We start from the raw sequence: 114,296 nt of genomic DNA on the forward strand, positions 1-114,296 counted from the left end.
GAGCTGGGGGCGCGGCTGGTGGTGGCGTCCGTACAGGACTCGATCGACGCCGGCCGCGTGGTCGAGGAGACCGGGCGGCGCGCCTCGCGCAACCGGCTCCAGACCACCACCCTCCTCGACGCGATCGAGGAGCACGAGTTCGACGCCGTGTTCGGCGGCGCGCGCCGCGACGAGGAGAAGGCCCGCGCCAAGGAGCGGGTGTTCTCCTTCCGCGACGACTTCGGCCAGTGGGACCCGAAGAACCAGCGTCCCGAGCTCTGGAACCTCTACAACGCGAAGATCCGCAAGGGTGAGCACATCCGGGTCTTCCCGCTGTCCAACTGGACCGAGCTCGACGTGTGGGACTACATCCGCCGCGAGGGCATCGAGATCCCGTCGATCTACTTCGCGCACACCCGCAGCGTCTTCGAGCGCGACGGCATGCTGCTGCCCGACGCCGACGTGGTGCAGCGCGGCGACGACGAGCCGCTGTTCGAGTCGATGGTGCGTTACCGCACGGTCGGCGACATGACCTGCACCGGCGCCGTCTCGTCGAGCGCGGCCACGGTCGACGAGATCATCGCCGAGATCGCCGCCACCCGGATCACCGAGCGCGGCGCGACCCGCGCCGACGACCGCGCGTCCGAGGCCGCCATGGAGGACCGCAAGAAGGAAGGCTACTTCTAATGGACATCCTTCGTTTCGCGACGGCGGGCAGTGTCGACGACGGGAAGTCCACCCTGATCGGCCGCCTCCTGTTCGACTCCAAGGCGATCTTCGAAGACCAGCTCGAAGCGGTCGAGCGCACCAGCCGCGACCGGGGCACCGAATACACCGACCTGTCGCTGCTGACCGACGGCCTGCGCGCCGAGCGCGAGCAGGGCATCACGATCGACGTGGCCTACCGCTACTTCGCCACGCCGAAGCGGAAGTTCATCATCGCCGACACCCCGGGCCACATCCAGTACACCCGGAACATGGTGACCGGCGCCTCGACCGCCGACCTGGCCATCATCCTGATCGACGCGCGCAAGGGCGTGCTGGAGCAGTCGCGCCGCCACGCGTTCCTGACGACGCTGCTGCGGGTGCCCCACCTGGTGCTCGCGGTCAACAAGATGGACCTGGTCGACTACTCCGAGGAGCGGTTCGAGGAGATCCGTGAGGAGTTCACTCAGTTCGCGTCGAAGCTGAACGCGAGCGACCTGACCTTCATCCCGATCTCCGCGCTCCACGGCGACAACGTGGTCTCGCGTTCCGAGAGCATGCCCTGGTACCAGGGCCCGTCGCTGCTCCACCACCTGGAGCACGTGCACATCGCCTCCGACCGCAACCTGGTCGACGTGCGCTTCCCGGTCCAGTACGTCATCCGCCCCCACAAGACCGAGTTCCACGACTACCGGGGTTACGCCGGTCAGGTCGCGGGCGGCGTGCTGAAGCCGGGCGACGACGTCATGCACCTGCCGTCGGGCCTGACCACGAAGATCGCCTCGATCGACACCTTCGACGGCCCGGTCACCGAGGCGTTCCCGCCCATGTCGGTGACCCTGCGCCTCGAAGACGACATCGACATCTCACGTGGCGACATGATCTGCCGGCCGAACAACCAGCCGCAGGTCGCGCAGGAGGTCGACGCGATGATCTGCTGGATGGCCGACACCGTCAAGCTCAGCCCCCGGGCCAAGCTGACCATCAAGCACACCACCCGCACCGCCCGCGCGCTGGTGAAAGACCTCCACTACCGGCTCGACGTCAACACCCTCCACCGCGACGAGACCGCCACGAGCCTGTCGCTCAACGAGATCGGCCGGGTGTCGCTGCGCATCACCCAGCCGCTGTTCGTCGACGACTACGCCCGCAACCGGCAGACCGGCGGGTTCATCCTCATCGACGAGGCCACCAACGGCACCGTCGGCGCGGGCATGATCCTCTAAACCCGGGCCTAGGTAGATCCTTGGCCGTTCGGTGAACGCTTAGTTACTCTCCGCTGTAGCGTCAGCACGTTCCGTATCCACTTCGGGGGTCGTGCACGTGTCTGACGCTCAGCCGATGATCTTTGTTGGAGGGCTGGGGCGCAGCGGGACGACGCTGCTGGAGCGCCTTCTCGGGGAGCTTCCCGGTGTCGCGCCGCTCGGCGAGGTCGTCCATCTGTGGCACCGGGGGGTGCGCGCCAACGAGCCGTGCGGTTGCGGGCGGCCGTTCGCGCAGTGCCGCTTCTGGCACGAGGTCGGCGACCGCGCCTTCGGGGGCTGGCGGCCGGCCAAGGCCGACCGGCTGCTCGAACTGCGCCACAAGGTCGACCGCACCCGCCGCGTGCCGGTGTTCGTGCTGGGCCTGATCAGCCGAGAGGCCCAGCTGACCGAGTACGTCGCCGCGTATCACCGCATCTACGCGGCGGCGGCCGAGGTCGTGCGCGGCCAGGTCGTCATCGACTCGAGCAAGCACGCCTCGCTGGCCTACTGCCTGTCGGCCATCCTCGACCTGACGGTCGTCCACGTCGTGCGCGATCCGCGCGCGGTGGCCGCGTCGTGGCGGCGCAAGGTCGCGCGGCCGGAAGACGGCCGGCCGATGGCCCGGTGGTCGCCCGTGCGCACCGCCGTCCACTGGTTCGTGCAGAACCTCGCCTACGAGGTGCTGCGCGGCAAGGGCGTGCCCATCGTCCGGGTCCACTACGAAGACCTCGTCGAACAGCCAGCCGACACGCTGCGCGTGCTGGCCGGCAAGCTCGGGCTGCCCGCCGACCACGAGGCGCTCGCCTTCATCACGGGCCGCACCGCCCGGCTGGGCGTCGCCCACACCGTCTCGGGCAACCCGATGCGCTTCCACGTCGGCCGTGTGCGCTTCCGCGACCGGCGCCCCGACCTGCCCTTCCCCCATCGCTGGGCGGTCACGGCGCTGACTCTCCCCCTTCTTCTCTGGTACGGCTACCGCCTCAATTACTGAACTCCCGATCGGAGGCCAACGATGACCTCGACCGTCGGCGTCGTCATCCCCACCCGTGGTGACCGTCCCCTGCGAGCGACGATCGATGGCGTGCTCGCCAACCGCCCGGCCGCCGTCGTGGTCGTCGTCGACGGGGCGCCGTTAGATTCGGTCGACGACGACCGCGTGAAGGTGCTGCCCAACTGCCTCAGCCCGGGGCTGCCGGGGGCGCGCAACACCGGCACGGCGGCGCTCGACACCGATCTGGTGGCCTTCTGCGACGACGACGACGTGTGGCTGCCCGGCAAACTCGACGCCCAGGTCGACCTGCTCCGGCGTACCGGGGCCGAGTTCGCCAGCTGCGGCATCGAGGTCGAATACGGCTCGCGCCGGGTCACCCGGCTGGCCGGGGCCGACGAGATCACCGCCGCCGACCTGACCCGGTCGCGGATGGTGATGGTGCACGCGTCCACCTACCTCTTCCGGCGCGGCGCGTTGTGGGTCGACGAGAGCGCGCCGGCCGGCCAGAACGAAGACTGGGACCTGGCCCTGCGCGCCGCCAAGCGCCGGCCGATCGTGCACGTCGACCGGCCGCTCGTGCGGGTGCGGTGGGGCCGGTCCCACTACGCGACCCGCTGGGCCGACCGCATCAGCGGCCTCGAATGGATGCTGGCCCGCCATCCCGAGATCGCCGACGACGCCCGGGGCGCCGCCCGCGTCTACGGGCAGCTGGCCTTCCACCACGCCGCGCTTGGGCGGCGCAAGGAGGCCCGGCGGTTCGCCCGGCTCGCCTTCCACTCGCGGCACCGGGAGCCCCGGGCGGCGCTGGCGCTGGCCGTGGCGGCCGGGCTCGTCTCCGCGCCGGCCGTGTTGAGCGCGCTGCATACCCGCGGCCACGGAATCTGATGCGCACGCGTATCGTCGCGCCGCCCAAACGGCGGCGCGTCTCCGTGGGAGGGGTGGTCGTCGACCGGCTGACCGAGATCGAGGTGGTCGACCGGGTGATCGGGGCGATCCGGCGTGGGTCGGGCGGGCACCTGGTGACGCCCAACGTCGACATCTGCCGGGCGTGCGCGCGCGACCCCGCGCTGCGCGCCCTGGTGCTGCGGGCCACCATCGCGGTCGCCGACGGGATGCCGCTGGTGTGGGCGGCCCGGCTGCTCGGCAAACCGGTGCCGGCCCGGATCACCGGGGCCGACCTGATCTGGTCGCTCTCGGAGGCGGCCGCCTTCTACCGGGTGCCCATCTACCTGCTGGGCGGGCCGCCCGGGGTGGGCGACCGGGCCGCCCGCGCGCTGTGCGAGCGGTATCCCGGGTTGCCGATCGCCGGGGTCGACGCGCCGCCGTGGGGGTTCGAGGAGGACGCCGAGCAGTTCGCCGCCATGCGCGACGCGTTGACGTCGGCGCGTCCGTTGCTGGTGTTCGTCGGGCTCGGCTTCCCCAAGCAGGAACTGCTGATCGAGCGGCTGCGGGGCGACCTGCCCGAGACGTGGTTCGTCGGCTGCGGGTCGGCCATCGCGTTCGCCGGGGGCGCCGTGGTGCGCGCGCCGGTCTGGATGCGCGACCGCGGGCTGGAGTGGCTGTTCCGGCTGCTCAGCGAGCCGACGCGGCTGGCCAGGCGCTATCTCGTCGACGACCTGCCGTTCGCGGTGCGGTTGCTGACGGTGTGCGCGGTGCGGCGGCTCTTCACCTGAGGGTCAGCCGGCTGACCCTCTCGGCGTCGGCGGCGGACAGGCGCGACCTGGCCGCCGCCGTTCTGCTGTCGGTGGGGCGGAAGGCCGTCTTCGAGACGCCCCGCCAGGCGAAGCCCGCGTCCTGGGCCGGGCCGGTGCACGAGCGGGTGATCGTGGCGGCCGAGCGGTCGGTCCAGGGGATGCCGCACCATTCGTACAGGCTGCGGAAAACGAAGTGCGGATCGGCGGCCAGCGCCTCGTAGGAGACCACCCGGATGTTGGGGTGGCGCATCTGGAGCACCGACTCGTGGGCCGCCTTCCAGAGGGCGGCCACTTTCTCCAGCCGGTCCCGGGTGTCGGCCAGCTTCGCCACGTGCGGGTGGTCGCGCAGCAGGAGCGGCTGACGCAGCAGGTCGCGGGGGTGCACGGTCCAGCCGAGATGGTCCCAGCTGCCGGCGAACGTGACCGGGTCGCGGACCAGGATGATCACTCGGCAGTCGAGCCGGTCGGCGAACCACTCGGCCGACCAGAGCGCGAACGGGTCGTCGAGGAGGGCCCTGCGGCCGGTCAGGCGGCCGTGGGTGAACGCCGTCGCGTATTTCAGGTAGCGGGCCGGGGACGGCGGCCAGGGGAGTTCGGCGTGCCAGCGGAACCGCAGGCGCAGCGTGTCGTGAAACGGCTTGAGCCAGGCCGCCTCGTTGTCGCGGCAGATGTACTGGAACCGGTGCTCGACCCGCGCGTTCAGCACGCCTCTATATGGGCGTTCGGGGTTGAGCGGCTCGTTGACGTAGACGAGCTCGCCCGAGGCGCAGAGCATACGACCGGCCCACGAGGTGCCGCTGCGGGGCAGTCCGGTGACGAGGATCATGCCGTCGCCCTGGCGAGCTGGGTGAGCGGCAGCAGGTTCTTCACGAGCACCCCTCCCGCCCAGCCGAGCGCCGCGCCGAACGCGCCGTAGGCCGGGACCAGCACCAGATCGAGCCCGACCGTGACGGCCAGCGCGGCGGCGACGTTGCCGAGGCTGGCCCGGGTCCGCCCCGAGGCGATCATGACGATGTCGGCCATCCCGCACGCGGAGGCGACCATCATCGTGAGGGCCAGCACGATCGCGACGTCGGCCGCGTGTTCGTAGCCGTCCCCGAAGACACGCAGGATCTGCGGCGCGAAGACGGCGTAGCCGATCCAGAGAGGCCAGGTCAGGGCCATCTGGGTGCGCGCCGCCCGCCGATGGAGGGCCCGCGCCGCAGCCGGCTCTCCCTGGGCGAACTTCCTGACCAGCTCCGCCTGTACGCCCTGCGCCAGCCCCTGCCCGACGAGCTGCCCGACCACCTTGAAGCGCGTCGCGGCGACATAGAACGCGGCCTCGGCGGGCCCGGCCAGCAGCGCGACGATCACGACGTCGAGCCGCTGGAACACGGCCTGCAACGCGGCGGCGAGCGACCGGGGCGTGGTGTAGGCCCAGAACTCACGCCACGACACCCGGGTGCCGGTACCCCGCAGCCTGAGGGTGGCGATGATCGTCACCGGAACCGCCGGGATTCCCCACGCGAGGATCAGCCAGGGGGCCGACAGCCCGGTGGCCAGCGCGCCACCCACGAGAAGAACCTGGCTGACCGGTTGCACCAGCCCACTGAGCAGCAGCGTCTCCCGCATGCCTCCGGTGCCGCGGGTGGCGGCCACCAGAACATCGGCCACCACGACGAAGGGCAACACGAGGGCGAGCGCGGGCTCGGTGCCAGTAAGGATGACGGAGGTGACAAGCGCTCCGGCGACTACGGGAATCAGCGCCACCGCCAGGAGCGGCCGGGCTGCCGTTGTCCGGAAATTTCCGGATGACTCCCTGTCTGGAGGTGATGCGGGCAGCCCGCCGCCGGTTGTGCACTCAGCAGCGAAGAGGCCGCCGACCGTCTCGTTGGTTGCAGGGCGTTGGTCTGTGGGTTGGCGGACAGCGATGGCAGCGGGTCGATCCCGGTCGCCGACCCCGGCACTGCGGACCCCGGCACTGCGGACCCCGGCACTGCGGACCCCGGCACCGTCGGCCTCGGCAGCGAGCGGCTCTTCGGATGGTCGGCGGGCGCGGAAGTAAATCAGGCCGTTGCCCGTGTCGAGGCGCAGGACCCCTGCCAGCATCAGCCCCAGCGTCGTCGTGGTGAAGAACACGCCCGCCTCCGCCGGGGGCAGCGCACGGGTGACCAGCAGGGTGACGGCGAACTGGGCGGCCGCGGTGGTGCCGGCTCCCGCCAGGCCCGCCAGCGACCTCAGGCCCGCCAGCGACCTCAGGCCCGCCAGCGACCTCAGGCCCGCCAGCGACCTCAGTCCCGCCGGCGACCTCAGACGCGCCATGAAGGGGTCGCGTCGAGCCACGACAGCAGCAGGGCGTCCCACGGCAGGAAGTGCTCCGACAGGCGGGTGCGCAGAGCGCGGGGGATCGGGGCGTGGGGGCGGGCGTTGTGGCGGTCGAAGACGGGGTCGGCCATCGGGGGGAGGCCGAGGAACGACAGCAGGTCGTCGTAGACGGGCATCGGGTCGGCGAAGAAGCGGCCGCTGTCGATGACCTTGACGCGGTCGCGGGCGATCACCGGTTCGAGGCGGGCGAGTTGTTCGGCGTAGCGGCCCCGGGCCAGGTAGGCGTGGTGGCGGTGGGCGTGGCTCGACGACAGCGGGGCCGCGCACAACCGGGCGCTCTCCCCGGCCAGGCGCTCGGGCTCCAGGTCGACCGCGCGGGCGAACGACGGCTCCGACTCGAAACCCCGGGCCAGCTCGTGGGCGTGGGCGGAGACGGCGCGTTCGACCGGATCCCGGACCAGCACGATCAGCTTCACGTCCGGCAGGTCCCAGGCGATGCGGGGGCCGGCCAGCGGGTGGAACAGGTAGTAGGGCGACGACTCGAACGCCAGCAGGCCCGGCCGCCGCAGCGGGAAGTGGGCCCGATACCAGGCCAGGCCACGCCCGTAGGCCATGTCGAAGTAGTGCACGCCCTTGCGCAGCACCGGCTTGGCCACCATCGGGTGTTGCGACAACGCCCGGTAGAGGGAGGTCGTGCCGCACCGCTGCGCGCCCACGATGAGGAACGACGGGAGCATGCGGGCGCCCCCGGTGAGCCGCCCCGCCGTGATCGATACGGCGTGGGCGGTCGTCTTCAGCGCCTTCACGTCAGGGGTTCCAGCCCGTCGACGGCGGGGTTCAGCCACTTCGCGGGCGACCCGAGCGGCTCGTGGCCGGCGGCGCGGTGGCGTTCGGCCAGCGTCATCAGGTAGGCGGCGGCGGTCACGCGGGCCTCTTCGAAGGAGAGCCCGTAGGGTTCCAGCAGCCGGCCCGACTGCGCGACGCACGCCTTGGCCGCCGACGCGGGGCGCATCCGGCGCAGGGCCGTCTGGAAGAAGTAGTGCAGCGTGTCGAAGCCCGGCGGCACGCCGGTGCCGAACCGCTCCCAGTCCCAGACCAGCAGCCGGTCGCCCATCGGGGCGACGTTCCACGGCGAGAAGTCGCCGTGCCAGGCGCCCTTGCCGAGCGCGGCGATCTCCTTGGCGGCGGCCGCGAGCAGGTCGGCCGACGGCCGGCCCTTCGTGACCGGCAGCGGCGTCAGGACCAGCACGTCGAGGTCGCGCCACACCCCGTGGTGCATGACCTTGGGCGCGACGACGACGTCGAACGGGTGGCGGGCGATGGCCCGCAGCGTGTCGGTCTCGTGGCGGATCAGGTCTCTGGTGTGCGGCTGGTCGCCGATCTTCACGAAGGCCAGCAGGCCGGTGTCGTCGTGCAGCTCCAGGACGGGTTTGCGGTTCGCGCGGCGGGCCGGGCGCACGTGCAGCGTGGCCCTGACCCGGCGGCCGAGCACGTCGCCGAGGTGCGTTTCGATCGTGTCGGGCCCGTCGGGGACCAGCACCCGCCCGCCGACATGCCAGGGCGCGCGGGGCACCAGCCGCCGGGGGACGAGCCGGCTCGGCACCAGAGTCCGGGCCGAAGAAGTGGTGGACGGCGGGAACAGCAAGGAGATCACCTCATCCAGGTAGCGCAGACGTATGCGGAAGTCCTTCACGTCGCGTTCCGCCACAGGACCGCGAACGAGATCAGATAGAGGGTCAGGGCACTGACGAGGCCGTCGTAAATGAACATGTAGAAGAGGACGAGGAGCATGACCAGGCTCCCCGCCTGCCCGATCGGCGACCGATCATGCCAGTGCCGCCTGACCGCCCCCGCGAAGAAGGCGACGTACAGGGCCGCCCCGGTGAAACCCTGGGTGATGAGCAGCAACCAGAGCTGCCCGTCGGAGCCCAGGGGAGGGTGCCCGCACGACCGGCACCAGTCGGTGCGGCCGGTGGTGATCGTGCGGTGGTTCCCGAACGCGTTGCGGGTGTTGCCGTAGCCGATGACCGGCGAGGTGGCGGCGACCTCGACCGTGGTGGCGACGGTGAAGGCGCGGATGTCGTTGGAGTGGGGCCGGTCGACCCGCGCCGCCACGACCTGGCCCAGCGGCGAGAACACGAACGCCGCCGCGGTGGCGGCCGCGAGGGTCAGCAGGCCCGCCCGGTTCCGGTTCCTGACGATCAGGTACGCCAGCCCGATGGCGATGGCCGCCCACAGTCCCCGGTTGAGGGAGTGCACGATCGGCACCGCCGCGATGAGGACCGCGACCACCGCGACCGCTCGACGGGCGGGCCCTCCGTAGACCCACCAGCCGACGACGAACCAGACCAGCAGGATCGAGGCGTTGCCGCCCCAGGCGTTGGCCCACTCGAACGGCGCCTCCGGCCGTGGGGCCGGGTGGCCCAGCACGTACTGGATCTGCGCGGCCGTCGGGTGGACGAGGTTGGTGACGAAGGCGTGGTCGGGCAGCAGGTGCTCCATCGGCGCGGTGAACTCGAACTCCGGCGCGAGGATGCCCAGCAGGCCACCGGCGACGGTGGTGAGGAAGAGCACGCCCAGCATCCTGACCAGGGCGAGCTGGGGCAGCTCCTCCTTGGTGAGGTTGCCCAGATAGAGCACGACGACGAGCAGCGCGACGTAGACGGTGAGCCGCATGGCCCACCCGACGACCCGCCCCATGCCGAACTCGCCGTACGTCCCGGCGGGCGTGGCGTCGAGCATGACCGCGCTGATGAGGTAACCGACGATGAGCAGCGCCCACAGTCCCATACCGCGCGGGATCCTGATCGGCCGCCGTAACCAGAGCACGACGGCCATGGGCACGGCGACCACCACGATGGACAACCCGCCGAACCCGAGGGCCCACCAGAGGGGGTAACCCACGAGGAACGCCGCGATCGGCCACGCGGCGGGTGCGAGTCGCCCCGTCGTTCCCCAGGTCACAGCAGATCTCGGCGCTGTTGCGGGATGTCGACCGTCGGGGGCTGCTGCGAGCGCAGCGCGTCGACCGCCAGCGTGCCGGGGGCGCCCGCCGGGTCGACGGCGACCACGCCCAGGACGTCGACGCCCCGGCGCTTCAGCGACTTGGCCGAGCGGATGACCCACGGCGCGCGGATCCGGCCCAGCGCCACGGCCAGCACGGCCGCGTCGGTCGGCCCGGCCGTGACCAGCAGGACGCCGCCGCCCGGCGGGAAGCCCTCCTCCAGCGTCCAGGCCACGTGGGCCGGTTCGACCCCCAGGCCCTCGACCAGCACGCTCCGGTGCCCGGCCGCCGTCACCACGGCGGCGAACTCCTCGCCCTGGGGAAGCAGGGCGAGGTTGGTCAGCCGTTCGACGTCGGCCGGGGTTCGGAGGCGGAGGTCGGAGCGGTCGCGGGCGAAGGCCGCTCCCACGCCGAGCAGGATGCCGGCGAAGAGGCCGCCGCCCACGTACAGGGCGGGGCGCGGTTCGCTGGCCGTCTCCGGCGGAGACGCGGGGGTGATCACGGTCCCGGGGGTGACCGCGGTGGTCTTCAGCACGTCGTACCGGAGAGTGAGCGCGGTCGCCTGGCGGGTCAGCACGGTCTGCTGGTGGGCGGCCAGGGCACGTTGCGGGCTGCCCTTCGGGTGCCGCGACATCGTCACGAGCGCGGTGCCGAGCTGGCTGTTGACCAGTCGGAGCTTGGCCAGGATCGCCCGCCTCTGCTCGGTCAGCAGCGCCTCGGCCGCCGCCAGGCGGTTGGCCAGGTAGGCGTCGGCGAACGCCTGCGCGCCCCGGGCGGCCCCGGCGGCGTCGGGCCAGGTGAACGAAATCCGAAGAATTCCCGAATTGGGCGGCACATCAACGGAAACCTGCCCCCGAAGGTCTTCCGGGGCGCCTCCAATAACACGTGACGCATTCGTCGCGACCACGGACGATTGTGCGATCTGCGCCTCGGTGTCGAGATTGAGAGCTTCGCGCTGCCGGGCGGTCACCACGTTCTGCGGCTCGCCGAGCCCGGTCGGGGCCACCTGCACCTCGGCCACCCCGAGGTAGGCCGTCGGGGCCTGCCACAGCAGGGCGACGCCGCCTGCCACGCCCAGGAACAGGCAGGTCAAGGCGATGATCCAGCGACGGCGGAACACGGAGCCGTACTCCGCGAGATCCCGGCTGTGCGGCGGTGGCAGGCTCATGTCGGTCTCCGATGGGGGTGAAGCGACTACGAACCCTAGCCGGGTGCGGTGATTACCCCGGTGCTAATTACAGAATTTCTGCTGGCGAATCACGGAACAATAACGGCGATTCGCCGGACATGTCGGAGCTGCGTTCTGCAAAAGGAGGCCACATGTTCTCCCCCGGCAGTGGAAAGGTGAATCCATGCGCTGGGCGATGACGGTGGTCGTGGTGATGGTGGCGGGCTGCTCCCTGGCTTCGGGGGCCGCCGAGCGGAAGGTCCCCAAAGCGGAGCCGCCGATCGCCGCGCCCTGCGCCGTCACCGGCGTGCTGATCCCCACCTGCGGCGCCTGGTGGGGCATCGCGCCCGAGGTCTTCACCGGCCGGGGCCCCGTGCGCGGCCTGCAGCGGGCCGAGCAGCGCATGGGCCGCCGCGCCGACATCCTGCACGTCTACCACCGCGCCGGCGAGCTCTTCCCGACCGACGAGGAGCGCGCGCTCGCGAAAGACCGGCTGCTGCTGGTCAACTGGAAGCCGTCACTGCGTCACACCTGGGCCGAGATCGCGTCTGGCGCGCTCGACCGGCGCATCGACAAGCTGGCCGCGCACATCTCGGCCACCTTCCCGCAGCGGTTCTTCCTGACGATCCACCACGAACCGGAGAACGACGTCCGGCCTGTCGAGGGCATGGCCGCCGACGACTACGCCGCGATGTTCCGCCACGTCGTGCTGCGCCTGCGGCAGAAGGGCGTCACCAACGCGGTCACCGTGATGACCTACATGGGCGCGCCCAACTGGTCGTCGGCGTCGTGGTTCGAACGGCTCTACCCGGGCGACGCGGTGGTCGACTGGATCGGCGTCGACCCCTACGCCGACGACCGCGTCACCGACTTCGCCTCGCTCGTCGACAAGCGCCGCCCCGACCACCCCGGCTGGCCGGGCTTCTACCGCTGGGCCCAGTCGCGCTTCCCGGCCAAGCCGATCATGGTCGCCGAGTGGGGGGTCTTCGAGCGGCCCGGCGTCAAGGCCGCCTTCTTCGACTCGGTACGCCGCCAGATAGCCGCCTACCCCCAGATCAAGGCCCTGGTCTACTTCGACTCCCCGTGGGCGCCCCGGGGCGACACGCGGTTCGACACCACGCCCGACGCCGCCGAGGCGTTCCGGCGGCTCGGGAACTCGCCCTACCTGACCCAGCCGCCGGTCGTCAGGGCGTTCATCACCAGCGAGACCGCCCGCTCGACCGGCAGGCCGGTGGTGTCGATCTCCAAATCGGCGTCGTCGGGCTCCTCGTAGGGGGCCGAGACGCCGGTGAAGTCGGAGATCAGCCCGGCGCGGGCCTTGGCGTAGAGGCCCTTGCGGTCGCGGCGCTCGCACTCCTCGACGGGGGTGGAGATCCACACCAGCAGGAAGTCGGCGCCGACCTCCTCGGCCATCTCGCGGGCCTCCTCGCGGGTGTGGGCGTGCGGCGCGATCGGCGCGCAGATGGCCAGGCCGCCGTGCCGGGCGACCTCCGCGGCGACGAAGCCGATCCGGCGGATGTTCAGCTCGCGGTCTTCGGCCGAGAAGCCCAGCCCCTTCGACAACAACCGCCTGACCACGTCGCCGTCGAGGTAGGTGACCGTCCGGCCGCCCTTCTCCAGCAGCGCGTCGCGCACCCCCCGCGCCACGGTCGACTTGCCCGACCCGGAGAGCCCGGTGAAGAACACGACCAGGCCGCGCCGGTGCGGCGGCCCGGGGATGCGGACCGGGGCCGGACCGGCGTAGTGCTCGGTCGCGCCGTAGTTGCGGGCGACGTGCTCGCGCAGTTCCAGGTCGATCTCGACGTCCTCGCGCGGCGCCAGCGGGACCGCCACCACCTGCGAGCCGGGCAGTTCGGCCTGCGCCTTCAGCGCGGCCCGCACCACCGCCGGCCCGGCCTCGCCGAACACCAGCGGCATCAGCAGGACCGTCGCCTCCAGCTCCTCGGCCGTGGCGGCGACGTCGGCCAGCGCCGGCCCGTCGAGCGGCCCGCGCATCGTGACCGCCAGCACCTCGCCCTCGGCCTTCACCTCGTCGGGAGTACGGCGCAGCCGCGCGAACGGCCCGTAGACGGGCGCGCCCAGCGCCTCGACCGGACCCGCCGCGTGGTGCCCGTCGCGCTCGGTCACGGTCAGCACCGCCAGCGCGGCCCCCTCGGGATCGGTGAGGGTGACCTTGTCGCCGACGGCGATCTCGTCGGGCAGTGCGATCGTGATGGGGTCGGGCCACGGGGCGCCGTCGGCGAGCGTGCCCGTCTCCTCGACGGAGGTGGCGTCGGCCTTCCCGAGGAAACCGGTCAGCGGCGCGAACGCTCCCGAGAGAAGCAGTTCGAGGTCGGCCAGTTCGCGGGCGTCGGGGGTCCAGTCGGTCATGGTGGTCGATTTCCGATCTCGGCAGGCATAGGAGGAGCCGTACGGCGGCGTCTTGAAGGCTGACACATTCTCCAGGAGGTGACCGTGGACTCGGCGGCAGAACTGCGTTTCCGCGAATTCGTGGCCGCGAGATCCCCTGCCCTGATGGGCCTGGCCTATCTGCTGACGGCCGGCGACCAGCACGCGGCCGAGGATCTGGTGCAGTCGTCCCTGGTCAGAGCCCTGGGGAAGTGGACGCAGGTCGAAGACCCCGAAGCCTACGTGAAGCGGGTCATGTACCACCAGCACGTCAGCCTGTGGCGAAGGGCCTGGCGAAGACACGAGACCACCGTCGCCGACCTCCCCGAGAGGGGCGCCGACGACGCCACCCGCACGGTCGAGTTACGCCTGGCCCTGCGCGAGGCGCTGGCCACCCTCACCCGGCGGCAGCGCGCCATGCTCGTGCTCCGCTACTACGAGGACCTGCCCGAAGAGGAGATCGCCCGCGTCATGGGCTGCTCGATCGGCACGGTCCGCAGCACCACCCACCGATCACTGGCCAAGCTGCGCTCCCAGGACCTGAAGGAGCTGACCCGATGAACGAGGACACCCTGATCGAGGAGACCCTCCGCGAGTGGGCGCACGAGGCCCGCGTCCCCGCCGACCTGGCCGGCCGTGCCCTTCGGGCGCACGCGCGCCGGCGGTTCGGCCGCGCGGGGATGGGCGCGGCCCTGCTCGCCGCGATCATCGGGTTCGTGACGCTGGTCCCCGCCGCCTCACCGGGCGGCCCGACGACCGTGGAGGACCCGGCCCCGCCGCGGGTCAGCGTCGACACCGTCAACAACCCGCCGCGGACGCTGGTGGCGGCGGGGCCGTGGGCGATCGGTTCCTACTACACGACGAAGTTCGTGCCCGCGAGGGAGGGCACCGAGACCCTGCGCTACACCTGGTGGGTCTACTCCTCGGGTCAGGGCCGCTACGTCCGGACCGACTGGCAGTGGGTCGACGTCTACCCCGGGATGCGGCACGCCGCCGTGCTGGAGGGCGAACTGCCGACGACGAGCGTGGCGGTCTACGACCTGGTCACCATGTTGCCCATCCGGCGGTTCACGCTGGAGATGGGAGCGGCCGCCGTCTACTGGTCGCCCGACGGCGGCAAACTCGTCGCCACCGTCTACACGGGCCCGCCCGACGAGGTCCCGGCACGGGCCGACGTCAACTGGCCGGCCCCGTCACGGGGCGGTTTCATGACGATCGACGTCGCCACCGAGACGTCCACCTGGACGCCCGCCGTCGACACCGGGTTGTTCCGGCGCCGGTCCGATTTCCGCTTCGACGCGGACGACACCCGGGTCTGGGCCTACGACGAGCCGGTCGCCACCAGACTGGGGAACCCGGACGTCGGCGAGATCGTCGACATCCGCCCCTACTCGGGGCCCCCGCTGCGGCCGAGCAACTCGCCGCCCCCTCGCGTCCGCGCCTACTACGGGGTCCAGGGCGGCCTGCCCGAAGAGAGGGAGGGCCCGATGGTCGACGAATGGGGCCGCACCCCCGAAGGCGACCTGGTGTCGGGCGGCTCGGTCGTGCCTCCCGAGGTGGCCGCGCGGCTGCCCGACGTGGCCGCCGCCGCCCGGCTACGTCTGCTGGCCTGGGTCGACGACGACCATGTGATCGGCATCGGATGTGCCGACGCGTGCGCGAGAGAGGTCGACAACACCATGTTCATGATCAGTCTTGATGGCAGGGAACGGGTGCAACTCACCTTCCGTGAGTCGCAGCACCCGTTCACCCCGGTCCTGGTGCGCCGCTAGATGATCCGCGCGAAGTGGTTCTTCGGCCGCCGCACGATCAGCGTCACCTCGTCGTAGACGGGGTCGAGCTTGCCGCGCGACAGCGCCGCCACCACCCGGCACACCGTCTCGACCAGCTTGCCGCGGGGGCCGAGACGGGCCGGGCCGGTGGTGTCGCCCCGGTCTTCGGCGATCATCAGGCCGCGCATCAGGCAGTAGGCCCGCAGGCCCTCCCGCGAGCAGACCGGTTCGTAGACGGCCGGCAGCGTCTCGCCGAACCGGCCGCGCAGCCAGCCGGGCAGGATCCGGTCGACGAAGCCGTAGGCCGACTCGCGGTCGCGGACCCGGATGAGCAGCAGCCCGCCGGGGCGCAGCGCGCCGACCATGCGGTCGAGGATCAGCTCGGCGTACTGGACGCGTTCGAGCAGGAACTCCACGCAGACGACGTCGAAGCCCCGCGGCGTCATGGGCACCGAGCGGAGGTCGCCCAGGGCGTAGACGTGCAGATCGGGGCGTTCGACGGTGTGCGCGCGAAGGGCGGGCCGATCCTCATCGACCCCGGTAACCCGGCAGTCGACACCGCCGAGTTCCAGCGGTTCGCCCCGGCCACAGCCGGCCACCAGGACGTCGAGCGGCTTCCCGGGCGTCTCCGCCGCGCGTTCGCCGATGATTTTTCCGAAAGACGACATGTCACAAAGCGTAGTCATCCGCTCACCGAATCAGGTCGCATCATGGGCGAGTCGCGAGCGCAGTAGCCTTGTGAGGTACCCCGGTCCCGATCAGGTTCCGGGTCGTCCGCGTGCCGTCGATTCGTCCGGCAGGCGGCTGTAGTAACTCACGTGGGGGCCCGCGGCATGACACTTTCCGGACTTCTCGACCTCGTCGCAGCGCAGCCAGAGCTGGCCGAGGCGCTCGGCCAGGAGGTGACCGGCGCCGATCTGATCGCGCCGACCGCTCTGCGGCCGTTCGGGGTCGCCGCCGTCGCGCGCACCCGTCCGGTGCTCGCCGTGACCGCCACTGGGCGCGAGGCCGAAGACCTGGCCACCGCGCTGACGAGCCTGCTGCCCGAGTCGCAGGTGGCCGTCTTCCCGGCCTGGGAGACCCTGCCGCACGAGCGCCTGTCGCCGCGCAGCGACACGGTGGGCCAGCGGCTCGCCGTCCTGCGGCGGCTCGCCCACCCCGTCGCGGGCGACGCGACCGCGGGGCCGCTGCGGGTCGTGGTCGCGCCGGTCCGCGCGATCCTGCAGCCCATCGTGGCGGGCCTGGGCGATCTTGAGCCGGTACGCCTGCGCCCCGGCGACGACGCCGACCTCGAAGACGTGGTCGTCCGGCTGGTCGAGAACGGCTACCACCGGGTCGACATGGTGGAGAAGCGCGGCGAAGTCGCCGTCCGGGGCGGCCTGCTCGACGTGTTCCCGCCCACCGAGGAGCACCCGCTGCGGCTGGAGTTCTGGGGCGACACCGTCGAGGAGATCCGCTGGTTCAAGGTCGCCGACCAGCGTTCCCTCGAAGTGGCCGAGGGCGGCCTGTTCGCCGCGCCGTGCCGCGAGCTGCTGCTCACCGCCGAGGTCCGCGAGCGCGCCCGCGAGCTGGCCGAACGCCACCCGGCGCTGTCGGAGATCCTGGGGTCGCTGGCCGAGGGCGTGCCCGTCGAGGGCATGGAGGCGTTCGCGCCCGTGCTGGCCGGCGACATGGACCTGCTGATCGACCACCTGCCGCTGCGCGCGGGGGTGTTCGTCTGCGACCCCGAGCGCATCCGGGGCCGGGCGGTCGAGCTCGTGCGCACCAGTCAGGAGTTCCTGGAGGCGTCGTGGATCACCGCCGCCGCCGGGGGAGAGGCCCCGATCGACCTCGACGCCGCCGCCTTCCGCACCCTCGACGAGGTGCGCGAGCACGCCGGTGAGCTGGGCCAGCCCTGGTGGTCGATCGCGCCCTTCGGCGACGGCCTCGACCTGGGGGCCCACGACGTGGAGGCGTACCGGGGAGACACCCAGCGGGCCCTCGGCGACATCAAGGGCTGGCTCGGGGCCGGGCGTTCGGTCGTGCTGATGAGCGAGGGCCACGGGCCCGCCGAGCGCATGGTCGAGCTGCTCAAGGGGGTCGACGTCGCCGCCCGGCTGGTCCGGTCGATCGACGAGCCGCCGGGCCGCGACGTCGTGCAGGTCACCACCGGCCGGCTGGAGCACGGGTTCGTGACCGGCGGCCTGGCCGTGCTGACCCACCTCGACCTGGTGGGGCAGAAGGCGTCCACCAAGGACATGCGGCGGCTGCCGAGCCGGCGCCGGAACATGGTCGACCCGCTCCAGCTCAAGATCGGCGACCACGTCGTCCACGAGCAGCACGGCGTCGGCCGCTACATCGAGATGGTCCAGCGCACCGTCCAGGGCGCGACCCGCGAATACCTCGTCATCGAGTACGCCAAGGGCGACCGCCTCTACGTCCCGACCGACCAGCTCGACGAGGTCACCCGCTACGTCGGCGGCGAGTCGCCGACCCTCAACCGCATGGGCGGGGCCGACTGGGCCAAGGCCAAGACCCGCGCCAAGAAGGCCGTCAAGGAGATCGCGGGCGAGCTGATCCGCCTCTACTCCGCCCGCATGGCCTCCCCGGGCCACGCCTTCGCCGCCGACTCTCCCTGGCAGCGCGAGATGGAGGACGCCTTCCCCTACGCCGAGACCGGCGACCAGCTCGAAGCCATCGACGAGGTCAAGCGCGACATGGAGCGCGCCGTCCCGATGGACCGGCTGATCTGCGGCGACGTCGGCTACGGCAAGACCGAGATCGCCGTCAGGGCGGCCTTCAAGGCGGTCCAGGACGGCAAGCAGGTCGCCGTGCTGGTGCCGACCACCCTGCTCGTCCAGCAGCACCTGTCGACCTTCGGCGAGCGGTTCGCCAACTTCCCGGTGACCGTGCGGCCGATCTCCCGCTTTCAATCCGACGGCGAGGTGAAGGACACCCTCGAAGGGCTCAAGGCCGGCGGCATCGACGTCGTCATCGGCACCCACCGGCTGTTCTCGCCCGAGGTCAGGTTCAAGGACCTCGGGCTGATCATCGTCGACGAGGAGCAGCGGTTCGGCGTCGAGCACAAGGAGGCCATGAAGCACCTGCGCACCCAGGTCGACGTGCTGGCCATGTCGGCCACGCCGATCCCGCGCACCCTGGAGATGGGCCTGACCGGCATCCGCGAGATGTCGACCATCCTCACCCCGCCCGAGGAGCGCCACCCCATCCTGACCTTCGTCGGGCCCTACGACGAGAAGCAGATCGCCGCCGCGATCCGGCGCGAGCTGATGCGCGACGGCCAGGTGTTCTTCGTGCACAACCGGGTGCGCAGCATCGACAAGGTCGCCGCCCGCCTCCACGAGCTGGTGCCCGAGGCGCGGGTGGCGGTCGCCCACGGCCAGATGAACGAGCAGCAGCTCGAGAAGATCATGGTGGGCTTCTGGGAGCGCGACTTCGACGTGCTCGTCTCGACCACGATCGTCGAGTCGGGCCTCGACGTGCCCAACGCCAACACCCTGATCGTCGACCGGGCCGACAACTACGGCCTCTCGCAGCTCCACCAGCTGCGCGGCCGCGTCGGCCGGGGCCGCGAGCGCGGCTACGCCTACTTCCTCTACCCGCCGGAGAACCCGCTCACCGAGACCGCCCACGAGCGCCTCGCCACGATCGCCCAGCACACCGAGATGGGCGCGGGCATGTACGTCGCCATGAAGGACCTGGAGATCCGGGGCGCCGGCAACATCCTGGGCGCCGAGCAGTCGGGCCACATCCAGGGCGTGGGCTTCGACCTCTACGTGCGGATGATGGCGGAGGCCGTACAGGAACAGAAGAACAAGCTCTCCGGCGAGACGGTCACCGAGCAGCCCGACGTCAAGGTCGAGCTCCCGATCAACGCGCACATCCCGCACGACTACGTCACCAGCGAGCGGCTGCGGCTGGAGGCCTACAAGCGGATCGCCGCGATCGGCAGCGAGGAAGACATCACGGCCGTCCGCGACGAGCTCACCGACCGCTACGGCCGCCCGCCGCAGGAGGTCGACAACCTGCTCGAAGTGGCCCGGTTCCGGATCAGGGCCCGCAAGGCGGGGCTGACCGACGTCCAGCTGATGGGCGCCAACATCAAGTTCGCCCCGGTGACCCTGCGCGACTCCCAGCAGGTGCGGCTCCAGCGGCTCTACCCGAAGGCCCTGCTCAAGCAGGCCACCGAGACCCTTCTGGTGCCGGTGCCGAAGACCAAGCCGATCGGCGGGCAGCCGCTGCGCGACCTCGACCTCCTCCGCTGGTGCGGAGACCTGGTCGAGGCGCTCTTCCTGGAGCCCAACCGAGTAAAGTAGGCGCGCCGAACAGTCAGGGACCTGGAGGGTCGTCCGTGAAGCTCAAACTGGCCGCCGTGGCCGTCGCCGCAGGGCTGGCGCTGACCGCGTGCAGCGGGCCGATCGAGGCCGGTTCCGCCGCCACGGTCGGCGACCGCCGCATCACCATCGCCACGCTCGACGAGAACGTGACGGAGTACCAGAAGGCGCTGGAGGCCGCGAAGATCGCGCCCGACCAGCTCCAGCAGCTTCCCGGCACGGTGACCCAGGCGGTGCTGCTCCAGCTCGTCAACGTCAGCCAGTTCAGCCAGCTCGAAGAGCGCAACGGCATCACGGTCTCCGAGGGCGAGGTCGACGCCTTCTACGCCGCCAACAACGGCCAGGCCGCCGTCGACCAGATCCTCCTGCAGCGCGGCGTGTCCCCGACGCTGGCCCGCGACTGGCTCAAGGTCTCCATCGGCTCGGAGAAGCTGGCCGCCAAGCTCGGCGGCGGCACCGGCGAGCAGCAGATGGCCGCCGGCCAGCAGAAGATCAACGAGCTGGCGGGCCAGATCCAGGTCAACTTCAGCCCGCGCTACGGCGCCTTCGACCCGGCCCAGGGCTGGTTGCCGAGCGACCGCTTCGGCACCGCGCCGGCCGCCAACGGCGCCGCTGCGGGCTGACGTGCCGCTGATCGTCGTCACCTCCTCGCCCCGGGTCGCCCCCGGGATCCTCAGCGCTCCCGCGTGGGAGGCCCTGCGGGCGGGGAAGGTCTTCACCGGTTCCGCCGACCATCCGCTGCTGCCGTTCGTGCCGGGCGCGGAGATCCGCGACGACCCGGCGGCCATCGCCCGCGAGGCGGTCACCACGACGCTGGTCTGGCTCGCGGCGCAGGACGGCGACGAGGCGTTCTTCCGCGCCGTCGGCCACGCGGCGCTGGCGCTGCCCGACCCGCCCGAGATCGAGGTCGTGCCCGGCTCCTACGACCTGCCCGGCGCGCGCCTGCTCGACATGGTCGCCGTGATGGACCGGCTGCGCCGCGAGTGCCCCTGGGACGGCCGGCAGACCCACGAGTCGCTGATCCCCTACCTGGTCGAGGAGTCCTACGAGGTCGTCGAGACGATCGAGATCGGCGACCTGGCCGGCCTCCGCGAGGAGCTCGGCGACCTGCTGTTCCAGGTGGTCTTCCACGCCCGGCTCGCGCAGGAGCGCGGCGACGAGGGCTGGGACGTCGACGACGTCGCCGACGCGATCGTGGCCAAGCTGGTCCGGCGCCACCCCCACGTCTTCGCCGACGTGAGCGTCGACGGCGCCGAGACGGTGGCGGCCAACTGGGAAGAGATCAAGAAGGCCGAACGCGCGGCCAAGGGCGAGCCCGAGTCGGCGCTGTCGGGCGTCCCGATGGGTCAGCCGGCCGTGTCGCTGGCGGCCCAGCTGCTGCGCCGCGCCTCCCGGGCGGGCGCCCCCGCCGAACTGGCCGAGGGCCCCGAATCCGCAGGTCAGCGCCTCTTCGATCTGGTGCGCGAGATCCAGGACTCCGGAGCCGACCCCGAGGCGGTGCTGCGGCAGGCGGCCCGCGGCTACCGGGCCAGGGTCGAGGCGTGGGAGCGGAACTCCGTCTCGGATGGTGGACAGATGGGCGTTACCGGCGAGTAGGCGTCGATAGGCTCTTGTCGCAAACTGTCTTTCGACATTTAGGAGTGCTTCGTGGCTTCCATCGAGGCCGTTCACGCCCGCGAGATCCTCGATTCGCGGGGTAACCCGACTGTCGAGGTCGAAGTCCTGCTCGAAGACGGCAGCACCGGCCGGGCCGCCGTCCCGAGCGGCGCCTCCACCGGGCAGTTCGAGGCGGTCGAGCTCCGTGACGGCGGCTCCCGCTACAAGGGCAAGGGCGTCGAGAAGGCGGTCCTGGCCGTCACCGACGAGATCCAGGACGAGATCCTCGGCATCGACGCCGAAGAGCAGCGCATCATCGACCAGGTCATGATCGACCTCGACGGCACGCCCAACAAGGCCCGCCTCGGCGCCAACGCCATCCTCGGCGTCTCGCTCGCCGTCGCCAAGGCCGCGGCCGAGTCGTCCGACCTGCAGCTGTTCCGCTACGTCGGCGGCCCCAACGCCCACGTGCTGCCGGTCCCGATGATGAACATCCTCAACGGCGGCGCCCACGCCGACTCCAACGTCGACATCCAGGAGTTCATGATCGCGCCGATCGGCGCCGAGACGTTCTCCGAGGCCGTCCGCATCGGCGCCGAGACCTACCACTCGCTCAAGTCGGTGCTCAAGGAGCGCGGCTACGCCACGGGCCTGGGCGACGAGGGCGGCTTCGCCCCCAACCTGCCCAGCAACCGCGACGCCCTCGACCTGATCCTGGTCGCGATCGAGAAGGCCGGCTTCACCCCCGGCACCGACATCGCGCTCGCCCTCGACGTGGCCGCCACCGAGTTCCACAACTCCGGCGTCTACACCATCGACGGCAAGGGCCTGTCGGCCGAGGAGCTCGCCGCCTACTACGAAGACCTGGTCCGCAACTACCCGCTGGTCTCGATCGAAGACCCCTTCGACGAGGAGGACTGGGCGGGCTGGAAGACCCTGACCGACTCCGTCGGCGGCAAGGTCCAGATCGTCGGCGACGACCTGTTCGTCACCAACCCCGAGCGGCTCCAGCGCGGCATCGACACCGCCACCGCCAACGCCCTGCTGGTCAAGGTCAACCAGATCGGCACCCTGACCGAGACCCTCGACGCCGTCGACCTGGCCCACCGCAGCGGCTACCGCTGCATGATGAGCCACCGCTCCGGCGAGACCGAGGACGTCACCATCGCCGACCTGGCGGTCGCCGTCAACGCCGGCCAGATCAAGACCGGCGCCCCGGCCCGCTCCGACCGCGTCGCCAAGTACAACCAGCTCCTGCGCATCGAAGAACTTCTCGACGACGCCGCCCGCTACGCGGGTCGCAAGGCGTTCCCGCGCTTCCAGGGCTAGGTTTTACCGGTGAGGCCCGCGTCCCCATCGGGCGCGGGCCCTACCGAAAGCGGGGTTCAGATGGCGAAACGACCGCAGCTCACCGGCCGGGCCGCGATCCTCGCGGTCGTGGTCTGCGCGATCGCGATGAGCCTGGCCTATCCCGTGCGTGAATTCCTCGCCCAGCGGCGGCAGATCACGCAACTGGAGCAGCAGCAGGCCAAGGCCCTGGCCGACCTGCGCTCGCTCGAAGAGGAACGCAAACGACTCGAAGACCCCGAATACATCAAGCGCGAGGCCCGCGAGAAGCTGCACTTCTGCGAGCCCGGCGCCCACTGCTACGGGGTGCTCGACGACGGAACGAAGACATCCGCCTCGGCCGGACAGCGCAAGGCCGCCGTCTCGCCGTGGTACATCTCGCTCTGGCAGTCGGTCGAATCGGCCGACCGGGGCGAAGGCAAGAAAATGGGGGGATAGGTGTCCGGGGTCAGTCCAGACGACCTGGCGGCGGTAGAGGCCCAGCTGGGCCGCCCGCCCCGCGGCGTGCGCGCGATCGCCCACCGATGCCCGTGCGGCCTGCCCGACGTGGTCGAGACCTCCCCCCGCCTCCCCGACGGCACCCCGTTCCCCACGACCTTCTACCTGACCTGCCCCCGAGCGGCCTCGGCCATCGGCACCCTGGAGGGCGGCGGCGTCATGAAGGACATGCGCGACCGCCTGGCCGCCGACCCGGAACTGGCGGCCCGCTACCAGGCGGCCCACGACGACTACCTGGCCCGCCGCGACAAGGCCGCCGCCGAAGACGGCCTGGAGCCGCTCCCCCGGGGCACCCAGACGGCGGGCGGCATGCCCGACCGCGTCAAGTGCCTCCACGCGCTGGTCGGCCACGAACTGGCCGCCCCCGGCACCAACCCGTTCGGCCGTGAGGCCCTCGACGCGCTCCCGGAGTGGTGGGCCGACGGCCCCTGCGTCTGCTGAGCGCTCGCCGGGCCGTGCGGCTCCGCTCCGGCTGAGGTCTTCTCTTTCCGTTACGGCTCCGCCCACCCCGGCACCGCCCGCCGTCGACCGATCGGACCCGTCTCCGGCGCCGGCCGCCCGCTCCGGCTCCCGCCGCAACGGGTCGTCCGGGGCGATCGCCGGTGGCCCGGTGGTTTGGCCGCATATGCTGGCGGGCCTGATCGCCGGTGCTGATGAGGTGGGTTGAGTAGTGACGCGTGTGGCCGCCATCGACTGTGGGACCAACTCGGTCCGGTTGCTCATCGCCGACGTCGAGGGTGACACGCTCACCGACGTCGTGCGGCGGATGGAGATCGTCCGGCTCGGGCAGGGCGTCGACAAGACCGGGATGCTCGCCCCCGAGGCCCTGGAGCGCACCTTCGCCGCCATGCGCGGCTACGCCGCCGAGATCCTCGACGAGGGCGCGGTGAAGACCCGGGTCGTCGCGACCTCCGCCACCCGCGACGCCGGCAACCGCGACGTCTTCGTCGACGGCGTGACCGCCATCTTCGGCGTGGAGCCCGAAGTCGTGACCGGTGACGCGGAGGCCACCCTCTCCTTCAACGGGGCCGTAAGGGGCATTTCCGACCCGGCGGGGCCCTATCTGGTCGTGGACATCGGCGGCGGCTCGACCGAGTTCGTGGTCGGCTCGACGGCGGTCAAGGGCGCCCTGTCGATGGACATCGGCTGCGTCCGGCTGACCGAACGCCACGACGGCGACTTCGCCGCCATGCGCGCCGACGTCGACGCCGCCCTGGCCGTGGTCGCCAACGCGGTCCCGGTCGCCGACGCACGCACGCTCGTCGGCCTGGCCGGTTCGGTGACGACCGTCGCCGGGATCGCCCTCGGCCTGCCCCACTACGACTCCGAGCGCATCCACCACTCGCGCATCTCGGCCGCCGACGTCCACGAGGTGACCGAACGGCTGCTCACGATGACCCGCGAGGAACGCGCCGCGATCCCGGTGATGCACCCGGGCCGGGTCGACGTGATCTGCGCGGGCGCGCTCATCCTCGACCGGATCGTGCGCGACTTCGGTTTCACCGAGGTGGTCGTGAGCGAGCACGACATCCTCGACGGCATCGCCTGGTCGATCGCCTAGCAGTAGGTCCTGTCCTCGGCCAGATAGGTCGAGCGCTTCTTGACCACGCCCGACCGTCCGGTGAGCACCTGGCCGGGTGTCAGCGCCGTCACCTCCTCGACGGTGAACGTGGTCGGCTCGAATGCCCCGTCGCCGCCTTCGTACGAGGGGTAGACGGTGTACTGCACGCCCGCCGACAACGTGGGATCGCCGGATTCGAGCCGCCACGACGGGCCCGGTGACGCGACCTCGAACGGGACCGTTTCGGCGGGAACCGAGACCAGGCGGAATCGGGCCTGGTCTCGCCAGGTCGTGTCGTCCTCCCAGACGCCGAGGTCGACGTACATCGTCGAGGGCCGTCCACACCACGTGACCAGCACCGCCGGGCCGGTTGTGCCGTGGTAGACGGCCGAATCTCCGTCGATCCTGGCCATGCAGCCGGTCGTCGCCGCGAGGAGCAGCAGCACGACCACGATCCGTCGGGGCATCGGCTCGCCCTATGCGTTCAGCCGGACCGGCAACGAGAACAGGCCGCGCATGATGTTGCTCGGCCACCAGACCAGGTCGTCGGTCGCCAGCTCCAGGTCGGGGAACCGCCGGAGCACCCCGCCGATCGCGACCTCGCCCTCGATCTTGGCCAGCGCCGCCCCCACGCAGTAGTGGGGCCCCCGCCCGAACGCCAGGTGGGGCTCGTCGATCCGGCCGGGACGGAACGCGTCGGGGTCGTCGAACGCCTCGGGGTCGCGGTTGGCCGCCAGCAGCGACACCAGGATCGGCTCGCCCGGCAACATCTCCTGGCCGCCGATCACGACCGGCTCGGTCGGGAAGCGCCACGTCGCGTTGCGCACCGGGCCGTCGTAGCGCAGCATCTCGTCGATCACGTCGGGCAGCGTCGACGGGTCCTTCTTCAGGGCGGCGAACTGGCCGGGATTGCGTAACAGGGCCAGCAGGCCGTTGCCGATCAGGGCGACCGTCGTCTCGTGGCCGGCGATCAGCAGCAGGAACGCCGTCGAGGTCAGCTCGTCGGCGCTGATGTCGGGCCGCCGCACCAGCTCGGTCAGCAGGTCGTCGCCCGGGTGGGTGCGCTTGTGGGCCACCAGGTCGCCCAGGAAACGCTCCATGCCGTCGGTCGCCGCCGCGATCTGGTCGAGCTCGGAGGCGGCGGCCGAGTCGATCACCGAGGCCAGGTGGTGGAAGGCGGCCCGCTCCGACTCGGGCACGCCCAGCAGGTCGCAGATGATCGCGATCGGCAGCGGATAGGCCAGGTCGGCGATCAGGTCGGCCTCGTCCTTGGCGGCCATCACCGCGAGCAGGCCCTCGGTCAGGTCTTCGGCCCTGGCCCGCAGCCGGGCCACCCTCCGGGGCGTGAACGCCGCGCTGACCAGGCGGCGCAGCCGGGGGTGGTCGGGGGAGTCGGCGTTCAGCATGTGCCGGGCCAGCGACGAGCGGTGGTCGAGCGGGAGACCGAGCTGCGCCCGGAACCATTCGGGGGAGCCCAGCGCCGGGTCTTTCGCCAGCGCCGGATGGGTCAGCGCGGTCACCGCGTCGGCGTAACGCGTGATCAGCCAGGTCTCGCAGCCGGGCAACGGCACCTTGGTCACCGGGGCGTTGCGGCGCAGCCAGTCGTAGGCCGGGTAGGGGTCGGCGTCGAAGGCGGGCCCGAAAAGGGGAGGGAGGGACACGGCGTTTTCCTTCCCCGCCGCCTCCGCTGGCACGCTTGGGGCCATGAGTTTCGTACCTCCCGGCACCGGCTGGCCGGACGACCCGGCCACGCTCTCGACCCCCGTCGCGACCACGCCGGCGGAGGTGGCCGACCTGGCCGCGCACAGCCCGTCGATCGGCGAACTGACCGCCCGCCAGTCGGTCTGCCGCGCCTGCCCCCGGCTGGTGGCCTGGCGGGAGGAGGTGGCCGACGTGAAACGCAGGGCGTACCAGAACGAGACCTACTGGGGACGCCCCATCGCCGGCTGGGGCGACGACGATCCGAAGGTCCTGATCGTGGGCCTGGCCCCGGCCGCCCACGGCGGCAACCGCACCGGCCGCATCTTCACCGGCGACCGCAGCGGCGACTGGCTCTTCGCCTCCCTCTACCGCACGGGCCTGGCCGCCCAGCCGACGAGCGTGCACGCGGGCGACGGCCAGCGCCTGATCGGGGCCCGCATGGTCGCCGCCGTCCGCTGCGCGCCCCCCGCCAACAAGCCGACCCCGCAGGAGCGCGACACCTGCTTCCCGTGGTTGCTCCAGGAGCTCCGTTCTGTCCGCCCCCGCGTCGTGGTGGCCCTGGGGGGTTTCGCCTGGCAGGCGATCTGGCCGGCGCTGAAGGCGGCCGGTTACGGCCTGCCGAGCCCCCGCCCTGCGTTCGGCCACGGGGTGGAGGTGCCCCTGACCCCACCGACCCCGGCCGACGGGGAGACGACGTTGATCGGCTGCTACCACCCAAGCCAGCAGAACACCTTCACCGGCCGAGTGACGGAAGCGATGCTGGACGCGATCTTCACCCGCGCCGCCGGCCTGTGAGAGGCCCTGACGGCCCCGGAGGAGCTTCGCCCGGCATTCGGCGCTCCGCGCCGGATATTTCCGGCTATGTGCCACCCACCGAGTCGGGTCGTCTCGGTTGGTGAACGCGGGCGCCGGCGGCCTCTGAGCGCCCCTGCGTTCTCCCAGGTCACCGGGCTTGTGAATTGCTTCACATGTGTGAAGTCGGTCACGTTCGAAAATTTGGGCAAAGTTCGCACGTCAAGTCGTACCGAAAATTCCTGATCTGGAAAGTTCGGTCAAGTTCCCTTGGGAAGGGATTGGCTTCGCATGGTGTTGTTCAGGTAGCTTGTGAATGCTTTCACAAGCGATCGGCACACACGAAGGGCATCCGTGATGGACCGCACGTCGAAGCACATCGTCATCGTTGGCGGTGGATACGTGGGCATGTACACCGGCCTGCGGCTCCAGCGCACCCTCCGTCGCGAACTGCGGAACGGCTCGGTCCGCATCACGCTCATCGACCCGCAGTCCTACATGACCTACCAGCCGTTCCTGCCGGAGGCGGCGGCGGGGAGCATCTCGCCGCGGCACGTCGTCGCGCCGCTGCGCCGGGTGCTGCCGAAGATCCGGATCCTCAACGGCAAGGTCGCCAAGGTCAACCACGAGCAGCGGGAGCTGACGTTCGAGCCGATCGTGGGCGAGCCCCGCGAGATCGGCTACGACGTCGTGGTCATGGCGGCCGGGTCGGTCTCGCGCACGCTGCCGATCCCGGGGCTCGCCGACGCGGCCATCGGGTTCAAGTCGGTCGGCGAGGCCATCGCGCTGCGCAACCGGGTGCTGGCCCTGCTCGACCGGGCCGAGTCGGCCGACGACGAGGACGTGCGGCGCCGGGCGCTCACCTTCGTCGTGGTCGGCGGCGGGTTCGCCGGGATCGAGGCGCTGGCCGAGCTCCAGGACATGACCGACGACGCCATCTCCTACTACCCGTCGATCAAGAAGAGCGACCTGCGGTGGGTGCTGATCGAGGCGACCGACCGCATCCTGCCCGAGGTCGGGCCCGAGATGGGCACCTGGACCGCCGAGCAGCTGCGCGAGCGCGGCATCGAGCTGAAGATGTCGACCCGGCTGAACTCGGTCGTCGGCGGGCAGGTCGAGACCAGCGACGGCGACTCCTTCGAGGCGGCGACCGTCGTGTGGACGGCCGGCGTGAAGGCCGCCCCGATCGTGCTCTCGGGCGACCTCCCGCTCGACGAGCGCGGCCGCATCAAGACGACCACCCAGCTCACCGTCAGCGGCGTCGAGGGCGCCTTCGCGGCCGGCGACGTGGCGGGCGTGCCCGACCTCACCCACCCGGGGGAGTACTGCGCGCCCAACGCCCAGCACGCCGTCCGCCAGGCCAAGGTCCTCGGCGACAACGTCACCGCCTACCTGCGCGGCCGTCCGCTCAAGGACTACAAGCACAAGTACGTCGGCTCGGTCGCCGGACTGGGCCTGCACAAGGGCGTCGCGAACGTCTACGGAGTCAAGCTGCGCGGCTGGCCCGCGTGGTTCATGCACCGGACCTACCACCTGTCGCGGGTGCCGACCACCAACCGGAAGGTCCGCGTCATGGCCGACTGGACCCTCTCGTTGTTCTTCCGCCGGGAGACGGTCTCGCTCGGTGAGATCGAGCACCCCCGCGACCAGTTCAGAGCCGCTGCCGCCGGGTAACCCCGGCATCTCCCTTTGTTAACGGCCCGCGCCTACCATCAGGCGCGGGCCGTTATCACATTGCAAGGCGAGAAGGGAACGGGGATGGTTGTTTCATCCCGTTTCGCTGGCCATTCTCCCTGCTACTGTATTGCCGCCCAGTTTGATGGATCGTACGGGGGATGCGGCGTAAGGTCTCACCAGTTACAGTTGTGCGCTCCGTGACGTATGATCGCGGCGCCCCCGTAGCCCAATGGCAGAGGCAAGCCCCTTAAAAGGGCTTTAGTGCGGGTTCGAGTCCCGCCGGGGGCACCGTTTGGTGGCGTAATTCGGCCCGTGACCAGCAGAAATGCGGTCGCGGGCCGTTGTGATTCCAGGGTGGCCGTTTCGGGGTGCCCGAACTGACCTGCGACGATGATCGTCGGGGGGTCGGGACCCGCCCGTCGCGGGGGCCCGTCAGCGCTCCCGTCAAGCCTCGGAACCCCGTCGCGCACGCCGGATCCGGGCGCCGGGACCGCCGCCTCGGCGGGGTCCTGTCAGGGTGGCCGGTGGAGACGCGCGGGCGGGCTCGGCCCCGGTCGCCCGTCGGGCCTTGCCTTGAGGGGAGAATCCCATTCCGTGCCCGAATGTCGGGCTCTCCCTTTTGGCCAGTGGCGGAAAGACCGAGAGCCCTACTAGGGGCCGCCGGATAATTGCTGATCAGGAATTGCCGGGTTGTGACGGGTTGGCGCACCCTATTTAGCGAGAGCCCCAGCGGCCCGCTTTTGTCGGCAGGTGGAGGAATGGCATTCGTCCGCACACGGCGACTTTTCCGGCCGGGCGCCAGACTGCTCAGTCTGACCGGTTGGGACACATTTATTCGTGCTGTATTGCTGATGCAATTCGGGAGACCTGGCAGTGTGTCGGCGAACACCGGTTTCCGCAGGTGAGAGGTGGTCTGGGCCGGGCTGTGGCGATCTTGCCGACCATTCGCGACGGCCTGGGAAAAGGGGCGGTGGCGGGTGCCCGCCGGTTCGGTTCCACGAAATGGGTAAAGTTTCCGTCAAGCCCTCCGGGAACCGTCAGGTAACACCAGTCACTTTGGTGACCGGCCCTTTCTTGGCCGATAGTTGCCAGGTTCCGTTCAGGTAGCGGCGGCCAGGGCCGATCTCACCGCCTCGGGCAGGTCGGGTGAGTCGACCGCGTCGACCTCGTCGCGGTTCCAGTGGCGGGCCGCGACCAGCTTCGCCATCGGCTCGGCCAGCCCGTCGCCCACCAGGCAGCAGACGGCCCTGGGCAGCAGCAGGTCGTGGGAGGCGGCCAGCCGCAGGAACGCCGCCGCGGCCTCCGTAGACTCGTCCGCGACGATGCCGAGCCACCACAACGCCCGCCGGGCGTCCTGCCACGACAGGTCGCGGGTGACCGTGCCGATGAGGCCCGGCCGCGCCGCCGCGACCTCCGCCAGCAACCGGGCGGCGACCAGGACGGGCCGCAGCGGTTCGCCCATCACCCACCCGGGCACCAGCCCGCCCCGAAGCCGGTCGCCCGGCTCGACCACCTTCCGGAGGATCTCCGGCCGCCCTCCCACCAGCAACTCCACCACGACGTCGGCCTGCTTCCCGGCCGACAGGGGCACCGCGTGGGGCCGGGCCGCCAGCCGGGCCCGGTCGACGACGTCGAAGACGGGCCCGGTGAGATCCGGCGCCTCGTCGGGCTCCTCGCCGCCGAACTCGTCGACGGCCAGCGCGTAACAGAGGCCGAGGTCGCCGGGGTCGCCCACCCGGATCACGGGGCCGAACGGGGCCTCCAGCCCGCCGGGACGCCGCGCCTCGGCGATCAACCGGATCGGTCTTCTGCCGTGGTGCTCGCGGAGCTCGGCCAGCAGGAGCGGCACGTCGTCGCGCAGGTCGGCCTCGTCGACCAGGATCAGGGCCGGCCGCCCGGCCGCCGCCAGCTGCCTGATCAGGCCCCGGCTCGGCCCGGGCGCGAGCCGGCCGCACACCCACTCGTGCTCCCGGCTCCGCGCGAACTCGATCATCAGCCGCGACTTGCCGACGCCCGGCGGGCCCGCCACCACCATCAGCGGATCGGCGGCGGGATCGTCGAGCCACGCGCCGAGCCGGGCCGTCTCCTCCTCCCGGCCGACGAAGGGCACCGGGCAGGAGACCGGGTCGACGAGCGACCTGCCGAACCGGGGCGTCTCCCGCAGCGGCAGGAGCGGGATCACCTGCTTCGGCGGCACCGGGCGCGGGGCGTGCCGTGACGGACGCCGCCCTCGCCACCAGATGCCGAACACCACCACACAGGCGCCCGACCCGACCGTGAACCATCCCTCAACCCAGTCGCCCTCCAGGAACCCCCCGAGAGTCCCCTTCAGGGCGAGCACGCCCGCGATGAAGGCCCACCCGAACCAGTCGCGGCCCCGTAATCTCACACCTGATCATCACCCCGGCGGGCCCGTCTTGGATAGGTGACCAGGCGCCACACGTACTCGACCGGTCCCTGCCGGAAGCGCCGCAGCCACAGGGTCGACCACACCCACTGCACGGCCACGACGCCCCCCGCGATGGCCAGCACCGTGCCCGTCGACCAGCTCTCGGCCGTGCCGCCGACCAGGGGCCGCAGCGCCAGCACGAGCAGCGTGGCCGTCAGGTAGTTGGTCAGCGCCATCCGGCCGAGGGGGGCGAACAGGGCGTACAGGAACCCCCGGAGGGGGCTGCGCAGCAGCACCAGGAACAGGCAGACGTAGACGACGGCGGTGGCCAGCCCGGCGGCCGTGAACCACTGGGCGTCGGACGTCTGCAGCCGCCCCAGCACGACGGCCGGCACCAGCGCCGCCCCGCCGACGATCGCCGGAACCTTCGCGGACGAGCCGAGCCGGTCGGCCACCCCGTAGCGGACCAGCGCCGACCCGAGCAGGAACAGGCCGGGGACCACCAGGATCCCGCCGCCGGAGAACAACGCCAGGCCCAGCGCCACCGCCGACAGCACCGCGACCGCCCGGCGGGGCAACCACGTCGACGGCAGCAGCACGACCAGCCCGGCGACGGCGTAGATCGCCAGAATGTCGCCGTCCCAGAACAGTCGATGGACCAGACCGAGCACGAGCAGCGCAAGCAGCCGCCGCGCCAGCACGACGCGCGTGCCGGCCGACTCGTAGAGGAGCCAGAAGCCCATGCCGAACAGCAGTGAGAAGATGGGGAAGAAGCGGTGGTCGACCAGCAGCCCGAGCCACAGGTCGGCCGTGGTGGGCGGCGCGCCGTCGGGCGGCAGCAGCCCGACCGTGGTGGCGATGGGCCTGACGTTGGCGACGAGGATCCCGCAGAGCGCGAAGCCGCGGACGACGTCGAGAGCCACGATGCGTGGCCGGGGGGAAAGCCGTGACATGACGCTGAAGTCTGGTCACGCGGCCGGCCCGGAACCTGACCCGAACGGCCAGATCGAGTTGGCCCGGTTCGTCCTTTCGGCCGACCTGCCGCGAGTCGGCGAGAAATGATCTTGTTGGCGATGATCGCGGCGTATCGTGGCTCGGAACACGGTACGGCGATTGGACGGGTGGAACATGGACACTCTTCACGGATCTTCCCCCTTTCCCCCTATCGCGGATTACGGCTTCCTCTCCGACTGCGAAGTGACCGCACTGGTCGCCAGCAGCGGCAACATCGAATGGCTCTGCCTGCCACGGCTCGACTCCCCGTCGGTTTTCGGCGCGGTGCTCGACCGGGGCGCGGGGCGGTTCCGGCTGGGCCCGGCCGACACGTTCGTGCCGGCCGCCCGCCGATATCTCCCGGGCACGATGGTGCTGGAGACCTCCTGGGGCACCCCCCAGGGCTGGATCATCGTCAGGGACGTCCTGCTCATGGGCCCCTGGCACCACGAGAACGAGCTCTCCCACACCCACCGGAGGGCGCCCACCGACTACGACAGCGACCACGTCCTGCTCCGGACGGTCCGCTGCGTGTCGGGGGAACTGCAGATCACACTGGACTGCGAACCGGTCCTCGACTACGGCCGTAAGCCCGTGAACTGGTCATACACCGGCAGGGGTTACCACCAGGGACTGGCGACCGCAGAGGGCAGTGACCTCAGGCTGAGGCTCACCACCGACATGCGGCTGGGTTTCGAGGCGGGCCGCGCGATGGCCCGGACCCTCATCAAAGAAGGGGAGACGCGCTTCGTCGCGCTCTCCTGGACCGAGCACGAACCCCCGTACACCTTCGAGGACGCGTACAAGCGGCTCGTCTGGACCGCCCACCACTGGCAGCACTGGCTGGCCCGCGGCGACATCCCCGACCACCCCTGGCGCGGCTACCTGGAGCGCAGCGCGCTCACCCTGAAGGGGCTCACGTTCGCCCCGACGGGCGCGCTGGTCGCGGCGGCGACGACCTCGTTGCCGGAGACCCCGGGCGGCGAGCGCAACTGGGACTACCGCTACTCCTGGGTGCGCGACTCGACGTTCGCGCTCTGGGGCCTCTACACGCTCGGCTTCGACTGGGAGGCCGACGACTTCTTCTGGTTCATCGCCGACGTGGCCGAGCGCGACGAGGAACTCCAGATCATGTACGGCGTCGACGGCGAACGCGACCTGACCGAGCGCATCCTCGACCACCTGGAGGGCTACGAGGGCGCCAAACCCGTGCGCATCGGCAACGGCGCGTTCGATCACCGGCAGAACGACGTCTGGGGCGCGGTCCTCGACTCGTTCTACATCCACATCAAGTCGCGCGACCGGCTCGACGACCGGATCTGGCCGATCCTGGTCCGTCAGGTCGAGGCCGCGATGAAGCACTGGCGCGAGACCGACCGGGGCATCTGGGAGGTGCGCGGCGAGCCGCAGCACTTCACCTCCTCCAAGGTCATGTGCTGGGTGGCCATGGACCGGGGCGCGCGGCTGGCCGAACTGCGCGGCGAGCCCGAGCTGGCCGAGACGTGGCAGGCGGTCGCCGACGAGATCAAGGACGACATCTGCACCAACGGCGTCAGCGAGAACGGCATCTTCCGGCAGCACTACGGCACCGACGCGCTCGACGCGTCGCTGCTGCTGATCCCGCTGGTGCGGTTCCTGCCGGCCGACGACCCGAGGGTGCGGGCGACCGTGCTGGCCATCGCCGACGACCTGACGGTCGACGACCTGGTGCTGCGTTACCGCACCAAGGAGACCGACGACGGCCTGGCGGGCGAAGAAGGCACCTTCACGATCTGCTCGTTCTGGCTGGTCAGCGCTCTGGCGGAGATCGGGGAGCTGCAGCGGGCCCGGCGGTTGTGCGAGAAGCTGCTGTCGTTCGCGAGCTCGCTCGGCCTCTACGCGGAGGAGATCGACCCGGTCAGCGGCCGGCAACTGGGGAACTTCCCGCAGGCGTTCACCCACCTGGCCCTGATCAACGCGATCATTCACATCATCCGTGCCGAAAACCATCATCAGCACCCCGGAACTTCCGCGCCGGATCACTCGTTGAGGAGGCGGTGAGAACCATCCCTTGGTCTTGCGGGGTCAGTGACTCCACGGGACCATGGCGAGATAGCTGATCATTGAAACCGCATCGTGGAGGCACGGTGGAGAGCAGAAACCCGATTTTCAGTCGGCGTGGCCCGGTCGGCCAAGGACAGTGGTCGGGGCCGACGCCGAGCCCCCAGCACCTGCAGGACATGTACAACCAGCCGTCCTACGCGCCGCCCACCCCCGTGGGCCGCACGTTGACGATGGACGACGTGGTCATGAAGGGCTTCATCGTCCTCGGCACGCTCATCGCGTCCGCGGGCGTGGCGTGGATCATGAAAGTGGGCATGGGCGTCGCCATCGTCGCCGTCATCGCCGCTTTCATCCTCGGCCTGGTCATCACGTTCAAGCAGAGCACCAACCCGGCGCTGATCCTCGGCTACGCGGTGCTCGAGGGCGTCGCGCTCGGTGCTATCAGCCGGGTGTTCGAGACCTACGTCAGCAGCGGCATCGTGCTCCAGGCCATCGTGGGCACCATGATGGCGGTGCTCGGCGTGCTGGCGGTCTACGCGCTGAACATCTTCCGGCCCACGCCGAAGTTCACGAAGTTCGTGATCGGCGCCGCCATCGCGGCGGTGGGCCTGATCCTGGTCAACCTGATCGTCGGCATCTGGGTGCCCGGCGGTCTGGGCCTGCGTGACGGCGGCCCGCTGGCCATCGCGTTCAGCGTCGGCATGATCCTGCTGGGCATGTTCTTCCTGCTGCTCGACTTCGACGAGATCAACTACGCGGTCCAGAACGGCGCTCCCGAGCGCACGTCCTGGCTGCTCGTCTTCGGGCTGATGCTCAGCATCGTCTGGATCTACCTCGAGGTCCTGCGGCTGCTGTCGTACTTCTCCGGCGACGACTGATCGAACGACGGAAAGCACGCCCCCGGCTGCCGGCCGGGGGCGTTTTTCGTTGTACGACAAGGAACAAAAGATCAACAATTCGTAACGAAGAGATGTCTGTTGGGTCTTGTCAAGCCCCTGGCCGTGAGGCAGTGTCGACTCAAAGAGCCTTATCCGTGGAGGTGCTTATGTCGTTGAACCACTCACCGGAGACCCAAACAAAGCTCATCGCCCGCGTCCCCACGATCACCGGACGCGAACTCCCCGAGTGGTTTCAAGCCATCGACAACGGTCCGTCGTTCTCTCGCTGCGACGAGCGTGCCAACTGGCTCGCCGACGAACACGGGCTGACCCACGGCTACGCCGCCGCCATCGTGCTGGAGCACGAGCGACGCCGACGCGGCCACATTTTCTAAGCGATCTTTCTCGACAGGCGCCCGCGCCCCCTCCGGCGCGGGCGCATCATTGTGTCCATGGACATCAGCAAGGCCCTGGAGTTCGTCCGGGCCAACCACCGCGCGGTTCTGATCACCCGCCACCCCGACGGCCGCATCCAGTCGTCGCCCGTCACGGTCGGAGTCGACGCCGATGACCACGTCGTGATCAGCAGCCGCGAGAGCGCCGTCAAGACCCGGAACGTGCGGCACACCCCCGAGGTCGTGCTCACGGTCATGACCGACGCGTTCTACGGCCAGTGGCTCCAGTTGGAGGGCACGGCCGACGTGGTCTCGCTGCCCGAGGCGATGGAGCCGCTGGTCGACTACTACCGAGGCATCAGCGGCGAACACCCCGACTGGGACGACTACCGCGCCGCGATGGAGCGGGACCGGCGAGTGATCATGCGCGTAACCGTCACCAAGGCCGGTCCCGACTTCCACGGTTAGGAGAGCCGCTCCACGACCATCGCCATGCCCTGGCCGCCGCCGACGCACATCGTCTCCAGGCCGATGGTCTTGTCGTGGAAACGCAGGCTGTTCAGCAGCGTCGAGGTGATGCGCGCCCCGGTCATCCCGAAGGGGTGGCCGACGGCGATGGCGCCGCCGTTCACGTTGAGCCGGTCGAGGTCGATCCCGAGGTCCTGGTACGACGGGATCACCTGGGCCGCGAACGCCTCGTTGATCTCCACCAGGTCGACGTCGCCGATCGCCATGCCGGCCTTGGCCAGCGCCTTCTTCGACGCCTCGACCGGGCCCAGGCCCATGATCTCGGGCGACAGGCCGGTGACGCCGGTCGACACGATCCGGGCCAGCGGGGTGATGCCGAGCTGGGCGGCCTTGACGTCACTCATGATCACCACGGCGGCGGCGCCGTCGTTGAGCGGGCAGCAGTTGCCCGCGGTGACCGTGCCGTCGGGGCGGAAGACCGGCTTGAGCTGCGAGACCGCCTCGTAGGTGGTGCCCGCGCGGGGGCCGTCGTCCTTGCTGACGACGGTGCCGTCGGGCAGCGTGACCGGCGTGATGTCGGTCTCCCAGAAGCCGTTGGCCAGCGCCTTCTCGGCCAGGTTCTGCGACCGCACACCGAACTCGTCCTGCTCGCGGCGGCTGACGCCCCGGGAGGAGGCGACGTTCTCGGCGGTCTGGCCCATCGCCATGTAGATGTCGGGCACGTTCCCGTCGTCGCGGGGGTCGTGCCACGGGGGCGTGCCGCCCGCGGCGGCGGCCTCGGTGCGCGCCTTGGCGTCGAGGAAGCGGGAGTTGCGGGTGTCGGGCCACGAGTCGGCGGCGCCCTTGACGAACCGCGACACGCACTCGACGCCGGCCGAGACGAACACGTCGCCCTCGCCCGCCTTGATCGCGTGGAACGCCATGCGGGTCGTCTGGAGCGAGGAGGAGCAGTAGCGGTTGACGGTGGTGCCCGGCACCCCGTCGAGCCCGAGCAGCACGGTCACCACCCGGGCCAGGTTGAAGCCCTGCTCACCGGCCGGCTGGCCGGTGCCGAGCAGCAGGTCGTCGATCTCGTGCGGGTCGAGCTGCGGCACCTTCGCCAGCGCCGCCGTGACCATCTGGACGGTCAGGTCGTCGGCGCGGATCTCCTTGAGCGATCCCTTGTTGGCGCGGCCGATGGGGGAGCGGGCGGTCGCGACGATGACTGCCTCAGGCATGGGGGCTCTCCAGTGTGACGGCGGACCTCTCCCCGGAGGCTACTACCTGGTATTCCAGAAATCGGCGGCAGGGTGCCAGAAAACAGAACTTTGTACTGGTGCACAACTCAGCCGTACATGCCGGGCAGGGTCGTGGTGGCGTCCTTGACGCCGTGGAGGGCGCCCTTCTCGTCGCGCCACAGGCGCCAGCCGTTCTGGGCGCCGGTGAACCAGGCCGGCGGGGCGCCCGCGTCGCTGGTGCGCTTGCCGGTGGCCAGGTCGAACTCGCAGAGCGAGGCGACGGAGTAGAACCCGGCGGCGGCCTTGCCCAGCGGCTGCGGGTCGGTCACGCAGAACGACCAGCTGCGGATGCCCTTGACCTGGGTGGCCTGGCCGCTCGACAGGTCGAAGGCCGAGCCGGGCGCGTTGTGCTTGAGGAAGCCGAGCGTGTTCATCGCCTGCGGGAACGCCAGCCACCAGCCCGAACCGGGCACCTGGGTGGCGGTGATCTGCCCCATCACCCGGCCGCTCTGCCCGTCGAGCCGGGCGAACCCGCCGTAGGTGCCCTGGCCGTCGACCGGCCGCACCACCGGCGACACCGCCGGGTTGCCGCTCGGGTAGACCCGCACCACCGACGGCCGCACCCAGTCGATCACCCCGTCGGCCAGCCGGATCGAGAACATGCCGAACGTGGAGGTCTTCCCGCTCTTCGGGTGCGTGTACGGGGCGATGTAGCCCACCAGCCGGTCGCCCGACACCCCGAACGCCCAGCCGCCCGACAGGTCGACCCCGTTCCCGAGGGCCGCCTGCACCGGCTGCTGCCACAGGGGGGTGCCGTCCTTCAGCGAGTAGGCCTCCACGACCGGGTCGGCCGCCAGGCGCAGGATGACGACGTGCTTGTCGTCGGACCACTCGACCTCGGCGATGCCGGGCATCTTCCACACGACCTTGCCGGTCTTCGGGTCGAGCACGATCATGCGCGCGTTGGCCAGGGCGGTGTGCTCCGACATGCAGACGTACGCGCCGCACCGCTGCGGCCCGAACGTCGAGTGGACCGGCCGGGTCCAGAGCTGCTTGCCGGTACGCGCGTCGCGCGCGATCAGCGTCGCGTTCCAGCGGCCCTGCTTGGCCGGGTCGAGGGCGACCACGACCCCCTGGCCGGGGGCGGTCTCGACGGTGGCGGGGGCCTGCACCCCCATGCCGGGCAGCCGCCCGGCCATCGTCGCGGGCTGGGCCCAGAGCTTCTTCCCGCTGGTCAGCTCGACGGCCACGGTCTCCAGGTTCCCGTCGGCCCGCATCGACGTCAGAGCCGCCACCCCGGCTCCCGTGGTGGTCCGGCTGACCATGTTGACCTGGGTGTTGTGCCAGGTCGGGAACGTGGCGGGGGCGATGGCGGCGTCACTGCCCGAGCAGGCGGCCAGGGCTCCACAGGTGAGCAGGGCGAGCGCGAGGGCATGGGGCCGTATCAAGATTCACTCCTCCAGGGGGTGACGGCCCGGACGCCGAGGGTGACCGGATCTAGGTGTGCGGAGACACCGCGTCACGCCTGCGGCGGAGCAGCATGGCCCACCGTCCGTGGGGACCGACCGCCCGGCCTGCGACGCGGGTCGCGGTGACCTCGGTTCCGGGTTCCTCAACGGCCATCGCCGCCAGAAGGTATTGCGAGCCTTCGACGCGCTCGGGGGAGGGCTCTGGCCACAGGTCGAGCGCGGCGCATACAGAAGGTAGCACTGTGTAAGCGGCCTGTAGGTAGCCTCGGGCACTTGGATGGAATCGATCGGGTCCGAACATTTCTGCCGGATTTGTCATGAACGACGGTCCGAGCAGGTCGGCGAAGCTGACCGTGCGCCCGCCCGCCTCGATCACCGCGATCGTCTGCGCCGCGGCGAGCTGACGGCTCCACCGGCGCGTCACCCAGCGCAACGGCTGGGCGATCGGCCGGACCGTGCCGAGATCGGGGCAGGTGCCCACGACCACCTGCGCGCCCGACTCGCGCAGCCGCCTGACGGCGTCCTGGAGGTGGCGGACCGCCGTGGCCGGGCGGGTCTGGGTGGTGACGTCGTTGGCGCCGATGAAGATGACCGCCAGGTCGGGAGCGGCGTCGAGAGCCCGGTCGACCTGGGCGTCGAGGTCGCGGGAGATCGCGCCCGACCGGCCGACGACGGTCAGCCGGACCGGCCGCTCGGCCAGCGCGGCCAGGCCGAGGGCCAGGTTCACGCCCGGGGTGTCCTTCGGATCGGTCATGCCGAGGCCGACCGAGGTCGAGTCGCCGAGCACCACCATGGAGATCGGCTCGCCGGCCCGGTCGCCGTAGAGGCCGTCGGCGTACGGGCCGTCCTCGGAGACCGGGCGGCCGACGAGCCGGCGGGCGAGCACGCCCTCGGCCAGCAGGAGCGCGTAGGTCGCCGCGCCGAGGGCGGTCACGCCGCCCCCGCCCAGCGCCGCCGCCGTCGCGATGCGCCTGGCGGCCCGCGCCGCACCCGGAGTCCAGATCACCGGCCCAACCCCCTATACGGTGTGAGGTGAAAACTAGCCGAGCCCCGGCCACCCTCTCCGGGCTGCGGCAGCCGTCCGGCCGACAAAGCTTCGGCAAAGAACGCAAGGTGGTTCTCGCGGTGCGCGTACACGACTCGCTGATCGAGCTGATGGGGAACACCCCGCTCGTGAGGCTCCGCAAGGTGACGGCGGGCGCGCCGGCGCAGGTGCTGGCGAAGGTCGAATACTTCAACCCCGGCGGGTCGGTCAAAGACCGCATCGCGCTGCGCATGGTCGAGGCGGCCGAGCGCAGTGGCGCGCTCAAGCCGGGCGGCACGATCGTCGAGCCGACCTCGGGCAACACCGGGGTGGGTCTGGCCATCGTGGCGCAGGAGAAGGGCTACAAGTGCCTATTCGTCTGCCCCGACAAGGTCGCCAACGACAAGATCGCCGTGCTGCGCGCCTACGGCGCCGAGGTCGTGGTCTGCCCGACCGCCGTCTCGCCCGACCACCCCGACTCCTACTACTCGGTCTCCGACCGCCTCGCGCGCGAGGTGCCGAACGCCTGGAAGCCCGACCAGTACAGCAACCCCGAGAACCCGGCCAGCCACTACCACTCGACCGGCCCGGAGATCTGGGAGCAGACCGAGGGCCGCATCACCCACTTCGTGGCGGGCGTCGGCACCGGCGGCACGATCAGCGGCACCGGCAGGTACCTCAAGGAGGTCTCGAACGGCCGCGTGAAGATCATCGGCGCCGACCCCGAGGGCTCGGTCTACTCGGGCGGCACCGGCCGTCCCTACCTGGTCGAGGGCGTCGGCGAGGACATCTGGCCGGCCACCTACGACACCACGATCTGCGACGAGATCATCGCGGTCTCCGACCGCGACTCGTTCGGCATGACCCGGCGGCTGGCCCGTGAGGAGGCGCTGCTGGTCGGCGGCTCGTGCGGGATGGCCACGGTCGCGGCGGTCCGGGTGGCCCGCAACGCCGGCCCCGACGACGTCGTGGTGGTGCTGCTGCCCGACAGCGGGCGCGGCTACCTGTCGAAGATCTTCAACGACGAGTGGATGGCCGACTACGGCTTCCTGTCCACGGCGGCCGACGAGCACGCCGTCGGCGAGGTGCTCGTGCGCAAGGGCGGGGTGCTGCCCCAGTTCGTCCACGTGCACCCCCACGAGACCGTGTCCACGGCGATCGCGATCATGCGCGAGTACGGCGTCTCCCAGCTCCCCGTCATGAAGGAGGAGCCGCCGGTCATGGCCGCCGAGGTGGTCGGCTCGATCGTCGAGCGCGACCTGCTCGACGGCCTCTACCGGGGCAAGGTGCACGCCGACGACCCGCTGGGCGACCACATGTCGGCCCCGCTGCCGATGGTCGGCTCGGGCGAGGCGGTGGCCCGCGCCATCGAGGCGCTGGAGAAGGCCGACGCCGCGGTCGTGCTCGAAGACGGCAAGCCCGCCGGCCTCGTCACCAGGCAGGACCTGCTCGCCTTCCTATCGGGCCGGTAGGGGGACCACCGCGGCCACCTCCCACAGGTGCCCGGCCACCGGGCCGGCGATGAGGTGGCCGCCCATCGTCTCCACCCGTTCGGCCATGCCCACCAGGCCGAAGCCGCCGCCGAGCCGCGACAGCCGAGGGTCGGCGGCCGACAGGGGGTTGGCGACGCGCAGCCGCACCGAGTCGTCGAAGGTGGTGAGCCGCACCTCCACCCACGGCGTGTGCGGGGCGTGGCGGCGGATGTTGGTGAGCGACTCGGTCAGCACCCGGTGCAGCGTGGTCAGCACCTCCGGGGCCAGCGTCAGCGACGAGACGCCCGGCCCGAGGTCGAAGGTGGCGGCCGGGGAGAACTGGCCGACCATGGTGCGCAGGTCGTCGAGGGTGACGCCGACGTTGCGGGTGGCGTGGTCGTCGGCCCGGAGCACGCCGACCAGCCGCCGCATCGAGGCCAGGGCCTCGCTGCCCGCTCCGGCGATGGCGTCGAGCGCCGGGAGCACCGCCTCGGGGTGGGTCTCGCCGACCGTCCGGGCCGCCTGGGCCTGGACGACGATGCCGGTGATGTGGTGGGCGACCAGGTCGTGCAGCTCCCGGGCGAGTTCGAGGCGCTCGCCCCGCCTGACCCGCTCCTCGCCGACCTTGCGGCGCTCCTGCTGGACGCGCAGATACCCGCCGATCCCCGCGCCGGCCCCCCACCCGAGCAGGTAGACGATCGTGGCCGCCTGCGTGGCGGCGCTCGCGTAGCCGTCGGCCGGCCCCTCGAACCGCAGGGACGGCATGCTGAGCAGCACGACCAGGATCCCGGCCGCGAGGACGACGGCGTTCCTGATCGGCTCCACCCGCCGCAGCACGGTGATCGTCAGCACCATGAACGCGCCCGCCTCGGTGAACCCCACCGCCCGCAGGTCGGGCTCGCCGCCCACGATCGTCGACAACGACAACGACGCCGCGATCAGTCCCACCGTCACCAGCAGGGTGCGCCGTTTGCGCAGCAGCACCGCCAGGATGCCGGCGCCGCCGCCGACGAAGCAGACGACCGCCCCCGCGCTGCTCGCCGGCGCCGTCACCAGGATGGTGTCGAACACCCAGAGCAGGCCGAGCAGGCCCAGCAGCGCTATCTCGCCGACCCGTTGCGTCCAGGTGCTCAGTCGTTCCCACACGACCGCAGAGGCTACGACGAAAGGGGTAGACCGGACATCGGCCGATCGGCCGACCCCGGCACGGCGAACCGTTCCCATGGGCGAGATGAAGATGAATGTCCGTCTTGTTCCATTGAGAGTGGAGGTGGTCACCGTGACCGTGATCGCAATCGCCCTGGTGGCGTTAGGCCTGGTGCTCGTCGGTGTGCTGGCGCTCGCCGACCCCGTCCTGCTCTCTCGCTTCGAGGAGTCGGACTTCGGCACGAAGGAAAAGCAGAAGGCGGCCTAGCCGATACGCTCGACACCATGACTGAAGGCTTCGAAACCCTGGCCATCCACGCCGGACAGGAACCCGACTCGCTGACCGGGGCCGTGGTGCCGCCCATCTACGCCGTCTCGACGTACAAGCAGGACGGCGTGGGCGGACTGCGGGGCGGATACGAGTACAGCCGCTCGGCGAACCCGACCAGGACCGCCCTTGAGTCGTGCCTGGCCGCCCTCGAAGGCGGCGTGCGCGGGCTGGCGTTCGCCTCGGGCCTGGCCGCCGAAGACACCCTGCTCCGCACGGTCTGCCGGCCCGGCGACCACGTGATCATCCCCGACGACGCCTACGGCGGCACCTACCGGCTGTTCGCCAAGGTGCTGGAGCGCTGGGGGTTGGCCTACGACCCGGTCCCGCTCGGCGACGCCGCGGCGGTGCGCGCCGCGATGCGGCCGGAGACCAAGGTCATCTGGGTCGAGACCCCCACCAACCCGCTGCTCGGCATCGCCGACATCGAGCGGCTGGCGTCCATCGCCCACGACGGCGGCGCGCTGCTCGTGGTCGACAACACCTTCGCCTCGCCCTACCTGCAGCAGCCGCTGGCGCTGGGGGCCGACGTGGTCGTCCACTCGACGACCAAGTACGTCGGCGGCCACTCCGACGTCATCGGCGGCGCGCTGGTCGCCCGCGACGTCGCCCTGGGCGAGGAGCTCACCTACCACCAGAACGCCATGGGCGCGGTGGCCGGTCCGTTCGACGCGTGGCTCACCCTGCGCGGGGTGAAGACCCTCGGGGTGCGCATGGACCGCCACTGCGACAACGCCGAGCGGGTCGTCGACCTGCTGCTCTCCCACCCGAAGGTGATCGAGGTGTTCTACCCGGGCATCGAGCGCCACCCCGGTCACGAGGTCGCGGCCAAGCAGATGAAGCGCTTCGGCGGCATGGTGTCGTTCCGCGTCGCGGGCGGCGAGCAGGCGGCCGTCGACGTGTGCGACCGGGCCCGGCTGTTCACCCTCGGCGAGTCGCTCGGCGGGGTCGAGTCGCTGATCGAGCACCCCGGCCGGATGACCCACGCGAGCGCGGCGGGCTCGCCGCTGGAGGTTCCGGCCGACCTGGTGCGTCTGTCGGTGGGCATCGAGACCGTCGGAGACCTCCTCGACGACCTCTCGCAGGCCCTCGGCTGACCTGTCCTACGGGTTGAAGAAGACCATCAGGACGAGGATCACCAGCCAGATCAGGGCGACGATGCCGCCCAGTGCGGCGATCTTGGCGGTCTGGACCCGCCCGTCGTCCGACGGGTCGTCGTTCTCCAGAGCCGCGATCGCCTTCTTCGTGTCGCGGTCGATGATGACGAGCATCACGGCCGCGACTATGAACAGCGTCATGGATACGGTCAGGTAGACCTCTCCCAGGTTGCTGCCCCCGAGCAGCAGACCGAAGAGGAACACACCCAGGGTCAGCAGGCCGAAGACCCGCCCCATCCGCTTCAGGTAGTGCAGGACGTTCAGGTCCTGCTTGCGGATGTAGCGCGGGATCGAGCTCGTGACGACGGTCAGCGGGCCGATCGTGAAGATGGCGAAGGCGATGTGCAGCCAGAGCAGCAGCTTGTCGAGGAACGACATGCGCCGAAGGCTATCGCGATCACGCCTCACACCGTCAGGGTGTCGTCGACCTTCGCGCATGTCGGGCAGGCCTGCTCGGGGTGGATCACACACGCCGTGTGGTCCACGTTGAGTCCGAGCATGCGCCGCGACAACGACGACAGGGCGCTCTGGGGGCTGAGGGTGAGGCTGCGCCGGCGGTCCTCCCGCTTGATGCTGTGCACCAGGAGGGCGAAGCCCGCCAGGGCGCCGAAGGCGAGCAGGAGTGAGACGACGAGGATGAAACTGGACAACATGTGCGCGACTCCAATCGCTGCGGTGCCTCGCACGTTATGAGGTCGCGGAGTCGCTCGGTTGTGAGGCGCCGGACAGGGTGATCTCACCTGGTGTTAGACCGATATCACCCTTCGTCCACTATGACCGCCGGCGTGCCCGCAGGAAGTCGCTGACCACGTACTCACCGAGTTTGTCGACGTTGGGGGCGAACACCCGGCCGCCGTTGCGGCGGGCGACCTCGTCGACGAAGGCCCTCAGCCGTTCGTCGGCGGCCAGCATGAAGACGTTCAGCGTGGCCCGGCGGCGGGTCATCTTGTCGACCTCGGCCAACGTGAGTTCGAGGGTCTCCTTCGAGGGGGGCCACTCGAACTGCGGGGTGCCGTCGCGCATCAGGTGGGCGGTCGGCTCGCCGTCGGTCACGACCAGCACGACCGGCTCGAAGTCGGGGTGGCGGTCGAGGTGGCGGCCCGCGATCAGCAGCGCGTGGTGCAGGTTGGTGCCCTGGACCATGTCCCATTCGAGCCCGGCCAGCTCGTCGGGCTGCAGCACCCGGGCGTAGTTGGAGAAGCCGATGATCTGCACCGCGTCCTGCGGGAACTTCGAGGCCACCAGGGCCTGGAGGGCCAGCGCGGTCTGCTTGGCCGCCGCCCAGGTGCCGCGCAGCGCCATCGAATAGGACAGGTCGACCAGCAGGCAGACGGCCGCGGCCGAGCGCCTTTCGGTTTCGGCCACCTCGAAATCGTCGACGGTCAGGGTCACCGGCGCGCCGCCGCCCCTGCGCACCCCGTTGATCACCGTGCGGACGACGTCGATCGGCTGCTCGTCGCCGAAGCGCCAGGGCCGGGTCGAGCCGGTCAGCTCCCCGGCCGCGCCGGCGTCGTGCTGGTCGTGGTCGCCCCGGCGGGTGCTCTCCAGCGAGTTGAAGACCCGGCGCAGCGCGGTTTCGCCCAGGCGGCGCACCGCTTTGGGGGTGAGCTCCAGCTTGCCCCGGTTGCGGCGCAGGTAGCCCTGCTGCTCCAGCTCGCGCTCGATCTGCTTGAGTGCCTGCAGGTCGTCGACGGCCGACCGGCCGAGCGCCCGGCGGATCGCCTCCTCGTCGACGTCGGACAGGCGCGCGCCCGGGTAGTCCTGGCGCAACGACGACTCCAGGTCGTTGAGGTCGGCGAGTTCCTGCAGGGCGCTGACCGAGTCGCCCATGCTCATCGGCGACTCGCCGCTGACCCGCTCGGCGGAGTTCCAGGCGAGGTCGGGGCGGCGGGCGTACAGGGAGTCGCCGAGGCGGCGCATCTGGTCGGCCAGGCCGCTGTCCTGGAGGGTCTGGTCCATCAGGCTCGCCAGCTCGGCGCGCTGCTGCGGGGTCATCGAGGCCAGCATGCGCTGGGCGGCGGCGGCCCGGCGGGCCAGCTGGTCGACCAGCTCCTCCAGGTTGCGCGGGTTCTCGGGGAACAGGTCCCCGTAGTCGCGCATGAAGTCGTCGAAGTCCTGCTGGGTGTGCTCGCCCCGGGCGTCGCGGTCGAGCATCTCGTTCAGGGCGGCCATCATCTGCCTGACCCGCTCCATCGCGGCCGGGTCGGGGTTGGCCAGCGCGTCGCGCATGCCCTTGAACTGGCTGTCGAGCACTTCGCGCCGCAGCAGGTCGCGCAGCTCCTCGAACGACCGGCGCGCCTGCGGCGAACGCCAGTCGTATTCCGACAGCTCCTGTACGGCCCTCGCGGTGTCGCCCGGCAGGTTGTCGAGCTGGGCCTCGCGGAAGCGGGCGTCGTCGGACGGGTCGGGGAACAACTCGGTGCGCTCCTGGTCGAGGGCGCGGTCGAGCAGCTCCCTGGCCTGCTCCAGGATCCCGTCGAGCCGGGTGTTCTGCCGCAGGTCGCGGCGGCGCTTGCGGACCTGCCGCAGCAGCTCCTCCAGGCCGCGCCGGCCCGGCGCGTTGGGCAGCCCTCGTTTCAGCAGGTCACGCAGGGCGTCGAGGGGGGTCGAGCCCGACAGGATGGCGTCGCCCATCTCGTCGAGGGCGCCCCTGACGTCGTAGGGCGGCGCCAGGGGGTCGGGGCCGTCCTGGTATTCGCCGTACCGGTAGGAGGTCACGTGCGGTAGACCGCGGCGCCCGCGATGTCGTCCTTCGACAGGCGGCGCATCAGGTAGAGGCCCTCAAGGGCGAACTCCAGCGCGGCGGCGGCGTGGCCCGGCGATTCGTCGCCCTCGCCCATGCCGATCCGCGACATGATCTTGGCCAGGCCCTCGACGCGGCCGATGCGGCGCAGCAGCTCGGTGGCGCCGACCAGCTCGCCCGACTCGATCTGGGCGCCCTGGGCGAACTTGTCGAGCAGCGGCGCGAGGTCGGCGCCGCCCAGGGTGCCGCGGAAGGTCTCGGCGGTGGCCCGCCGGAGCAGGTGCGCGAGCACCTCGATCTCCCGGCCCTCCTCGCTGACCTCGAACTCGACCTTGCCGCGCAGCGTGTGGACGATGCCCGGCAGGTCGCAGACCCGCGCCACCGGCAGGTCCTCACCGGTCAGGGCGGCCCGCCGCACGGCCGAGGCGGCGGCGGTCTCGGCGGCGGCGATCGAGAACCGGGCCGACACGCCCGAGCGGGTGTCGACGGCGGACGACTCGCGCACCAGCCGGGTGAACCGGGCGATGATCTCGACCAGGTGGTCGGGCACGTCGGCGCCGATGTCGCCCATGGCCTCCTGGCGGATCAGGACCAGCTCGTCGTCGACCGACCTCGGGTAGTGGGTGCGCACCTCGGCCCCGAACCGGTCTTTCAGCGGCGTGATGATCCGGCCCCGGTTGGTGTAGTCCTCGGGGTTGGCGGAGGCGATCAGCAGGACGTCGAGCGGCAGGCGCAGGTTGTAGCCGCGGACCTGGATGTCGCGCTCCTCCAGCACGTTGAGCAGCGCGACCTGGATGCGCTCGGCCAGGTCGGGCAGCTCGTTGACGGAGAAGACGCCCCGGTTGGTGCGGGGGACGAGGCCGTAGTGGACGGTCTCGGGGTCGCCCAGCGTGCGGCCTTCGGCGATCTTGATGGGGTCGACGTCGCCGATCAGGTCGCCGACCGAGGTGTCGGGGGTGGCGAGCTTCTCGCCGTAACGTTCGCTGCGGTGCTTCCAGGCGACGACGATCTCGTCGTCGGCGAGCGCGCGGCAGCGTCCGCAGACGGGCGCGTAGGGGTGGTCGTTGATCTCGCAACCCGCGATGACCGGCGTCCACTCGTCGAGCAGCCCGACGACCGTGCGGATCAGCCGGGTCTTGCCCTGACCGCGCTCGCCGAGGAGCACGATGTCGTGCCCGGCGATCAGCGCGCGTTCGAGATAGGGCAGCACGGAGTCGTCGAACCCGACGATGCCCGGGAACCTCGGCTCACCGGCACGCAGCCTGGCCAGCAGGTTCTCGCGGATCTCGGCTTTGACTGACCGGTGGACATGTCCGCTCTCGCGCAGTTCGCGCAGAGTGCTCAATGTCGGAGCAGGTGCTGGCGATTTGTGCACGGGATCGAGACTACGTCGCGATCGGAGTTCCGGCATCCCAATGCGTGTCTAAGAAAGAGTTCTGGCGCGAGCCACAGCCGGCCTTCGGCCGTCCGCGTCTCGCTTCGGATCTTGACCATCGCGTGACGATCCGTACGCGTCGGCAACGTGCTACTGGGGAGAAACGGGGCATGAAGCCTATGCAAGGCAACTACCCGAGATAGCACGACTTGTCGGTAAAGAGGGGGCGAGACGATGGCGGTAATCACCAGCCGGTTCGCCGACGGTCTCGCCGTCGGGCCCAATCTCGTGGAGAGTGCCGAATCGGCCATCCGGCAGGCCGTCGAAGGTCTCTCCGGCCCCGCCGACCTGGTCTGCTTCTTCATCTGCGGGGAGGACCCCGACGACGTCGCCCGGGCCGGGCAGCGGGCGATGGCGCTGGTCCCCGACGCCGCGGTGATCGGGTGCAGCGCCACCGGCGTGATCGGCGACGCGCAGGGGGTCGAGCTGACCCCGGCGGTGTCGGCGTGGGCCGCCAGCCTGGGCGAGGCGCGGGTGACCACCTTCGCGCTGGAGTCCTTGCGGGCCGATGACCGGTTCGTGGTGATCGGCCTGCCGGAACGTGACCCCGACGACCGGGTGGCGATCATGCTCGCCGACCCCTACAGCTTTCCGACCGACGCCTTCATCGAGCACTCCGGCGAGGTGCTGGGCAACCTGCCGATCATCGGCGGCCTGGCCAACGGGCTGCGCGGGCGCGGCTCGGTCCGCCTGTTCGCCGACGGCGAGGTGTACACCGAGGGCGCGATCGGGGTGCTGCTGAGCGGCCCCGTCCAGATCAGCACCGTGGTCAGCCAGGGGTGCCGCCCGATCGGCCCGACGATGATCGTGACGGCGGCCGAGGAGAACCTGCTGCTAGAACTCGCCGGCCAGCCCGCGCTGGCCCGGCTGGAGGACATCGTCAGCTCCCTCGACGAGGACGACCGCGAACTCGTCGCCAGCGGCCTGCAGATCGGCGTGGCCATGGACGAGTACGCCGAACGGCACGAGCGCGGCGACTTCCTGATCCGGGGCGTGCTGGGCATCGACCCCGAACGCGAGGCCGTGGCCATCGGCGACGTCGTGGAGGTCGGCCGTACAGTGCGCTTCCAGGTCCGCGACGCCGAGACGGCCGACGAGGACCTCTACGAACTGCTCGACGCCCACATCGAGTCGGGCGGCCGGGTCGACGGCGCGCTGCTGTTCTCCTGCAACGGCCGGGGCTCGGCGATGTTCGGCACCCCCGACCACGACGCCCTCGCGCTGCGCGACACCCTCGGCCCCATCGGGATCGCCGGGTTCTTCGCCGCCGGAGAGGTCGGGCCGGTGGGCGGAGTGAACCACGTACACGGATTCACGGCTTCCGTCCTGGTCTTCTCGTCGTCGTCGTGAGACAGTCGGCGCCGTGGCGGTTCTGGCGATCGACATCGGCGGCACGAAGTGCGCGGTCGGCCTGACCGACGCGTCGGGAGACCTGCTGACCTCGGACGTGGCGCCCACCTCGCCCGGCGGCGACGCCGAGACCGTGTGGCGGGCGTTGTGGTCGCTGATCGAGACCACGGTCGGCGCCGAGACGGTCGAGGGCGTCGGCGTGGGCTGTGGCGGCCCGATGACCTGGCCCGACGGCGTGGTCGCCCCCCTCAACCTGCCCGGCTGGCGCGACGGCTTCCCGGTGGTGGCCCGGCTCCGCGAGCGGTTCCCCGGCGTGCCGGTCCGCATCCACAACGACGCCATCGCGCTGGCGGCGGCCGAACACTGGAAGGGCGCCGGCCGGGGCGTCGACGACATGATCGGCATGGTCGTCTCGACGGGCGTCGGCGGCGGCCTCATCCTGGGCGGCCGCCTGATCAACGGCGGCACCGGCAACGCCGGGCACATCGGCCACGTGGTCGTCGACCCGGCGGGCCCGCCCTGCGGCTGCGGCGGCAACGGCTGCCTCGAAGCGATCGCCCGGGGCCCGGCCCTGGCCGGGTGGGCCGTCGACCGGGGCTGGGTGCCCGGCACCCCCGCCGCCGGCCCCGTCGACCCCGAACTCTCCGAGCGGGAGGCCGCGGCCCTCTACCGCGAGAACGCCAGGGCCACCGGCCGCCAGCTGGCCGCCGACGCGGCGGCGGGCGACCAGATCGCGGTGGCGGCGATGAACCGGGCGGGCTGGGCGCTCGGCCTGGCCATCGCCTCGGCGACCCACCTGTGCGACGTCGACCTGGTGACCATCGGCGGCGGCCTGTCGCAGTCGGGGCCGCTGCTCTTCGAGCCCTTGGACGAGGCGCTGCGCACCCACGCCCGGATGGAGTTCGCGTCGCGGGTGCGGGTCGTGCCGGCTTCGCTGGGGCAGGAGGCCGGGCTGATCGGCGCGGCGGCGCTGATCCTGGGCGGTGACCGCTACTGGTCACCCGGGAATATTCCCGGTTCGCGCACGGCTTGAGGCGTTCATGGAGTGGACTGCGCTGGCGGGGATCGCCGTCGTCTCGCTCGGGATGGTGCTGACTCCCGGACCGAACATGATCTATCTCGCCTCGCGGGCGATCTCGCAGGGGCGCAGGGCCGGGTTCGTCTCCCTGCTGGGGACGTTCGTCGGGTTCGTCGTCTACCTGATCGCCACCTGCCTGGGCCTGACCGCGATCTTCGCGCTGGTGCCGGCGGCGTACACGGCGATCAAGCTCGCGGGCGCGGCCTACCTGCTCTATCTCGCCTGGAAGATCGTCAAGCCCGGCGGGCAGGCGGTCTTCGCCGCCAAGGAGCTGCCGCAGGACTCCAACGGGCGGCTGTTCACCATGGGGCTGGTCACCAACCTGCTCAACCCGAAGGCCGCCATCCTCTACATGTCGCTGCTGCCGCAGTTCATCGAGCCCGCCCACGGCCACGTGATCCTGCAGAGTTTCGTGCTGGGCGGCGTCCAGATCAGCATCAGCATGCTCGTCAACGGGCTCATCGTCGTGGGCGCGGGCGGGCTGGCCGCCTACCTGTCGACCCGGCCGGCCGCGGTGAAGATCCAGCGCTACGTGACCGGGACCGTCCTCGGGGGCTTCGCGGTGCACCTGGCCGCCGACCGGTCCAAGGCCGTGCTCGCCACACCGTAGTGGCAGGATTGCGCGCATGGTTGTCCCGCAGGTCACGTACGACGACGTGCTCGCCGCCCGTGAACTTCTCAAGGGCGTGATCGCCCACACCCCGGTCGTGCACTCACGGGTGTTGTCCGAGACGATCGGCGGGCCGGTCTACCTGAAGGCCGAGAACCTCCAGCGGGCCGGGTCGTTCAAGGTGCGCGGCGCCTACGTCCGCATCGCCCGGCTGACCGAGGAGGAGCGGGCCCGGGGCGTCGTCGCGGCCAGCGCGGGCAACCACGCCCAGGGGGTGGCCTTCGGTTCGGGGCTGCTGGGGGCCAAGTCGACCGTCTACATGCCCGAGGGCGCGCCGCTGCCCAAGGTCGAGGCGACCCGGGGCTACGGCGCCGAGGTCATCTTCGCCGGGCACACCGTCGACCACGCCCTGCAGGCCGCCCGCCGCCACGCCGACGAGACCGGCGCGGTCTTCATCCACCCCTTCGACCACCCCGACGTCATCGCCGGTCAGGCCACGATCGGGCTGGAGATCATCGAACAGCTCCCCGAGACGGGCACCATCGTGGTCGCCATCGGCGGCGGGGGCCTCGCGGCCGGGGTGGCCCTGGCGGCCAAGCATCTGCGTCCGGGTGTACGGGTGGTCGGCGTCCAGGCCGAACGCGCCGCGGCCTATCCCGAGTCGCTCGCGGCCGGCCACCCGGTGATGGTCGAACCGCAGTTCACGATGGCCGACGGGATCGCCGTCGGGCGGCCGGGCGACCTGCCGTTCGAGATGATCCACTACCTGGTCGACCAGGTGGTGACCGTCTCGGAGGAGTCGCTCTCGCGTGCCCTGCTGCTCTGCCTCGAACGCGGCAAGATGGTCGTCGAGCCGGCGGGCGCCGCCGGGGTGGCGGCCCTGCTCGACAAGCCCCACGCCTTCGAGCCCCCGGTCGTCGCGGTGTTGTCGGGCGGCAACATCGACCCGCTGCTGCTGGCCCGGGTGCTGCGCCACGGCCTCGCCGCCGCCGGGCGTTACCTGGCCTTCCGCATCCGCCTGGCCGACCGGCCCGGCGCGCTGGCCGCCCTGCTCAGGAGGCTGGCCGAGCTCAAGGCCAACGTGCTCGACGTCGTGCACGAAAGGGTGGGGGCCCGGCTCCACCTCGACGAGGCCGAGGTGCTGCTCCAGCTGGAGACCCGCGGCCCCGACCACTGCGACGACGTGCTGGCCGCCCTCAGGCGGGACGGCTACAAGCTCATATTCTCGTGAGCGGGGCCGGGCGGCCCTTGTCGAAGAGCCACTGGCCGAAGAGCTCGCCGAGCCGCTGACCGGAGACCCGCTCGGCCAGGGCGGTGAACTGGCCGGTCGTGGCGTTGCCGTGGCGGTGGTCGCTCGCCCACTGACGAATGATTCTGAAGAAGGCGTCGTCGCCGACCGTGGTGCGCAGGGCGTGGAGGGCCATCGCGCCCCGGATGTAGACCGAGTTGTTGAACAGGTCGCTCTTCTGCGCCACCCCGGGCGGATAGTTCCACATCGGGTCGGTGGTGTTGGCGTAGTGGCGGTCGAAGGTCTGCTGGGCGGTCGCCTGGCCCCGGTGTTCGGCCCACAACCACTCGGCGTAGGTCGCGAAGCCCTCGTTGAGCCACAGGTCCTTCCAGCGGGAGATGCTCACGCTGTCGCCGAACCACTGGTGGGCCAGCTCGTGGGAGATGATGCCCTCGTCGGGCTCGAAGCCGCCGTAGATCGGCTTGGTCTGGTTCTCGAGCGCGTAGCCCGACGCGAAGTCGTCGACGATCCCGCCGGTCGACTTGAACGGGTAGGGCCCGAAGATCGTGGTCCAGTAGTCGGTGATGCGCCCCGACACCTCGAAGAGCCGGTCGAGCTGGCTCTGGTAGCGCGGGTCGACGGCCGCGTAGACGGGGATGCCGCCTTCGGAGGCGCCGGTCTTCACCAGGAACTTCCCGGTCGTCATGGTCGCCAGGTAGCTCACCATCGGGTGGGTCTCGCGCCAGACGAACGTGGTCTTCCCGCCCGCCGACGCCGGCTGGCCGGCCAGCTCGCCGTTGGCGATGGCGGTCACGCCGTCGGGCACGGTCAGCCGGAACTCGTAGGTCGCCTTGTCGGCCGGGTGGTCGTTGCCCGGGAACCAGGTCTTGGCGCCGTTGGGCTCGGCGGCCACGAACGAGCCGTCGCCGGTGGGCACGAAGCCGTAGGTGCCGAGGTTGGGGGAGTTGCGGACCGGCTGCGGCTCGCCCCGGTAGGTCACCGAGGTCCGGAACGTCGAGCCCTTGGACAGGTCGGCCGTGACGGTCATCTCGTCGCCGGACCGGGTGAACGCCGCCGGCAGCCCGCCGACCGTGACCGCGCTGACGGTGAAGCCGTGGAGGTCGAGGTTGAAGCTCGACAGGTCCTCGGTCGCGGTCGCGTCGATGGTCGCGGTGCCCGACAACCGCCGGGTCGCGGGGTCGTAGCCCAGGGCCAGGGTGTAGTGGCCGACGTCGTAGCCGCCGTTGCCGTCGGTGGGGAAGTCGTCGTCGCCGATCCCGGACGCGCCCGCCGTGCCGGACCGGACGACCGACCGGTCGGACGCCCCCGACGGCGAACAACTCGCGAGTGTGACGACGATGAGCGCGCCTGACAGCGCCCTGGCCAACCGCATGGGTGCCCCTCCCCGAACCGACCCTGCCGGGACACCTTATGCGAGGTCGCGGACACGTTCAGGCATCCACGACCAGGGTTGATGCCGCTTTGTCGTGCAACGCCTGCTTTCTGCGGTCGAACAAAATCCAGACCAGGTCGACGAAGCCGAGACAGCAGGTGGCCGTGAGGACGACGTACACGATCGACCGCAGCGCCGCCTGGCCGACGCCGATCCGGCCGCCGTCCTCCCGGGCCACCCGCATGCGGAGGATCTTCTTGCCCGGGGTCTGGCCGTTCCAGAAGGCGTGGAAGAGCCAGTAGTAGAGGAACCCGATCAGGAAGCCCCAGAACCAGTGGGTGACCTGCTCGCCGTGCCAGGTGCTGGTGCGCTCGTCGTAGACGGCCGACCACGACTCGTAGGTGAACGGCGAGGAGACGAGGCCGACGATGACGGCGTCCACGACGCCCGCGAGAAGTCGCCGCCACCGGCCGGCGAGGGGTTGGCCGGCCGGTGGCGGGGCGCCGTGTCCGGGCGTCCCGTACGGAGGACGCCCGCCCGGCGCGGGCGGCGGTGTCCAGGGCTGGGACGGGTCCTGGCCCGGCAGATCACCCGGCGGCGGTGTCGGAGAAGCCATGCCGAGGTGATCACCTGTCGCGGACCAGGACAAATCCGCCGCGAAGTAAAGATCTACAGGTTGCCGCGCAGCTCCTGCTCGCGCTCGATCGCCTCGAACAGGGCCTTGAAGTTGCCCTTGCCGAAGCCGAGCGAGCCGTGCCGCTCGATGAACTCGAAGAACACCGTCGGGCGGTCCTGCACGGTCTTGGTGAAGATCTGCAGCAGGTAGCCGTCCTCGTCGCGGTCGACCAGGATGCGCCGCTTCTTCAGCTCCTCGACCGGGACGCGCACGTTGCCGATGCGCTCACGCAGCTCGGGGTCGTCGTAGTAGGAGTCGGGCGTCTCCAGGAACTCCACCCCGGCGGCGCGCATGCGGTCGACGGTGTCGAGGATGTCGTTGGTGGCCAGCGCGATGTGCTGCACGCCGGGACCGCCGTAGAACTCCAGGTACTCGTCGATCTGCGACTTCTTCTTCGCCAGGGCCGGCTCGTTCAGCGGGAACTTGACCTTGCGGGTGCCGTCGGCCACCACCTTCGACATCAGCGCCGAGTACTCGGTCGCGATGTCGTCGCCGATGAACTCGGCCATCCGGGTGAAGCCCATGACCCGCTCGTAGAACTCGACCCACTCCTCCATGTGCTCCACGTTGCCGACGCAGTGGTCGATCGCCTGGAACATGCGCTTGCCGGGCTCCACGATCGGCTTCGCCGCGACGTAACCGGGCAGGTAGGGGCCGGTGTAGTTCGACCGGTCGACCAGGGTGTGCCGGGTCTCGCCATAGGTGGCGATGGCCGCGAGCACCACCTTGCCGAACTCGTCCTCAATCACATAGGGCTCCGCCAGGCCCGTGGCGCCCTGGGCCAGCGCGTGCGCGTACGCCGCGTCGACGTCGGGCACGTCGATGGCCAGGTCGATCACGCCGTCGCTGTGCGCGGCCACATGGCGGGCGAGGTCGGAGCCGGGCCTGACCGCCCCCCGGAACTCGAACCGGGCGCCGCCCGACTTGAGCGCATAGGCGACCTCGTCGCGGCTGCCGGTCTCCGGCCCCTTGTACGCGATCAGGGTCATGCCGTAGGCCGTCGAGTAGTAGTGGGCGGCCTGCTTCGCGTTGCCTACCGCGAACACGACCGCGTCCATGCCGTGGACAGGGAACACGTCATCGCTCATGGGGCCCACTCTGTTCTTCAGTGTCCAACCTGTGCAACTGTGTCCGGAAGCAGTGGACAATGTGTCTAGTGGACGGCGGATCGGGAAGAGCAATGTTGTGAGCGTTGACCAGCTGGATATCCGACTTGTGGCATTGCTGAATGAGGAACCCAGAATCGGGGTACTCGAGTGCAGCCGCCGCCTCAACGTCGCCCGGGGCACCGTCCAGGCCCGGCTCGACCGGCTGGTCGCGCGCGGGGTGATCATCGGTTTCGGCCCCGAGATCGACCCGGCCGCCCTCGGCTACGATGTCACGGCGTTCGTGACGCTCCAGATCCGGCAGGTGTCCGGCCACGAGCCGCTGGCCGACCGGCTCGGCCGCATCCCCGAGGTGCTCGAAGTCCACACGATCACCGGCAGCGGCGACATGCTGTGCCGTATCGTCGCCCGTAGCAACGCCGATCTCCAGCGGGTCATCGACCTGATCGTCGATCTCCACGGGGTCATGCGCACCGAATCGGTGATCGCACTGGACACACCCGTCCCTTACCGCACACTTCCGCTGGTCAGGGCGGCACAGCGCTAAGTGCACGGAGCATCACGACGTATCGTTTACGGTGATGGTTCATCGTCGGCCGGGGGGTGCGCGTGGGGATCGGCAGGAAGATCGCGGGTTTGTGGCCGCGACGGAGGTTCCTGCGCATCGCCCTCATCGGCTTCGGCGCCGCCGCCGTGGCCGCGATCGGCGCCTTCGCGGTGATCTGGGTGCTCACCCCCATCCCCGACACGACCCAAGAACTGGCCACCGCCCAGGGCTCGGTCATCTACTACCGCGACGGGAAGACCGTCCTGGCCAACCGGGGCGTCGACCGTAAGAACGTGCCGCTGTCGGCGGTGCCGAAAGCGGTCAGGGAAGCCGTCATCGCCGCCGAGAACCGCACCTTCTACCAGGATCAGGGAGTTTCTCTCTCCGGTACGGCCAGGGCGATGTGGTCGACCCTCACGGGCAACCAGATCCAGGGCGGCTCGACGATCACCCAGCAGCTGGTCCGCAACTACTACAGCGGCCTCAGCCAGGAACGGTCCATCATGCGCAAGCTCAAGGAGATCATGATCTCCCTGAAGGTGGATCGATCCAAGTCGAAAGACTGGGTGCTGGAGCAGTACCTCAACACGATCTACTTCGGCCGGGGCGCCCACGGCATCCAGGCCGCGGCCCAGGCCTACTTCCGGGTCGACGTCGGCAAGCTGACCCCAGCCCAGGGCGCCTACCTGGCGGCGGTGATCCAGCAGCCGTCCAACTTCGCCAACCCGACCGGCGCCATGCTCACCGCCGCGCAGGCCCGCTGGAAGTCGGTCGTCGACGGCATGGTCAAGATCAACGCCATCACCGCCGGGCAGGCCGCCCAGATGACCTTCCCCGAGCTGAAGAAGCAGAAGAAGCCGCTGTCGTCGTCGGGCCAGAACGGCTACATGATGGCCCAGGTGGTCGGCGAGCTGAACCGCATGGGCTACAGCGACGAGGACATCTTCCAAGACGGGCTCAAGGTCACCACGACCTTCGACAAGAAGCTGATGGCCGCCGCCTCCGACGCCGTCACCGACGTGCTGCCCGAGGGCACCCCGAAGAAGGTCCGCGCGGGCCTGGCCGCCGTCGACCCCGGCAACGGCGAGGTGGTCGCCTTCTACGGCGGCCGCGACTACGACGAGAGCGAGTGGAACAGCGCCTTCGACGCCAAGGTCCAGGCCGGCTCGACCTTCAAGGCCTACGCCCTGGCCGCCGCCCTGCAGGACGGGGTGCCGCTGACCCAGCGCTACTACGGCAACTCGCCCATGTACGTCAACGGCGCCGCCATCCCCAACTCCGGCGGCTCCTCCTACGGGTCGGTCAACCTGGTGCAGGCCACCCAGTACTCGGTGAACACCGCCTTCGTCGACCTCGGCCAGCAGATCGGCCTCGACAAGATCGCCGCCGCCGCCGAGGCGGCCGGCATCCCCGCCGAACAGCTCGCCCAGCACCGCAAGGCCGCCACCTTCCCGCTGGGGGTGGCGTCGGTGAGCGCCGTCCAGCAGGCCGGCGCCTACGCGACGTTCGCTTCGGGGGGCGTCCACCACGACCCCCACGTGATCAGGTCGGTGACCGACGGGAGCGGCAAGACCCGCAAGACCGACACCACCGGCCGCCGCGTCTTCACCGAGGACACCGCCGCCGACGCCACCTTCGCGATGGAACAGGTTGTCACCTCGGGCACCGGCACCGGTGCCCGCCTCTACGACCGCCCGGTGGCCGGCAAGACCGGCACCACCGACGCCTCGGCCGCCGTCTGGTTCAACGGCTTCACCCCGCAGTTGTCGGTGGCGGTCGACATGTTCCGCGACGACAACCTGCCGGTGACCATCCCCGGCTACGGCGAGCTCTACGGCGGCACCCTCCCGGCCCAGATCTGGAAGGCGTTCATGACGACCGCCATGGAGGGGAAGCCGGTCAAGGAGTTCCCCGACCCGGTGACCTACTACCGCTGGGACAACGACTACTACCGCCCCACCGACGACGAGGAACGGGAGTTCTCCTCCGGCGAGCCCAGCCCCGACCCGAGCCCGACGGCCGGGGGCGACGACGGGAACACCCCGCCGCCCGGCGACGACGGCGGCCAGCCCGAGGTCACCCCGCCGCCGTCAGACGGCGGCGGCCCCGACGGTGAGCCCCCGGTAACCGAGGAGCCCGACAACCAGCAGCCCGACCTGCCCGACGAGAACACCCCGCCCGACGTGCCGGTCGGCACCCGCTAGTTCGCCAGCTCGGCCCTGAGCGCGGCTTCGGTGGTGACCGGCAGGCGGCAGGCGAAGTTGCGGCAGACGTAAGCGGCGGGCTCGCCGTCGACGAGGGTGCGGCCCGCCATCAGCGGGACGTCGCCCTCGCCCAGCGCGACGACCAGGCCCGGCGCGCCCGACATGAGCGCGGCGCGGTGCAGCGCCTTGACGCGGTCGTCGGAGAGGTCGCCCGTGACGGCCACCTCGACCGGCCCGGCCAGGGCAGCCGCCGCGACGGCCAGCCCCCACCCGGCGAACCGGGCGTAGCGGTCGGCCAGTGTGGAGACGGGCCCGAGCGCGGCCTCGGCCGCCTCGCGGTGCCGGGCCGAACCCGACAAGGCGGCGTAGGACAGCAGCGCCCCGGCCGCCGCGAACTGCCCCGAGGGCGTCGCGTTGTCGGTCGGATCCTGCGGCCGCTGGAAGAGGCGCTCGCCGTCGTCGGCGGTGTCGAAGAAGCCGCCCGCGCCGTCGGGGAACCGGTCGAGCAGCGTGCCGAGCAGGGCCTCGGCCCGCCGATACCAGTGGACGTCGCCGGTGATGCCGTAGAGGGTGAGGAAGCCCTCGGCGACGTCGGCGTAGTCTTCGAGTACCCCGGCGTTGCCGCCAGCCTGCCCGTCACGGGAGGTGCGCAGCAGCCGCCCGTCACGGAGGTGGACCTCGTCGAGCAGCCGGGCCGCCCGCGTCGCCGCCTCGACCAGGGCCGGACGGTCGAACAGCGCGCCCGTCTCGGCGAGCGCGGCGATGGCCAGCCCGTTCCAGGCCGCGACCACCTTGTCGTCGCGCCCGGGCCGCACCCGCAGCTCCCGCGCCGTCCGCAACCGCGCCCGGATCGACTCGTAACGCTCCTGGTCGTCGGGGTCGGCGAGCAGCTGGAGCACCGAGGTGCCGTGCTCGAAGGTCCCGGTGACCTCGAACAACTCCGCCGCCCAGGCGGCGTCGGCCTGCCCGAGGACCTCCTGGAGCTGGTCGGGCGTCCAGACGTAGAAACGCCCCTCCTCGCCCTCGCTGTCGGCGTCGAGCGCCGAGGCGAAGCCGCCTTCGGGGGTGCGCAGCTCGGCGATCATCCACGCGGCCGTCTCGAGGGCGATGCGCCGGGCCAGCGGAGAGCCGGTGTCACGCCACCAGTGGGCGTAGACGCGCAGCAGCAGGGCGTTGTCGTAGAGCATCTTCTCGAAGTGGGGCACCACCCACGACGCGTCGACGCTGTAGCGGGCGAACCCACCGGCCAGCTGGTCGTAGAGGCCGCCGCGGGCCATGGCCTCCAGGGTGGTGTCGGCCATGGCGCGGGCGTCGGGAGTGCGTACCCGCAGCAGGAACTCCAGCACCATCGACGGCGGGAACTTCGGCGCCCCCCCGAACCCCCCGCGCTCGGCGTCGAACCCCTCCCGCAGGCTCGCCACCGCCGCCTCCAGCGTCTCGGCCGTCGGCGACGGCCCCGAAGGAAGGGCCGCGCGCTCGTTGAGCGCCTCGACGACCTTGCCGCCCTGGTCGAGCACGGCCTCCCTGTCGGTCGTCCAGGCTTCGTGCACGCCCATCAGCAACCGCTGGAAGCCCGCGCGCGGGAAGTAGGTGCCGGCGTAGAAGGGGTGGCCGTCGGGGGTGGCGAAGACGGTCATCGGCCAGCCGCCCTGCCCGGTCATGGCCTGCGTGGCGGCCATGTAGACGGCGTCGACGTCGGGCCGTTCCTCCCGGTCGACCTTGATGTTGACGAACCGGGCGTTCATGATCGCCGCGGTGCCCTTGTCCTCGAAGGACTCGTGGGCCATGACGTGGCACCAGTGGCAGGCGGAGTAGCCGACGGAGATGAGGAGGGGGACGTCGCGGCGTCTGGCCTCGGCGAAGGCGTCTGGGCCCCATTCGAACCAGTCGACGGGGTTGTCGGCATGCTGCAACAGGTAGGGGCTCGTGGCCCCGGCCAGCCGGTTCATACGGTCAAGCCTAGGTGAGCGGAATGATCCCCTAGGCAGTCGACGTCGGCAGGTTGAACACCTGGTCGAGGGCCGTCACCTCGAAGAGGTGGGCGATGTACGGCGTCATCCCCACGAACCGCATCTCCGCCGGATGCTCCTCCGCCGCGTGATAAAGGTGGATCAACGTCGCCAGCCCGGACGAGTCGATGAACGTCACCCCCGTCAGGTCGACTTCCAGCACTCTCAGGCCGCTGCTCATCAGTGTCGGCGTCATGGCGGCCAGGTCGGCCGACGTCGTGTAGTCGAAGTCGCCCGACAGGGTCAGCCGGGTGGTGTCGGGCTCCGGATTCTCGATCTCAATCAGGAAAGGCGCGGTTTCCATCAGGCTCCATCTGCGGCGAGCGTGCCCTCCGCCAGAAGGTGGCGGGCGCGCGGGAAATCATGCAGTTCGTCGTGGAGGAGGCGCAGGGCCAGCGCCACCGACCGGGACGGCACGCCGCGGGCGTGCAGGAGGTCGCAGGTCCACGTGACGAAGTCGGTGAACAGTCTCGTGTCGTCGATGTAGAGGGCGGCGGAGAGGAAGTCGGCGATGTGCGCGAGGTCGTCGGCGGTGTGGTCGACCTGGGCCTGGGTGTAGTCGCGCATCGGCGGGAAGCGGCGGGGGAGTTCGGCCATCACGCCGGCGAGGATCTCTCCCCGGCGTTTGACGAACAGCGTGTACTCCTCGTCGGCCAGGTGGGCCAGGGTCGCGCCGGGGGTGGGGAACGACGGGAGCCTGCCCTCTTCGAGCAGGTCGGCCGCCGCGTCGGCGGTGGGGGCCCAGCCGTCGGCGCCGAGTTTGACGGCGAAGCGGCCGTCGGCGCCGAAGCCTGAGCCGCCCGCGAGGACCGGGATGCCGACGGCCTGGCAGGCGGTCAGGGTCGCGTGGGCGCGCGGGAGCCTCGTGGGGAGGGCGCAGCCGATCGCGACGGCGTCGGGGCCGGTCTGGTGCAGGTGGGTGATCAGATGGGGGCCCGGTACGTTGGCCCCGAGGAAGTCGACGTGCCAGCCGCGCAACCGCAGGACCTCGGCCAGCAGGCGGGTCGGCAGGGCGTGGTATTCACCGTCGGTGCAGGCCACGGTGATGCGGCTGCGGGTCGGACGGGGGCGCACGGCGGTGGCGATGGCGGCCACGGCCCGTTCGCTGATCGCGGTGGCGCCGTGTTCGCGGGCCACCGACCAGGTGCCGTCGGCCCACAGTTCGCCGACCCGGCGCTGCGCCGGGGCGATCACGTCGAGGAGCAGTGACTCGGCCGGCACGCCCTCGTCGAGCAGGCCGAGCACGAGGTCGATCGCGCCGAACTCGTCGGCCGAGCCGACCTTCTCCAGGTATGCGTCGACGACGCCGACCACGACGCTCATCGTGACCGCCGGATGGCGAGCAGGGCGCGGTCGTCGAAGACTCCTCCCGCCAGCCAGTCGCTGTTCAACTGCTCCAGACGCTCCACGACGGCGGTCGCGGGCATGCCGGCGCAGGTGGCCAGGGCGGTCTTGAGCCGGGAGGGGCCGTACATCTCACGGCCGGTGGGGCCGCCGAACGCCTCGGTGATGCCGTCGCTGTAGAGGAGCAGCAGGTCGCCGGGCGCCAGCTCGACCGAGACCGTGCGCAGGCTGATCGCGCCCGACTTGATCGCGCCGAGGAGGGTGCCCCGGGCATCGACCTCCTCGACCACGCCGTCGGCGCGCAGCAGCAGCGGCGCCGGGTGGCCGGCCACGGCCAGGTCGATCACGCCTTCGCCGGGGTGGATCGCCCCCAGCACCAGCGTCACGTGGGAACGCGGCGTGTAGGAGCTCAGCAGGGCCTTGTTGATCAGGTGCATGAGCTGCTCGGGGTCGCGTTCGAGCAGCAGCAGCGCACGCAGGCTGTGGCGGACCTGACCGGCCAGCACGGCCGCGCGCGGGCCCTTGCCGCACACGTCGCCGAGGGTCACCAGCGGGCCGTCGGGCGTGGGCAGCACGTCGTAGAAGTCGCCGCCGATCAGGGCGGTCTGCTGGGCGGCGCGCAGTGAACCGGCCAGTTCAAGGCCGTCGACCGCGGGCAGCGGCGGCGGCCGCAGGTCGCCCGCGAGGATCGCGTTGGTCGCGCTCTGCTCCTGGTAGAGCACCGCGGCCGAGATCGCCGCGCCGGCGCGGGCGGCGAACACCCGCACCAGCGTCTCGGTCTCGTCGTCGAAACCGGCGCCGCCTTCACGGCGGGCCAGCACCAGCGCGCCGGCGGGCACGCCGTTGCCGGGCAGCGGGGTCACCAGCAGGTGGCCGACGGGCCCGAAACCGGCCGGCAGCAGCCACTCGGGCGCCTGGTTCGGGTCGAGCCAGCGGCTGGGCACCGGCGGGAAGCCCGCCAGCGCCTCGGCCAGGCCCGGCACCTGGTCGGCGTGGGCGACCGGCATGTCGCCCTCTTCGAGGCCCGCCTCGGAGGACCGCAACCAGGCGGTGCGCCGCAGGCCCCCCGGCGGCAGCACGACCATCGCCGCGTCGGCCAGCAGACCGGTCGCGAGCTCGGCGGTGGCGCGGGCGCACCGGCGGGTGTTGAGCGAGGCCGACAGCCGGCGGCCGGCCTCGACGAGGAACTGGGCGCGCTCGCGCTCGGCCCGCAGGGCGTCGGCCCGCGCGGTCTCGTTGGTGACGTCGCGCAGATACCAGGCCTGGTGGACGATGCCGAAGATCTCCCGGCGGACCCGCAGCAGCCGGTCGCCCAGCGCCGTCTCGTAGGTCTCCCCGGGTTCGCGGCCGCGGTCGAGCAGGCTGGTCACCTCGCCCGGGATCATCTCCCTGGCGGCGGCGTTGACCAGCACGACGGCGCCGTCGGCGTCGCACAGGACGACTCCGTCGGCGGCCGCTTCCACTATCGCCCGCAGCACCTCTGTCGAGGGCGCATGCGTTACCGAATCCATCACCGGCCCTTTCGCGCGAGGATCGCTCAACTTTACCCGCACGGGTCATCCACGACGCGTGCCAGCGATATTGCCCCTAAAGACAGCAATCATGCAGGTTGTGAATTGACCGGCGGGTGCCGGGTAGTTAGCGTGCGACGAGCTAGCACAGGGGGACGGAGTGAACACCGACCAGCATCTCCGGTGGGCGATCACCACCGACCTGATCGGCCTGCGCGGCCGGGTGTCCGGCGTGGCCACCGAGGCAGGTCTGCGTGGCCACCGACTGAACGACCTGGTCACGGCGGTCAACGAGGCCGTGATCAACGTACTGGAACACGGCGGCGGCGATGGCCTCGTCGAGATCTGGTACGACGCCGACGGCATCACCGTCGAGGTGACCGACTCGGCCGGCACCCTCAAGCCGCAGGACATCCACCGCAGCCGCCCCTCGTCGAGCACGCCGCGCGGCTTCGGCCTGTGGCTGATGGGCCAGCTGTGCGACGAGTTCAGCATCTCCCAGATGGTCGGCCGATCCCGCATCCGGCTGCGGATGACCCTTGCCCAGTCACCCCGCTAGCCGCGTCCGACCGGCGGGCGTAGGCTCACGACACGTGAGCGAGCGAGCCGTCAGGCACACGAGCCGGAAGCACCTGCCGACGGAGGAGACCGCGTGAGCGTCGATCTGGACTTCGCGGCTCGTCACGCGGGCCGGCCCGCGCGCGAACTGACCCGCCGCGACGTCGCCCGCGCCCTGCTGGCCGTGCCCTCGGGGCAGGCCCTGGTGTCGCTGCCCGAGCTGCGCCGCGATCTGATGGCGGCCGGCAACCCGCTCACGGTCGTGTTCTGGGAGTCGGCCAAGTCGACCCTGACCCGCATCGAGTCGGGCGTGGCCACCGTCGGCGACGTCCAGCGCTGGCTAGAGTCGACCGGCACCGAGCCGATCCTGCTGACCCGCAGCTACTTCGTCTGGCCCGACGAGAGCGAGCGCGGCCCGGTGGCCACCGAGATGTACGGCCGCCTCGTCGCCCACCTGGAGGAGCTCGTCGAGGCGGGGGTGATCGACCCCGACGCGCTCGCCCAGGGCGACGTGACCTCGCGGCAGGCGTACGAGGAGCTGCAGGAGCGCTGGCTCACGGCCGGGCTGCCCGACGGGCGGGTGCCGGGCGTCTCGGTGAGCGAGGAGCAGGACGCCGAGCTCTACGCCGCCTGGGACGAAGAGGAGGCCTACGCCCTCCAGGAGCTCAGAAGGGCCCTCGACGACCTGCCCGAGCCGCCCTTCCCGGCAGGCGACCTGAAGGCGGCGGCCGACCGGCTGCGGCGCTCGCTGGTCTCTCCCGGGTTCCCCGGCAACGTGCTGCGGGCCTGCGCCGGCCTCGACGAAGACCGGCTGCCCGACGCCGACGAAGACCTGTGGTTGCGGGTGGCGGCGGGCATCGCCGCGCCCATCTCCGACCTGCCCGACGAGGAAGACGCCGCCCGGTTCTTCGACCTCGACGGCGAGCTCAGCCACGAAGACTCGGTGCTGGCCTCGTTGTGCGCGATCCACCACGCCGACTGGCTGGCCGCGATCGTCGCGCTGACCCGCTACGGCCCCGGGGTGCTGGCCTCTCCCGAGCGCATCGCCCGGTTCATCGCCGACTCGGAAGACCTGGTGAGCGAGCCCGACGACCCCGAGGAGCTCGAGGCGACCGAGATGTTGTTCACCTCGGTCACCCCGTTGTGGGCCCATCTCGGGATCGTCGACAAGGCCGAGGTGCTCACGCCGCTCGGCTGGTGGGGCCTGCCCAAGGCCCTCGAACGCGCCTGGTCAGGCGACTAGGTCGGCGTATTCGGGGTGGCGGTCGATGTAGCCCTTGATGAACGGGCACATCGGCACCACCTCGAGGCCCCGCTCGCGGGCCGAGTCGAGCACCGCGCGGGCCAGCTTCGAGCCGAGCCCCTTGCCCTCGTGGGCCGGATCGATCTCGGTGTGCACGAACACGATCCGGCCGGGCCGAGGCAGGCGGTATTTCACGAAGCCGGCGACCGCGCCGTCGACGCTGATCTCGAAGCGTTCGGTCTCGGCGTTGTCGGCGACGTCAGTCACTTTTGGACCCCTCGTGGGGCACCTCGATCTTCGCGATCTGCCGGTTCATCGACTTGATCAGGAAGAACAGGGCCACACCGATGGAGGCGACGACGATGAACCCCAGCAGGCCGGGGCCGATTGCCGTCGGGTCGGTGGCGGGAGTGGCGATCGAAATCACGGTATGCAGTCTACGAGCAGGGGGCGGCGCCGGTTCCGGCGGGGACCTGGATGCCGGTGAACAGGTCGTCCTCCGGGAGGGTCACGTCGACCAGTGAACGGGCCAGGTGGTAGTCCTCCGTCGGCCAGACCTCCTGCTGGATCTCGCGCGGGCAGGCGAACCAGAAGCCGTCGGGGTCGACCTGGGTGGCGTGGGCCATCAGGGCGCGGTCGCGGGTCTCGAAGTAGTCGCCGCAGGGGATGCGGGTGGTGACCTCCCACTTCTGCGGGCGGTCCTCCCAGCGGGCGATCCAGTCGGCGTAGGGGGAGCCCAGGCCGCGGCTGGTCATGGCCTCGTGGAGGGTCTCGAACCGCGCCTTGGTGAAGCCCGAGTGGAAGTACATCTTGAGCGGCTGCCACGGCTCGCCGGTGCCCGGGTAGCGGTCGGGGTCGCCCGCCGCGTCGAAGGCCTCCACCGACACCCGGTTGGTCTTGATGTGGTCGGGGTGCGGGTAGCCGCCGTCGTCGTCGTAGGTGAGGATCACATGGGGGCGGAACTCGCGGACAGCGGCCACGAGCGGCGCCGACGCCACCTCGATGGGCTGCAGGGCGAAGCAGCCCTCGGGCAGCGGCTCGTTCTCGTCTTCGGGCAGGCCCGAGTCGACGAAGCCCAGGAACCGCTGGTCCACGCCGAGGATCTCCCTCGCGCGCTCCATCTCCAGGCGGCGGACCTCGCCCATGTTCTCGAGGATGTCGGGCCGGTCCATCTTGGGGTTCAGGATCGAACCGCGTTCCCCGCCGGTACAGGTCACGACGAGGACCTCGACGCCCTCGGCGGCGTACCGGGCCATCGTCGCGGCGCCCTTGCTCGACTCGTCGTCGGGGTGCGCGTGCACGGCCATCAGCCTCAGCGCGTTCGTCACGGCTCTCCTTGTCACAGCATCCAATAGCGTTGGTGAGAATTGTCTCGGACAACGCCGGGACCTCGCAGGGAGATTCCTTTCATGTCGGCACCAGCTCCGCGCCCGATCCTGGGCACCCCCGACGAGTTCCCGCCCAGGCCGCCCATGGGGCGCAGCCGGTTCGTCGTGTACGCCGTCATGGCCGTCGTCGTCGCGGTCGTGGCCGGCGGATGGGGTTACGTGATCCTGTCGGCGCGGGGCAACCCGGAGGTGCGGGCCGACGTCATGACCTTCGACACCAGCCGCCCCGATTCCGCGGAGATCACCTTCATGGTGCACAAGCCCGACGACCGCGCGGCGACGTGCCGTCTGCGCGCCGTCGACGTCCATCACGTCGAGGTCGGCACCCGGGAGATCACCATTCCCCCGGGCGACGGTGACGTCACCCTCACCGAACAGGTGAGGATCAACGCGCAAGCCACAAGCGTAGATGTTCAGGGCTGCTCCCTCGTATAGACTGGAATCTTTGGGGAAGCGTTCGAAGGCGTTAACTTGTTAGCCCTTCGATTCACCTAGGGAAGCAAGGAGAACCCGCGTGGCCGTCTCCCACAACGAGAACGTCACCTGGCTGACGCAGGAGGCGTACGACCGCCTCAAAGAGGAGTACGACCGCCTTTCTGGCCCGGGTCGGATCGAGATCGCCAAGAAGATCGAGGCCGCCCGCGAGGAGGGCGACCTGAAGGAGAACGGCGGCTACCACGCCGCCAAGGACGAACAGGGCAAGATGGAGGCCCGGATCTTCCACCTCCGGCAGATCCTCGACACCGCGAAGGTGGGCGAGGCGCCCCGCACCGAGGGTGTGGTGGGTCCCGGCATGACGGTGACGATCCGGTTCGAGGGTGACGACGAAGAGGTCACCTTCCTGCTCGCCTCCCGCGAGGAGAGCGGTTCGCCGATCGACGTCTACTCGCCGAAGTCGCCGCTGGGGGCTGCGATCAACGGCAAGAAGATCGGCGAGAAGGCCAGCTACACCATGCCCAACGGTCGCTCGATCACCGTCGAGGTGCTGGAGGCGGTTCCCTACATCGGGAGCTGACGCGTTCGTCTGACATCGAATCCGCCGGAGAAACGAGCTCCGGCGGATTTTGACTTCTCGGGCCTCATTGGGCACAGTCGTGGAACGGGACAGCCCGATGAACGTCTTCGGAGGGAGTGGTGGCGTGCCCCTGCGGGTCGGAGGCTTCCTCCACGAAGCCCGTCAGGATCTCGCGTTCCGCCCCCGGCTGCGCCGCCCCCACCTCGCCCGGCGGGCGATCCCCGTCATCGGGGTCGCGCTCGCGGTGGTGCTGATCACCGACTTACTCGTGCTCGCCGGGCTCGACGGGGTGCAGGAACGGGCCGCCCTCGATCTGCCCCGCCCGCCCGCCGCCGGCGACTACGTCGCGGCCAGCGGTCAGGTCCCCTCCAACGCGGTCGCCCCCCTGGGCAAACTGGCCCGCCCCCACCTCTTCGTCGTCGCCCCCGCGGCGCTCAAGCCCGAGCAGGTCGACGAGGTCCGCCGTCAGAAGGGCGTGAAGGCGGTCGAGCTCGCCGACGCCGCCGACGTGAACCTGGGCGGCTGGCGGGTGCCGACCATGGGCGTCGACCCCTCGACGTTCCGCCGGTTCACCCCGAAGAAGACCGCCTCCTCCGATGAGCTCTGGACCAACGTGGCCGCCGGCGACGTCGTGGTCTCCTACGAGTTCGGCAAGGAGGGCGGCCTCAAGCTGGGCGGCGACGTGCGCAGCCCCGGGGCCGCCCTGCGGGTGGGCGCCTACGCGACGGTCGGCATGGGGTCGATCCACGCCGTGGTCTCCCGCGACACCGCGACCCGGCTCGGGCTGCCCCACGGCAACGCCATGGTGGTGAGCGCGCCCAGCGTCGACTCCGCCAAGCTGCGCAAGGCGCTGCTGAAGGTGCTGCCGGGCAGCCAGATCGCCACGATCAACCCGGTCGTGGTCGCGCCGCCGCGCCAGCACATCACCCAGCCCCGGCAGGTCGTGCAGTGGCCGGCCTCGGCGTTCATGACCAGCCCGCAGACCCAGACCGCGCTCCAGGCGGCCGTCTCGAAGCTCGGCAGCCGTTATGTCTGGGGCGCCGAGGGGCCCGACACGTTCGACTGCTCCGGCCTGGTGCAGTGGGCCTTCGCCCAGGCCGGCATCAAGATGCCGCGGGTGACCAACCAGCAGTGGGCGACCGGGCCGCAGGTCTCGCTCGCCCAGGCCCAGCCGGGCGACCTGTTGTTCTGGCGCAGCGACCCGACCAACCCGGGCTACATCTCCCACGTGGCCATCTACTGGGGCGACGGGAAGATGCTCCACTCGCCGCGCACCGGCGACGTCGTGAAGATCGCCCCGATCAACATGCGCAACCTCGCCGGAGTGGTGCGGGTCAGCCCTCAGGTCGCGGCGCAGGTTCGATAGGCAGGCCGGTCTCCAGCAGGGCGAAGGCCTCGTCGACCATGTCGGCGAACGGGATGTCCTCCTCGGCGGTCGCCCAGGTCTGCAGCACGGGGATGATCGTGCCCATGACCGCGCCGATGAGCACGCGTACCGGGAACGAGGCGGGGTCGGCGCCGGTCCGGGCGGCGACGCCCTCGGCGAGCAGGTCCATCGTGTCGAGCATGTTCTGGAAGATCCGGGCCCTGATCGCCGGTACGCCCATCTGGAGGCGGGCGCGGGCCCGGATCTCGGCCAGTTCCTGGTCGGGGATGCCCCGCATGGCCTCGCCGAAGGCGTTGCGCAGGGCCCTGAGCGGGGGCACCTCCGGCGGCTGGGCGGTCAGGCGTTCGACCAGCAGCGGGTCGTAGTCGTCCTGGACGACGATGTCTTCCTTGGTGGGGAAGTAGCGGAACAGGGTGCTGGGCGACACCTCGGCGGCCTCGGCGATCTGCTCGATCGTGGTCGCGTCGTAGCCCTGCTCGGCGAACAACCGCAGGGCGTGTTCCTGGATCGTCCGCCGAGTCTTCTCCTTCTTGCGTTCACGCAGTCCCGGCGAGTTCATGGGTCGATTCTCCCGCCGGTTCCGCGGGAGCGGAACGCATGAACGTCACGATCAGCAGCGCGGCGAGGGCCATCAGGCCGCCGCAGGCCCACAACACGGCGTCCATGGCGTCGGCGAAGGCCGCGCGGCCGGCGTCGGCCCAGCCCGGCACACGCACCGCCGTCGCCACCGAGTCGCGCACCGGGGCGGGGGCGGCCGGGGGGAGCGCGTGGACGTACACGGAGGAGAGCAGGCTGCCCAGCCCGGCCACCCCGAACGCGCCGCCGGTCTGGCGGAGGGCCTGCAGGACGCCGTTGCCCATGCCGGTGCGGTCGGGCGGGAGGAGGGCGAGCAGGCCGTCCATGGCCGGGACCATGGTCAGGCCCACGCCGGCCCCGGCGAGGGCGAGCCAGGTCGCGGTGTACGGATAGTCGCCCGGCAGCACCGCCCCCGCCATCAGCCCGGCCGCCAGCAGGAGCAGGCCGGCGGCCATGATGACCCGCAGGCTCAGCCGCCTGATCAGGCGTTCGCCGGCCAGGCCGCCCGCCATCAGCCCGGCGACCATGGGCACGATGCGCAGCCCGGTGCCCATCGCGTCGAAGCCCTGGACGGCCTGGAGGTAGAGCGGCGCGACGAACAGCACGCCCATCATGCCGAGCGAGACCACGGTCGCGCCGAGGGCGCCCCAGACGAAGGTGCGGTCGCGGAACAGCCCCAGGTCCATCATCGGGGCCTGGGCGCGGGCCTCCACGCGTACGAAGAGAAAGAGGAGGAGGACCCCGGCGGCGATCGGCCCGAGCACCAGGGGAGAGCCCCAGCCCCGCACCGGCGCCTCGATGACGCCGAAGACCAGCGCGGCGAGGCCGGTCACCGACAGCAGGGTGCCGGGGACGTCGGCGGCCTTCTTCTGCGGATTGCGCGACTCCGGCACCAGGACCACCACCGCGACCAGCGCGATCACCACGGCGGGCAGGTTGATCAGGAAGATCGAGCCCCACCAGAAGTGGTCGAGCAGGTAGCCGCCGACGATCGGGCCGAGCGGCAGGCCCACGGCCATGCCGGCGGTGAAGACGGCGATCGCCCTGGCCCGCTCGGCGGGCGGGAAGATCGTCGGCAGGATCGACGTCGACAGCGGCGTGATCAGGGCCGCGCCCGCGCCCATGAGCGCCCGCCCGGCGATCAGCCACCCGGTCGAGTCGGCCAGCATCGCCATGGCCGACGCGACCCCGAACGCCACCAGCCCCGCGACCAGCAGCTTCTTGCGGCCGAACCGGTCGCCGAAGACCCCGGCGGGCAGCAGCAGGGCGGCGAACACGACGAGGTAGGCGTCGACGATCCACTGGAGTTCACCGGTGGTCGCGCCGAGGTCGACGGCGAGGGTGGGCAGCGCGACGTTGAGCACGGTCGCGTCGAGCCCGATCACGAGGACGGAGAGAACCAGGGCTGCGAGAGCCATGTACGGCCGAAGGCCGGGCTTGGCTCGAGTCTGGAACCTGCCGGAAGACAGGGACCACCATCTGGAAGCGAGACGCTGGCGGCCGGAGGCCGACTGTGGCTCGCGTTCGGGAATCTGCCTAAAGGAAGTCGCCATAATTTGATAGTAGCTCTCAAAAAGTAGTTACTGTCAATATCGGCCTGCGTCGTAAGCAACGATGTAATGTTGATTACATGAGTGCAGAAGCCGAGTGGTTCGCCCACCGCCTCCCCGAGACCTGGTTCACCGAGCGCCCCGAGGTCGTCGTCGACCGCGAGGAGATCACCGTCATCGGCGCGCTTCCCCCGCTGACCGTGACCGAGGGTCTGCCCGACCCCGAGCGGGCCGCCGCCGAGGAGGGCTACGTCGAGCGCTTCCGCGAGGAGACCCGCGAGCGCCGCATCGAGATCGCCCGCCAGGCCGAGCACCGCTTCCGCCGGAAGGTCTCCTGGGGGGTGCAGATCGGCGGCGACGTCGTGATGTTCACCACACTCTCCGTCCCGGTCATGACCCGGCTGCGGCAGGGCGAACGGCAGGTGCTCGACACGCTCGTCGCCGCCGGGGTCGCGCGCAGCCGCTCCGACGCCCTCGCCTGGTGTGTGCGCCTGGTCGGCCGCCACACCGACACCTGGCTCGCTGACCTGCGCGATGCCCTTCAGGCGGTCGACCGCGTGCGGGCCGCGGGCCCCGGCGGAGTGGACTGAACCAATTCGTCGAATGGTCTAAACCATTCATTATGGCCTATACCAATGTTTAGTCGGGTATCTACGGGAAAGAGGGTGGCCGCACAATTTGAAATGGTTCGTCAGGGGTAAGCTCCTCCCATCATCCACTCGCTGACCAGCGGTTGTGGTGGCGAATACGCACTGGTCCACACCAATTGGATTTAGTGGGTAATCGTCGCGGATGATGAATTGGCCCTGACGTACATTAAGGAGCCGACCTCGTGTCCGTGTCAGTACAGGTGTCGCATCCGACCACTCATGCCGCGCTGGCCGCCTGGGTCAGCGAGATCGCGGAACTCACCGAGCCCGACCGGATCGAATGGTGCGACGGGTCCGAGGCCGAATGGACCCGGCTCACCAACCTGCTGGTCGAACAGGGCACCCTGACCCGCCTGAAGGCCCGGCCGAACAGCTTCCACGCCGCCTCCGACCCCTCCGACGTCGCCCGCGTCGAAGACCGCACGTTCATCTGCTCCGAGCACGAGAAGGACGCCGGGCCCACCAACAACTGGATCGCTCCCGGGGAGATGCGTCGCACCTTCGGCAAGCTGTTCAAGGGCTCGATGCGGGGCCGGACCATGTACGTGGTCCCGTTCTGCATGGGCCCCCTGGGCGGCCCGATCTCCCAGCTGGGCGTGGAGATCACCGACTCGGCCTACGTGGCCGTCTCGATGCGCGTGATGACCCGCATGGGCGACGACGCCCTGCGCCTCATCGAGGAGCGCGGCGACTTCGTGAAGTGCGTGCACTCCGTCGGCGCCCCGCTCGAACGCGGTGAGCGCGACGTCGCCTGGCCGTGCAGCGAGACCAAGTACATCAGCCACTTCCCGGAGACCCGCGAGATCTGGTCGTACGGCTCCGGCTACGGCGGCAACGCCCTGCTCGGCAAGAAGTGCTACGCCCTGCGGATCGCCAGCACGATGGCCCGCGACGAGGGCTGGCTGGCCGAGCACATGCTGATCCTCAAGCTCACCCCGCCCAGCGGCGAGACCCGCTACATCGCGGCCGCCTTCCCGTCGGCGTGCGGCAAGACCAACCTGGCTATGCTGCAGCCGACCATCCCGGGCTGGAAGGTCGAGACGATCGGCGACGACATCGCCTGGATGCGGTTCGGCGACGACGGCCGCCTCTACGCGATCAACCCCGAGGCGGGCTTCTTCGGGGTCGCGCCCGGCACCGGCCAGACCACCAACGCCAACGCGATCAAGACGTTGTGGGGCAACAGCGTCTTCACCAACGTCGCCCTGACCGACGACGGCGACGTCTGGTGGGAGGGCCTCACCGACGAGCCACCCGCCCACCTGACCGACTGGCGCGGGAACTCCTGGACGCCCGACTCCGGCGAACTCGCCGCCCACCCGAACGCCCGGTTCACCACGCCGGCCCACCAGTGCCCGACGATCGCCCGCGAGTGGCAGGACCCGAAGGGCGTGCCGATCTCGGCGATCCTCTTCGGCGGCCGGCGCGCGACGGCCGTCCCGCTGGTCACCGAGGCCCGCAGCTGGCGGCACGGCGTGTTCATGGGCGCCAACGTGGCCTCCGAGAAGACGGCGGCCGCCGAGGGGACGGTCGGCGAACTGCGCCACGACCCGTTCGCGATGTTGCCGTTCTGCGGCTACAACATGGGCGACTACTTCGCCCACTGGCTGGAGGTCGGCGAGACCAAGGGCGCCCGGCTGCCCCGGATCTACTACGTGAACTGGTTCCGCAAGGACGCCGCCGGCCGCTTCGTGTGGCCCGGCTTCGGCGAGAACAGCCGGGTCCTGAAGTGGATCGTCGAACGCCTCAACGGCCAGGCCGAGGCGGTCGACACCCCGATCGGACGCCTGCCCGTCAAGATCGACACCGAGGGCCTCGACATCGCCGAGGACGACATGGAGCTGCTGCTCACCGTCGACCGCGACGTCTGGCGCCGGGAGGCCGCCCTGATCCCGGCCCACTTCGAGACCTTCGGCGACCACCTGCCCGAGGGGCTCTGGGAGGAGTACCGCACCCTGGTCGACCGCCTGGGTTGACCCACCGAGCAGGAGTCCCGCCAACGACGTCGGGCCTCCCCCATTACGAACGGCCCGCGCCGCCACGGCGGCGCGGGCCGTCTCGTGCTTGGGAGGGAGACGATCGCCCGCATTTAGGCTGATGCGCGAACCGCAGCCCCCATGGGATCGTCTAATCGGTTGAACTCTCCCTCGGAGTCGTCCCCTGGAGGCGGCATGGGCTCCCTTTTGCTCTTCATCCTCGCGTCCGTCGCGTCCGTCGTGGTCTTCCGTCAGGCGGGACGGGTGAAGAAGGAACAGCGCCGGGTCAAAGCCGGCGGCTACCATCCCGCGGGCCCCCTCGACCCCTACTCGCTGGCCTTTCTCGCCGGCGGCCCGCGCCGGGTGGTGAACACGGCGGTCGCCGTGCTCGTGTCCCAGGGGCGGGTGCGCATCTCCCGCGACGGGACCGTCACGGCGGTGCGGGGCATCGCCGGGGCGCCCGCCGAGCGGATCGAGCAGGAGGTGCTCGATCTGGCGGCCGGGACCAACGGGCGGTCGCTGGCCGACGTCCGGCGGACCGCCGCCGTGGGCCCGGCCGTGACGGGCATCGACTACGGGCTGCGCGGCCAGGGCCTCGTGGTGGCCGAGTCGGCGCTCACGCTGGCCCGGCGGGCCAACTCCAAGTTGCGCTGGATGGTGGCCATCCCAGGACTGTTCGTGCCGGTCAGCATCGTGACGATGGTGCTGGGCTGGTTCGACGCCCTGGTCTGGAACGTGCTGACGCTGGTGATCTCGACGCTGACGTGGATCATCGCGCTGGCGATCTCGTCCGGGCACGCCAAGGAGAACCGCAGCGTGCTGACCGACGCCGGGCACGCCGCGCTCAAGTCAGCCATGGCGCGCTACCCGCGCACCCGTGAACTCGCCTACGCCCACAACAGCGGCAACGACAGCACCCTCGCCCTCTACGGCATCGCCATCTACACCGGGCCGGGCCACGCCGAACTCCAGAACGGCAGCGGGTGCGGGGCCGGGGCGTGCGGCGGGCCGTCCGGCTCCGACTCCGGGTGGGGTTCGGGCTCCGACTTCGGCGGCGGCGACTTCGGCGGCGGCGGTGGGGGCGACTCCGGTGGCGGGTCGAGCTGCGGCGGTGGTGGTTGCGGCGGAGGCTGCGGTGGCGGCAGCTGACCGGCTCGGGGTCGGCATCGGCTGGCGGTCGGAAATCGACCTGACCGTCGAGCACCTGCCCGGGGTCGAGTTCACCGAGGTCATCGCCGAGACGGTCAACCCCGGCCGGGTGCCCGAATCGTTGCGGGTGCTGCGCGCCCGGGGCGTCCCGGTGATCCCCCACGGGGTGGCGCTCGGCCTCGGCGGAGCCGAACGGCCCGACCAGTCCCGGCTCGACCATCTGGCCGCCGCCGCCCAGGCCCTCGGGTCTCCGCTGGTGTCCGAGCATCTCGCGTACGTCCGCTCGGGCGACCTCGAAGCCGGGCACCTGCTGCCGGTGCCGCGCACCCGCGACGCGCTGGCCGTGATCGTGGAGAACGTGCGGATCGCCCTCGACTGCCTGCCGGTGCCGCTGGCCCTGGAGAACGTCGCGGCCCTGTTCGGCTGGCCCGGCGACGAGCTGACCGAGGCCCAGTTCCTCGGCGAGCTGGTCGAGCGGACCGGGGTGAAGCTGCTGATCGACGTGGCCAACCTCTACACCAACCAGGTCAACCTGGGCCTCGACGCGGTCAAGGCCCTCGACGCGCTGCCGCTCGAACACGTCGCCTACGTCCACGTCGCCGGCGGCCACGGCCACGGCGACGTGTGGCACGACACCCACACGGCCTCCCCGCCGGAGGAGGTCCTCGACCTGCTGGCCGAACTCTGCGCCCGGCACCGGCCCCCGGGCGCCCTGCTCGAATGGGACGCCGACTATCCGAGCGACGCCGATCTGTCGGCCGAACTCGACCGCATCAGGGCGGCGATGGGCCGTGGCTGAGCGAAACAGGCGGCCGGGCGGAGCCGTAACGGAGCGGACGAATGCATGACCCCCGCGCCCGGCTCGCCGAGCAGCAGAGAGCCCTGCTGTCGGCCCTGGTCGCCGGGGCCGCGCCGCCCGAGGGGTTCGACGCCGAGCGGCTGCGGATCCAGGCCGGAAGCCTGATCGCCAAGCGGCGGGGGCTGGTCGCGGTGGCCCGGCCCGAGGTGGTCGAGGCGCTCGGGGGCGCCTTCGCCCGGGAGTTCCACGCCTACGCTTCCGGTCGGCCGAAACCCCAGGGCGGCTCGCGGGCCGACGCGGCGGCGTTCGCCGACTGGTTGCGAGGCCGCGGGCTCCTCGATTTGGAGCCCCAGCAAAAGAGACACTGGTGGCGTCTCACCTCAAAAAGGGATCAATCACGGTAGAACCGGTTTGCGGGGGTCCGCCCGGGATACCCTCTGTGGCGTGGGTGGACTACGGTGCGTTGATGGGTCGTACCTGACGGTTGATCCCGTGGCATGCCGCGACAGCGCCGGGGTGCCCTACGAGGTCACGCTGGAGTTGTTCCGCGACGGCGTGGCCTACGGCTCGGTCGGGGAGCGCTGCGGCTGGTTCCTGGCCCGCCTGGCCCGGTCGGTGGCCGAGGCCCGGGAGTGCCAGCTCGCCTGGAGCGATCCCGACGACCGGTTTCCCGGAGAGGCCGACGAGGCGGAGCTGTTCGGGTTCCGCTACCGGAGCCGCACCGACGTCGTGGGCGGCGGGGAGCTGCGCTGCCAGCTGCGGCTCATCCCCGTCTGGGTGCCCGGCCGGGGTTCGACCGGCCGCTGGCGGCTGACCCGGCGGGCCTGTGTCGAGGCGTGGGGCGCTCCGGGCGTCGGGCTGCGCGCGGTGGTCACTTCCGGAGAACTCCTGATGTTCCTGATGTCTCTCGTGACAGAAGCAGAAGTCCGGCTTGGCGCCCAATATGGGATGGAACGTAACAGCTCCCTCATTTCGGGAGCGGGGATGGCATCTCGCCCCCGATAATTGCTTGACCATGTCTGTCATGCGACAGCGGGCTCAGGCGAATCACCGGGGGAGTCATGGACCTGCGCGATCTTGTTTACAAGGTGTACGAACGCAGGCTCGAACGAAAGCTCACCTCGATCCAGGCCCCCCGCCACGTCGGCGTGATCGTCGACGGCAACCGCCGCTGGGCCCGCTCGAACGGCCATGAGGACGTCCGCCACGGCCACCAGAAGGGCGCCGACAAGATCTCCGAGCTCCTCGTGTGGTGCAAGGAGGCCGGCGTCGAATACGTCACCCTGTGGCTCCTGTCGACCGACAACCTCTCGCGGGACAAGAAGGAGCTCGAACCGCTCCTCCAGGTGATCGAGAACCTGGTCGACGACCTGGTCGAGCAGGGGTGGCACGTCAAGCCCATGGGATCGCTGGACCTGCTGCCCGATCACACGGCCCATGTCCTGAAAAATGCGAAAGAGGCAACATCACACCGGCCTGGGCTGATTGTGAACGTGGCCGTTGGGTATGGAGGAAGACGTGAGATCGCTGATGCGGTGCGCTCCCTCCTCCAGGAGCACGCCAGCAAGGGGGCGAGCATCGAAGACCTCGTGGAGGTCCTCGATGTGGAGCACATCGCTGAGCATCTCTACACGCGCGGCCTGCCCGATCCGGATCTTGTCATCCGGACCTCGGGAGAGCAGCGACTCTCCGGATTCCTGCTGTGGCAGAGTGCCCACTCCGAGTTCTACTTCTGCGAGGCCTACTGGCCCGATTTCCGCAGAGTGGACTTTCTGCGCGCACTCCGCGCCTACGCCGCGCGTAACCGTCGGTACGGCTCCTGAAACGGCACGTGAACACCCCCTTTCGGACAGGATTGGAGCGTTGGCGCGGGGGGATTCAGGACGTACCGTAAGACGTGAGCATCCACGCTCACCTCGGGAGAGGGCCCGTTCTTGCGTCTTGATGACTTCGCAGGTGGGGCCGGTTCCCGGCACCGCCGTGAAGGCGTCCGGGCCCGGTCCGTTCACCACCAGTCAAGGCAGGGCGCCGACCCCCGGCGCCCGGGGGAGAACGCGTGGCATTGTCCAACCCGTCCATGTCCGGTCACTCGTCTGGCACCTCCCGGCGCACGTACATCCTGGACACCTCTGTCCTGCTCGCCGACCCGGCCGCGATGAGCCGGTTCGACGAACATGAAGTGGTGCTCCCCGTTGTCGTGATCACAGAGCTGGAAGGTAAGCGGCACCATCCCGAACTGGGATACTTCGCCCGCAAAGCCCTGCGATTCCTGGACGATCTGCGTGTCCAGCACGGCCGTCTCGACGAGCCGATCCCGATGGGTGAGGGAACCATCAGGGTCGAGCTCAACCACAGCGACCCGTCCGGCCTGCCGGCCGGGTTCCGGCTGGGCGACAACGACACGCGCATCCTCACCGTCGCGCAGAACCTGGCGTCCGAGGGCTACGACGTCGTGCTGGTCTCCAAAGACCTGCCGATGCGCATCAAGGCCGCCTCGATCGGCCTGGCCGCCGAGGAATACCGAGCAGAGCTGGTCGCCGAGTCCGATGAGAGCTGGACCGGCATGGACGAGCTCCAGGTCACCACGGAAGACGTGGAGGCGCTCTTCGAACACGGCTCGACCGAGCTCGAAGAGGCCCGCGACCTGCCGACCCACACGGGTCTGCGGCTGCTGACCAGCAAGGGTTCCGCGCTCGGCAGGGTGCTCCCGGACAAGTCGGTGCGCCTGGTGCGCGGCGACCGCGAGGTGTTCGGCCTCCACGGCCGCAGCGCCGAGCAGCGCATCGCGCTCGACCTGCTGATGGACCCGGAGATCGGGATCGTCTCGCTGGGCGGCCGGGCCGGCACCGGCAAGTCGGCGCTGGCGCTCTGCGCCGGTCTCGAGGCCGTGCTCGAACGCCGGCAGCACCGCAAGGTCATCGTCTTCCGCCCGCTCTACGCGGTCGGCGGCCAGGACCTCGGCTACCTGCCCGGCACCGAGAACGAGAAGATGGGCCCGTGGGCCCAGGCCGTCTACGACACCCTGGGCGCGGTGACCACGCCCGAGGTGATCGAGGAGGTCCTCGACCGGGGCATGCTGGAAGTGCTGCCGCTGACCCACATCCGCGGCCGGTCGCTCCACGACGCGTTCGTGATCGTCGACGAGGCGCAGTCGCTGGAACGCGGCGTGCTGCTGACGGTGTTGTCCCGCATCGGCGCCAACTCGCGGGTCGTGCTGACCCACGACATCGCCCAGCGCGACAACCTGCGGGTCGGCCGCCACGACGGCGTGGTCGCCGTGGTCGAGAAGCTGAAGGGCCACCCGCTCTTCGCCCACGTCACCCTGACGCGTTCGGAACGCTCCCCGATCGCCGCCCTGGTGACCGAGATGCTCGAAGACATCACCCCGTAGGACTAACGGGGAAGTTGCCGGCCCGGGGCCGCGAGGTGCCAGAAATCGCGGCAGGTGTGCTCACCGTAGGACACCGGGCCGGTGACGTCGGTCCTGGTGATCGTGACGGCCCAGATGTCCTGCCGCTGCCGCATGGCGGTGCAGGTCATCTGGGCCTGCGCCGTCTTGGTGACCGGCCGTCCGCCGTTGACGAACAGCGACAACCGGAAGCCGTCGGCGTTGTCGGGGTCGTTGCGGACCGTGCCGAAGCGGGTGAGCTGGCTGGTCTGCCACGACAGGCCGGTGAGCTGGGTGGTGAGGCCGGCGGTCGAGCGGGCGCCCGCCTCGAACAGGGCGGCCATCACGTTGTCCATCGAGTGTGAGGCGACCGCGACGCTGCTGGGCTCCAGCTTGCCGTCACGCAGCAGGTAGACCGTCGCGACGGCCGCCTTGGGGCTGATCACCGGCGGCGGGCCGCCGTCCTGGACGCCCGTCGGGGTGACCCCGCACGCGGCGACCAGCATCAGGACTGGGAGCAGTTTCCTCATGGGCGCGGTATCCACAACGTGAACTGGGTGCCGGGGTCGGCGAGCTTGACGGTGATCGTGCCGCGGTGGAGTTCGGCGTTGGCCTTGGCGATCGACAGGCCGAGGCCGCTGCCGCCCGAGCGGGCCCGGTTGGCGCCGGTCTTGAAGAAGCGGTCGAAGACGTGCGGCAGGTCCTCGCGGGGGATGCCGGCGCCGTGGTCCCTGACGCGGACCTCCAGGCCGCTGGGCAGCACCTTGGCGGTCACCGTCACCGGACGTTCGCCGTGCTTGAGGGCGTTGCCGACCAGGTTGGCGACGATCACGTCGAAGCGGCGCGGGTCGAGCTGGTAGGTCAGGCCCTCGGGCACCCGCAGGGTCACCTGGTCGGTCCAGCCGCGGATCTCCAGGCACTCGGTCAGCTCGTCGCCGACGTCGACGGTCTCGCGCCGGAGCACGGCCGCGCCGGAGTCGAAGCGGCTGACCTCGATCAGGTCGTCGACCAGCGAGCGCAGCCGCTCGATCTCGGCGACCACCAGGTGGACCGCCTGCCCGGCGTCGGGCGGCAGGCGTTCGGCCTCGTCGGAGAGCATGTCGGTGACGGCGGTCATGGTGGTCAGCGGGGTGCGCAGCTCGTGGGAGACGTCGGCGACGAACCGCCGCGACATGGCCTCCAGCGTCGAGAGCTCCTGGACGGTCTGCTCCAGCGCCTGCGCCGTCTCGTTGAACGTGGCGGTGAGCTCGGCCAGTTCGTCGCGGCCGTGGACCGGGAGCCGGGTGTCGAGCTTGCCGGCGCCCAGGGCGCGGGCGGCCTCGCCGAGGCGGCGTACCGGGAGAAGGACCTGGCGGGCCGACAGCAGCGCGACGGTGAGCGCGATGACCAGGGTGAGCGAGCCGGCCTGGAGCAGGGCGGCGCGCAGGTTGGCGAGCACCCGGTCGACGTCGGTCATGGAGACGAACACGAAGATCGACATGCCGGTGGAGCGGACCGCGCCGCTGCCGGTCTGGCGTTTGACGTCGGTGCCGACCACGAGGGTCGGCTGGTCGGCGATGGTCATGGTCCGGTAGGCGATCCGGGTGCGCGCGGCGGCCCGCAGGTCGTCGGGGATGTCGGCCGGGGTGACCAGCGCGCTCTCGGAGAACCTGGGGGGTTCCTGGCCGTACTCGACGATCACCTGGCGGTCGGGGCCGCTGAGGCTGGCGACGAGGTTGCTGAGGTCGTCGTCGGTGACCGAGGCGTCGTTGGGCCACAGCAGGTCGCTGGTGCCGATGGGGAGGGTCAGCCGGTCCATGGTGTCGCGGACGTCGTCGATCGCGCTCGACTCGGCCCGCCGCAGCAGCTCGCCCCGGACGATCTGGTAGCCGATCCCGGCGACCATGAACGAGGCCGTCACCGCCACGACCGTGAAGGTGACGACGAGCCGCTTGCGCAGACTGCTCACGTAAGGCTCACGGGCCGCTGAAGCGGTAGCCGAACCCCCGCACCGTGTGGATGTAGACGGGGTCGCCCGGGGTGGGCTCGATCTTGGCCCGGATGCGCTGCACGCACGCGTCGACGAGCCGGGAGTCGGCCACGTGGGTGTGGTCCCACACCGAGCGCAGCAGGTAGCGCCGGTTGAGCACCTGGCCGGGGTGGCGCACGAGTTCGAGCAGCAGCCGCAGCTCGGTCGGGGTGAGGTGGACCTCGCGGCCGTCGAGGGTGACCTTGAGCGCGCCGCGGTCGATCATCAGGTCGCCGAAGGTGATCCGGTCGGTGGACGCCGACTCCATGCGGCGCAGGATCGCCCGGATGCGGGCGTCGAGCACGCGCGGCTCGACCGGCTTGACCACGTAGTCGTCGGCGCCGGCCTCCAGGCCGACCACCACGTCGAGGTCGTCGCCCAGCGCGGTCAGCAGGATGATCGGCAGCGAGTCGAGTTTGCGGATGCGCCGGCAGACCTCCACGCCGTCGATCCCGGGCAGCATCACGTCGAGGATGACGATCTCGGGCCGCCGCGCGCGGATGTGCTCCAGGGCCTCCTCGCCCGTGCCGAACGCGGTGATCGAGTGACCCTGGCGGGCGAGCGCGAGCTCCAGTCCGGTCCGGACCGAAGGGTCGTCTTCTACGAGGAGGATGCCTGCCATCCGGTCATTATGCGGCCTTACCGGACCGGAAGAAGCTGGCATAAGGCGACGAAATCGGGTGTGAGCAAAATCACAACAGCGAAGAAAGTGCTTGTTAGACCCCTTTGTCTAAAGAAGTGGTCAAGCGGGTTTCGCGAATCGGTTGCGGACCACCCACCCCCGCACGGCAAGCTCATAGGTCGTGAGTTCTGGTCAGCCTGTCAGGGAACGCCGCCCCGGGGCCCGTCGTGCCCGCCGGTCCGCGTCGCCGACGACACCCCCGCCGCCGCCGTCCCAGCCGAGGCTGTCGGAAGAGCCTCCGCCGCCCCCGAAACGGCCCAAGGGGCCGTTGTTCACCCCCAAGCGCCTGGTGATCACCGGCGTGACGGTCGCTCTGATCGCCGGGTTCACCACCTTCCTGGTCCGCACCGCGATCGACAACGCCAACCAGCCGAAGACGCCGATCGACATCCTCGGGTTCAACCCCGACATCATCGGCAACGACCCCCGGATCGACGCGCTCAAGGCCGACGCCGCCTCGGCGATGCAGGAGGAGAAGCTCGCCAGCGGCCGTGAGGGCCGCAAGCCCTTCGGTCCCGACGACAGCGTCGAGATCCCGAAGGAGGCGCCCGGCGGCGGCGGTTTCCTGCCGGCCGACTTCCCGCCCGGCTCCTCGCCCGACCCCGGCTCCAACAAGGCCCTCGGCAAGCAGATGAACGCCGCCATGGGCTGGGAGGGCGAGTGGGGCTGCCTGGAGAAGTTGTGGGACAAGGAGAGCCACTGGAACGAGCGGGCGATGAACCGCTACTCCGGGGCCTACGGCATCCCGCAGTCGCTGCCCGGCAGCAAGATGGCCAGCGCGGGCTCCGACTGGCAGACCAACCCGGCCACCCAGATCAAGTGGGGTCTGGGCTACATCAAGGGCCGTTACGGCTCACCTTGTGGCGCCTGGGGGCACAGCCAGCGGGTGGGCTGGTACTAGGTAAGGAATGGCCATCCTTCGGCAAGGCTGATCAGCGCCTTGGCGCATCCCCCGCACGCTGGGGGGATGCGCCAAGGGCTGAAAGTCTCCGTCGCGGTCCCTGTCGGAAATGCCGGGCCCGCCAGCGACTCGTTCGACGCGTGCGTGCGCTCGCTGCTGGAGCTCCCGCCGGACGAGTACGAAGTGATCTTCGCCGACGACGGGTCGACCGACGGGACCCGTAAGCGCCTCGACGCCCTCGCGGCCACGCGGTCGAACGTGCGGGTGCTGCACCTCGACCGCACCGGCGATCCGGCCCGGGGCCGCAACGCCGCGTTGTCGGTGGCGCTGGGCGAGTTCGTGTTCCTGATGAACGCGCACGACCGGCTGGAGCCGGGCGCGCTGCAGCGGCTGTTCGAGCGGGCCAAGGAGACCGAGGCCGACGTGCTGGTCGGGCGGCTGAGCGGCGACGGGCCCGTCGCCGCCGCGTTCACCCGCGACCGCGACCGGGCCGACCTGCTCCGCGACCGGCTGCTCACCGCCGTGACCGCGCACAAGCTGTTCCGGCGCGAGTTCCTGGAGACCCACCAGCTCCGCTTCGCCGACCGCGCGCTGTCGGAGCAGGCGTTCGTGTTGCGGGCCTACCTGTCGGCGAAGGTGATCGCGGTCGCGGCCGGGCACGTGGTCTGCCACGTCGCGCCGACAGGCGAGGCCGAGCCGGGGGACTGGGACCTCGTCGCCGGGCTGAGCGCGATCATGGACATCGTCGAGGCCCAGACCGAGCCGGGCGGGCAGCGCGACCGCATCGCCGCCCACTTCTTCCGCAGCGTCGCCCTGCGCCGCCTCGGCCCGCCGTTCCTCGGCCTGCCGGCCGAGCGTCAGGAGCTCCTGTACGGCCACCTCAAGGCCATCACCGCCGCCCGGTTCCCCGAGACCCTCGACACCCATCTGCCGGTCCACCTGAGGGCCAGGGCGGCGTTGTTGCGTACCGGGGACACCAAGGGGATCGTCGACCTGGCCGCCGCGGCCCAGGGGACCCGGCTCGACGCCGAGCTGGGCGACCTGCGCTGGGAGGGCCACGTGTTGTCGCTCGCCCTGACGGCCGAGCTGGTCGCCGCCGACGGCACGCCCATGGTGTTCGCGGCCGACGGCGACCGGGTCTGGTGGGTGCCGCCGTCGCGGGTCGACCGGCTCGACCCCGCCCTGCGCGAGATCACCGACGCGGCCGAGGAGGTGCGGATGGAGGTGTACGTCCGCCACTCCGAGACCGGCGAGATGCACTTCCTGCCGGTCACCGGCGAGCTGCGGCGGTTGCCCGTCGAGGGCGGCGTGCGGCTGCGCGCCTCCGGCGACGCCCGGTTCGACGTCGGCACCGCCGCCTTCGGCCGCCCGCTCGACCCGGGCGTGTGGGAGGTGCACGTGCGCATGCGCGGCGTGAACCCGGCCCGGACCCGGGTCATGCGTCCCGACCGGGGGGTCACCTCGGCCGGGATGATGGCCGAGTTCCCCCGGCGGCTCGTGGTGCCGTGCTGGTCGGACAAGGGCGAGCTGAGCGTCTGCGTCGAACCCCGCTCGTTCGCCGAGTCGATCGCGCTGGTCTCCCAGGCGGCCACGGTCTCGGCGCACGACGGCGCGGTGTTCGTGTCGGTCCCGGTGCCCTACGTGCCGCCCAACGGTGGCCCGTCGGCGGAACTGGTGCTGCGCCGGGTCGGCGGCAAGACGGTCGTGGCGCCCGCCCTGATCGAGCCGGGCGAGCCGGGCAAGTTCGCCGGTCAGCTCATCGCCAAGCTGCCCGCCGGGCGCGGTGGCCTCACCCGGGGGGTCTGGCGGCCCAAGCTGCGCATGGACGGCAGCCTCGTCGACCTCCGCTTCGCGGTCGAGACGCAGCGCGGCAGGGCGGTCGTGCGGACGCTGGAGACCCCGCGCCCGCCCACCGGCTGGAAGCGCATGACCGACTCGCTCAAGCGGCGTTACGGAATGCTCTAACCCAGGTGCTTGCGGAGCGCCTCGCGGAACTCCTCGGGCTTCTCGATGTGCGGGCTGTGGCCGCAGTCGTCGATGACGACCTCGGTGTGGTTCCCGTACGCCTCCAGGAACGCCCTGGTCTGGCCGATCATCGGCTGGGCCGGGATGCCAGGGGAGCCGGGGATCGCGCCGAGGGCGCCCAGGTGGGCCAGGTCGAACAGCGAGGCGTCCGAGACGATCACGTCGTCGGCGCCGCGCAGCCACAGGATCGGCGGCTTCGGGTCGACGCCGCTCAGGTCGATGCGGAAGTGCGCGGGCGACAGGGTGTTCAGCACGCCCCGGGTGCCGGGCCCGACACCGGGCCAGTTGTCCGAGGGGGCCGCGTCGCCCGGGTAGTGGTCGTCGCCGATGCGGGTGGTCAGCATCGAGGCGACCCAGCGCTCCTCGCCGGGCACGGGGTTCTTCACGTACGTCGTGCGGAAGACCCGCAACGGTGTCACCGGGCCGTCGCCGGTGTCGCCGTTGGCCAGGGCCGAGACGAAGTCGGGGTTGGCGCCGCCGGCGCCGCTGCCCGCGTGGTCGGCGTGGGTGACCGTGCCCGCGACGTCGTGGGTGCCGCCGAAGCCGTACGGCGAGACCGGGTTGACCAGCGTCACGCTCGCCACGACCGACGGGCGGTCCATGAGCGCCTGGAGCACCACGCCGCCGCCCAGGCTCCAGCCGACCAGGTGCACCCGGTCGATCTCCAGCGCGTCGAGCAGCGCCAGCACATCGTCGCTGTAGTCGCGCACCCCGCGCGAGGCGTCGACCGGCTCGGGGTCGGTGTCGCCGAAGCCGCGCAGGTCGACCGCGAGCGGCCGGTGGGTGGCGGCGAACGCCGTGAGGGTGTCCTCCCAGAAGGCGCCGGACGACACATTGCCGTGCACGAACAGCACCGCTTCGCCCTCGGCGCCGGGCACCGACCGGACGTTCTGCGTCAACCTCGCGGTGCTGATTCGTTCCATGTTCATGCTCACAACCTAGGGAGTGACGCCCATCACAACCATGGGCGTACCGCACATATCACCGGCCGCCCGGATGGCGGAAGGCGCTACCGAGCCGCAGCGCGAGCTGGATCTCCAGCGCCCGCTCCGGCTCCTGCCAGTCGTCGCCGAGCAGCCGCCTGATCCGGTCGAGCCGCTGGGTGACCGTGTTGACGTGGATGTGCAGGGCCTCGGCGGTCCTGGTCAGCTGCCCGCCGCAGGCGAAGTAGGCGACCAGGGTCTGGACGAGCTGGGTGCCCTTCTTCTCGTCGTAGTCGCCGACCGCCCCGATCGTGCCGTGCACGAACCCCGCCACGTCGCGTCCCTCGCCGATCACCAGGCCGACGAAGCCGAGTTCGGCCGCGCCCGCGCCGTCGCCCGCCCGGCCGAGCGCCAGCAGGGCCGCCGCGCACCGGCGGGCCTCCTCGTAGGCGGCGGCCACGTCGGACCCCGCCTGCGCCGCGCCCGCGGTGGCCGGCCGGCCCAGGCTGGCCGACAGTTCGGCGGCCACCCGTTTGGCCGTCACGCCCGGTTTGTCGCCCGGGAGCAGCAGCACCACCTCGTCGCCGCGCGCGGTCGCCAGGCCGCCCGTGAGGGCCGCCTCCGACGACGCCCAGAACGCGGCCCGCTCCCGCTGCCCGTCGTGGCTGACGGTCACCAGCACGTGGGGCTCACCCAGGTCGACGCCCAGGCGGCGGGCCCGCTCGGGCAGCCCGGCCAGGTCGGGCCGGGCGATCAGGTCGTCGAGCAGCTCGCCGCGCACCCGGCCCTCGGCGTCGGCCACGCTGCGGCGGAACAGCAGCAGCAGCGCGGTCACCAGGGCGGCCCGCTCCAGGATGCGCCGGTCGGTGTCGGCCACCGGCCCGGCCGTGCGCAGCACCAGCGTGCACAGCGGCGCGCTCTCCGAGCCGCCCACGTCGACCGAGGCGATCAGGTTCCGGCCGCGCTCCACCGACCGGCCCAGCGCCCGGGAGGCCCGCGCGGCGTCGGGCACGGCCGGGTCGACGTCGCCCGGATCGCCCACCAGGGGCTCGCCGGCGCCGTCGAGCACGGTCAGCTTGCCGCCGATGACCTCGGTGACCACCGCCGCGACGTCCTCGACCCCGCCGCCCCGCAGCACCAGGCCGGTCATCCGGTCGTGCGCGTCGGCGGCCCGCTCGATGGCCGTGGAGTGGTTGCGGATCAGCCGGTTGGCCTCGCTCAGCTCGGTCAGCGCGGCCCGGGTCTCCTCCAGCAGCCGCGCGGTGTCGATGGCGACCGAGGCGTGCGCGGCCAGCGACGACAACAACGCGATCTCCTCCCGCGCGAACGGCCGCGCGCCCCGGTCGGCCGCGAACAACACGCCGATGACCTGGCCGCCCAGCCGCAGCGGCACGCCCAGGATCGCCACCAGGCCCTCTTCGGTGACGGCGTCGTCGATCGGGATCGTGTGCCGGAACCGTTCGTCGGCGAAGTAGTCGGAGGTCGCGTATCCCTCGCCCGTCTGGGCCACCAGGCCGCCGAGGCCGGCGCCGAGAGGGAGGCGTACGGAACGGAACCGGGCGGTGATCACGCCGTCGGTGACCCGCATGTACGTGTCGCCCTGCTCGGCGTCGTTGAGCGTCAGGTAGGCCACGTCGGTGCCGAGCAGCCCGCGCGCCCGGCGCACGATGGCGGCCAGGACGGCGTCGATGTCACGCAGGCCCGCGAGGTCCTTGGCGGTGTCGAACAGCGCCGACAACTCCGCCTCGCGGCGGGCCCGGCGGCGCATCACGGCCCTGATCCGCAGCGCGGCGACCTTCTCGCGCTCCAGCTCCTCCAGCGTGGCCGGGTCGGCGCCGGCCGCCCGCGCCTGCAGCACCGGCCCCTCGAACTCGACGGCCGAGGCCTCCCTGGCCAGCAGTTCCAGGAAGACGTTCATCTATCGCGCGCTCCAGCCTCCGTCGAGTGGAATGGACACCCCCGTGATGAACGATCCCGCAGGGCCGCACAGATAGGCGACCATCTCGGCCACCTCTTCGGGTTCGACCAGCCGTTTGATCGCGGCCGGTTGCAACATGATGCGCTCGACGACCTCTTCGGGCGAGATCCGGTGCGCCTCCGCCTGCGCGGCGATCTGGTTCTCGACGAGCGGCGTGCGCACGTAGGCCGGGCAGACACAGGTCGAGGTGATCCCGTAGGGCGCCCCTTCGAGGGCGATCACCTTCGACAGCCCTTCGAGGGCGTGCTTGGCCGTCACGTAGGCCACCTTGAACGGCGAGGCCCGCAGCCCGTGCACCGAGGAGATGTTCACCACCCGGCCGAACCGGTTCTCCTTCATGGACGACATCGCCGCGCGCACCAGCCGGAAGGGCGCCTCCACCTGCACCGACAGGAGACGGGAGAAGACCTCCGGCGGGAACTCCTCGATGGGTGCGACGTGCTGGAACCCGGCGTTGTTGACGATCACGTCGGCCCGGGCCGCGTGCTCGATGAGCGGCCCGTCCTCGTAGGCGGCCGGATCGGCCAGGTCGGCCGTGACCGCGACGCCTCCGATCATGGCCGCGGTCTCGGCCGCCTCGTGTTCCCGCAGGTCGGCGACGACCACGTGGGCCCCCGCCGCCGCCAGCCTGATCGCGCACGCCCGTCCGATGCCGCTGCCCGCGCCCGTCACCAGGGCCGTCCGCCCGGCGAGGTCTTTCGTCATGTGACCCGAATCTACGGGGTGGGTTCCCCGCCGCCCATGTGGGGATCCGACATAACGGCCTTTTCGGGTATGTGCCCGGTCATGGGGAGCACGTCGAGGAGGTCGTCCAGCTGTTCCTCGGTGAGCGTGCCATTGGCGACGTGCCCTCGCTGGACGACGACCTCCCGGATGGTCTTCCGCTCCTGGAGCGCCTGCTTCGCGATGCGGGCGGCCTCCTCGTAGCCGACGTACCGGTTCAGCGGGGTGACGATCGAGGGGGACGACTCGGCGTACTCCCGCAGCCGGTCGGCGTTGGCCGTGACGCCGCGCACGCAGCGGTCGGCCAGCAGCCGCGACACGTTCCCGAGCAGCCTGATCGACTCCAGCAGGTTCCGCGCGATCACCGGCATCTGCACGTTCAGCTCGAACGAGCCCGACGCCCCCGCCATGGTGATCGTCGCGTCGTTCCCGACGACCTGCGCGGCGACCATCGTCACCGCCTCGGGCACGACCGGGTTGACCTTCCCCGGCATGATCGACGACCCCGGCTGGAGGTCGGGCAGGTTGAGCTCGCCCAGCCCCGTCCGCGGCCCCGACCCCATCCACCGCAGGTCATTGGCGATCTTGTTGAGCGAGACCGCGATCGTCTTCAGCACCCCCGACGCCTCGACGAGGGCGTCACGCGCCCCCTGGGCCTCGAAGTGGTTCCTGGCCTCGGTGAACGGCAGGCCGGTGGCGCGGGAGATCTCCGCGATCACCTTCCCGGCCCACTCGCGGTCGGGGGTGTTGACGCCGGTGCCGACGGCGGTCCCGCCCAGCGGCAACTCGGCCACCCTCGGGAGGGCCGACTGCAGCCGCTCGATGCCGAGCTCGATCTGGGCGGCGTACCCGCCGAACTCCTGGCCGAGGGTGACCGGGGTGGCGTCCATGAGATGGGTCCGTCCCGACTTCACCACCTCGGCGAACTCGACGGACTTCGACTCCAGCGCGGTGGCCAGATGTTCCAGCGCCGGGGTGAGGTTCCTCGTCAGCTCGATCACGGCGGCGACGTGGATGGAGGAGGGGAACACGTCGTTGGACGACTGCGCGGCGTTGACGTGGTCGTTCGGGTGCACCGCCCGCCCCAGCCGCTCCTCGGCCAGCGTCGCGATCACCTCGTTGGCGTTCATGTTCGACGAGGTGCCCGAGCCGGTCTGGAAGACGTCGACCGGGAAGTGCTCGTCCCACTTGTTCGCGGCCACCTCACCGGCCGCCTCGGCGATCACCGCCGCCATGTCGGCCTCCAGCAGGCCGTAGGAGGCGTTCACCACGGCCGCGGCGGCCTTGACCGTGCCCAGCGCGGAGATGTGCGCCGGCTCCAGCCCCCGGCCGGAGACCGGGAAGTTCTCCACCGCACGCTGCGTCTGCGCCCGCCACTTGGCGAGATCGGGGACCTCGACCTCGCCCATGGAGTCATGCTCGATGCGCGTCATACCCCCAGTCTGTCCTCAGACGGGCGGATGATTCAGCCGGGGTGCCGCTGGAACCGGAACGAGGCGAAAACGGCGTCCCGCTGCTTCTTGGACTTGGCCCACTGCGCTTCGGGAACCGCGTAGTAGATCGCGAACGCCCCTTCGTCGGGCACGTCGACCCACCGGGCCACGACGTGGACCAGCCCGGTCTTGCCCTCGTAGGCGTACTCCCACTCGGCCGTGTCGGCCCCCTTGTAAGGGGAGGTCTCCAGCGGCGCGATCCGGATGAGCTCGTAGCCGTCATAGGGCTGCTTCGCCTCGGCGGCCTCGATCGACTTCAGCAGATCGGTGGTGATCTGAACCCTGGCCACCCGGATGGTGGCCTTGCCCTTGGCCGAGAAGGAGACCTGGGTTCCCTTCTCTGTACGGATGAAGCCCGCCGGAACGTCGATGGTGTACCCCTCGCCCTGCTGCCGCTCGGTGCCCTTGGCGGCAGCCGGGGCCGGAGGCTCCGGCGGGTAGGTGGCCGCAGTGGGGCTGGGCGGGATGATCCGCCCGGCGGTCCTGACCGGCGCGGCCGAGTTGGCCCCGAACGCCGAGACGGCCACGACGGCCAGCGCCACGAACGCGACGAACGCCAGCACCAGCAGCAGGACCAGCCGGCCCTTGCCCTTCGGCTTGGTGGCCGGAGGGGGCGGGGTGCGCTGCATCGAGAAGATGTCGGTGCCCAGACCCCGGGGGACGGCCTGGGTGACGTTGGGATCGGGCTCGGGGTAGGGCTGGGCGTGGGGGAAGCCGGGGCCCGGGGGAGGTTGCGGCGGCGGGTAGTTGGCGGGCGGCGGAGCCCAGTGCTGCTGCGGGGGTTGTGGCGGGTGGGGCGGCAACGGGAGGGCCGAGGGGGGAGTGGCGTCGGTGTCGACGTCGAGACGACGGGCGCCGGGGTCGGGCGGGTAGACGCGCCTGCCGGGGAGCTGGCCTTGGACGACGGTGACGTCGTCGGCCAGACCGGCGGGGTCGGATTTGACGACGACGACGGTCTGGTCATCGGAGACGGCGGGCCGGCGGAAACGAGTGGCATCGGGATCCTCGAAGTCCGCGGACCCAGGCCCACCAACGCCGGAGCCACCCACGCCGGAGCCACCGACGCCGGGACCGCCAGCACCTCGGCCTGCGGCACTGGGACCTGCGATGCCCGGACCTGCGGCGCGTGGGCTGCCTGCGCCTGGCGCACCTGCGACCGGTCCACCTGCACCCGGGCCACTTCCGCCGGTGCCACCTGCTCCAGGGTGGGCATTTGCTGAATCCGGCCAACCGGCAGGACCCTGACTATCTGCTGCGCCTGGCCCATGTGGGGAACCCGGAGCGCCGGAGGGGCGCGAGCTCACGAAGCCGGATACCGAAACATCGGGACCTGCCCACGTGGGGTGAACGTCTGCGGCGAAGTCGCTTGGGACTCCGCCTGCTGGTGGGGCTCCGGCTCCAGATCCGGAAATTTCGGCATCTGGGGTGGCCGTGTGGCCGCCTGATCCCCAACCCGGCTGGCCAGAGCCCGGCCCCGCAGAACCCGGAGCGCCAGCACCCGGTCCGCCAGCACCCGGTCCGCCAGCACCCGGTCCACCAGCACCCGGTCCACCAGAACCTGGAGCGTCAGAGCCCGGGGCGCCCAAACTTGGGCCGCCGGAACCGGGAGCGCCGGAGACGGGTGCGATCGAGCCAAGGCCGCCCGACTCCCGACTGCCGGAACCAGGGCCACCGGAACCAGGGCCACCAGCTACCGAAATTTCGGGATCTGGGGTCGGCGCGCCACGTTCCTGCGCCCGTCCGCCACGTCCCGAGGGAGTGCCCGCGTCGCCTGCTCCCGCGCCTGGCCTTCCCCCGTCCACGTCATATGGCGTGATCCCGAGATGGCTGCCGCCGGGACCCGGAGTCGCCGGGCCGGCAGGCCGGGGTGCCCCTGGATGCCCGCCGCCCGGAGTCGCGCCTCCCCGTCCGGAAACCTCGGAAGCGGGTGTGGGCGTCGTCGTCCGGTTCGGGTCTGGCGGGGCCGCAGCGCTGCCCAGCACCGGCCGGGGGACGCCGAACGGGCGGTCGACGCTCGGGTCGCGGCCGCTGTCTCCGTAGGGCGAGACCGCGTCGGGGGCGAAGGCCCCGCCGGTCGGCCTGGGGGCGGCCGTCGTCGGGAACTGGGTCATCGTCGGGGTGTCGGCGACGGCGCGGAGCAGGACTGAGGCGCGTTCGGCCGTGATGCGCTTCGTGTGGTCCTTCTCCAGCATCGCCTCCAGGACCGGCCGCAGCTGGCCGGCGTTCCTGGGCGGGTCGCACACCTCGGTCATCAGGGCGGCCAGGGTCTCGGCGATCGAGCGGCGTTCGTACGCCGGCCGGGCCTCCACCGCGAAATAGAGGGTCGCGCCCAACGACCACAGGTCGGATTCCGGCCCGGTGTAGTCGCCCCGGGCCCGCTCGGGGGCCGTGTAGCCGGGAGAGCCGATGACCATGCCGGTCTGGGTCAGGGCCGAGTCGCCGCGGGACTTGGCGATGCCGAAGTCGGTCAGGACCACCCGCCCCGAGTGGGTGATCAGCACGTTGCTCGGCTTCACGTCGCGGTGCAGGATGTCGGACGCGTGGGCGGCGCGCAGGGCGCCCAGCAGGTCGGCGCCGATCTCGGCGACCAGGCGGGGCGGGAGCGGGCCGTCCTCGTCCACGACCTGTTCGAGGGAGCGGCCCTCGACGAGTTCCATGATGATCCACGGCACGCCGCCGACCTCGATGGCGTCGAAGATCGTCGCGACGGAGGGGTGGTGGACGCGCGCGGCGGCGCGGCCTTCGCGGATCATGCGTTCGCGGAGTTCGGTGCGCTGCTCCTGGGTCAGCCCGGGATCCTGGCGGATCTCCTTGACCGCCACGTCACGCCCCAGCGTCCGGTCGACGGCACGCCAGACGGTGCCCATCGTGCCGCGCCCGAGGGGAGATATCAGTTCGTAGCGCTCGGCCAGCAGCCTGCTCTGCATGACTAGAAAGATAGCGTCCTAGGCCTTGAGGAACGCTTTAGGTTCACTTGCGAAATTTCTTCGGCCAGAACCGCCGGGGCAGCACTATCCGGACGAAGTTCCAGAAGCTCCGGGTCAGCGGGCCGATGGGTGCGTCGTAGGTGGCCGGCTTCCGGTGTGAGCCTTCGGCCGGCCGGCGTCGCTGCGCCGGGACGGGCACCGCCTGGAACTCCCCGGTCGGGTGGGGCTCGCGGGGGAAGACGTGGGGGCTCTGCGGCCTCGGGACGGCCGGGCGGTTGTCGGCCCGGTGCTAGCCCCGATGGGGCGGCTTGCGGACGGGCGGCGGTGCGAACGCGGGCGGCGGCGACGGCCTGACCGGGGGCCGGTGCACCGCGATGGGCTCCTCGGCCGTGCCGCCCGCGGCGATCCTGGCCAGCATCAACGCGGCCCGCACGCCGTCGAGCCGGACCGCCGGGTCGATCTGCAGCAGGCCGCGGAGCACGGGGGCCAGCGCGCCGGCGTTGTCCATCGGTATGGGGGCGCCGCTCGTGAGGGCGGCCAGCGCGGCGGCGGCGGTGCGGCGGCCGTGGAGGCCCCGGCCTTCGACGGCGGTGTAGAGGGTGGCCCCGAGCGACCACAGATCGGCGGCGGGGGACGCCTTGTCACCCAGGACGCGCTCGGGCGCGATGTAACCGGCGGAGCCCAGGACGATGCCCGCCTGGGTAATGGAAACGTCACCTTCGAGTGCGGCCAGTCCGAAGTCGGTGAGCACCGCCCGGTCGTCGGTGACGAGCACGTTGCTGGGCTTCACGTCGCGGTGGAGGATGCCCTTCGCGTGGACGGCGCGCAGCGCGCCGAGCACCTGCCGGCCGATCTCGGCGACCCTGATGGGGTGTTGCGGGCCCTGGGCTTTGACCAGCTCTTCGAGCGACTGGGCCTTCAGCAGCTCCATGACGATCCACGGGCGGTCGTCTTCGGTGACGACGTCGTAGACGGTGATCACCGAGGGGTGGGCGACCATCGCGGTGGCCCGGCCTTCGCGTTCGGTGCGGGCGCACAGCTCGGCCCGCAGTTCCTCGTCGAGGACGAGGGGCAGCCGCACCTCCTTGACCGCCACATCGCGGTCGAGAAGCTCGTCACGCGCACGCCACACCGTGCCCATGCCGCCGCGGCCTACCGGCTGGAGGAGCCGGTAGCGCGCGGCTAACTGGTATCCGGACGGCGCACGCATGGGTGGCAGCTTACCGATTTGTGTACGAGTGCCTGTAGAGACCGGGCCGATTCGTTGTCGAGAACTTTTGTCAAACTCGGTCAGGTTCGGCGTCCGATGGACAGAATCGGCCCAGTTGTGTCGGTGAAGAAGTCGTTGCCCTTGTCGTCCACCACGATGAAGGCCGGGAAGTCGACCACGTCGATCTTCCAGACCGCTTCCATGCCGAGTTCCGGATATTCCAGGACTTCGACCTTCTTGATGCAGTCTTGCGCGAGCCGCGCCGCCGGGCCGCCGATCGAGCCCAGGTAGAACCCGCCGTAGGACGCGCAGGCGTCGGTGACCTGCTTCGACCGGTTGCCCTTGGCCAGCATGACCATCGAGCCGCCGGCCGCCTGGAACCGCTCGACGTAGGAGTCCATGCGCCCGGCGGTCGTGGGGCCGAAGGAGCCGGAGGCGTAGCCCTCGGGGGTCTTCGCCGGTCCGGCGTAGTAGACGGCGTGGTCCTTGAGGTATTGGGGCATCTCACCGCCGGCGTCGAGGAGCTCGCCGATCTTGGCGTGGGCGATGTCGCGGGCCACGACCAGCGGGCCGGTCAGCGACAGACGGGTCTTCACCGGGTATTTCGACAACTCGGCCAGGACCTCGGACATCGGCCGGTTGAGGTCGACGCTCACGACGTCGCCGCCGAGGTGCGCGTCGGTGGTGTCGGGCAGGAACCGCGCCGGGTCGGTCTCGAGCTGCTCCAGGAAGACGCCCTCGGCGGTGATCTTGGCCAGGGCCTGCCGGTCGGCCGAGCACGAGACCGCGATGGCGACCGGGCACGACGCGCCGTGGCGGGGCAGCCGGATCACGCGCACGTCGTGGCAGAAGTACTTGCCGCCGAACTGGGCGCCGATGCCGAGCTTCTGGGTGAGCTCGAAGACCTTCTGCTCCATCTCGAGGTCGCGGAAGCCGTGGCCCTCGGGCGAACCCTCGGTCGGCAGCGCGTCGAGGTAGCGGGCGCTGGCGTACTTGGCGGTCTTCAGGGCGAACTCGGCGGAGGTGCCCCCCACGACGACGGCCAGATGGTAGGGCGGGCAGGCGGCGGTGCCGAGAGAACGGATCTTCTCTTCGAGGAACGCCAGCATGCGCTTCTCGTTGAGGACCGCCTTGGTCTCCTGGTAGAGGAACGACTTGTTGGCCGACCCGCCGCCCTTGGCCATGAACAGCAGCTTGTAGGCGTCGTCGCCCTCGGCGTAGAGCTCGATCTGGGCGGGCAGGTTGGAGCCGGTGTTCTTCTCCTCCCACATGGTGATCGGGGCCATCTGGGAGTAGCGCAGGTTCAGTTTCGTGTACGCGTCGTAGACGCCCCGCGAGATGTGCTCGGCGTCGCGGCCGTCGGTGAGCACGTGGCGGCCGCGTTTGCCCATCACGATCGCGGTGCCGGTGTCCTGGCACATGGGGAGCACGCCGCCGGCCGAGATCGACGCGTTCTTCAGCAGGTCGAGGGCGACGAACCGGTCGTTGCCGCTCGACTCGGGGTCGTCGACGATCTTGCGGAGCTGGGCCAGGTGGGAGGCGCGCAGGTAGTGGGAGATGTCGTGGATCGCGGTCTCGGTCAGCAACCGCAGCGCCTCGGGCTCGACCTCGAGGAACCGCCGCCCGGCGGCCTCGACGACCCGGACCCCTTCGGAGGTGATCAGCCGGTATTCCGTCTCATCGGCCCCCAGGGGGAGGAGGTCGGTGTAGCTGAACTCGGGCATGGGGTCGAGCCTCCGTTGATCACGCCGGTGTGAGTCTGCAAAGACTGTACGGCAACCGCCCGACACCCCCGCCCGAAGGGACAAATAGTGAGAAACTAGACATTAGACCTGAACGCGGGAGGAATCATGGCCATCATCGCGCTGGGCATCATCGGTGTCGTCGTGATCGTGGGCGCCCTGGTCTTCATGCTGATCCGGTCCGTCCGGAAGAACATGGACGACCCGCACCCGCACTGGCCGATCGGGTAGCAGCCCGACCACGATGCCGCCCACGACGATCGCGGCGCCGGCCAGTTCGGCGCCCGAGGGCAGGCCCAGCCCGATGAGGGTCCCGGTCGTGATCGCGCCGACCGGGATCACGCCGGCGAACAACCCGGCCCGGCCGGGCCCCAGTCGCGGGAGAGCGGTGTACCAGAGGAAGAACGCGCCACACGTCACCACCGAGGCGAGATAGGCGAAGCCCAGCGCCTCGGGGACCGTCGGCACGCGCAGGAACGCCGCGCCGTCGACGGCCAGCCCCGTCACGGCCAGCAGCGGCACGGCCAGCGCCACCGACCAGGCCGTCACCCCCACCGCCCCCAGTTTCGGCAGCAGCGGCAGCGCCAGCAGCGAGAAGCAGACCTCGCAGGCGACCGCCCCCAGCGCCCAGAGCAGCGAGTCGACCCCGCCCCCGCCGAGCCCGGTCGCCAGCAGCGCCCCGGCCACCACGATCCCCGCAGCCACGACCAGCCGGGGTCTGGGCCTGCGTGTGGTCACCACCGCCATCACCAGGGGCACCGTCGCCAGCATGGTCCCCACGAGCGCCGGTCCGGCTCCCCTGGTCGACTCGACCACGCAGACGTTGAACAGCACCAGGCCGGTCAGCGCGAGTGCGACCAGGAGCCCGAAATCCTTTACCGTGAGGTGGGCCACGGTCCTGGAACTCGTCTTCATGATCACGAACATGATCAGGGCGGCGACGGCGTAACGCACCGTTTGCCCGCCGTAGAGGGGATAGTCCTTGATCAGGTCACTCACCGCGGCGAGAGTGCCCACCAGGAACATCGCCCCCGCCGCCGCGGCCACCGTCGTGCCTCTGCTCATGACGATGGATGCTAGGAATGAAATGGTTCACAGAATCAGTCCAATCCCTCCGGTAAAACGAGGACCAATCGTTGGCCGACCTGCATCTCTCCCTTGACCGCCAGGCCGGCGGTCTCGCCCGCCAGGTGGCCGGCGAACTCCGCGAGGCGGTGCGAACCGGCCGGCTGCCCGCGGGCACCCGGCTCCCGGCGAGCCGTGATCTGGCGCGGGATCTGGCGGTCTCGCGGGGGGTGGTCGTCGAGGCGTACGAGCAGCTCGTCGCCGAGGGCTTCCTGGAGTCGCGGATCGGGGCCGGGACCACCGTGGCGGCCGTCACGATCGAGGAACCGGCCTCACCGGCCGACGCGGCGGGGGAGTTCGGCGGCCGGCCGACCTCGCCCGACCTGGGGGCCTTCCCCCGGCAGGCGTGGAGCGCCTCCTACCGCCACGTGCTGGCCACGCTGCCGCACGACGCGCTCGACTACGGCGATCCCGGCGGCGTGCCCGAGCTGCGCGGCGAGCTCGCGGCCTACCTGCGGCGGGTCCGGGCGGCGCGGGCCGAGCCCGAGAACGTCGTGGTGGTCACCGGGGTGGCGCAGGGGTTGTCGCTGGTCGTCCAGGCGCTCGGGCCGTTGCGGCTGGCCACCGAGCTGCCCACCAGCGAGCGGCAGACGCCGCTGCTCCGCAGGGCGGGGGCCGAGCTGGTCGGGATCCCGGTCGACGACGAGGGCATCGACGTCGCCGAACTGGCCCGCAGCGGCGCCACCGCGGTGCTGCTGACCCCGGCCCACCACTATCCGACCGGGGTGGTGTTGTCGCCGCGCCGCCGGGCCGAGCTGATCTCCTGGGCCGCCCGGACCGGCGCGACCGTGCTCGAGGACGACTACGACGCCGAGTTCCGGTTCGACCGCGAACCCGTCGGCTGCCTCCAGGGGCTCGCCCCCGGCCGGGTGGTGCTGGCCGGGAGCGTCAGCAAGGCCCTCGCGCCGGGCCTGCGGCTGGGCTGGCTGGTCGCGCCCGCCTCGCTCGCCGCCGAGTTGCGGAAGTTCCGGGGTGAGTTCGACCTGGGGTCACCGGTGCTCGACCAGTACACCCTCGCCCACTTCATCGCCACCGGCGCCTACGACCGCCACCTGCGGCGGATGCGGCGCGAATACCGCGCCCGCCGCGACGCCCTGGTGGGCGCGCTGGCCGAGCGGTTCCCCGAGGTGAAGGTCTGCGGCATCTCGGCCGGGCTGCACCTGTTCGCCGAACTGCCGCCCGACTGGGACGCCCGCGCGTTCGCCGCCCAGGCGGTCGCCGCCGGTCTGGCCGCCGAGCCGGTCGACGGCCCGGCGGTGGTCATCGGTTTCGCCCGGTGGCCCGGCCATCGGCTCGCGGGAGCCGTACGGGAGATGCGAAGCCCCTAGCCAGCACCACGATGCCGCCGGCCAGGATCAGCGGCGCGAGGAAGGCGGCCTGGAACCCGGCGGCGTCGCCGATGCCGCCGACCAGCGCGGCCCCGACGATGAAGCCGACGTAGTTGAACATGTTGACCCGGGCGATGGCCACCCCGGTCCCGGCCGGGTCGAGCCGCCCGGCCGCCGAGAACGACTGCGGCGCGACCACCGACAACCCGACCCCGGTCAGCGCGAACCCGGCGATCGCCGCCGCCTCGTTGGGCGCGACCACGATCAGCAGGAAGCCCAGCGCCGCGACCAGCCCGCCGGCCCGCACGATCGTGGCGGGCCCGAACCGGCTGACCGCCGCGTCGCCGCCCACCCGGACGATGAAGGTCGTCGCCTGGTAGGCGCCCAGCGCCCACGGGGCCAGCCACGCCTCGGCGGCGAGCGCCTGGTCGAAGTAGACCGACCCGAAGTTCGACACCGACGCGTCGCCGACGTAGAGGAACGCCATCGCCAGGCACAGCGGCAGGATCGGCCGCCACGGGATCGTGACCGGGCCGGTGTCCACGGCCGTCTCGACGTGCTCCTCGGCCGGGCCGAACAACCACCGGTTGGCGGCCAGCGAGATCACCGCGGCCGGGATCATCACGACCGTGAACGCCGGCCCCAGGTCGAGGCCGAGCCCCGCCGCGTTCGACGCCCACGCGGCCCCGATCACCGCCGCCAGGCTCCACAACGCGTGGAACCCCGTCATGACCGGCCGGGCGTAGCGCCGCTCGACGGCGGTGCCCTGCATGTTCATCCCGGCGTCGACCCCGCCCAGGCCCAGCCCGAACAGCACCAGCGCCGCCACCAGGACCGGCACGCTCGCCGCCCACCCGCTGAACGCGACGGCGGCGCAGGCGAGCGGCTGGACGTACAGGAGCATGAACCGGCTGCCCCACCGGGCCGCCACCTGGCCCGCGACGACGCTGCCCACGCCCGCGATGACCGGCACGACCAGCAGGAGGAGGGTCAGCTGGCCGTCGTCGAGGCCGTGTTTGCGCTGCAGCGCCGCGACCTGGGTGAGCAGCGTCGAGAACGTGAGGCCCTGCACGAAGAACACCGCGAACGTGGCGAGGCGGGCCTGCCGGTCACGAGGCACGAGAGCCTCCGAACATGAGGGTGAGACGCGGGCGGCCGGAGGCCGACCGTGGCTCGCGCCAGGAATCTGCCCAAATGAACAGGGCTCATATTTCGCTCAGGCTAGGGGCGGGCCTGCTCCAGGTCAACAATCTCCCGGACGGTGGCCGCGAAGGCGATCAGGATGATCACCGCCGAGACCGGCAGCAGGTCGAGGTTGAACGCGGGAAGCACGCTGGCCACCAGCACGGCGACCGGGATCCAGAAGGGAATCCGGCGCTGGCTCGCGAGGTGGGTCATGATCGCGAACAGGGCGAGGTAGAACAGCGGCGGACCGGCCTGCCGCACGAGCAGGTCCAGGCCCGGGGTGTCGTAGACCCGGCCGAACAGGTCGCTCATCTCCGCCCGGTCGGCGGCCATGAAGCCCACCACGAGGTCGATGACGAACTGCGCCGCGAAGGCGAGCAGCCCGGCGAAGCCCACGACGGTGAAGCCGGTGAAGGTGTGCCGGTCGAGCTGGATCAGCACCACGCCGTAGAGGCCGAGGGCGACCAGGAAGGCGATGTGGCCGGTGGTCCAGCCGAGGCCGGGACCGTGCTCGCTCAGCAGGCGGATCACCCCGTAGACGAGGGTGAGCAGAGGCGCGCCGATGAAGGCGATGCGGGGATTCATGGGTTCAGCGTCGCCCCCGTGGACGCCGCCGTAATCGGCGGAAAGGCCGATCCGGGACCTCCTCCGTGCGGCGGAGATCCCGGAGCGGCGACTAGGGGTTCACCCCGGGTACCGCCGCCAGGTCGACGATCACCAGACGGCCGCCCTTCACGTAGGTCAGCGCTTTCATGCGGTAGTCGAGCACCGGGTTGTCCTCGGCGGCCAGGTCGATGGTCCGTCCGGTGGCCAGGTCGATCAGACCCCTGCCCGGGGTGCGCGGGAGCACGAAGCGGTCGAGAGCGGGCGGGTCGGCCAGGAACATCTGCGGCACCGCCCTGACCCGGGTGCCGTCGCGCAGTCCGACCCGGTCGCGGGACATGCACCAGGTCACCGAACACTGGGCGGGGGCGCTCCAGCCCGAGGTGGTGCGCCGCTCGCCCGTCAGGGCGTTGAGGATCTCGCCGTTGACGATGGCGGGCTTCTTCTGGCGGAACGGCGGGGTGCCGACCCACGGCCATTGCAGCATGTGCATGCCCTCGGTGCCCTTGACCAGCCTCGGGACGCCGCCCGAGAGCGGCACCTCGTAGACGCCGCCGGTGCCGCCCGGCGACCAGATGACCTTGCCGTCGGCGATCGTGTGGTCGAGCGGGGAGCCGGGGGCCTCGGCCACCACCCGCTGCCGGCCGCCGGTCACGGGCGCGGCGAAGAACGTGGTGGTCATCTTCCCCTTGACCTTCCGGGACGTCCACCAGACGAGCTGACCCTCCCCGACGGCGGCCGACCAGAAGTTGATCACACTGCCCTTGGGCGTCGACACCGCGACCAGGCGCTTCGGCCGCCCGGTGGCCAGGTCGAGGGACCACAACCCGTCGGTGCGGTCGCGCTCACCCGTGCGGATGAGCGCGTGACCCCGGTCGATCATGGCCACGACGTCGTAACGGCGGCCGTCCGGCATCAGCAGGGGCACCGAGTGGGACGCCTTCTCGATGTCGGGGCGCGGGGCGGGGCCACCGCCGGGGGAGGTGACGATCACGCCCGTCCCCACGAGCGCGCCCGTCGTCACGAACGCCGCCAGCGCCTTCCACCAGCGCCGGGGACGGCGGGCCCGCACTCGTGCCATCAGGTCGGGCGGGGCGGTCGGGGCGCGGTCGGCCAGGAGCCGGAGGCCGGACTCCAGGCGCTGTTCGAAGTCGTCGCGCATCAGACCCTCCTGAACCCGTCGGACTTCAGCTGCCCGCGCAGCCGCGCCAGCGCGCGGAACGCCTGGCTGCGCACGGTGCCCCGCGAGACGCCGAGTGTGGCGGCGATCTCCTCGTCGGTCAGGCCCGTGTAGTAGCGCAGCACGATCACCGCCCGCTGCCGCCGGGGCAGCGCGGCCAGCGCGTCGCCGAGGTCGGAGGTCTCGTCGTAGACCGGCGGCGTGCCCCGGTCGGGCGGTTCGGCGGTCGGGCGCTCCCGGCTGCGCAGCCGCCACTGGCGCAGGTGGAGGCGGGTCATGGTGGTGCGCACGTAGCGTTCGGGGTCGTCCTTGCGCTGGACCCGGTGCCAGGAGGCGCGTAATCGGGCCAGCGCCTCTTGGACGAGGTCGGCGGCGTCGTGCGGGTCGCCGGACAGGACGTAGCCGAAGCGCAGCAGCGCGTCGGCCCGCCCGTCGGCGAACTTCTCGAACTGGTCGTCTTCCCGCATGTCCCTTAGAGCGCGTCAGGGCCGGAGCCGTTGCATGTCCGGGTCAGTCCCTGGTGGGGATCGGCCGGGCGCGCCGTAATCTCAAGGGGTGAGTAGCGACTTCCGCGAATGGATCGCCGCCCTGGTCACCCCCAGGGAAGCCCAGTCGGGCCCCCGGCCCGAGGAGCTGCGGGCCTCCGACGCCGACCGTGAGCACGTCATCGCCGTGCTCACCGAGGCCGCCGCCGACGGGCGGTTGTCCCGCCTCGAACACGAGGAACGCGTCGACGCCGCCTACCGCTCCCAGACGCTCGGGCAGCTCACGACGCTCACCCGGGATCTGCTGCCGCCCGACCAGCAGCCGTTCGCCCTGCACAGCCGGCCCGTCGCGGCCGTCTTCCGCAACGAGTCGCGCGGCGGCCGGTGGGTGGTGCCCTCGACCGTGCCGGTCAGCTCGATCGGCGGCAAGGTCGACCTCGACCTGCGCGAGGCGCTGCTCCAGTCGCGCCGGATCGTCGTGCAGCTGGCCGTCGTGGCCGGCACGGTCAACATGACCGTGCCCGAGGGGGTGCGCATCGTGGTCGCGTCCGGGGCCCGGATCAACCAGTTCAAGGACCAGACGCGGGCACCCGCCGACCCCGACTGCCCGGTCATCGAACTGGCCGGGTACGTCTGGGGCGGACGGGTGATCGCCAAGTCGCCGAAGCCGCCCAAGAAGGGCCGCCGGCGTTAGAGGGCGGTGTCGAAGTTGATCGCGCTGTAGGCGCCCAGCTTCCAGAGCTGGTGCTCGCTCTCGATCCGCCTTATGGTGCCCGACCGGCCGCGCATGACCAGTGAGTGGGTGTGCGCCACGCCGCCCCTGTTGCGCAGGCCGCCCTGGTAGCGCACCCCGTTCATCAGCTCGCCGTCGGTCACGCCGGTGGCGGCGAAGAACACGTCGTCGGAGCTCACCAGGTCGTCGGTGGTGAGCACCCGGTTCAGGTCGAGGCCCGCGTCGAGGGCGCGCTGACGCTCGGCGTCGTCCTGGGGCCACAACTTGCCCTGGATGACGCCGCCCAGGCACTTCATCGCGCAGGCCGCGACGGTGCCCTCGGGGGTGCCGCCGACGCCGAGCATCAGGTCGACGCCGGTGCCCGGCTGGGCGGCCATGATCGCGCCCGCGACGTCGCCGTCGGTGATGAACTTGATGCGCGCGCCGGTCTCCCGGATCTCCCGCACGATCGTCTCGTGCCGGGGGCGGTCGAGGATGACCACGGTCACGTCGGACGCCTTGCCGCCCTTCGCCTTGGCCACCGCGGCCACGTTGTGGGCCACCGGCGCCTCGATGTCGACCACGCCGGCCGCCTCGGCGCCCGTGACGAGCTTCTCCATGTAGAAGACGGCGCTGGAGTCGTACATCGACCCCCGGGGGCTCACCGCGATCACCGAGATGGCGTTGTTCATGCCCAGGGCGCACAACCGGGTGCCGTCGATCGGGTCGACCGCCACGTCGCACTCGGCGCCGGTGCCGTCGCCGACCTCCTCGCCGTTGAACAACATCGGGGCCTGGTCCTTCTCGCCCTCGCCGATCACCACCTTGCCGCGCATCGACACCGTGTTGATCAACTGCCGCATCGCGCTGACCGCCGCCCCGTCGGCGCCGTTCTTGTCACCGCGGCCGACCCAGCGGGCGCTGGCCATCGCCGCCGCCTCGGTAACCCTGACCAGTTCGAGGGCCAGGTTGCGGTCGGGCGCGTGGCGGTCGGTGGCAAGCGGCGGCGGTACGGACTGGTCTGAGTTCATCGTGTCTCCTCGAGGTATGACACTGCCTTACCCGGTATCGCCCGTTGATTCTGCGTGAGTCGTGCCACACCACCCGGCTCCATCGATAATCTCGCCTGCATGAGCGGCGACAACATCAAGGAGACCGGCCGGGGCACCTCGGAAAGAGGCGCGGCGACCCGGGTCGCCCTTCTCGACGCCGCCCGCGACGTGTTCATCACCCAAGGGTTCGCCGAGGCCGGGGTCACCGAGGTGGTCCAGCGGGCCGGGGCCAGCGTCGGCAGCCTCTACCACCACTTCTCCGGCAAGGCCGACCTCTACCGGGCGCTGTTCGACGAGTTCCAGGATCGGCAGGCACAGCGCACCAAGACCGCCGTCCACGACGCCCGGACCGAGGGCGAGACCGAGCCGATGAAGCTCTTCCTGGCCGGGGCGCGGGCCTACCTCGACGGCTGCGTGCAGGAACGCGACCTGGCGGCGCTGTTCCTGCGCGGCGACGGGCCGCCCGGCTTCGAGGTCGTCATCCGCGAGCGGCTGCGCACCTGGGCCCGCCGCAACGCCTCGCTCTTCGAGCACGAAGACGCGCTGGTGGTGGTGATCACCGGGGCGCTGGCGGCGGTCGTCCAGGAACTGACGCTCTCGGCCGACCTCGACGCGGCCCGGCTGATGGCCGATCAGGCCCTCGGCATCATCGGCCGGATCAGGAACCCCTGACCCGAGCCGGTAGTCTCGGGGACGTGCGCCGATTCACCCAGGGCCTCTACGGCTACGCCTTCGCGCTGCTCGTCTGCTTCGCCGGCGTCGGCCTGTTCCTGCTGATCACGCCGCAGAGCCGGACCGAGCACATCCCGCGCGTCGACTTCGCCATCGACGCCGACAACGCCGCCCGCGCGGCCGGGTTCCCGGTCGCGGTGCCCGAGCCGGTGCTGGCGAACTGGGTGCCGACCAGCTCCCGGCTGACCAACACCAAGGGCGTGGTGACCTGGCGGCTGGGCTTCGCCACCGGCAAGCGCATGCACGCCATGCTGGCCCAGAGCAACGAACAGCCCACGACCGGCTTCGCCAACCGCCTGGCCAACACCGAGACCTCGATCGGCACCGAGGTGATCAAGGGCACGACCTGGGAGAAGCGCTTCCGCGAAGACAAGAACCAGCGGTCGCTGGTCCGCGTCGCCGACGGCCGCACCGTGGTCGTCACCGGCTCGGCCGACTGGCCGGAGCTGGGCGCGCTCGCGGCCAGCCTGGTCGAGCGGGACGTCTAGAACGGGGCCTCGTCGGAGGCGGGTTCGGGGCGGCGTTCGGCCATCGCGGCGGCCAGCTTGACCCGGGCGCCCTGGAGCCAGTTCTCGCAAATCGCGGCCAGCTTCTCGCCGCGCTCCCACAGTTCGATCGACTGCTCCAGGGTCAGGCCGCCCGCTTCCAGGCGGCGCACCACCTCGGTCAGCTCCTCGCGCGCCTTCTCGTAGGACGGCGTCTTCTCGTCAGCCACGCTGCCCACCCTAAAGGCCGGTGACCTCGACCCCGACCCGATCGTCGGGGAACCGGACCGTGAGCGCCTCGCCCTCGGTCAGGTCGGCGGCCTTCCTGACCACCTCGCCCGAGGGCTTCTGCACGATCGCGTAGCCCCGTTCGAGGGTCGCGGCGGGCGAGAGGGCCACCAGCCGGGCTCTGAGGTGCTCCAGGCCGTCGGAGCTGCGGTGGAGGGAGTGGTCGAGCACCCGCCGGGCCCGGTCGCGCAGCTGGTCGACCTGCTCGGCGCGGCGGTCGATCTCGCGTACGGGATCGGCCAGCGACGGCCGCGAGCGCACCGCGTGCACCCACGCGAGCTCCCGCTCCAGCCAGCCCCCCATGACGCGCCTGCCCCGGTCGCGCAGCTGGTGGACCAGCGCGAGCTGCTCGCCCACGTCGGGCACCACCTTCTTGGCGGCGTCGGTGGGGGTGGACGCCCGCAGGTCGGCCACCAGGTCGAGCAGCGGCGAGTCCTGCTCGTGGCCGATCGCGCTCACCACCGGCGTGCGGCACGCCGCGACCGCCCTGACCAGCGACTCGTCGGAGAACGGCAGCAGGTCTTCGAGCGATCCGCCGCCCCGGGCCACGATGATCACGTCGACCTCGCGGTCGGCGTCGAGCCGGTGCAGCGCGTCGGTCACCTCGGCGACCGCCAGCCCGCCCTGCACCGCCACCTGCTCGACCTTGAACCGGACGGCCGGCCACCGGCGCCGCGCGTTCTCCAGCACGTCGCGCTCGGCCGCCGAGTCGCGCCCGCAGACCAGCCCGACCGTTCCGGGGAGGAACGGCAGCCGGCGCTTGCGGTCGTTGTTGAACAGCCCTTCGGCCGCCAGCACCTGCCGCAGCCGCTCCAGCCGGGCCAGCAGCTCGCCGACGCCGACGGGCCGGATCTCCATGGCGGTGAACGCGAACGACCCCCGGTTGACCCAGAAGTCGGCCTTGACGTGCACCACCACCCGCGCGCCGTCGACCGGGCGCGGGAGGCTCGACTCGTAGACGTTGCGGGCGCAGGTCACCCGCGCCGACACGTTGGCGACCGGGTCGCGCAGGGTCATGAACACCGTGCCGCCCCGGGCGGTCAGCTCGGTGATCTGGCCTTCGACCCAGACCGTGCCGAGCTTCCCGATCCACTGGGCGACCATCTGCAGCACCGACCTGACGGGCAGGGGCGCCTCGGGGGAGGTCTTCGCGCTCACCTGCTCAGCTTTCCAGCTTGGCCAGCCGGTTCTCGAACATCCGCAGCACCTCCGGGCGCGCCGTGCTCGCCTTCTCGTAGTCGATCCAGCTCTGGATCTCCTCCTTCGACCGGCCGCGCATGCGCGCCCGGAGGGAGGCGAAGGTCAGGTCGGCGTAGCCGGGGATGGGCTCGGCCGGCAGGTCCCCGGCCGGGGGCTCCTCGGCGTGACCGGGGACGACCTCGGGCACGGCCGTGTCGGTGACCGGCTCGCCGGGGGTCTTCTTCGCGGGCTTGGGCGCCGGCGGGATCTTCGACGGGACGGCCGGCTCGGAGGCCAGCGCGGGGTCGGAGGAGGGCTCGGTGGTCTTCTGCCCCTGCGGCTCGGCGGCGACGGGGGTGGGCTCCTCCTCCTGCTTCTCCTTGGCCTTCTCGGTCGCCTCGGGGGTGGCGGCCGGGGTGGTCGCCTCGTGGTCGGCGGTCTCGGCGACCTTCTCCTCGGTCTTGTCCTCTGTCTTGTCCTCGGTCTTCGCGGTCTTCTCGGGGTCAGCGGGGGCCGGGTCGGTCGCCGCGTGGGGGAGCGGTGTGGCTTCGCTCACAGGGGTCTCCTCTGCCTTCGCGCCCGAGGCGACCAGGCGGTCGCCCTTGGGAGCGCTACCCCCGGGCTGGAAGATCACCGGTTCGGGCTTGTCGGCCTTGGCCGGGCGGGGCGCGAAGATGACCGGTTCGCGGCGGGGCTTGTCGTCGCCCTCGACCACGATGTCGGAGACCGACTTCACGCCGGGGCGGGAGGGGTCGGTGTGGGGCTCCTCGGCCGGGGCGTTGCCGGTGACCCGCTTCAGGGTGGTGCGGACCCGGTCACCGAGCAGGAGGGCCTGACCCACGCCGCTCAGCGCTCCCTGGAGCGCCATCATGGGCAGGTCTTTCACCTTCTGTGTTATCTCGTCACGGTTGTTATATGCCTCGCGAATGGGCTTCGTGATCGTTCGCAAGAGGGACATGGGCAGCTCCCAGGAGATATTCCGTTGATGTCGCAGTCTGGCAAGACTGGCGCGGGCGGAGGTCAAGCCACTGCAGACCATCCACGTAGCATGAGACCATGACGTCACAGACCCCCGCGACCATTACAGATCGCCGTCGTGTCCTGGTGGCGAAGCCGCGCGGTTACTGCGCCGGCGTCGACCGGGCGGTGGAGGCCGTGGAGCGGGCATTGGCGCAGTACGGCGCGCCGATCTACGTCCGTAAGCAGATCGTCCACAACACCTTCGTCGTCAAGACCCTCGAAGAGCGCGGCGCGATCTTCGTCGACGAGACCGAAGAGGTCCCCGAAGGGGCCATCGTCGTGTTCTCGGCCCACGGAGTCTCCCCGGCCGTCCACCAGGAGGCCGCCCAGCGCAGCCTGAAGACCATCGACGCCACCTGCCCGCTGGTCACCAAGGTCCACAACGAGGCCAAGCGCTTCGCCGCGCAAGACTACGACATCCTGCTGATCGGCCACGAGGGCCACGAGGAGGTCGAGGGCACGGCCGGCGAGGCGCCCGACCACGTCCGCCTGGTCGACGGCCTCGAAGGCGTCGAGACCGTCGAGGTGCGCGACCCGTCGAGGGTCGTGTGGTTGTCGCAGACCACCCTGTCGGTCGACGAGACCACCGAGACGGTCACCCGGCTCAAGAACCGCTTCCCGAACCTGATCGACCCGCCCAGCGACGACATCTGCTACGCGACGTCCAACCGCCAGACGGCGGTCAAGGAGATCGCCGCCGAGGCGCAGCTGGTGATCGTGGTGGGGTCGTCGAACTCGTCCAACTCCAAGCGGCTGGTCGAGGTGGCCCTCGACTACGGCGCCGACGCCTCCTACCTCGTCGACGACGCCACGTTCGTCGACCCGGCCTGGCTCGACGGCGTCACCACGGTCGGCGTCACGAGCGGCGCGTCGGTGCCCGAGATCCTCGTCGAGGGCGTGCTGGCCAAGCTGGCCGCCCACGGCTTCGGCGACGTCGAGGAGATCGAGTCGGTCACCGAGAAGATGCGCTTCGCGCTGCCCCACGAGCTCCGCAAGGACCTGCGGGCCTGACGCGCCGCCCCCGGGCCGGTCAGGCCTGGGGGCGCTCTTCCTTCGCGGTGCCGTAGACCTTGGGCTCGAAGTAGCCCTCTGGCTCGGCGTCGAACTCCTCTTTGCTCTTCCGGGGCGCCGGGACCCGGGTCTTCATGTCCTCACGGGTCGCCCGCACACTCTGCGGCAAGCCCCGATACCAGGCCAGGCCCAGGGCCAGCGCCGATCCGGCGAACAACCACGGCGCGGCGGCCGACAGGGTGGTGAACATGCCCAGGCCCAGCGACTGCAGGGCCGAGTCGGCGCTCAGCGCGCTCAGGATCTCCACGATCAGGGCCGCCACGAAGAAGACCAGGGGCGGCGACACCACCAGGACCAGCAGGTCGCGGGGGTTCACCAGCCAGACCGCCGCCAGCACCCCCACGAGGAAGAACGGCCCCGGGAGGGTGAACTGTCCGAGCAGACAGACGAAGAACAACAACGTGATGGCGCCGCGCGCGGTCACCTTCATCTCTCCGGCCCCCCTCCCTGGTGGCTCAAGCTACCGTCATATCCGGTGTCGTCCCCGACGAGTTCGGGCATCGACAACGACCGGGGCGACTCCTCGACCGGCTGCGGGGCCGGCAAAGGGGTCTCGACCAGGCCGAGGTCGGTCATCTTGCGGGCGCTCACCAGCACGCGGCTCTCGAGAGAGCCGACCGTCCGGTTGTACGCCGCCACGGCCCGTGCCAGCGATCTTCCCAGACCGTCGACCTGACGGCCGAGACTGCCGAGCCGGTCGTACAACTCCTTGCCGAGGTCGAACACGGCCTTGGCGTTCTCGCTCAGCGCCGCCTGCTGCCAGGCGTAGCTCGCGGTGCGCAACATCGTGATCAGCGTGGTGGGGGTGGCGATGTGCACCCGGCGGTTCATCGCGTACTCGAGCAGCGCGGGGTCGCGCTCCAGCGCCGGGGCCAGGAACGCCTCGCCCGGGATGAACAGCACCATGAACTCGGGCGCGGGGCTGAACGCCTGCCAGTAGGTCTTGGCGGCCAGCCGGTCGACGTGGTCGCGCAGGTGGCGGGCGTGCGCGTCGAGCCGGGCGCCGGCCAGGTCGGGGTCGCCCGCCTCCGACGCCTCCAGGTAGGCCGCCAGCGACACCTTCGAGTCGACGACGATGTTCTTGCCGCCGCTCAACCTGACGATCATGTCGGGCCTGACCGGCCCGTCGGGGGTCGTCGCGGTGACCTGCTCGTCGAAGTCGCAGAACCGGGCCATGCCGGCGATCTCGGCCACCCGGCGCAGCTGCAGCTCGCCCCACCGTCCGCGCGCCTCGGGCCGCCGCAGCGCCCGCACCAGCGCGGAGGTCTGCGACTTGAGCTGCTCGGAGCTGAGCCGGACGAACTCCATCTGCTGGGCGAGCTCGGCGCGGGCCACCCGCGCCCCCGACTCGCTCTCGCGCAGCTGCTCCTCGACCTTGGCGAGGGTCTCGCGTAACGGCCCGACGAGGTTCTCGACGGCCTCGCGGCGCAGGTCGAGGTCGCCGGCCGCCTCGGCCCGGGTCGTGTTCAGCCGGTTCTCGGCGAGTTCGAGGAAACGCAGGTTGTTGACGTCGAGGGCGCGGGCCGACAGGGCCTGGAACCGCTCGGCGAGCTGCTCCTCGACGTACACCACCTTCTCTTCGGCCGCCCGGGCGCGCGCTTCGGCGTCGGCGAGCTTGACGGCGGCCTCGGCGTTCGCGCCCGCCGATCGGGCGCGCCCGACGACGAACCCGATGGCGAGCCCGGCCGCCAGGCCCACCAGCAGTTGGAGAGCGAGAGCCAGGACATCCACGTCCTGGATGATCCCAGGCTTTTCCCGGCAGAAGAGGGAGGCTCGCCCTCCGCATACCCCGCCACGACCCAGAGTTTGCCTGCGACGGGGTTTGACGAGCGGCGTACCGGATTCCAATAGACTCGAATTCCGTGAGCCTGAGCATCGGGATCGTCGGCCTCCCCAACGTCGGCAAGAGCACCCTCTTCAACGCGCTGACCAAGAGCGCCAACGCCCTCGCGGCCAACTATCCGTTCGCCACGATCGAGCCCAACGTGGGCATCGTGGGCGTGCCCGACGACCGGCTCGCCAAGCTCGCCGAGATCTACGACTCGGCGAAGATCCTGCCCGCCAAGGTCGAGTTCGTCGACATCGCCGGCCTGGTGAAGGGCGCCTCCGAGGGCCAGGGCCGGGGCAACCAGTTCCTCGCCAACATCCGCGAGACCGACGCGATCTGCCAGGTCATCCGGGTGTTCACCGACCCCGACGTGACCCACGTCGACGGCGGCGTCGAGCCCGGCCGCGACATCGAGACGATCAACACCGAGCTGATCCTCGCCGACCTGCAGACCATCGAGAAGGCGATCCCGCGGCTCCAGAAGGAGGCCCGCACCAACAAGGACCGCAAGGCCACCCTGGAGGCCGCCGAGGCCGCGATGAAGGTCCTCGACGGCGGCACCACGCTCTACGCCGCCGGCACCGACCTCACCGACCTGCGCGAGCTCCACCTGCTGACGGCCAAGCCGTTCCTCTACGTCTTCAACCTCGACGCCGACGAACTCGTCGACGAGGAGCTGCGCGCCCGCCTGTCGGCCATCGTGGCGCCCGCCGAGGCCGTCTTCCTCGACGCGAAGATCGAGTCGGAGCTCGTCGAGCTCTCCGACGAGGAGGCGCTGGAGCTGCTCCAGTCGGTCGGCCAGTCGGAGTCGGGCCTGTCGCAGCTCGCCCGCGTCGGCTTCGAGACCCTGGGCCTGCAGACCTACCTGACGGCCGGCCCGAAGGAGACCCGGGCCTGGACCATCAAGAAGGGCGCCACCGCCCCCGAGGCCGCCGGCGTCATCCACACCGACTTCCAGCGCGGCTTCATCAAGGCCGAGGTCATCTCCTTCGCCGACCTGATGGAGGCCGGCTCGGTCGCCGCCGCCCGCGCGGTCGGCAAGGCCCGCATCGAGGGCAAGGACTACGTGATGCGCGACGGCGACGTCGTGGAGTTCCGCTTCAACGTCTGAAAATCCTTTTCTTCCGTTACGCCTCCGGAGTGGCCAGCCACTCGTCGAAGGTCTGGGCGCCACGAGGTCCGGGGCCTGTCGGGAGCAGGCCCCCGGCACTCATCCCGCCGGGGAGATAGACGGGGAGCACCGGCCGCCTGCGCGCACCGCCCGCCGCGATGAGCCGGCGGGCCATGTCGGGCAGCGACTCGACCCGCGGCCCGGCGAGCTCCGGGGCCATCCCCCGCGGCGCTCCGAGCGCGAGGTCCGCGAGCGCCTCGCCCACCTCGTGGGCGGCGACGGGCTGCACCCGCCCGGTCGGCACCACCGCGACCGGGCCCGGGATCCCGCTGAGGAACTGGCCCGCGAACTCGTGGAACTGGGTGGCCCGCAGGATCGTCCACGGCACCGCGCCCTCCCGCACGATCTCCTCCTGCCGTAGCTTCCCGGCGTAGTAGCCCAGCCTGACCCGGTCGACCCCCACGATCGACAACGTCACGAGGTGCCGCACGCCGGCCCGTTCCGCCGCCGCGGCGAGGGTGCGGCCGGTCCTCTCGAAGAAGGTCACCGCCGCCTTCCTGCTCGCCGTGTCGATGTTGGCGACGTCGACGACCGTCTCGGCCCCGAGGAGGGCCGCGTCGAGCCCCGCTCCGCTCGCCAGGTCGACGCCGGTCGCCCGCGAGAGCACGGCGGGTTCGTACCCCCGCGCCCGCAGGGCCTCCACGACGTGCCGTCCGACCACTCCGGTGCCACCCGCGACCGCGATCCTCATCGGCCTCTCCTCTCGGTGCGTTCGGAGGGGGTGACGAGGAGCGGGCCGTCTTCGTGACATGGGCCGCCCGTGACAAGGCTCACAGCGTGTCGTGTCACGAACGACCCCGGCCGGGATGTCGCTCCGTGCATGACTTCAACCGCCAAATGGCTGCGCGCCGGGGTGCTCGCCCTGGCCGCGCTGCAGACCCTCGTCTCGGTCTGGCAGTACGCGTTCACCCGCTCGTTCTTCGACGACTTCCCGACGGTGCGCCTCGATCCGCCGTACAACGAGCACCTGCTCTCCGACGTCGGCGGGCTCGGGCTCGCGCTGGCCGCCATGCTGATCTACGCCGCCGCCGTGATGGAGCGCAGGGTGGTCCTGCTGGCCCTGACCGGCTACGTGATCTACGCGGGCACGCACTTCCTCTTCCACGTCAGGCACTTCGACCACTTCTCGCTGCGCGACGCCATCGGGGTCGGGACCGGGCTCGGCCTGGAGTGGGCGCTCGCCCTGGTCCTGCTGTACGTCGCCTGGCGACACCACCGCGCGTCCTAGCAGCGCCGCTCGGCGGCCTCGGCCACTAAGATGATCACGCGGCGGATTCTCTCCACTACGAGTGCGGGATGCCGGACTGAGTGTCAGAGCCGTTTGGTTACCTCCTGATGGCTCGCGGGTTACATTTTGCCACGGTGGCCTGCGCAAACGTCGTTATGTAGTCATCCATGCCGGTACGGGCACTCTCGGTGTCATGCACACTCGGTTTGGCCGGTTACGGCGATGCCTGCAGCATGGGCGTGGCTTTCCTGGAACAATTGGCGAGGCCGCTAAGGTGATTACTTCAACATGGATAACCGGATCGAGAGTAAGACGACACCGCGCCAGCCGGGGGGATCGGCGCGAGCGGAGGCGTGATGGCTCGCAGGTCAACCGTCCAGCAGGATCCTCGGATCGCTGGCGACCCAGAGTCATACCCTCCTACGGATCCGCCGTTGCCTGAGCGGGAGCCGATGCGGCGCAGGGGATGGAGCGGCGGCGGGGGCCGCTGGCTCGTCTGGACCGGCCGGGCCGTGCTCTGGGCGCTCATCGTGGTGATCGTCGTCAACGGGGTCAGGGCGCCGTTCGAGCGTTTCACGTCGAATCAGGGCGCCACCGGCGCACCGTCCGCACCGGCCGATTCCGGTTTCCCGGTGCAGCAGGGCGCGGCGTTCGCGAATCAGTTCGCCGCCGTTTATCTGAATTTCGACGCCACGAATCCAGAACAGCGCGACACCCGGCTCACCGATTTTCTCGCCGACGGCGTCGAAAGGCGATTCGGCTGGAATGGGTTCGGCCGCATGGCGGCCGGCGCCATTCAATTCCATTCGATCGAGGTCACCGACGCGAACAACGCGCGGGTGCAGGTCAGTTTCCAGTCGGGCGCGCGGCGCTGGCTGCTGTCGGTGCCGATCTACCAGGCCGACGGCCGGTTCGTCGTGTCCGGGCTGCCCGCCCTGCTGCCCTCCGGGGGCGCGGCCGGGTTGCCGGCCATCGCGGGCCCCGACCGCGACGCCAACCTCGAAGACCAGCTGCGCCAGACGCTCGAAGGCTTCTTCCGGGCCTACGCCTCCGGCAACGCCGCCGAGCTGAAGCTCTACGCCGCCGACGGGGCGACGATCGAGGGCCTCGGCGGGCAGTTCACCTTGGCCCAGCTCAACAGCGTGGTCGCGCCGCTCGGCGGGGAGACGGGCCGCGATGTCACCGTGTCGGTCACCTGGTCCATCACGGCGGCCGACGCCGCCGCGGTGCCGACCGCCGACCCAGCCGATCCGGCCGCGCAGCCCGCGCTGCTGGAGCAGGCCTACCAGCTCACCATGGAGAAGCAGGGCGACAAGTGGCTCGTCCGGCAGGTCCAGGGCGCGAGCCGGTCCGTGGGGTAGCGCATGAACGACCACGAAGTCGCTGATCCACACCCCCGGGAGGGCGAGAATTGATTCTCCAAACGATTGTCGAGACCGTGACCGCGCTCGCGCCGTCCCCCGCGCCGGGGACCGGCACCGGGCTCAACACCGAAGGCCTGGCCGAGTTCCTGCGCCGTTTCTTCGCGCCGTTGTTCTTGGTGATCGTGTCGGTCGTGGCGCTGTTCTTCCTCTTCACCAGGGAGATCACGCGGTTCGTCCAGTTCATCATCCTGGCGATCGCCATCGGTGTGATCTTCTATGTGCCGAACATCATCGAGGTGACGGCCAAGGCGATCGCGGGGGCGCTCGGCATCCAGTGACCTTGGCACGTTGCGGAGAGGAGGATTCGGGTGGATCTGCCTACATACACCAATATCTGGCGAATTGAGAAGCGGCTTTACAAGCTTTACGATCTCCGGCTGCCCATGCCGCTGCCCATCGTCTGGATCGGTGTCTTCGTCGGCGTCTCCGCCTTCTGGTGGGTCCTCCTCCAAGTGGTCGGTTTGCCCTTCGACGCGCCCTGGCATGTGATCTATCTGGTTCCGCCCGGGATCGTTACATGGTTGTCGACGCGTCCCGTGATCGAGGGCAAACGCCTGACCGAACTGCTCCAGTCGCAGACCCGCTACTTCTCCGAGCCCAAGACGTGGTGCCGCCTCGCGCCCTCGGGCGAGCCCGACGTGATCGACTTCCAGGCCAAGGTCTGGCGGGCGAGCACCGAGCGGGTCCGGGTCAAGAAGCCCAAGCGCGCCCCCGAGCCCCAGCGCGCGACCGTCCGCCCGGCGGTGGCCGCCGCCGCCGCGGCCGCCGCGCCGGTGGTCGAGGAGATCCCGGTACGCGTGAAGCCCCCGCTGACCACCACGGCCACGGCCCACGCGGCTCCCGAACCCGTCCGCCGGTTGATCGGCCACCCGGACGACAAGCAGACGGCCCTTCCCGAGGGCCGCCGCCCGGCGACGTTCGGCCAGCCCCCGCGCCTGATC

Annotated in this window: 109 protein-coding genes, 1 tRNA gene and 2 pseudogenes (1 of these 112 only partly in view); 56 read left to right on the forward strand and 56 right to left on the reverse strand. The window is 70.9% G+C overall.

The features are described from left to right. From cysD to AW271_RS20015, 5 genes are all read left to right on the forward strand, one after another. A partial coding sequence (gene cysD, locus AW271_RS19995) for a sulfate adenylyltransferase subunit CysD (RefSeq protein ID WP_245653115.1) occupies positions 1–666 on the forward strand: 666 nt, incomplete at its 5' end. After that, complete coding sequence (gene cysN, locus AW271_RS20000) at positions 666–1,910, forward strand: sulfate adenylyltransferase subunit CysN (RefSeq protein WP_062338901.1); 1,245 nt, start codon at positions 666–668, stop codon at positions 1,908–1,910. The genes cysD and cysN, both read left to right, overlap by 1 nt. Before the next feature lie 115 nt (positions 1,911–2,025). Beyond that, on the forward strand, positions 2,026–2,919 hold the full coding sequence (locus AW271_RS20005) for a sulfotransferase (RefSeq protein WP_062338902.1): 894 nt from the start codon (positions 2,026–2,028) through the stop codon (positions 2,917–2,919). A 21-nt stretch (positions 2,920–2,940) separates the two neighbouring features. Further along, positions 2,941–3,804 (forward strand): glycosyltransferase family 2 protein, encoded by an 864-nt coding sequence (locus tag AW271_RS42890; protein ID WP_062338903.1) that lies wholly within the window; start codon positions 2,941–2,943, stop codon positions 3,802–3,804. Then, positions 3,804–4,592 (forward strand): WecB/TagA/CpsF family glycosyltransferase, encoded by a 789-nt coding sequence (locus tag AW271_RS20015; RefSeq protein ID WP_062338904.1) that lies wholly within the window; start codon positions 3,804–3,806, stop codon positions 4,590–4,592. The genes AW271_RS42890 and AW271_RS20015 overlap by 1 nt, the downstream gene beginning before the upstream one ends. Here the strand turns inward: AW271_RS20015 and AW271_RS20020 are convergent. From AW271_RS20020 to AW271_RS20045, 6 genes are read right to left on the reverse strand one after another with little or no spacing between them, the layout of a single operon-like run. Then, entirely contained in the window at positions 4,585–5,439 is an 855-nt protein-coding gene (locus tag AW271_RS20020; RefSeq protein ID WP_062338905.1) for a sulfotransferase, read from the reverse strand. The two genes, AW271_RS20015 and AW271_RS20020, sit on opposite strands and share 8 nt — an antisense overlap. Then, on the reverse strand, positions 5,436–6,914 hold the full coding sequence (locus AW271_RS20025) for a lipopolysaccharide biosynthesis protein (RefSeq protein ID WP_062338906.1): 1,479 nt from the start codon (positions 6,912–6,914) through the stop codon (positions 5,436–5,438). The genes AW271_RS20020 and AW271_RS20025 overlap by 4 nt, the downstream gene beginning before the upstream one ends. Beyond that, the gene (locus AW271_RS20030) at positions 6,902–7,723 is read right to left on the reverse strand and encodes a sulfotransferase domain-containing protein (RefSeq protein WP_062338907.1); all 822 of its coding nucleotides are present in this window, start codon (positions 7,721–7,723) and stop codon (positions 6,902–6,904) included. Before AW271_RS20030 ends, AW271_RS20025 begins: the two co-directional genes overlap by 13 nt. Beyond that, entirely contained in the window at positions 7,720–8,610 is an 891-nt protein-coding gene (locus tag AW271_RS20035) for a hypothetical protein (protein ID WP_062339123.1), read from the reverse strand. Before AW271_RS20035 ends, AW271_RS20030 begins: the two co-directional genes overlap by 4 nt. Beyond that, a complete protein-coding gene (locus AW271_RS20040; protein ID WP_245653116.1) occupies positions 8,607–9,821 on the reverse strand; it encodes a hypothetical protein in 1,215 nt (404 codons plus the stop codon). Before AW271_RS20040 ends, AW271_RS20035 begins: the two co-directional genes overlap by 4 nt. Before the next feature lie 56 nt (positions 9,822–9,877). Next, positions 9,878–11,089 carry a YveK family protein gene (locus AW271_RS20045; RefSeq protein ID WP_062338909.1) on the reverse strand — a complete coding sequence of 404 codons (1,212 nt, stop codon included), beginning with the start codon at positions 11,087–11,089 and terminating at the stop codon, positions 9,878–9,880. Positions 11,090–11,273: 184 nt separating this feature from the next. On the opposite strand from AW271_RS20045, the gene AW271_RS20050 reads away from it, so the two are divergent. Further along, positions 11,274–12,362 carry a glycoside hydrolase family 26 protein gene (locus AW271_RS20050; protein WP_062338910.1) on the forward strand — a complete coding sequence of 363 codons (1,089 nt, stop codon included), beginning with the start codon at positions 11,274–11,276 and terminating at the stop codon, positions 12,360–12,362. Here the strand turns inward: AW271_RS20050 and cysC are convergent. Then, positions 12,251–13,459, reverse strand: a complete 1,209-nt coding sequence (cysC, locus tag AW271_RS20055; protein ID WP_062338911.1) for an adenylyl-sulfate kinase — start codon at positions 13,457–13,459, stop codon at positions 12,251–12,253. The genes AW271_RS20050 and cysC overlap by 112 nt on opposite strands. An 84-nt stretch (positions 13,460–13,543) precedes the next feature. Between cysC and AW271_RS20060 the strand changes: the two genes are divergently transcribed. Next, positions 13,544–14,038, forward strand: a complete 495-nt coding sequence (locus AW271_RS20060) for a SigE family RNA polymerase sigma factor (RefSeq protein ID WP_062339124.1) — start codon at positions 13,544–13,546, stop codon at positions 14,036–14,038. After that, positions 14,035–15,249, forward strand: coding sequence for a hypothetical protein (locus tag AW271_RS20065; RefSeq protein ID WP_062338912.1), 1,215 nt, complete (start codon positions 14,035–14,037; stop codon positions 15,247–15,249). Before AW271_RS20060 ends, AW271_RS20065 begins: the two co-directional genes overlap by 4 nt. Here the strand turns inward: AW271_RS20065 and AW271_RS20070 are convergent. Then, a complete protein-coding gene (locus AW271_RS20070) occupies positions 15,246–15,917 on the reverse strand; it encodes a class I SAM-dependent methyltransferase (RefSeq protein WP_062338913.1) in 672 nt (223 codons plus the stop codon). The genes AW271_RS20065 and AW271_RS20070 overlap by 4 nt on opposite strands. A gap of 165 nt (positions 15,918–16,082) precedes the next feature. Between AW271_RS20070 and mfd the strand changes: the two genes are divergently transcribed. The 7 genes from mfd (at position 16,083) to AW271_RS20105 (ending at position 24,585) form a co-directional block, all read left to right on the forward strand. After that, positions 16,083–19,565, forward strand: a complete 3,483-nt coding sequence (gene mfd / locus AW271_RS20075; RefSeq protein ID WP_062339125.1) for a transcription-repair coupling factor — start codon at positions 16,083–16,085, stop codon at positions 19,563–19,565. A gap of 35 nt (positions 19,566–19,600) precedes the next feature. Further along, entirely contained in the window at positions 19,601–20,206 is a 606-nt protein-coding gene (locus AW271_RS20080; RefSeq protein ID WP_062338914.1) for a SurA N-terminal domain-containing protein, read from the forward strand. A gap of 1 nt (position 20,207) precedes the next feature. Next, the gene (locus AW271_RS20085; RefSeq protein WP_062338915.1) at positions 20,208–21,179 is read left to right on the forward strand and encodes a nucleoside triphosphate pyrophosphohydrolase; all 972 of its coding nucleotides are present in this window, start codon (positions 20,208–20,210) and stop codon (positions 21,177–21,179) included. A gap of 51 nt (positions 21,180–21,230) precedes the next feature. After that, on the forward strand, positions 21,231–22,508 hold the full coding sequence (eno, locus tag AW271_RS20090; RefSeq protein ID WP_062338916.1) for a phosphopyruvate hydratase: 1,278 nt from the start codon (positions 21,231–21,233) through the stop codon (positions 22,506–22,508). Between the two features lie 60 nt (positions 22,509–22,568). Beyond that, a complete protein-coding gene (locus tag AW271_RS20095) occupies positions 22,569–22,964 on the forward strand; it encodes an FtsB family cell division protein (RefSeq protein ID WP_062338917.1) in 396 nt (131 codons plus the stop codon). Continuing rightward, positions 22,965–23,465 carry a DUF501 domain-containing protein gene (locus AW271_RS20100; RefSeq protein WP_062338918.1) on the forward strand — a complete coding sequence of 167 codons (501 nt, stop codon included), beginning with the start codon at positions 22,965–22,967 and terminating at the stop codon, positions 23,463–23,465. A gap of 229 nt (positions 23,466–23,694) precedes the next feature. Next, complete coding sequence (locus tag AW271_RS20105; RefSeq protein ID WP_062338919.1) at positions 23,695–24,585, forward strand: Ppx/GppA phosphatase family protein; 891 nt, start codon at positions 23,695–23,697, stop codon at positions 24,583–24,585. Here AW271_RS20105 and AW271_RS20110 read toward each other — a convergent pair. Next, positions 24,582–25,052 carry a hypothetical protein gene (locus AW271_RS20110; RefSeq protein WP_062338920.1) on the reverse strand — a complete coding sequence of 157 codons (471 nt, stop codon included), beginning with the start codon at positions 25,050–25,052 and terminating at the stop codon, positions 24,582–24,584. The genes AW271_RS20105 and AW271_RS20110 overlap by 4 nt on opposite strands. A 9-nt stretch (positions 25,053–25,061) precedes the next feature. Further along, complete coding sequence (locus AW271_RS20115; RefSeq protein WP_245653117.1) at positions 25,062–26,246, reverse strand: cytochrome P450 family protein; 1,185 nt, start codon at positions 26,244–26,246, stop codon at positions 25,062–25,064. A 43-nt stretch (positions 26,247–26,289) separates the two neighbouring features. Between AW271_RS20115 and AW271_RS20120 the strand changes: the two genes are divergently transcribed. The 3 genes from AW271_RS20120 (at position 26,290) to AW271_RS20130 (ending at position 29,043) form a co-directional block, all read left to right on the forward strand. Next, on the forward strand, positions 26,290–27,081 hold the full coding sequence (locus AW271_RS20120) for a uracil-DNA glycosylase (protein ID WP_062338922.1): 792 nt from the start codon (positions 26,290–26,292) through the stop codon (positions 27,079–27,081). Positions 27,082–27,435: 354 nt separating this feature from the next. Further along, positions 27,436–28,752 carry an NAD(P)/FAD-dependent oxidoreductase gene (locus tag AW271_RS20125; RefSeq protein ID WP_062338923.1) on the forward strand — a complete coding sequence of 439 codons (1,317 nt, stop codon included), beginning with the start codon at positions 27,436–27,438 and terminating at the stop codon, positions 28,750–28,752. Positions 28,753–28,970: 218 nt separating this feature from the next. Then, positions 28,971–29,043, forward strand: a tRNA-Leu gene (locus AW271_RS20130). Between the two features lie 811 nt (positions 29,044–29,854). On the opposite strand, the gene AW271_RS20135 is transcribed toward AW271_RS20130, so the two are convergent. Then, positions 29,855–31,144 (reverse strand): ATP-binding protein, encoded by a 1,290-nt coding sequence (locus AW271_RS20135; RefSeq protein ID WP_062338924.1) that lies wholly within the window; start codon positions 31,142–31,144, stop codon positions 29,855–29,857. Then, the gene (locus tag AW271_RS20140) at positions 31,141–32,097 is read right to left on the reverse strand and encodes a DUF418 domain-containing protein (protein ID WP_062338925.1); all 957 of its coding nucleotides are present in this window, start codon (positions 32,095–32,097) and stop codon (positions 31,141–31,143) included. The genes AW271_RS20135 and AW271_RS20140 overlap by 4 nt, the downstream gene beginning before the upstream one ends. Before the next feature lie 175 nt (positions 32,098–32,272). Between AW271_RS20140 and AW271_RS20145 the strand changes: the two genes are divergently transcribed. From AW271_RS20145 to AW271_RS20160, 4 genes are all read left to right on the forward strand, one after another. Continuing rightward, positions 32,273–34,177: a glycoside hydrolase family 15 protein gene (locus AW271_RS20145; RefSeq protein WP_062338926.1), complete on the forward strand. Its 1,905-nt coding sequence runs from the start codon at positions 32,273–32,275 to the stop codon at positions 34,175–34,177. An 86-nt stretch (positions 34,178–34,263) separates the two neighbouring features. Beyond that, positions 34,264–35,058 carry a Bax inhibitor-1/YccA family protein gene (locus AW271_RS20150; RefSeq protein ID WP_062338927.1) on the forward strand — a complete coding sequence of 265 codons (795 nt, stop codon included), beginning with the start codon at positions 34,264–34,266 and terminating at the stop codon, positions 35,056–35,058. A 167-nt stretch (positions 35,059–35,225) separates the two neighbouring features. Continuing rightward, complete coding sequence (locus AW271_RS20155) at positions 35,226–35,453, forward strand: DUF4287 domain-containing protein (RefSeq protein ID WP_030451949.1); 228 nt, start codon at positions 35,226–35,228, stop codon at positions 35,451–35,453. A gap of 57 nt (positions 35,454–35,510) precedes the next feature. Continuing rightward, complete coding sequence (locus AW271_RS20160) at positions 35,511–35,921, forward strand: PPOX class F420-dependent oxidoreductase (RefSeq protein WP_062338928.1); 411 nt, start codon at positions 35,511–35,513, stop codon at positions 35,919–35,921. Here AW271_RS20160 and AW271_RS20165 read toward each other — a convergent pair. From AW271_RS20165 to AW271_RS20175, 3 genes are all read right to left on the reverse strand, one after another. Then, entirely contained in the window at positions 35,918–37,138 is a 1,221-nt protein-coding gene (locus AW271_RS20165) for an acetyl-CoA C-acetyltransferase (RefSeq protein ID WP_062338929.1), read from the reverse strand. The two genes, AW271_RS20160 and AW271_RS20165, sit on opposite strands and share 4 nt — an antisense overlap. 107 nt (positions 37,139–37,245) lie before the next feature. Then, on the reverse strand, positions 37,246–38,586 hold the full coding sequence (locus AW271_RS20170; RefSeq protein WP_245653120.1) for an outer membrane protein assembly factor BamB family protein: 1,341 nt from the start codon (positions 38,584–38,586) through the stop codon (positions 37,246–37,248). A 49-nt stretch (positions 38,587–38,635) separates the two neighbouring features. Next, entirely contained in the window at positions 38,636–39,613 is a 978-nt protein-coding gene (locus AW271_RS20175) for an SGNH/GDSL hydrolase family protein (RefSeq protein WP_062338931.1), read from the reverse strand. Between the two features lie 119 nt (positions 39,614–39,732). Here AW271_RS20175 and AW271_RS20180 point away from each other — a divergent pair, with 119 nt between their 5' ends. Further along, a complete protein-coding gene (locus tag AW271_RS20180) occupies positions 39,733–41,103 on the forward strand; it encodes a cystathionine beta-synthase (protein WP_062339126.1) in 1,371 nt (456 codons plus the stop codon). On the opposite strand, the gene AW271_RS20185 is transcribed toward AW271_RS20180, so the two are convergent. Next, positions 41,089–42,249 (reverse strand): sensor histidine kinase, encoded by a 1,161-nt coding sequence (locus tag AW271_RS20185; protein WP_062338932.1) that lies wholly within the window; start codon positions 42,247–42,249, stop codon positions 41,089–41,091. The genes AW271_RS20180 and AW271_RS20185 overlap by 15 nt on opposite strands. 85 nt (positions 42,250–42,334) lie before the next feature. Here AW271_RS20185 and AW271_RS39845 point away from each other — a divergent pair, with 85 nt between their 5' ends. Together AW271_RS39845 and AW271_RS20190 are read left to right on the forward strand one after the other, a co-directional pair. Then, entirely contained in the window at positions 42,335–42,517 is a 183-nt protein-coding gene (locus AW271_RS39845; protein ID WP_157554413.1) for a hypothetical protein, read from the forward strand. Between the two features lie 17 nt (positions 42,518–42,534). Then, entirely contained in the window at positions 42,535–43,674 is a 1,140-nt protein-coding gene (locus AW271_RS20190) for a cystathionine gamma-synthase (RefSeq protein WP_062338933.1), read from the forward strand. 6 nt (positions 43,675–43,680) lie between these two features. On the opposite strand, the gene AW271_RS20195 is transcribed toward AW271_RS20190, so the two are convergent. The 4 genes from AW271_RS20195 to AW271_RS20210 all read right to left on the reverse strand — a co-directional run bounded on the left by AW271_RS20195 (position 43,681) and on the right by AW271_RS20210 (position 47,888). Further along, positions 43,681–44,112: a hypothetical protein gene (locus AW271_RS20195; RefSeq protein ID WP_062338934.1), complete on the reverse strand. Its 432-nt coding sequence runs from the start codon at positions 44,110–44,112 to the stop codon at positions 43,681–43,683. Positions 44,113–44,138: 26 nt separating this feature from the next. Next, positions 44,139–44,387 carry a hypothetical protein gene (locus AW271_RS20200; RefSeq protein ID WP_062338935.1) on the reverse strand — a complete coding sequence of 83 codons (249 nt, stop codon included), beginning with the start codon at positions 44,385–44,387 and terminating at the stop codon, positions 44,139–44,141. Positions 44,388–44,505: 118 nt separating this feature from the next. Then, positions 44,506–46,452: a vWA domain-containing protein gene (locus AW271_RS20205; RefSeq protein WP_062338936.1), complete on the reverse strand. Its 1,947-nt coding sequence runs from the start codon at positions 46,450–46,452 to the stop codon at positions 44,506–44,508. Further along, positions 46,449–47,888, reverse strand: coding sequence for a sigma 54-interacting transcriptional regulator (locus AW271_RS20210; protein ID WP_157554415.1), 1,440 nt, complete (start codon positions 47,886–47,888; stop codon positions 46,449–46,451). Before AW271_RS20210 ends, AW271_RS20205 begins: the two co-directional genes overlap by 4 nt. Positions 47,889–48,086: 198 nt before the next feature. Between AW271_RS20210 and AW271_RS20215 the strand changes: the two genes are divergently transcribed. Genes AW271_RS20215 through ilvA form a run of 4 tightly spaced genes read left to right on the forward strand, consistent with a single transcriptional unit; the run spans position 48,087 to position 52,181 of the window. After that, on the forward strand, positions 48,087–49,262 hold the full coding sequence (locus AW271_RS20215; protein ID WP_062338938.1) for an FIST signal transduction protein: 1,176 nt from the start codon (positions 48,087–48,089) through the stop codon (positions 49,260–49,262). Positions 49,263–49,275: 13 nt separating this feature from the next. Further along, positions 49,276–50,295, forward strand: coding sequence for an ROK family protein (locus tag AW271_RS20220; protein WP_062338939.1), 1,020 nt, complete (start codon positions 49,276–49,278; stop codon positions 50,293–50,295). Positions 50,296–50,302: 7 nt separating this feature from the next. Next, entirely contained in the window at positions 50,303–50,950 is a 648-nt protein-coding gene (locus AW271_RS20225; protein WP_062338940.1) for a LysE family translocator, read from the forward strand. Between the two features lie 16 nt (positions 50,951–50,966). Beyond that, positions 50,967–52,181 carry a threonine ammonia-lyase gene (ilvA, locus tag AW271_RS20230; protein ID WP_062338941.1) on the forward strand — a complete coding sequence of 405 codons (1,215 nt, stop codon included), beginning with the start codon at positions 50,967–50,969 and terminating at the stop codon, positions 52,179–52,181. On the opposite strand, the gene AW271_RS43270 is transcribed toward ilvA, so the two are convergent. The 4 genes and pseudogenes from AW271_RS43270 to hppD all read right to left on the reverse strand — a co-directional run bounded on the left by AW271_RS43270 (position 52,168) and on the right by hppD (position 55,335). Next, positions 52,168–52,776, reverse strand: coding sequence for a M1 family aminopeptidase (locus AW271_RS43270; RefSeq protein WP_439648994.1), 609 nt, complete (start codon positions 52,774–52,776; stop codon positions 52,168–52,170). The two genes, ilvA and AW271_RS43270, sit on opposite strands and share 14 nt — an antisense overlap. A gap of 126 nt (positions 52,777–52,902) precedes the next feature. Next, positions 52,903–53,571: pseudogene (locus AW271_RS43275) on the reverse strand (gluzincin family metallopeptidase); the annotation flags it as partial. Between the two features lie 58 nt (positions 53,572–53,629). Next, complete coding sequence (locus AW271_RS20240; protein WP_083976900.1) at positions 53,630–54,187, reverse strand: RDD family protein; 558 nt, start codon at positions 54,185–54,187, stop codon at positions 53,630–53,632. A gap of 53 nt (positions 54,188–54,240) precedes the next feature. Beyond that, positions 54,241–55,335: a 4-hydroxyphenylpyruvate dioxygenase gene (gene hppD, locus AW271_RS20245; protein ID WP_062338944.1), complete on the reverse strand. Its 1,095-nt coding sequence runs from the start codon at positions 55,333–55,335 to the stop codon at positions 54,241–54,243. Positions 55,336–55,432: 97 nt separating this feature from the next. On the opposite strand from hppD, the gene AW271_RS20250 reads away from it, so the two are divergent. After that, positions 55,433–55,900 (forward strand): Lrp/AsnC family transcriptional regulator, encoded by a 468-nt coding sequence (locus tag AW271_RS20250; RefSeq protein WP_062338945.1) that lies wholly within the window; start codon positions 55,433–55,435, stop codon positions 55,898–55,900. A 62-nt stretch (positions 55,901–55,962) separates the two neighbouring features. Beyond that, positions 55,963–58,104 (forward strand): transglycosylase domain-containing protein, encoded by a 2,142-nt coding sequence (locus AW271_RS20255; RefSeq protein ID WP_062338946.1) that lies wholly within the window; start codon positions 55,963–55,965, stop codon positions 58,102–58,104. On the opposite strand, the gene AW271_RS20260 is transcribed toward AW271_RS20255, so the two are convergent. The 4 genes from AW271_RS20260 to AW271_RS20275 are packed head-to-tail and all read right to left on the reverse strand — an operon-like array spanning position 58,101 to position 62,968. Then, a complete protein-coding gene (locus tag AW271_RS20260; protein ID WP_062338947.1) occupies positions 58,101–60,053 on the reverse strand; it encodes a thioredoxin domain-containing protein in 1,953 nt (650 codons plus the stop codon). The genes AW271_RS20255 and AW271_RS20260 overlap by 4 nt on opposite strands. Before the next feature lie 31 nt (positions 60,054–60,084). Continuing rightward, positions 60,085–60,417, reverse strand: a complete 333-nt coding sequence (locus AW271_RS20265; protein WP_062338948.1) for an STAS domain-containing protein — start codon at positions 60,415–60,417, stop codon at positions 60,085–60,087. Beyond that, entirely contained in the window at positions 60,417–61,436 is a 1,020-nt protein-coding gene (locus tag AW271_RS20270) for a cobalamin B12-binding domain-containing protein (RefSeq protein ID WP_062338949.1), read from the reverse strand. Before AW271_RS20270 ends, AW271_RS20265 begins: the two co-directional genes overlap by 1 nt. Continuing rightward, a complete protein-coding gene (locus tag AW271_RS20275) occupies positions 61,433–62,968 on the reverse strand; it encodes a SpoIIE family protein phosphatase (RefSeq protein WP_063818042.1) in 1,536 nt (511 codons plus the stop codon). Before AW271_RS20275 ends, AW271_RS20270 begins: the two co-directional genes overlap by 4 nt. Positions 62,969–63,128: 160 nt before the next feature. Here AW271_RS20275 and AW271_RS20280 point away from each other — a divergent pair, with 160 nt between their 5' ends. Beyond that, the gene (locus tag AW271_RS20280) at positions 63,129–63,527 is read left to right on the forward strand and encodes an ATP-binding protein (protein WP_062338950.1); all 399 of its coding nucleotides are present in this window, start codon (positions 63,129–63,131) and stop codon (positions 63,525–63,527) included. Between the two features lie 93 nt (positions 63,528–63,620). Further along, positions 63,621–64,769: a hypothetical protein gene (locus tag AW271_RS20285; protein ID WP_062338951.1), complete on the forward strand. Its 1,149-nt coding sequence runs from the start codon at positions 63,621–63,623 to the stop codon at positions 64,767–64,769. Here AW271_RS20285 and AW271_RS20290 read toward each other — a convergent pair. The 3 genes from AW271_RS20290 to mca are packed head-to-tail and all read right to left on the reverse strand — an operon-like array spanning position 64,758 to position 66,097. After that, positions 64,758–65,036 carry a GNAT family N-acetyltransferase gene (locus tag AW271_RS20290; protein WP_062338952.1) on the reverse strand — a complete coding sequence of 93 codons (279 nt, stop codon included), beginning with the start codon at positions 65,034–65,036 and terminating at the stop codon, positions 64,758–64,760. The genes AW271_RS20285 and AW271_RS20290 overlap by 12 nt on opposite strands. After that, positions 65,029–65,196: a hypothetical protein gene (locus tag AW271_RS39850; RefSeq protein WP_157554417.1), complete on the reverse strand. Its 168-nt coding sequence runs from the start codon at positions 65,194–65,196 to the stop codon at positions 65,029–65,031. The genes AW271_RS20290 and AW271_RS39850 overlap by 8 nt, the downstream gene beginning before the upstream one ends. A 10-nt stretch (positions 65,197–65,206) precedes the next feature. After that, the gene (mca, locus tag AW271_RS20295) at positions 65,207–66,097 is read right to left on the reverse strand and encodes a mycothiol conjugate amidase Mca (protein WP_062338953.1); all 891 of its coding nucleotides are present in this window, start codon (positions 66,095–66,097) and stop codon (positions 65,207–65,209) included. Between the two features lie 81 nt (positions 66,098–66,178). Here mca and AW271_RS20300 point away from each other — a divergent pair, with 81 nt between their 5' ends. The 3 genes from AW271_RS20300 (at position 66,179) to AW271_RS20310 (ending at position 68,538) form a co-directional block, all read left to right on the forward strand. After that, on the forward strand, positions 66,179–66,592 hold the full coding sequence (locus AW271_RS20300; protein ID WP_062338954.1) for a DUF4307 domain-containing protein: 414 nt from the start codon (positions 66,179–66,181) through the stop codon (positions 66,590–66,592). Between the two features lie 79 nt (positions 66,593–66,671). Next, a complete protein-coding gene (gene greA / locus AW271_RS20305; RefSeq protein WP_062338955.1) occupies positions 66,672–67,172 on the forward strand; it encodes a transcription elongation factor GreA in 501 nt (166 codons plus the stop codon). A gap of 124 nt (positions 67,173–67,296) precedes the next feature. After that, positions 67,297–68,538 (forward strand): C40 family peptidase, encoded by a 1,242-nt coding sequence (locus tag AW271_RS20310; RefSeq protein ID WP_245653121.1) that lies wholly within the window; start codon positions 67,297–67,299, stop codon positions 68,536–68,538. On the opposite strand, the gene AW271_RS20315 is transcribed toward AW271_RS20310, so the two are convergent. Together AW271_RS20315 and AW271_RS20320 are read right to left on the reverse strand one after the other, a co-directional pair. After that, a complete protein-coding gene (locus AW271_RS20315; RefSeq protein WP_062338957.1) occupies positions 68,507–69,118 on the reverse strand; it encodes an acyl-CoA-like ligand-binding transcription factor in 612 nt (203 codons plus the stop codon). The two genes, AW271_RS20310 and AW271_RS20315, sit on opposite strands and share 32 nt — an antisense overlap. Next, positions 69,096–70,553, reverse strand: a complete 1,458-nt coding sequence (locus AW271_RS20320) for a DHA2 family efflux MFS transporter permease subunit (protein WP_062338958.1) — start codon at positions 70,551–70,553, stop codon at positions 69,096–69,098. The genes AW271_RS20315 and AW271_RS20320 overlap by 23 nt, the downstream gene beginning before the upstream one ends. 212 nt (positions 70,554–70,765) lie before the next feature. Between AW271_RS20320 and abmR the strand changes: the two genes are divergently transcribed. The 8 genes from abmR to phoH2 all read left to right on the forward strand — a co-directional run bounded on the left by abmR (position 70,766) and on the right by phoH2 (position 78,650). Next, on the forward strand, positions 70,766–71,275 hold the full coding sequence (gene abmR / locus AW271_RS20325; protein ID WP_062338959.1) for an ATP-binding transcription factor AbmR: 510 nt from the start codon (positions 70,766–70,768) through the stop codon (positions 71,273–71,275). Between the two features lie 242 nt (positions 71,276–71,517). Next, positions 71,518–73,311 carry a phosphoenolpyruvate carboxykinase (GTP) gene (locus AW271_RS20330; RefSeq protein WP_062338960.1) on the forward strand — a complete coding sequence of 598 codons (1,794 nt, stop codon included), beginning with the start codon at positions 71,518–71,520 and terminating at the stop codon, positions 73,309–73,311. Positions 73,312–73,506: 195 nt separating this feature from the next. Continuing rightward, positions 73,507–74,460: a TIGR04222 domain-containing membrane protein gene (locus tag AW271_RS20335; RefSeq protein ID WP_062338961.1), complete on the forward strand. Its 954-nt coding sequence runs from the start codon at positions 73,507–73,509 to the stop codon at positions 74,458–74,460. Further along, the gene (locus AW271_RS41490; protein ID WP_245653122.1) at positions 74,447–75,259 is read left to right on the forward strand and encodes an MbnB/TglH/ChrH family RiPP precursor modification enzyme; all 813 of its coding nucleotides are present in this window, start codon (positions 74,447–74,449) and stop codon (positions 75,257–75,259) included. Before AW271_RS20335 ends, AW271_RS41490 begins: the two co-directional genes overlap by 14 nt. Before the next feature lie 41 nt (positions 75,260–75,300). Further along, a complete protein-coding gene (locus AW271_RS41495; RefSeq protein WP_062338963.1) occupies positions 75,301–75,663 on the forward strand; it encodes an SCO6045 C-terminal-like domain-containing protein in 363 nt (120 codons plus the stop codon). An 88-nt stretch (positions 75,664–75,751) separates the two neighbouring features. Beyond that, entirely contained in the window at positions 75,752–76,264 is a 513-nt protein-coding gene (locus AW271_RS20350) for a hypothetical protein (protein ID WP_245653123.1), read from the forward strand. 56 nt (positions 76,265–76,320) lie between these two features. After that, positions 76,321–77,082: an isoprenyl transferase gene (locus tag AW271_RS20355; RefSeq protein WP_062338964.1), complete on the forward strand. Its 762-nt coding sequence runs from the start codon at positions 76,321–76,323 to the stop codon at positions 77,080–77,082. 254 nt (positions 77,083–77,336) lie between these two features. Next, a complete protein-coding gene (phoH2, locus tag AW271_RS20360; RefSeq protein ID WP_062338965.1) occupies positions 77,337–78,650 on the forward strand; it encodes an RNA 5'-3' helicase PhoH2 in 1,314 nt (437 codons plus the stop codon). Between the two features lie 2 nt (positions 78,651–78,652). On the opposite strand, the gene AW271_RS20365 is transcribed toward phoH2, so the two are convergent. Genes AW271_RS20365 through AW271_RS20375 form a run of 3 tightly spaced genes read right to left on the reverse strand, consistent with a single transcriptional unit; the run spans position 78,653 to position 81,277 of the window. Further along, a complete protein-coding gene (locus AW271_RS20365; RefSeq protein ID WP_157554419.1) occupies positions 78,653–79,177 on the reverse strand; it encodes a hypothetical protein in 525 nt (174 codons plus the stop codon). Further along, on the reverse strand, positions 79,174–80,595 hold the full coding sequence (locus AW271_RS20370) for an ATP-binding protein (RefSeq protein ID WP_062338967.1): 1,422 nt from the start codon (positions 80,593–80,595) through the stop codon (positions 79,174–79,176). Before AW271_RS20370 ends, AW271_RS20365 begins: the two co-directional genes overlap by 4 nt. Before the next feature lie 7 nt (positions 80,596–80,602). After that, positions 80,603–81,277, reverse strand: coding sequence for a response regulator (locus AW271_RS20375; RefSeq protein ID WP_062338968.1), 675 nt, complete (start codon positions 81,275–81,277; stop codon positions 80,603–80,605). 328 nt (positions 81,278–81,605) lie between these two features. Between AW271_RS20375 and AW271_RS20380 the strand changes: the two genes are divergently transcribed. Continuing rightward, positions 81,606–82,238 carry an aggregation-promoting factor C-terminal-like domain-containing protein gene (locus AW271_RS20380; RefSeq protein ID WP_245653124.1) on the forward strand — a complete coding sequence of 211 codons (633 nt, stop codon included), beginning with the start codon at positions 81,606–81,608 and terminating at the stop codon, positions 82,236–82,238. A 66-nt stretch (positions 82,239–82,304) separates the two neighbouring features. After that, on the forward strand, positions 82,305–84,203 hold the full coding sequence (locus tag AW271_RS20385; protein ID WP_083976908.1) for a glycosyltransferase family 2 protein: 1,899 nt from the start codon (positions 82,305–82,307) through the stop codon (positions 84,201–84,203). Here AW271_RS20385 and AW271_RS20390 read toward each other — a convergent pair. The 9 genes and pseudogenes from AW271_RS20390 to AW271_RS39855 form a co-directional block, all read right to left on the reverse strand. Next, positions 84,200–85,192, reverse strand: coding sequence for an alpha/beta fold hydrolase (locus AW271_RS20390; protein ID WP_062338971.1), 993 nt, complete (start codon positions 85,190–85,192; stop codon positions 84,200–84,202). The genes AW271_RS20385 and AW271_RS20390 overlap by 4 nt on opposite strands. A 52-nt stretch (positions 85,193–85,244) precedes the next feature. Continuing rightward, entirely contained in the window at positions 85,245–87,104 is a 1,860-nt protein-coding gene (locus AW271_RS20395) for a helix-turn-helix domain-containing protein (protein ID WP_062338972.1), read from the reverse strand. After that, positions 87,105–87,869: a 3-hydroxybutyrate dehydrogenase gene (locus AW271_RS20400; protein ID WP_062338973.1), complete on the reverse strand. Its 765-nt coding sequence runs from the start codon at positions 87,867–87,869 to the stop codon at positions 87,105–87,107. An 11-nt stretch (positions 87,870–87,880) separates the two neighbouring features. Continuing rightward, positions 87,881–89,320, reverse strand: coding sequence for a class II fumarate hydratase (locus AW271_RS20405; protein WP_083976911.1), 1,440 nt, complete (start codon positions 89,318–89,320; stop codon positions 87,881–87,883). A 32-nt stretch (positions 89,321–89,352) separates the two neighbouring features. After that, positions 89,353–90,429: a serine/threonine kinase C-terminal domain-containing protein gene (locus AW271_RS42425; RefSeq protein ID WP_245653125.1), complete on the reverse strand. Its 1,077-nt coding sequence runs from the start codon at positions 90,427–90,429 to the stop codon at positions 89,353–89,355. 1,158 nt (positions 90,430–91,587) lie between these two features. Beyond that, a pseudogene (locus AW271_RS43170) lies at positions 91,588–92,307 on the reverse strand (serine/threonine-protein kinase); the annotation flags it as partial. A 289-nt stretch (positions 92,308–92,596) separates the two neighbouring features. Beyond that, a complete protein-coding gene (locus tag AW271_RS20430; protein WP_245653128.1) occupies positions 92,597–93,517 on the reverse strand; it encodes a serine/threonine-protein kinase in 921 nt (306 codons plus the stop codon). Between the two features lie 80 nt (positions 93,518–93,597). Next, the gene (locus AW271_RS20435; RefSeq protein ID WP_062338978.1) at positions 93,598–95,241 is read right to left on the reverse strand and encodes a fumarate hydratase; all 1,644 of its coding nucleotides are present in this window, start codon (positions 95,239–95,241) and stop codon (positions 93,598–93,600) included. Between the two features lie 102 nt (positions 95,242–95,343). Beyond that, entirely contained in the window at positions 95,344–96,324 is a 981-nt protein-coding gene (locus tag AW271_RS39855; protein ID WP_063818043.1) for a DMT family transporter, read from the reverse strand. Between the two features lie 71 nt (positions 96,325–96,395). Between AW271_RS39855 and pdxR the strand changes: the two genes are divergently transcribed. After that, on the forward strand, positions 96,396–97,712 hold the full coding sequence (gene pdxR / locus AW271_RS20445; protein ID WP_062338979.1) for a MocR-like pyridoxine biosynthesis transcription factor PdxR: 1,317 nt from the start codon (positions 96,396–96,398) through the stop codon (positions 97,710–97,712). Here the strand turns inward: pdxR and AW271_RS20450 are convergent. From AW271_RS20450 to AW271_RS20465, 4 genes are all read right to left on the reverse strand, one after another. Beyond that, positions 97,645–98,832: an MFS transporter gene (locus tag AW271_RS20450; protein WP_062338980.1), complete on the reverse strand. Its 1,188-nt coding sequence runs from the start codon at positions 98,830–98,832 to the stop codon at positions 97,645–97,647. The genes pdxR and AW271_RS20450 overlap by 68 nt on opposite strands. A gap of 101 nt (positions 98,833–98,933) precedes the next feature. Next, positions 98,934–99,482, reverse strand: coding sequence for a hypothetical protein (locus tag AW271_RS20455; protein ID WP_062338981.1), 549 nt, complete (start codon positions 99,480–99,482; stop codon positions 98,934–98,936). 91 nt (positions 99,483–99,573) lie between these two features. Next, positions 99,574–100,662: a TolB-like translocation protein gene (locus AW271_RS20460; RefSeq protein WP_062338982.1), complete on the reverse strand. Its 1,089-nt coding sequence runs from the start codon at positions 100,660–100,662 to the stop codon at positions 99,574–99,576. Then, a complete protein-coding gene (locus AW271_RS20465) occupies positions 100,662–101,147 on the reverse strand; it encodes a SigE family RNA polymerase sigma factor (protein WP_062338983.1) in 486 nt (161 codons plus the stop codon). The genes AW271_RS20460 and AW271_RS20465 overlap by 1 nt, the downstream gene beginning before the upstream one ends. Positions 101,148–101,235: 88 nt before the next feature. On the opposite strand from AW271_RS20465, the gene AW271_RS20470 reads away from it, so the two are divergent. Continuing rightward, positions 101,236–101,859 (forward strand): DUF1707 SHOCT-like domain-containing protein, encoded by a 624-nt coding sequence (locus AW271_RS20470; protein ID WP_083976919.1) that lies wholly within the window; start codon positions 101,236–101,238, stop codon positions 101,857–101,859. Here the strand turns inward: AW271_RS20470 and glpX are convergent. Beyond that, the gene (glpX, locus tag AW271_RS20475; RefSeq protein WP_062338984.1) at positions 101,856–102,908 is read right to left on the reverse strand and encodes a class II fructose-bisphosphatase; all 1,053 of its coding nucleotides are present in this window, start codon (positions 102,906–102,908) and stop codon (positions 101,856–101,858) included. The two genes, AW271_RS20470 and glpX, sit on opposite strands and share 4 nt — an antisense overlap. A 99-nt stretch (positions 102,909–103,007) precedes the next feature. Here glpX and AW271_RS20480 point away from each other — a divergent pair, with 99 nt between their 5' ends. After that, complete coding sequence (locus AW271_RS20480) at positions 103,008–103,601, forward strand: TetR/AcrR family transcriptional regulator (RefSeq protein WP_062338985.1); 594 nt, start codon at positions 103,008–103,010, stop codon at positions 103,599–103,601. 23 nt (positions 103,602–103,624) lie between these two features. Continuing rightward, a complete protein-coding gene (locus AW271_RS20485; protein WP_062338986.1) occupies positions 103,625–104,149 on the forward strand; it encodes a DUF4245 domain-containing protein in 525 nt (174 codons plus the stop codon). Here the strand turns inward: AW271_RS20485 and AW271_RS20490 are convergent. Genes AW271_RS20490 through AW271_RS20500 form a run of 3 tightly spaced genes read right to left on the reverse strand, consistent with a single transcriptional unit; the run spans position 104,146 to position 106,499 of the window. After that, positions 104,146–104,376, reverse strand: coding sequence for an exodeoxyribonuclease VII small subunit (locus AW271_RS20490; protein ID WP_030451886.1), 231 nt, complete (start codon positions 104,374–104,376; stop codon positions 104,146–104,148). The two genes, AW271_RS20485 and AW271_RS20490, sit on opposite strands and share 4 nt — an antisense overlap. A gap of 10 nt (positions 104,377–104,386) precedes the next feature. Further along, positions 104,387–105,592: an exodeoxyribonuclease VII large subunit gene (xseA, locus tag AW271_RS20495; protein WP_083976921.1), complete on the reverse strand. Its 1,206-nt coding sequence runs from the start codon at positions 105,590–105,592 to the stop codon at positions 104,387–104,389. A 4-nt stretch (positions 105,593–105,596) separates the two neighbouring features. Then, positions 105,597–106,499 (reverse strand): DUF8129 domain-containing protein, encoded by a 903-nt coding sequence (locus AW271_RS20500; RefSeq protein ID WP_062338987.1) that lies wholly within the window; start codon positions 106,497–106,499, stop codon positions 105,597–105,599. A 170-nt stretch (positions 106,500–106,669) separates the two neighbouring features. Between AW271_RS20500 and AW271_RS20505 the strand changes: the two genes are divergently transcribed. Then, on the forward strand, positions 106,670–107,644 hold the full coding sequence (locus tag AW271_RS20505; RefSeq protein WP_062338988.1) for a 4-hydroxy-3-methylbut-2-enyl diphosphate reductase: 975 nt from the start codon (positions 106,670–106,672) through the stop codon (positions 107,642–107,644). A 19-nt stretch (positions 107,645–107,663) separates the two neighbouring features. On the opposite strand, the gene AW271_RS20510 is transcribed toward AW271_RS20505, so the two are convergent. Both AW271_RS20510 and AW271_RS20515 read right to left on the reverse strand, forming a co-directional pair. Further along, a complete protein-coding gene (locus AW271_RS20510; protein ID WP_062338989.1) occupies positions 107,664–108,134 on the reverse strand; it encodes a DUF6542 domain-containing protein in 471 nt (156 codons plus the stop codon). Then, the gene (locus AW271_RS20515; RefSeq protein WP_083976923.1) at positions 108,131–109,435 is read right to left on the reverse strand and encodes a DNA recombination protein RmuC; all 1,305 of its coding nucleotides are present in this window, start codon (positions 109,433–109,435) and stop codon (positions 108,131–108,133) included. Before AW271_RS20515 ends, AW271_RS20510 begins: the two co-directional genes overlap by 4 nt. A 131-nt stretch (positions 109,436–109,566) precedes the next feature. Here AW271_RS20515 and ychF point away from each other — a divergent pair, with 131 nt between their 5' ends. Further along, on the forward strand, positions 109,567–110,643 hold the full coding sequence (gene ychF, locus AW271_RS20520; RefSeq protein ID WP_062338990.1) for a redox-regulated ATPase YchF: 1,077 nt from the start codon (positions 109,567–109,569) through the stop codon (positions 110,641–110,643). A gap of 16 nt (positions 110,644–110,659) precedes the next feature. Here ychF and AW271_RS20525 read toward each other — a convergent pair whose 3' ends face one another. Continuing rightward, positions 110,660–111,394: an SDR family oxidoreductase gene (locus tag AW271_RS20525; protein WP_062338991.1), complete on the reverse strand. Its 735-nt coding sequence runs from the start codon at positions 111,392–111,394 to the stop codon at positions 110,660–110,662. 129 nt (positions 111,395–111,523) lie between these two features. On the opposite strand from AW271_RS20525, the gene AW271_RS20530 reads away from it, so the two are divergent. The 4 genes from AW271_RS20530 to AW271_RS20545 all read left to right on the forward strand — a co-directional run. Continuing rightward, positions 111,524–111,931, forward strand: coding sequence for a hypothetical protein (locus tag AW271_RS20530; RefSeq protein ID WP_062338992.1), 408 nt, complete (start codon positions 111,524–111,526; stop codon positions 111,929–111,931). Positions 111,932–112,365: 434 nt separating this feature from the next. Further along, complete coding sequence (locus tag AW271_RS20535; RefSeq protein ID WP_245653129.1) at positions 112,366–113,292, forward strand: conjugal transfer protein; 927 nt, start codon at positions 112,366–112,368, stop codon at positions 113,290–113,292. Positions 113,293–113,369: 77 nt separating this feature from the next. Beyond that, on the forward strand, positions 113,370–113,633 hold the full coding sequence (locus AW271_RS20540) for a hypothetical protein (RefSeq protein WP_232320587.1): 264 nt from the start codon (positions 113,370–113,372) through the stop codon (positions 113,631–113,633). 30 nt (positions 113,634–113,663) lie between these two features. Continuing rightward, positions 113,664–114,296, forward strand: partial view of a TcpE family conjugal transfer membrane protein gene (locus AW271_RS20545; RefSeq protein WP_169806368.1) — the 5' end (the start) only. Its footprint extends 1,899 nt past the window's final position; 633 of the gene's 2,532 nt are visible here — the first part of the coding sequence; it begins with the start codon at positions 113,664–113,666; its stop codon lies off the right edge, out of view.

Source organism: Herbidospora sakaeratensis (assembly GCF_001570525.1).
In the GTDB taxonomy this organism is placed as follows: Bacteria; Actinomycetota; Actinomycetes; order Streptosporangiales; family Streptosporangiaceae; genus Herbidospora; species Herbidospora sakaeratensis.

Coding starts and splice junctions, on each gene's coding strand:
- cysN (WP_062338901.1), top strand. CDS start 666: ATGGACATCCTTCGTTTCGCGACGGCGGGCAGTGTCGACGACGGGAAG.
- AW271_RS20005 (WP_062338902.1), top strand. CDS start 2,026: ATGATCTTTGTTGGAGGGCTGGGGCGCAGCGGGACGACGCTGCTGGAG.
- AW271_RS42890 (WP_062338903.1), top strand. CDS start 2,941: ATGACCTCGACCGTCGGCGTCGTCATCCCCACCCGTGGTGACCGTCCC.
- AW271_RS20015 (WP_062338904.1), top strand. CDS start 3,804: ATGCGCACGCGTATCGTCGCGCCGCCCAAACGGCGGCGCGTCTCCGTG.
- AW271_RS20020 (WP_062338905.1), bottom strand. CDS start 5,439: ATGATCCTCGTCACCGGACTGCCCCGCAGCGGCACCTCGTGGGCCGGT.
- AW271_RS20025 (WP_062338906.1), bottom strand. CDS start 6,914: ATGGCGCGTCTGAGGTCGCCGGCGGGACTGAGGTCGCTGGCGGGCCTG.
- AW271_RS20045 (WP_062338909.1), bottom strand. CDS start 11,089: ATGAGCCTGCCACCGCCGCACAGCCGGGATCTCGCGGAGTACGGCTCC.
- AW271_RS20050 (WP_062338910.1), top strand. CDS start 11,274: ATGCGCTGGGCGATGACGGTGGTCGTGGTGATGGTGGCGGGCTGCTCC.
- cysC (WP_062338911.1), bottom strand. CDS start 13,459: ATGACCGACTGGACCCCCGACGCCCGCGAACTGGCCGACCTCGAACTG.
- AW271_RS20065 (WP_062338912.1), top strand. CDS start 14,035: ATGAACGAGGACACCCTGATCGAGGAGACCCTCCGCGAGTGGGCGCAC.
- AW271_RS20070 (WP_062338913.1), bottom strand. CDS start 15,917: ATGTCGTCTTTCGGAAAAATCATCGGCGAACGCGCGGCGGAGACGCCC.
- mfd (WP_062339125.1), top strand. CDS start 16,083: ATGACACTTTCCGGACTTCTCGACCTCGTCGCAGCGCAGCCAGAGCTG.
- AW271_RS20095 (WP_062338917.1), top strand. CDS start 22,569: ATGGCGAAACGACCGCAGCTCACCGGCCGGGCCGCGATCCTCGCGGTC.
- AW271_RS20110 (WP_062338920.1), bottom strand. CDS start 25,052: ATGCCCCGACGGATCGTGGTCGTGCTGCTGCTCCTCGCGGCGACGACC.
- AW271_RS20120 (WP_062338922.1), top strand. CDS start 26,290: ATGAGTTTCGTACCTCCCGGCACCGGCTGGCCGGACGACCCGGCCACG.
- AW271_RS20125 (WP_062338923.1), top strand. CDS start 27,436: ATGGACCGCACGTCGAAGCACATCGTCATCGTTGGCGGTGGATACGTG.
- AW271_RS20140 (WP_062338925.1), bottom strand. CDS start 32,097: ATGTCACGGCTTTCCCCCCGGCCACGCATCGTGGCTCTCGACGTCGTC.
- AW271_RS20145 (WP_062338926.1), top strand. CDS start 32,273: ATGGACACTCTTCACGGATCTTCCCCCTTTCCCCCTATCGCGGATTAC.
- AW271_RS20155 (WP_030451949.1), top strand. CDS start 35,226: ATGTCGTTGAACCACTCACCGGAGACCCAAACAAAGCTCATCGCCCGC.
- AW271_RS20160 (WP_062338928.1), top strand. CDS start 35,511: ATGGACATCAGCAAGGCCCTGGAGTTCGTCCGGGCCAACCACCGCGCG.
- AW271_RS20165 (WP_062338929.1), bottom strand. CDS start 37,138: ATGCCTGAGGCAGTCATCGTCGCGACCGCCCGCTCCCCCATCGGCCGC.
- AW271_RS39845 (WP_157554413.1), top strand. CDS start 42,335: ATGAAGATGAATGTCCGTCTTGTTCCATTGAGAGTGGAGGTGGTCACC.
- AW271_RS20190 (WP_062338933.1), top strand. CDS start 42,535: ATGACTGAAGGCTTCGAAACCCTGGCCATCCACGCCGGACAGGAACCC.
- AW271_RS20195 (WP_062338934.1), bottom strand. CDS start 44,112: ATGTCGTTCCTCGACAAGCTGCTGCTCTGGCTGCACATCGCCTTCGCC.
- AW271_RS20200 (WP_062338935.1), bottom strand. CDS start 44,387: ATGTTGTCCAGTTTCATCCTCGTCGTCTCACTCCTGCTCGCCTTCGGC.
- AW271_RS20210 (WP_157554415.1), bottom strand. CDS start 47,888: ATGCCGGAACTCCGATCGCGACGTAGTCTCGATCCCGTGCACAAATCG.
- AW271_RS20215 (WP_062338938.1), top strand. CDS start 48,087: ATGGCGGTAATCACCAGCCGGTTCGCCGACGGTCTCGCCGTCGGGCCC.
- AW271_RS20225 (WP_062338940.1), top strand. CDS start 50,303: ATGGAGTGGACTGCGCTGGCGGGGATCGCCGTCGTCTCGCTCGGGATG.
- ilvA (WP_062338941.1), top strand. CDS start 50,967: ATGGTTGTCCCGCAGGTCACGTACGACGACGTGCTCGCCGCCCGTGAA.
- AW271_RS20240 (WP_083976900.1), bottom strand. CDS start 54,187: ATGGCTTCTCCGACACCGCCGCCGGGTGATCTGCCGGGCCAGGACCCG.
- hppD (WP_062338944.1), bottom strand. CDS start 55,335: ATGAGCGATGACGTGTTCCCTGTCCACGGCATGGACGCGGTCGTGTTC.
- AW271_RS20260 (WP_062338947.1), bottom strand. CDS start 60,053: ATGAACCGGCTGGCCGGGGCCACGAGCCCCTACCTGTTGCAGCATGCC.
- AW271_RS20265 (WP_062338948.1), bottom strand. CDS start 60,417: ATGGAAACCGCGCCTTTCCTGATTGAGATCGAGAATCCGGAGCCCGAC.
- AW271_RS20270 (WP_062338949.1), bottom strand. CDS start 61,436: ATGAGCGTCGTGGTCGGCGTCGTCGACGCATACCTGGAGAAGGTCGGC.
- AW271_RS20275 (WP_063818042.1), bottom strand. CDS start 62,968: ATGGATTCGGTAACGCATGCGCCCTCGACAGAGGTGCTGCGGGCGATA.
- AW271_RS20300 (WP_062338954.1), top strand. CDS start 66,179: ATGTCGGCACCAGCTCCGCGCCCGATCCTGGGCACCCCCGACGAGTTC.
- AW271_RS20315 (WP_062338957.1), bottom strand. CDS start 69,118: ATGAACTCGCCGGGACTGCGTGAACGCAAGAAGGAGAAGACTCGGCGG.
- AW271_RS20320 (WP_062338958.1), bottom strand. CDS start 70,553: ATGGCTCTCGCAGCCCTGGTTCTCTCCGTCCTCGTGATCGGGCTCGAC.
- abmR (WP_062338959.1), top strand. CDS start 70,766: ATGAGTGCAGAAGCCGAGTGGTTCGCCCACCGCCTCCCCGAGACCTGG.
- AW271_RS20335 (WP_062338961.1), top strand. CDS start 73,507: ATGGGCTCCCTTTTGCTCTTCATCCTCGCGTCCGTCGCGTCCGTCGTG.
- AW271_RS41495 (WP_062338963.1), top strand. CDS start 75,301: ATGCATGACCCCCGCGCCCGGCTCGCCGAGCAGCAGAGAGCCCTGCTG.
- AW271_RS20355 (WP_062338964.1), top strand. CDS start 76,321: ATGGACCTGCGCGATCTTGTTTACAAGGTGTACGAACGCAGGCTCGAA.
- phoH2 (WP_062338965.1), top strand. CDS start 77,337: ATGTCCGGTCACTCGTCTGGCACCTCCCGGCGCACGTACATCCTGGAC.
- AW271_RS20365 (WP_157554419.1), bottom strand. CDS start 79,177: ATGAGGAAACTGCTCCCAGTCCTGATGCTGGTCGCCGCGTGCGGGGTC.
- AW271_RS20375 (WP_062338968.1), bottom strand. CDS start 81,277: ATGGCAGGCATCCTCCTCGTAGAAGACGACCCTTCGGTCCGGACCGGA.
- AW271_RS20385 (WP_083976908.1), top strand. CDS start 82,305: ATGCGCCAAGGGCTGAAAGTCTCCGTCGCGGTCCCTGTCGGAAATGCC.
- AW271_RS20390 (WP_062338971.1), bottom strand. CDS start 85,192: ATGAACATGGAACGAATCAGCACCGCGAGGTTGACGCAGAACGTCCGG.
- AW271_RS20395 (WP_062338972.1), bottom strand. CDS start 87,104: ATGAACGTCTTCCTGGAACTGCTGGCCAGGGAGGCCTCGGCCGTCGAG.
- AW271_RS20400 (WP_062338973.1), bottom strand. CDS start 87,869: ATGACGAAAGACCTCGCCGGGCGGACGGCCCTGGTGACGGGCGCGGGC.
- AW271_RS20405 (WP_083976911.1), bottom strand. CDS start 89,320: ATGACGCGCATCGAGCATGACTCCATGGGCGAGGTCGAGGTCCCCGAT.
- AW271_RS20430 (WP_245653128.1), bottom strand. CDS start 93,517: ATGCGTGCGCCGTCCGGATACCAGTTAGCCGCGCGCTACCGGCTCCTC.
- AW271_RS20435 (WP_062338978.1), bottom strand. CDS start 95,241: ATGCCCGAGTTCAGCTACACCGACCTCCTCCCCCTGGGGGCCGATGAG.
- AW271_RS39855 (WP_063818043.1), bottom strand. CDS start 96,324: ATGAGCAGAGGCACGACGGTGGCCGCGGCGGCGGGGGCGATGTTCCTG.
- AW271_RS20455 (WP_062338981.1), bottom strand. CDS start 99,482: ATGAATCCCCGCATCGCCTTCATCGGCGCGCCTCTGCTCACCCTCGTC.
- AW271_RS20460 (WP_062338982.1), bottom strand. CDS start 100,662: ATGCGCGACGACTTCGAACAGCGCCTGGAGTCCGGCCTCCGGCTCCTG.
- AW271_RS20465 (WP_062338983.1), bottom strand. CDS start 101,147: ATGCGGGAAGACGACCAGTTCGAGAAGTTCGCCGACGGGCGGGCCGAC.
- glpX (WP_062338984.1), bottom strand. CDS start 102,908: ATGAACTCAGACCAGTCCGTACCGCCGCCGCTTGCCACCGACCGCCAC.
- AW271_RS20480 (WP_062338985.1), top strand. CDS start 103,008: ATGAGCGGCGACAACATCAAGGAGACCGGCCGGGGCACCTCGGAAAGA.
- AW271_RS20505 (WP_062338988.1), top strand. CDS start 106,670: ATGACGTCACAGACCCCCGCGACCATTACAGATCGCCGTCGTGTCCTG.
- AW271_RS20510 (WP_062338989.1), bottom strand. CDS start 108,134: ATGAAGGTGACCGCGCGCGGCGCCATCACGTTGTTGTTCTTCGTCTGT.
- AW271_RS20525 (WP_062338991.1), bottom strand. CDS start 111,394: ATGAGGATCGCGGTCGCGGGTGGCACCGGAGTGGTCGGACGGCACGTC.
- AW271_RS20530 (WP_062338992.1), top strand. CDS start 111,524: ATGACTTCAACCGCCAAATGGCTGCGCGCCGGGGTGCTCGCCCTGGCC.